Raw genomic sequence first — 84,935 nt, 5'->3', positions numbered from 1 at the left:
AAACCAGCCCAAATGAGCGAAGCATCCGCGCTCAAGCGCGCCGAAGAACTCGACGCCCTAGACGCCATCATCCCCTTCGATCGCCGCGATCAACTTGCCGCGCTGCTGACGGATGATGACGTCGCGACGCTCAAGCATCTTGCCAGCGAAGGCATGGGCGAGAACACGCTCAGGGCGCTCGCGTCCGACCTGGGCTATCTCGAGACCTGGTGCCAGCTCGCCGTTGGCACTCCCCTTCCCTGGCCGGCGCCGGAGAGCCTGCTGTTGAAGTTTGTCGCTCACCATCTGTGGGATCCGGCCAAACGAGCAGAAGATCCATCCCACGGCATGCCGCCTGAGGTGGAAACTGGCTTGCGCTCGCAGCGGCTGCTGCGCGCCTACGGGCCGCATGCTCCCGAGACCGTGCGACGCCGCCTGACGAGCTGGTCGATACTCACCCGTTGGCGCGGCGAAAAAGGCTGCTTCGACGGACCCTCCATCAAGTCAGCGCTGCGTCTTGCCGTTCGCGCCAGTGCCCGGCCGCGGCAACGCAAGAGCAAGAAGGCCATCACCGTGGATGTGCTGGCAAAGCTGCTCACGGTCTGCGCCGGCGAGCGCCCAGCGGACCTGCGCGATCGGGCGCTGCTTCTGATGGCTTTTGCATCCGGCGGCCGTCGACGTTCCGAAGTGGCGGCGCTCCATGTCGAGGACCTGACGGACGAGGACCCCGTCCAGACCGATCCGGCCGATGCCGCCTCCCCTTCCCTTCCCTGCCTTTCCATCCGCCTCGGCCGCACGAAAACAACGACAAGCGATGAGGACGAACGTGTGATCCTGATCGGACGGCCGGTATCGGCGCTGAAACGCTGGCTCGCCGAGGCTCAGATCAAGGAAGGGCCGGTGTTCCGGCGTATCGACCAGTGGGGAAATGTCGATCGGCGGACTTTGACGCCGCAATCGGTCAATCTAATCCTGAAGAGCCGCTGCAGACAGGCCGGGCTCGATCCGACGGCGTTTTCGGCGCATGGACTGCGATCAGGCTACCTGACCGAAGCGGCCAATCGCGGCATACCGCTGTCTGAAGCGATGCAGCAGTCGCTGCACAAGTCCGTCACCCAGGCAGCGAGCTACTACAACAACGCCGAACGCAAGAACGGACGAGCGGCGCGACTGATCGTCTAGGAGGAATTTGGGTCTGACGGCCCGAACGGCGGTCAGTAGACCAATCGCGTTCGTATCGTTCCGGGAATTCCGCGCAGAGCCTGAAGAATCTCGTCGGCATTTGTGGAAATTCCATCGGCCTCGACCACGACATAGCCCGTGTCGCCAAGCGTCTGAAGGAACTCAGCGACGATGTTCAACCCGCGCGACGAGAAGATCTCGTTGAGCTGAATAAGCATTCCAGGGCGGTTTTCATGCACGTGAATGAAACGCGTGCCGTTCGGGCGCTCGGGCAGCTGTACCTGCGGAAAGTTAACCGCGCCCATCGTTGAGCCGATGTCGGAATACTCGACCAGCTTCCTTGAAACCTCCCCGCCGATGCGCTCTTGGGCTTCCTCAGTTGAGCCGCCGATATGCGGCGTCAGGATGACATTGCTCAAGCCTTGCAACGGCGTCTCAAAACGCTCGTTGTTCGATGCCGGCTCCTTGGGGAACACGTCGACCGCGGCACCCGCCAGATGCCCGTCCTTCAGGACTTTCGCAAGCGCGTCGAGATCGACAACGGTGCCACGGGAATTGTTGATGAAGATGGCGCCCTTCTTCATGCGGCGCAGTTCGGTTTCGGTGATCATATTATGCGTCGACGATGTCTCGGGAACATGCATTGTCACATAGTCAGAGATCTCAAGAAGTTCGCCGAGGGAGGCCATAGACTCCGAATTGCCCCGGCGCAGCCGATCGGAAAGATCGAAGTAGCGCACGACCATGCCCATGCTTTCGGCAAGCGCGCTGAGCTGCGATCCGATATTTCCATAGCCGACAATGCCCAGCGTTTTGCCGCGGACCTCCCGGCTGCCCACAGCGGTTTTCTCCCACCCACCTTGATGCGCGGAAGCCGAGCGCGGAAAGATCTGCCGTGTCAGCATGATAATCTCGCCGATCACAAGCTCGGCCACCGATCGCGTATTTGAATAGGGTGCGTTGAACACCGGAATGCCGCGCCGACGCGCTGCATCCAGATCGACTTGGTTCGTACCGACCGAAAAACAGCCAACGGCGATCAATTTCCTGGCGGATTCGAAAATCTCGTCTGTCAGCTGCGTGCGGGAACGAATGCCAATGATATGCGCGTCGGCGATGTGGCGCTTAAGATCCTTGTCGTCGAGCGCCTTTGGCAAATGAATGAGGTTGGTGTAGCCGGACGACGAAAAGTAGTCCACGGCGGTCTGGCTGATACCTTCCAGTAGAAGCACGGAAATTCGGTCGCGTGGGAGAGAAAGTTGGCGGCTCATAAATGTTGCTCCGATTTCCGGAAGATCGATGTGGCTTGGGGGCCATGAAGATTTAAGCGGCCGGACAGGCTAATATCAACACACTGATACCGCGAACAAATCTCAAGATACCGCGTTTTTCCATGCTTTTAAGCCAAAGGTTGGCGAGAAAGGATGGCCTAGGCTTTCCGGCCCTCCCAACCGGCCGGAAGACCTGCCCCACGAATGGTCGATCCGACGGATACCGGCTCCCCTCTCTTGCGCGGGCCGTACTGCTATCATGCGGTCCCCTTTTTCTGCTGTCCTAGAACGGCATTGTCAGGTCTTGGCCGATCTCCATTGAAGCCCACCCGCATGGGCGCTGATCCGCTTCCACACGTCTTGCGCGCTACTAAACTGTTGGTCCATCTGGCGGCCCAAGCGGAAAGAAAGCTGTCTTTTGGCACCCTGACGACCATTGCCGAGTATCAGGATCGCAAAGCCCTCAAACTGGCGTCACAGGAAGCAAGCCGCCACGGCTTCCATGGATCAACCTGCTTTCACCCTTCCGGCGTGCCGATCATGAATGCCGCATTCTCTCCCTCGGAGAAAGAGATCGCCTAGACCCTGGACCCCCTCGGTGCATCTGAGGCCGCGGAGGTCCGGGCTCGCCTTCAAACATGACGAGCGCATGGTGGATACTCCGATCATCGTATGGGCGCGCAAGATCCTGCGAAAGGCCGACTAGCCCGCCGTCGACGTCAGCCAAGCATGGCCATCTTCAACTCCGCCTGGCGGCCGAGCGAGGTCATCCATTCGGCAAACTCCGGACGGCTCTTGATCTGGCGACCGTAGTGGCGGCGAAGCGCGGTGGTGAGTTCGCTTCCGCGGCCGAGCTGTTCATCGGCAAAGCCGATCATCTGAGAGTTCGGCCAGGCCTGCGGACGGATGGCCGCAAGACGGGCAAAGAGGCTCTCGCCTGACGCATCCGGGTTTGCCTGCGCCATCAAAGTCAGCATCGCGGCGGTCGAGCGCGACACGCCCATATGGCAATGCACCAGAACATGGCTCGACGCCTGCTTGTTCTCGCGTGCGAGGAAGTCGGCACCAAAGCGCAGGATCGCCTCGACATGGTCCGGGTGAGGCATCACCCGATCCGGTGCTGCAGCAATGATGTCGTGGAAGCGCAAGGTCGTGCGATGATGCTCGCCATAAGCGCCGAAGGCCTCCAGTTCCGGGAGTTCAGGATCGACAATCGACAGGACGTGGGTCACGTTCCGACTGCTTTGGCCCGGCAATTCGTCGATCCCACAAACGGTCAGCACTGGAGAAAAAGTCGCTTCCATGTCAATTTTCCTCGGTCCGGTTTATTAAGCGCCTTCCTCGCATCTACGCGCAAGCAGGGCAAAGAGCACGTCCAGCATCACATACATCGGAGCGCGGCCGGTCGGCACGATGAGGGGATGGGTTGAGGCGCGGTAGGCGTTGAGATTGATGTTTTCATCGGCAAGGGAGGCGACGACGGAGCCGCCGGGAGAGATGGAGACTATACGTGCGCCAGCCTTCTTCGCAATCTCCATGTTCGAAATTAGGTAGCTCGTGCGGCCGGAGAAGGAGAGGACGAAGAGCACATCTTCTCCCGTCAAGCGGGGTGCCGAAACCATCTGCAAGGTCGGATCGGAATAGGCAACGCTTGCGACACCCAGCGAGGCAAGGCGGTGTTGCGTTTCCCCAGCGAGGAAGCCGGAGCCGCCATAACCGTAGACGTCGATGCGGCGAGCCCTAGCGAGCAGTTCGACGGCACGACGAAGTGTCTCGAGGTCGAGATCATGACGGGCCTCGCGCAAGGATTCTGCGGCGCGGTTGAAAACGTCGTCGACGAGGCTCGTAAACGGGTCGCCGCCGCCCTCCACCGGGCTTGGCGGCGCCTGGCGCACGGCGAGCTGTTGGGCGAGCTTCAGGCGGAAATCCGGAAAGCCATCGCAATCGAGTCGCCGGCAAAATCGGATGATCGAGGGCTCGCTGACATTGGCGATGCGCGCCGCGTCGGTGATCGACCAGGTGATCGCCGTGCTCGGAGTGTCGAGGATCGCCTCGGCGATCCTGCGCTCGGCGGGGGTGAACTGCGAGAGAGACTGCCTGATCAGATCGAGCATGGAACCCTTCGTTCCGGCATAGAGGGATTGTTGAACATGAGGATCACAATGTCCCATCAGCCATGAGGTTCGACAGGCAGGACGATTGATAATCAAAACCGACCTGCGCCACAACGAGCCTCTTCACCGATCCGAGTGTCTCTTCGCGCGGGTGAAGCGACCGACCCCCACCATCTTGGACCACGACGAGACCTCCGGCCGCCTCGACGAGCTGGATGCCGGCCGCGATATCCCAGGCACTGAATTTAGATTCGTAGGCGACCGCCGCGCGGCCGCAAGCGACATAGGCGAGATGCAGCGCGCACGAGCCGAGACGGCGCACGGCACGGAAGGAATTGACAAGATCGGCATGTGCCTCCTGTGCCGCGCGCGACGGGCGCTCTCCCTCATAGGGAGCATTGCTCAAAAGTTCGACTTCGCGGTCGATGCGCCCACGCAGGAAAGGCTTCACCTCACTCCCGTTCAATGACAGCTGCCCGCCGGTCGCCAGGAAGAGCTCCTCGCGGATCGGATCATAGACGATGCCGCAGATCGGTTCGCCGACATGGTACGCCGCGATCGAGACGCAGAAGAAGGGCAGGCCGGAGGCAAAATTGCTGGTGCCGTCGATCGGATCGATGATCCAGGTCGTATCGCCTTCGCCTTGCAGGCCACCTTCTTCGCCGAGGATCCGTGATGCCGGTAGCCGCGTCCGGATGATCTCGCAGGCCGCAGCTTCCGCCGCCTTGTCTGCGGCGGTAACGATGTCGAAGAACCCGGCCTTTTGCTGGGTTTGCAGCGTCTCCGGACTAGCCTCGAGGAAGCCCTTGCGGGCAACGGCGCCGGCAGCAAGCGCGGCTTCGTGAGCGACGTCCACGATTACCCGGTGCAGATCATGGCGGATGGCTTGGTTAAGGGTCATGCGGCTTTTCCCATGGCGTCGGCTTCATTTTCCGGCAGGATCCAGACAGGCCTGCTATCGACGGAAAGGCGCAGCGTCTGGCCGACTTCGGCAACGCCCGTCCGGTAGTATTCGGTATCGAGGAAGATGCATTCCTGGCCTTCGAGGTCGGTCAGATATTCGACATAGGCGCCCTGGAAGACGACGCGGCGCACCTTTGCCTCCATCGTGCCCTCGGGTTCGACCCGGATGTGCTCCGGCCGCACCACGCAGCGCACCTCCTGGCCCGGTCTGAAGACGCGACCTTCGTTCGAAAGATCAAAGGCCATGGTGGATGTGATCCGCACGCGAACGACCGCAGCGTCTGCAGTCTCGACCTTGCCGCGCAGAAGATTTGCCTTGCCCATGAACTCGGCGACAAAGCCGGTTGCGGGGCGGGAATAGACGTTGAGCGGCGTGTCGCCCTGCTCGATGACGCCGTTGCGCATTACCACCACGCGGTCGGAGATCGCCATCGCCTCGCTCTGATCATGGGTGACATAAAGGCTCGTAATGCCGAGGCGCAACTGAATGGCGCGCAGTTCATCGCGCATGCGCTCGCGCAACTGTGCATCGAGGTTGGAGAGCGGTTCGTCGAACAGCAACACCTTCGGCTGCGTGACGACGGCGCGGGCAAGCGCCACACGCTGCTGCTGGCCGCCGGAAAGCCGCGAGGGCGAGCGATCGGCATATTGGGCAAGCGCCATGGTATCGAGCATGGAATCGACGCGGTCCTTCATCTCTGCGCGCGGCAGGTTGAGCAGACGCACGCCGTATTCAACGTTTTCGCGCACGCTCATGTGCGGGAAGAGCGCGTAGCTCTGGAACACCATGCCGACATTACGCGCATTGACGGGAACGTTGGTGACGTCACGTCCGCCGATGGTGATCGTGCCGTCGCTGGGCGTCTCGAAGCCGGCTAGCATTCTGAGCGTCGTCGTCTTGCCGCAGCCGGAGGGGCCCAGCAGCGTGACGAGCGTGCCTTCCTCGATCGTGAGGTTCAGCCGGTCGACGGCGGTCGCTCCGGTGACACCCGGGAAGCGCTTGCTGATGTTGGAGAAGATGACTTTCGACATGGGCTTACCTCTTCGAGGTCGACGTGAGGAGGAACTGCATGACCGCAAGAATGGCGAGCACGACGAAGACAAGGATGCTGCAATAGGCGGCGGCGACACCGAGCTTCAGCGTCTCAACCTGCGACAGAATGGTGACCGTGATCAGCGTCCAGTTGGCGGAGACGAGGAAGATCACTGCGGACAGCGTCGTCAGCGAGCGGGTGAAGGCGTAGGACAGAGACGTGAACAGCGCCGGTTTCAGGAGCGGTAGCGTGATCTCGAAGAAGGTCCGCGTGTTGGACGCACCGAGGACGGTGGACGCCTCCTCGATCGACTTGTCGATCTGGCGGAGCTGGTTGGAGCCGGCCTCGATCCCGACCTGCAGGTTCTTCACCACCATCGCCGCAACGACGATGAGGGCGGTTCCGGTCAAGAGCAGAGGCGGCGCGTTGAAGGTGCTGACATAGCCGATGCCGAGAATGGTACCCGGTGCTGCGAACGACAACAGCGTCCCCCAACGCAGCAGGAAGCTGCACGGGAAAGCCTTGCGGACGAGCAGATAGGCGATCAGCATGCCGGCAATCGCGGTCACCGGCGTCGCAACACCCGCAAGCAGCAGCGAGTTGCTGAGCGTCTCGAAGCCCGCCGTGAAGACGGTCTTGTAGTGGGCGAGCGTCAGCGTATTGTCGACGCCGGGCAGTTTCGTGAACGAGACGTAGATCACCGTCACATAGAAGGCGAGAATGGTGAAGGCGACCACGTAGCACAGGATCGTCAACGGGATCACGACGGCGCCGGAGATCCGGATCGTTTGGGCCGTCGGCTTGCCGGTGACAGTCACATAGCTGCGCTTGCTCACCCAGTAACGATGGATGAGGAACGCCGTCATGGACGGGACCAGCATGAGGCTCGCAAGCAGCGCACCCGCCTGCAGATTGAAGTAGCCCACCATTTGCGAATAGGCCTCGACGGCAAGCGTGTTGAAGTTGCCGCCAATCAGCATCGGATTGCCGAAGTCTTCAACCGACTTGACGAAGACGAGCAGGGTTGAACTGAGGACCGCCGGCGTGACGAGCGGAAGCGTCACCCGCGAAAAGGTCGTCCAGCGTGAGGCGCCCAGGGAAGCGGAGGCGTCCTCCAATGCGCTGTCGATCGACTGCAGCATGCCGCGAATGTTGAGATAGGCGATCGGCGTGAAGGCGAGCGACTGGATCAACACCAGGCTATGGAAGCCATAGACGTTGGCATTGCGGATCCCGAGCAGTTCGCGGGTGATAAGGCCTGAACGGCCGAAGAGAATGACGACCGCCAATGCCATTACGAACGGCGGCGAGATAATCGGAAGCAGCGCCACGCCATGAATGAAGGTCTTGCCGGGCATGGTCGTTCGCGTCGCCGAAAAGGCAAGAAGGAAGCCGGCAGCGGTGGCGATGACCGCCGAGGTGGCGCCGAGCAGCAGCGTGTTGACCAGCGATTCCCAGACGAAGGATTGGGAAAGCGTATCGGCGAGCGCCGCGAAATCGAAGCCATGGTCGGTGACGACCGCCTGCTTCATGACAGTGAAGATGGGCAGGGCGGCGAAGACCAGCACCGAAAGCGTGACGAGGGTGAAGAGACCGAACAGCCACGGGTCGACGGTGATCTTTCGCAGGAAGGCCGGCGATGCCCCCGTCCGGCCGGACGGGGTCGCTTGCGAGACGAGGGTCATATCGGGGCTCCTTGCCGGCTTTACTTGGCGTCGGCCTTGTGGCGCACATCGCTTTCGTAGCGCTGCAGGAGCCGCGCGCGGTTCTCACCGGCCCAGGTAAAGTCGTAATCGATCATCTTCACGTTGGAGAGATCGATCTTCGCTTCCGGGTTCTTGTAGCCGGGCACGATCGGGCCGCGGAACGTTGCACCGATGGCCGCCTGACCCTTGTCCGTCAGAACCCAGTCCAGAAACGCCGCGGCGCTCTTTGCCTGCTCGTCCGACGCGTTGGCGATCGCGGCCGCAGCATTCACCTCGAAGCCCGTCCCCTCTTCCGGGAAAGAGTAGCCGACCGGATACCCTTGAGCGATCGCCGCCTCGATGTCCTGGGTGTAGGCCATGGCAAGCGCAATCTCGTTGTTGGCGACCATGCGCGATGGCGCCACACCCGAGCGGGTGTATTGCACCACGTTCTTGTCGATGTCCTTCATCAAGGAGAAAGCCGGCTCCTCGCCGAATAGCTGAACCATCGAAGCAAGAGCGACATAGGCAGTGCCTGAAGATGCCGGGTGAGCAAGCGCCACACTCTCATGGAAGGTTGCGTCTGCAAACGACTTCCAGCTTGTCGGCGGCTTGGCGCCGGTTTCGTCGAGAACCTGTTGGCTGTAGGCAAAGACGATCGGCGACAGCGAGATCGGTGTCCAGCGGCCTTCCTTGTCGGTGTAGCGCTGGTCGACCTTCTCGATACCGGTCGCCTTGTGGGCGGCGAGCAACCCTTCGCTGGCTGCCTGGATGAAGTTGTCGGCCGCTCCTGCAAGCCAAAGGCCCGCCTGCGGATTGTTCTTTTCCGCCCGGATACGCGCGAGGATCTCGCCGGCGCCGATGCGCACGAACTGCGCTTCGATCCCGGTGTCGTCCTTGAAGGCTTTCAGCACAGCACCGCAGTCGTCTTCCGACATCGGGCAATAGACGGTCATGGCCGCGGCACTGGCGCTGCCGGCGGAAAAGACGTGTGAGCACAGGACTGCGAGCGCTGAAGCCAGCGCGAAACGGCGTGACATGTTGATTTCCTCCAAATGAAAGCGACGGCCCCTTTTGTGAAAGCCTTCCCGGGCTCTCAGGTCTCACTCGCCGTGCATGAGTGTTGGTATAGCGAGGAAATCTACATCTGTCAAAGAAAATGTAAGAAAGCTACATTCTTGAATATTGAGGGATGATACGCGTGGTGAACTGCCATTGCCCGAGGTTGTGGCCAATGAAAGTTGGGAAGCGGAGGGAAGACGCAAACGGTGTATTCTGAAAACAGCAGATCAAGGCTCCGGCGCTGACTTCGGAACGAAGCCCATTGCGAAGCCGAAGAGCCGGCCCACTTTTTCGAGTGTCTCCAACGTCGCGTTCGCGTCACCAGCTTCGATTTCTGCTATCTGGCAACGGGTAAGGCCGACGCCGGACGATGGGTCTCTCGCTCACAGCACAATCGTTCCGTCGCCAGTTGTTTCAAAGCGTTCCCATCGGCGTGGATCCGGGATCCCCACTCTGATGTGTCAAAGCGGGGCCTCAGCCAGGCTGATGAAAGTTTCTAAAGTCCGTTGCGGGAACAAGAGCGAGGCGCAGCCGTTCTACCATCAGACCTGCCTCGCGAGCCCGCCCACGGAGCCGCGGCTGAGGGGAAAGGGATCTGACAGTGGCGATGCGCGCAATCACGCCCCTACTCGAATAGAACCTACTCGAATAGAAGCAGCGCGCTGCAGCACACTGCCACAGCCACAACGAATACTCGCACGTTTCTCGCACGACCTTCGGGCAAGGTTCGCTAGCGAGACCAATGCGTTGCGAAAGAGTTGCATTGCGATTCGTCGCCTGGAGGAAAAATGCGTCAGCAGACAAAACCGTTTATCGTTGAGATCAAGCATTCCCGAAAGCTGAAACCCAACGGCGAAAAACTATCGATCTGGGGGAAACTGGATTTGAGCGTTGCCGAGGAGCACGTGGCATCCGAGAACCCAGTAGAGGCACCGGCCGCCATCGAAAGCGGCGACCGACCTTAGCGCCCGATCGGCGCAAAACCTCAAGGGCCATTTCAAACATCTGTCGTGTCCGGCTGCAGCCCATAACGAAGCGCGGCCGCGCGCCAGAATGGAAGGGTCGCTGTTCGCGTTCAGGCGCTATTGCTGGATCGGGGCATTTCAACGAGCCTCGCCGAGCCGATAACAGGCGCTTTTTTTTGCGAAGCTTAATGGTATCGAAAGCGTATGATTATACCAAAGCCTCATGCTTGGGGGTGGGTTTCGAAGTCTTGTATTGGCAGTATTTCTGCTTCTGTTGATGCTGACGCATCTGGGCGTTGGATCGACCCACGCTGCTGATTCCAGCAACATTCGCAATTCCTGCTGGGCATCCGGCCGCATCTCGGAGAGCGTCATCACCATAGCTTCGGCCGCGGAGCGGTGGTTCTGCGATGACCGGAAATTCTCAATTGATTCCGAGCGAGTGCTGCTTCGCTTCGATCTCAGGCCGGGCGATGACCTGCCTCGATATTTTCTCTCAAGGCGGAGCGCACTTAAGGCGGTGCATCTGCTTGCAATCGACCAGGACGGGGCGGTGCGGCAAGCCTCCGCTTCCGCAGCAGCGTTGCCCAGCTCAATGGCCGCCGGTGGGTATTTCAAGGCTCCCCTGCCTGGCGTGACCGATGCGACGCGGCAAGTCGTCGTCGCCATCGACTTGCCTAGCCACCGGATGACACTGGAGCGAGCATACCTGGCACCAGAGGATGTCGCAGGCAACAGCATCGAGGATATGCAACCCCTTATGATCGTTGCAGGCCTTGCGGGCATGCTCGCCATGCTTCTGATCTTCAATGGGGCGTTCTATCGGATCCTGCGCGAACCTTTTATTCTCTGGCACTCGGCTCTGACGCTCTCGTTGCTGATGACCATTGTGACCTCATCAAGCTTGTCAGTCGTCTTCTTCGACCCTCCCGCCATGACGTTGAGCTGGATGACCACCTTGCTCTTCGGGATGACCGTCGCATCAGGAGCGATGTTCACGTACAGCTTCATCGAACCTGGACTGATGCATCCTGCACTACGGCGTCTGCTACCCTATTGCGCGGCATCGGCATTGTTCCTGAGTGCGTTTCACGCGGCATTCCCGTTCGTTGCGCGGCCAATACAATCGACGGCGTACACGGCTTCGTTTGCACCGATCCTCATCATTTTCATACTGTCGATGATCGACGCATTGCGCCGCGGGAGCCGCGCGGCAAAATTTCAGGCAGTCGGATACACGCCAATGGTCGCGGTCGGATTGATCCGTCTTGTGACGGGCGTCGTCCCCTGGTTCGAGAGCATCGACGCCACGCTCGCATTTTATACTGGCTGTCTATTCGAAGCCCTCTTCACCACGCTCGGCGTAGCTGATCGCTTCGTGACCATGAAGCGAGAGCGAGATCGCGCACGCATCGAAGCTGATCTGCTTGAGCGGCTTTCCGAAACAGACCCGTTGACGGGCTTGCTCAATCGGCGGGCTATTGAGGGACAATTTGGGCAGCTTCGAGCTGAAGGCTTTGCAACATTGGCGGTCATTGACCTTGATCATTTCAAGTCAATCAATGACGTAAGCGGACATGTCGTTGGTGATGCCGTACTCAAGGCTGTCGCCAGTGCCTTCCAGCCTGGGCCGGACGTGAGGGCATACCGTCTTGGTGGTGAAGAGTTTGTGCTACTCACGCGCGGCAATGGCGCCGCCACCTTGGCCGAACGCCGGCGGCAGGCGATTCCGGCAATTGTCGCCAATGTCGTTCCCGGTCTCAAGCGGCCCGTAACCGCCAGCATGGGAGTGGCGGATGCCCTCGGCGATGAAGATTTCGAGAAACTCTATGAACGGGCCGACAAACTGCTCTACGAAGCAAAGAGTGCGGGCCGAAATCGAACGCGGAGTGCCCTCAAGGCAGCGACGGATCAGGAAATCTTTGCGAGAGAACAGGCCTTCGCCGACTAGAGCACTCACTGTGCTGCACGAACTCGGGCGGAGTTTTCCAGGATCTGAAGCGTGAACTTGCTTTTGGCGCGAACGGGGCACTGAAACGACAGTATTTTGCCAATCCACTGGCCGTGGAGCGGACGACTGCTGGTCTAAGCCGCAGCAAAACCGAGCGACGAGCCGAGACGGTACCTTACCTGATGCCCCCTAAAGGGATGCGGCAACCGAGCCGCCTCCGTCCAGCCCCGATGGGGGAGCCGTTACATTTGCGTCAAAACCGCAGAAGAGGTAGGGGTGCACCCCAATGGCAGCGGCAGCGAAGGCAACCGCCGCAATATCCGAAAAAGCATGCAAGGCAGACCATGAGCGACCAGAACGACGACTACGTGTACGACGATGTAACGGGTGAGTGGCGGCCAGCCTCCGAACTCGCTGCCGAAAAAGCAAGAGCCGCCGAGGTACGCGATGCGTCAGGCACCGTCCTTGCAGATGGTGACTCGGTCGTTCTGATCAAGGATCTCAAGGTCAAGGGTGCCGGGCAAACGCTGAAGCAGGGAACGGTCATCAGGTCTATCCGGCTGACTGATAACCCTGAAGAAATCGATTGCCGCCATGAGACGATCAAAGGTCTCGTTTTGCGCACCGAGTTTGTTCGCAAGCGCTAGGCGATCGGAGGGTCGCCTGTGAAACAGGCAGCCCTGTCTCCATCCAACCGCGCGACAATGAACTGTCGTCGGGCGCCGCCGACGGTTCACGTCGAAGACCAAAGGAAAGCCGGACTACCATTCGGCTCAGTGCCAAGGGCGCCATAATCACGCGGCAGCTCAGCGCCGACGTCTTCGAAGCCTCCGCCTCAAGGGCCGAGGGAATTTCACCGCTTCCACGCTCGACGGAAGAGACAACTCATCTCAGAGCGGCAACCTCCTTCGCATCTGGCAAGAAGAGCGCCGCCCAATGATCAGATCGAACACCATGAAGGTCAGGCAGAGCCAACGATCCTCTGTCTGCTCACCAAAAGAGATTTGCTATCCAGCGCTGATCTGGCGAAGAGCCACGTCGGAGACAATTGTCCGGCCACGCCGACGCCCTTTGCCCAGCTTCATACGCCCTCCGCGGACACGAACATTCGATCTACCCCGAATCCCCGCGATGCCGGCCAAATTCGCCGGGATCTAACTATCTAATTTCTCTATACTAAACCTCATAGCAGAAGCTATTTGTCTATCTACTTCCGCCACCTGAGCTGAAATCGATCACATCTCGACAGCGGCGTCGTCGCCGCTGGGCTCGAACTGCCATTGGGGGACGACCAAGACGCGACGCAAATGGCCTAATCACCACGTCCAATTATGGCGCGAGCCCGCGGCCTCGCGGTCTCCTCCCCTATCCCGAGTTAGAAGGTCTGCTTCTCGATATCGTCGTCCCCTATCTCTCGCGGATAGTCGACCTTCACGCGCTCAGCCGGCCAACCAATACTTTCGGCGGCAGGCAGTTTAGATCCCCATCGCCACCGGCGCTGCGTGCCGGAACGCGACCGAGACATCCCGAAACGCAAGATGGCCGCCATGGCTCAAGTTTCGGCAAAACTGGCAAGCCGCCGGCCACCGTACATGAGAACGGTCGGCAGCAGGGGCACGACCGCCAAACGGCGAGTTGTCAGCGACCCCGGCAATCGGACGTGGCAGCATTGCGGATCGGGAATTGAGGAGAACCGGTTCACGCCAGGCCGAGCGACAGGCCCCCTCTTCCCAGTCTTTCGATCTGCCCCGACCAAGAGAAGCGACCACGACGAACCCGTCATCCCGATCCGCCGACCGATTTCGGCGCAGAACGGCCGGCCCGATGAGGTTCAGATCAAGGAAGTGCCCTTGCTCCATCGTGTCAATCCACGAGTGATGGCGATAGGCGCGCCCGCGCCGCAGTCGCTCTACGTGACCGCAATGAGCTGCCGCAAACCAGCCGGGCACAACCCCTATATTGCCGAAATCTATCCCGTGTCCATGCGATGGCCGCATCGCCCCGGGTTTTCACATGGAGAGGCGATATCACCTCAATACTGGCGCCGCTGAAAGGCCCGCGTCCAGCGAGCCCTTGGCTCTTGTCGGTGAAATGACCGAGCGTCGACGCTTACAGGGATTCGATGCCGGCTGGTCGGATCTTTCCCAAGGCGGTACCTCCATTCACGGCGTCGAACCAACCATGAAATCGTTACCTGGAACGACGGAGTGGAGGACGCACTTGCGGACGAACAGCTCAAAAGACGGCTGGCACGCGGTCCTGGCGCCGGACACAACCAGTCGAACATCAGCCGGCACTCTGAGATCCCGAAACACGATGCGCCTGACGGCGCGCCCCGCGAAACAAAGTGATTTAACACGAACCTCGGAAGGCCCGAATCTAATCAAAGCGCCGCCAATCTCAGAACCCTACTATCATCATTGAACCTTTGCGCCTGCCCCTCTATGGCGCGTACAGACGCTGATGCCTCGATAAAGGTATTCCCGTACGCTACCACGGATCCGCGAGTTTGCTTGCAAGCGCACTTCCAATCCCCGCCGAACGTTTGACCAGAATCTATCGAATGCCACAGGGGTGGGGTTCGAAGCGGCACCAGCGAATACGGAAGAGGCCCGCGACCTCTCGACCGGGACGCCGCAATCCGGCCGAGCGCATCACTCGCGCGCGCAATTTCGTCCGCTCGGGCAGATCAATTTAGGGTCACATATCGAAGCGCAGCAAACGCCGTTTTCATCACACACCGGGCCTCCGAGCGCTTACAAAGCTGGCCAATTACCGAAGAAGTCCCCAACAAGGATTGCGTCCCGACTGCACGGTCGCTACGCCGGACTCGTCACAGACCTGTATTACCCGCGCCCGGAGACCCGCGAGGATCGCTAGAGAAGCAACCCTCGCTGCGGCAATTTTGTTCGGAACTTTGAAGGCAGTCGCGCCAAACAACCAACATCACCTTTGCTTCCTGAAGCGACTTTCGACAGTGATGCCATCCGTAATCCAGCAAGAGATAGTCGGAGCAAGGGTTGAGCCACGATCGACGCGAAATCAATTTGAGACGAGCGCCGGTGCCCAAGCACCTTCAGACAAACGTCAAACACCCGCGAAGGGCACGGCGTGAGCGGCTGCCGTTGCTTCGTCTAGCCCAAGCAGACGTCACATTTGGGAATGATGGCCGGGGCACCCTTTCCTGACAGGCCTCCGGATTAGAGGTCGCCACCGGCCAATATCCATTACTTCAACTTCAGACCTGGCTTTCGCCCTTTGCTATCCTTACCCGATAGCCTCGGACAGTGGTCCGCGCCCGCGCTCATCGCCAGCCGTCTTTGGAATATCCTGAAGCCGCAAGTTAGGTTTCGAGCTTCCGATTGAAAGCCCTGATGTCGGAAGACACGGCTTGCGTGGTTAGAGATTGGCTTACAAGCTCATGTTTAGCGGCAGGGGTTCCGGACCTTGTCAGCTGACAAGGTCCGTTCGCAGTGGGTCATCTGTCGCGACAACGCTCGGATAGCCTCAGGCGCGGTTCGACAAAAGCAAACATAGAAGCCTTGTCAGCTGACAAGGTTTGCGTACGCCGCACCAAGGCCGCCGAAGCCGCATACGCACCTCGTCTACGAACGCAGTTGGTTGACGGTAGTTCACTCGTAGATACCACCTTTGGTTGCTTGCCGCATCACCGAGGTTGGCAGCACCGGAACCAGCGCGCGAAAGGTCCGAAGAGATGTCTTGATCTCAAAGCCCCTGCAACCCCGACATCACGGAAAAAGCCCGCGCCGTCGCGGCTCATGCGCACAGATCGCCACGGCATCCATCGGGATGCAGGGGCGGGGAGCCGCCTAACGCTTGCAAGATCCCGACAGCACCGACAAAACCAAAGTCCCGTCAGAGACTCCCAAGAAATTGGTCCGGCAATCGGCGCGCCTTGGCAATTGCCAGATTCAATCCCGCGCCTGCCACTTACGACTTTCAGTACCTAAGTTGCCAAGGCCTTCGTGCACTGCCGCGTCACCCGGTTCAATCCTGACGTCTGTTCTTGCGGCTCGCCCTCGTGACCCGACACCCACGGGTGGATGGTCTTCGAGTGCTACGGTCCCCATGTCCCGCCGTTGCTATGCCTTCGCTGCATCCAACACACGCAAGGTCCACTCCCTCATTTATCCAGCACCTTGTTTGGAAAATGCCCTCGACGCGAAACCCAAACCTTGCGCACCGGCATTCAACCTCTTTCGATGACCTCGACCAATCTTGTGGGTGCCAACGATCTCTTGGCTTGCTGGCCGTCGCTTTCGTTGCGCGATCTTTGACACCATTTAGCGACAGGCCTTGCGGCGTGGAGTCCGTAAGCAGTTTGGTTCGAGATCTTCGGCGCGAAGCCCGGTGTTGGCCTGCGCGAGATAAACAACAGATCAATCAGATCAACTTGTACGCCGTCGCGACCTCCTTCGCAGGAACGTAGAGACGCAAGCCGACACGATCGAGCCCGCGCCAACGCTGCCCAACCCAATGGTTACGTTGCCGAATACCAGCGCTGAAAGATCAGTGCGATCAGATTGCGGGGTTCGACCTCTGATCGCGCTGGCGACAAGTCGTTGTCGTCGCCAACTTCCGAGCGAGGGATGCGGAGCCCTGAGCCGAGAAATTGGAACCTCCAGTCCGACTTGTCGAACAGTGGTGCAGACAAAAGGGCAGGGGGTAGTCCTCGGCGCCTGGTTGACCGCTTGCGAAGCGCTAAGGGAGAAGCGCAGTTCACGAAGCTTCTGCCGAAGGCGACCCGCTTTGCTATTGAACGCAGCCAGTCCAGCCTCATGATTAGCCAGGTCATGGCCGGAAGAGATGACGGTCGGAGAAGGGGAGGGCGCTCGCGAGATATACGCAGGGATGCAGCCAATTGTCCGACGTCAAAGAGGTCTGATCTCTCAGTTCTCCAGCCTTCGGTTTCCAAAACCACATGACGTGAAACGCCCAGCTCGGGTTCGACCGGCCTTTTGGCGATCAAATCGCATTGCTCAGCCGATAGAGATCGTCAATGGTGCTACAGAGTGCAGGGTTCGATGGCAGAAGTCTTCCGGCAGTTAGCTTCCGCTTCTGCAATAATGGCCGTTATATCATATAGTTAACAAGTGCATAACTTTCGAGCGTACCGAGACCCGACCTGAGTGGTAATTGCGCTCCTGATTCCGCTCTCGTCAAACCGGTTGCTTGTTCTGGTGGCCGCACGGGCCGTTTCGCTGCTCATCCGTCTTCATCGCAAAAGCCGCAAATGCCCGGAGTTATCGCTTGAAACACGCCAAACGCGCGGCGCGTCGCCCCCCCTTTTGCGCCGACGAGCACTTACCGAGATTCTGAGCGTTCAATCCGAACCAGAAGAGCGGCGTTTCCGTCGACCACGCCGCACGTCGAAACTGCATCGCTTGCCACCGTCTCTTTCGTGTAGCGATCTCAGGCGTGCGGGAGAATTCACTCGCGGCGCTCGAAGAGCGAGAATGCTGGATTTCCGACCATGCAAATTTCAGCCCAATTGGCGAGCGCTGTTCGGTCCAATACGCTTCGATATGGCGCCCCACTGACGTCAATTGTCACCAGGTTGCAGAGTATTGGACAGTGCTCCGGTTCGAGCGATTGAGCATTGGGTGCAAGGCACCGGGTGATGTCTGAATGGTGGCTGCGTTACAAGTGGGGTTTCCGCCAGACGGCAAGCGACCGAGCAGTTGATATCTCGTCAGCCCGTGCAATTGCAGGCTTCACCGAAGTCCGCTCGTCATCCGTTTCCAACTTCGCTTGTTGAATTGCCAAGACAAGTTCGCGGTAGGAGCGGTCGCCCATGTTGCAGCGGCCGGACAGTGTCACGTTTCCGCGGTCCTCTGTCGGATAGGCGAAGGCGGTAAGCCAATCACACTTTCCGCCAGGGGGAGGGCACGACGAGAACGATACCCGCGATCGGCGCCGATCGCGGTCGCCGATGCCAATCATCGAAAACCGATGCCGCGAGCTAGGACGTGGTCGGACTTCCCGAGCTCAACCATCTTGATAAGCGTTGTGTTGGACCCGCAGTTTGCCAGTGCTATCCGAGAACGATCTGGGATAGCTCCTAGGTATCCGCTTCAGGCAGCCAGACTCGCAACCGACCGACCGGTTTGAAGCCAAGCTTTAACAGCTCATCCAATGCAATGCCGTGATCGTATCCAACAAGTGGCAGATCCGGGGAAAAGGCGTTACCGGCGAGCAAAACAGCATTCCGAAACGCGGGCGGGGTATCAAACAGACTAAAGATGTTCGAGACCCCCACCGTTTGAGAGGACCGGTTTACGATGCAGCCGGCATCGAAGCCATTCCCCGTCGATCGGCCATAGATATGCAGGTCGGGCTCGGAGGGCAGAGAGGGTGGAAAGACCTGGCATCGGAGGGGCTGCCGGCCTCTTTCCAGGCGCGTTCCCAGCAGTTCAATGCCGTCGCGTCGCGCACGCGTTCCCAGCCGTGAGTCGAGCAAGCGGGCGTTCCGCAAGGTTCGGTCCAAACCCATGACGCCGTAAACAACAGCCGGAATCCCTCGCCGGTCAGATCCAGCGTCGAAAATCCGTCTTTAAGACTGGGCCGCCGTCCCAACCTATCCGTCAGCCGTTCGATCTCGACGAACTGGTCCGCAACACCGTTCGGGTCGAGTGTCGTCATGTTCGAATAGTATGGAGGGGCGATCGCATCGCTGGACCAAAACGTGCCGGTTCGGTGATCAGGCCGTCCATGTGCTCGAAACACCATCTGATAGCCAGGCCTTCTCTTCATCCGAATGTATCGGGATTTCGGATTGTGAAAGGCTCTCTGTCATGGGTACCTGTTGAACTGAATGGTGAACGCCCGACCTGTCCGTTTTGCGCTCGTCTGTCGAGTAGACACGACAGACGATACACCGCAGTTTCTGTCGATCAAAATCCGAGAACAGACAAGCCGCGTTCCGGCGGCCCTTGAAAACTCCCATCAGCGAAGGCTTCCCCCGCATTCGCGCGACATGACGACAATTACCTCCCTGTCGAAACGACATCCGGAGCTGCGCGTTCGAGGATCAACCCGCTGTGCCAGCCGCCAACCATCTTTGCCCGACATCTAAGTCAGACGGCCACATTCCCTCAGGAGCCGAATGTGACCTGATCGCCATGGCGGCTACAGATGTGATCGCGCCACCTAGGTTCGACGACGCCAGGTTCTGGCGTCAGGTTTGCGGCATTCTACCGAAAGTCGGATGGAAGCTTAACTGCATCCCCAAGTGATCTTGCTCAATCTGCCACGAAACGCAGATGACGGAAAATTCCGTACGGCTGGAGAACTGTAGACCGGACGCCGGCATGACCAAGGCTGGCTGCGGTGCTGGCTTAAGTTGGAATGTAGTTCAGTGCCGCCTCGACAAGAGGGGAGGGGACTTGGATCCGTCGGCAACTCGCCAGCAAGACACCATCCGAGAATGAAACCTGTATGTGAACGACAGGACCCCTGGGTGGTTTCGGCGAGCGCCGGCTTCCTGCTCAAGTAGAGCCGGCATCATCCCGCGGGTTTGGCGATGCTCCTCCCAGCACCCATCGCGAAACCGTTATACTGCAGCGGATCATCGCCGCTTCAGATGCGTTAACGCTTTGACAGCTTTTCCGCCTGGTCGCCCATTGATGTCATCTACCCGATGCTTGCAAAATCGCTTTCGTCGCAAGGCGGCGACCGCGCGTTGGAACTCTACCCTGCATTCCGCATCCCGCCGGCCCCGCGCAAGAGCGCCATCAACATCGGACCGAGCGAGAACTCACCGCGCCGCGCCTTCGAGGTCAGATCGCGGAGATAACCGCCCGCAGAATTGATGTGCCCAGCCCTTTCCAGCATGCAGGCGAGCGCCACCGCTGCATTTTCGGGCCCCATCACATCACAGGCATCCTGATAGGCACTCGGGCTGATGCCCAGCATCGAGCGAACGACCACGGCGGCCGCCATGAAGTCGCGCCAGTTCGATATCTCGCCGCTCTGCCCGTAAAGCCCGATCTCAGGGCAGGCCCGCAAAACCATCGCCAATGGGAACGCCTTAAGCGGCTCTGCTGTCGGCCGCTTTTCTGGCTCAGGCTTCGCCCCCAGCTCCTTTCGAGAGCTTGGTTCAAATTCATTTGGGGATTCGGGATTTGAATTCTGTATATGACGCTCAAAACGAGCATCATTGCTGCTCATATTTTGAGAATTTTGCTGATCTTCCAATTGATTGACGATCTCAGCGCACAGCAGTTCCATTTCTTCGAGCAGCGCCTTGAGGTCATGGATGGATGGAGAGCGCGGCATGCGCGCAACGAGGGCCAGGTAAACGGCCTCGATCTTCCCCCAATCGCCGCTCGCCCCCTCCTCTATAGCGGCAGAAATGAGCTTACGTGCGTCTCGGCGCCTGATCGTGAGGGCCTCCTTGGTGCGGCGAAAGAGCGTCCGTTCCGCTGCGACCTGTTGGGCCATTTGAGCAAGTTCCTCCGATCGCGCGAGCAGAGGCGCGAGATCGAAACCGAACGCGTCTTCGACTTCCCCGGACCTGTCCTTGCGAACGTAACGCTTGCCATTCGCGCTATCCTTGCGAACGATAAGCCCGGCATCGACGAGTGCTGCCAGGTGGCGACGCAAAGTTGCGCCGGCGATGCCATGCGCCCGAATTGAAAGCTGAGTATTCGACGGAAAGACGATCAAGGATTGACCCTGGCGAAGGTCGGTCTCGGGATAGAAGCTCAACAGCGCATCAAGGACGGCCAGTGCCCTGTCCTGCAGGCCGAGAAGCGGCCGCGCCTCACAGGCGTCGCGAAAGACCTTCCACTTATCCGCCGACTTGTTCGGCGTGATCTCGACGGATGCTACTTGTCGCCTCACCAGCGCAAGCGTCATCGGCCGCCGCCCAAAAGGCGTCGTCACATTTCCACTCTGCATTTCCCTCACCCTTCAGAAGGCAAAAGAAATCCGCTCACCAAATTAGGTGCCAAAGTCTCTTGACGGGGATTCGTGGAAATGCGATTCTCAGATTGTCCAGATATGAGAGAGGCTTCCACGACGGCAACGTTTGGGGGCCTTTTTCTTTTGCAGCAGTCCTTTCGTGTTCACGTATCCGATTGCATCTCCGACCGTTGTCAGAGGCCTTGATCCTTGCGGTCGCGAGAGAACCGCGCGACGAGCGCTGGGAGTTCCTCCCCGACGAATTTGACGAATTCCACGCCGAGGGGCCCGTCGGCTGATATCCGCACCTCCTTGGCCGAAAGCTTCCAGGAACCCAGCTTGTTGCCGGACGCATCGGACAAGTCCGTGCCGTCCTGGCGTACCGCGTTCGCGGGTTTTATGGTTTCGAACGCACGCTGGAAGCGTTGATCGGACAACGACGAAGCGTCGCGCGCCTCAGACAGGATCTGTCGAGCGGCCGCAACGGATTCCGGATGGTCAGCGATTGTCTTGGCGAATTCGAGCCAGCGCGGCCGGCCAATCTTTGGCGCGCGACCGATGGCCTCGATCACGTCGGTCGGGACCACGCGGTAGACGCTGCGCATCTTGGCGAGCTCCGGGTCGTCGATCGACAGTGCCGCCTTTATGTCGCGCGGCTTGATACCGGCGTCGTCCATGCGCGATGCGAACAAGGCGCGTTCGATCCAGGTGAGATCTTGCCGGCTCGCATTCTCAACGCCCTGAGCAACGACTAGGTCCAGATCCGATATTTCGACTTCGATCGCGCGAACGGGCTTGCCAAGTTGTTTTGCGGCAAGCCACCGCCGGTGGCCGTAAATGATCTGGTAGCGTCCCGCCGACGAGGGGTGTTTGCGAACCTGGACCGGAACCTTCTGTCCTTCTGCATCGATCGAGCGCTTGAAGGCTTCGAAGTCCGCCCCGTCATCGTCCGGCAGCCTGTCCGGATAGGGAGAGGGGTCGACCAGTGAAGGATCAAGCTCTCGGATCGCGCCGCCACCCGACTCGACCAGTGCCTTCAGCCGATCGCGCTCGGCCCGTATGTCGTCGATCGCTCGATGCGCGGCACCGACCACGCCGGCGCCGACCCGATTGGGAGCGGCAGGAGGAGCAGGCGTCGTCGATTGCTCTTTCGCAGCAAGGTTGCTTTCCAGTTCGGCCGAAAGCAGGCCGAAGCTGGCGACGATCGATTTGCGGGCGTTCTTGCTCATTCACGTCCCCAGCTCGAGTTGATCAAACGAATGATGGCCTCGTTCACGCCATCGACAGCCTCACGGGCCCGCTTGTGCGTGTCGCGGCCGATCTGGCCCATTTCGAGCTCATAGATCGACCGTTTGGCCAGGCCCGCCGCCTCGACTGCCGTGCTCTCGATCGCGGTCGGCAGGAGCACGTCCGAGCCGAAGAGATGGCGCAACATTGCCACGACCTGCGACTGAGGTGCGTCGTTCGGATCGTGCCGCGTCACGAGGTAACGAATGAAATCCTGGTCGAGCTGAGCGCCGTTGTCGTTCAACACGCCGATCAGGTCTCCCATCATCAAGAGGAACTGGCTCATCGATGCAACGTCGAGCATCGCCGGGTGAACGGTGATGATCATGCTCGTGGCGGCGTAGATCGCGCTCAGCGTCAGGAAGCCGAGGGAAGGAGGCGTATCCAGAAGGACCACGTCGTAGTCGTCTTCCACCTCGGAAAGTGCGAGTTTCAAGCGCTCGAAGAAGATGGCGCCGGAGCTTGATTTGCTTGCGAGCACACGCGGCGTCTCGTGCTCGTATTCCATGACTTCGAGGTTGCCCGGTACGAGATCGACGCCTTCGAAGTAGGTCTTGCGGATGATGTCGCGGATCGGCCGGCGCTCGGCATCGTCGTAGCGAAGCGCCGCGTAAATCGTTTCGTTGGCGCCGACATCGAGTTCCGGCTGCGCGCCAAACAGTGCCGAGAGCGATGCCTGCGGATCGAGATCGAGCGCGAGTACGCGATAACCATTCAGCGCCAGATAATGCGCAAGATGGACACATGTGGTCGTCTTGGCACTACCGCCCTTGAAGTTGGCGATCGCAAGGACCTGAAGATGTTCGCCCGGGCGGCGGCGAGGCAGGAAGCGGAGCGCCTCGGAAGGCTTCTGCTTTGCAAACAGCTCCCGAAGCTCGTTGATCTGCGCGAGCGTGTAGACCCGGTGATTGTTCTCTAGGCGGCTCGGCTTGGGCCCGCGCCCTTCGGACGACATCAGCTTCAGCGTCGAATCCGGTATGGATGTCAGCTTCGAAACTTCGTTCGTCAGAAACGACCTCAAGGTCTTCTCGGACTTCGGCGGATACATGCGCGTTCGCAGTTGCTGCAACTGGCTCGACAAAAGACCGGCGTGCCGCAATATCTTGGCGGCAGCGTCTTCCTTGAGTTGAACGTCAGTTTCTGCAGGTCTAGCTATCGCCATTTTTCCCTCTTGGCGGCCGAAAGTCGGTTTACCGGCCATTGCCCGCCAAAGATAAAACACGATTCTCCCGGACCGTCCAGAACAATAGGATTAACAAAGCCTCAAGGCTGATTGTGAAGCTTGCCCGTCGGAATCCCGTCACCCAATTGGAATCGTTGGGCTTTCCTGGACGAAATGGGCTGCCACGCGATGAGTTTGCGCACACCTTTGTTCGCGCAGACCCACAACCGAAAGGCGATTGCGCGAGCATTGGGCCTAGACTCATGAACCGGCACCGACCCGCCCGCCGCGAATCATCTGCAGGCGTCCGGTTTACGCGCAGATGCCGACAGTCCGCCCAGTCAGTGTCTCATCATCCTTGGTTGGCCCGGCATTTCCCCCTGCTGCGTGAACGGTCGCCTTCAGCCAAGACGAAACTGCGCAGGCGAAATGCGCCTGCGCAGCAGACATCCGTTGGATTGTCGAGGCACTACGCCGGCTGGGCGACCATCTTTGATCGCTGCTTCCACATGGACAGCATCAGGACGACGACCAGGAGGCCAAGCGTGACCAGCGAAGCGTTGTCGCGCGGCAGGTTCAATCCGCCCTTTTCGATGGGCTTGGTCAGAAAATCGCCGAATGTCGCTCCGAAGGGCCGCGTGAAGACGAAGGCGATCCAGAACAGCAAGACATCGCTGATCTTGGTCATGTAGTGGAGCGCGACAACGAGACCGATGATCCCGGCCGTAACGATCGCACCTTGAACATAGCTCAGGTCCATGTTGTCGGTGAGAAAATCACCAAAGGCCGTTCCAAGGCTGTTTGAGAAGACGACCGCAATCCAGAAGAGGGTCTCGGTATCCCGGCGGTTGACGTGCACGACATCAAGCTTGGTGTCCCGCAAATACCAAACACCGAGCGATATTGCGAGCCCGAGCGTCAGGATGATCGACCCCGAGAGGTAGCCGAGGCCGAAGGACCGATCCATCATATCGGATATTTCCGTGCCGGCCGTGGTGGTCGCAACGATCGCCAGCCAGAACAGCGGCGAATAGAATTTCCGTGCGGAGATCTGCGCGACGAGGATGACCAGCAACGCTGCAAATGTGATGCCGAACCCGACATAATAGCCGAGATTGAGTGTCATGGAGATGAAGTCACCTGCGGTCTCTCCAAGGGTGGTGGCGAGGATCTTCATGATCCAAAAGGCCAGCGTCACTGCGGCGACCTTGGTAAGTGGCGCGGCCGTGGGCGTCTTGCCGGAAAGCTCAGATGCGGATTTTGAAACCATGATGCTTCCTATCGGGAAAAATGGTTGACCGTCTCGAAGTGAGGTGATCGGCGAGAGAGGTGATCGCCGGGACGCCGAGGTCTTCGCATCTGGGTTGGATGCGACTGAACCCTCGGGCCCCGCGGTTCTCGAGCCGAAGCGGGCGGATGGCCTGCCGCGCCGGATACTGAGCACCGATTCTCACGGTGGCTTTACGCAGAACTTACGGATTCGTAATGGAACGACGCCTGAGAAGCCCGATCACATTCAGCCGTCCGACCGGCACCTCGCAACGCCCTGATGGTCTGCGCCATGGCGAATGTGCGAACACGTCTTGGGGTGGCAGCGCATGTATTGAGAGGGAAGGGCGTACCGCAGCAGCGATGGCTGGCCAGATCGAGAAAGCCACTCGGGCGCGCAACGAGGTCAATTGCGGCTCGGCAGCGCCCACCTGTGGCACCCGCGCCGCATCCATCACAAAGGAGATCACGCGATCCCTTACTTCGATCGAGGTACGGCCGTGAAAACGCCAGCACTCGGCGACCAAGCGCATACAGACAGCTATGAGACACCGGATGGAGGCTGGATGGATGTCTGGCTCCTCGCTCCTCGCCACGGCCATGCGCTAGCCACTTGCGGCCCAACAGAGAGGGTGGTCCTTTCGGCTGCGAGCGATCTTGGGCCGCGCCGTCCCGGCGCGACCTCTCGGGCTCGACCTATGCCGCGTTCGCCTAGTTGTGGACCGCGGCGACCAGGCGGCGGCAAGCGTCCACGAGGTTCGGCTCTTGAAGCAGAGCGCCGCCGATCAGGTACATGACGTCGTTGCCGTAGGCTTCGCGCATCTCGGGAACCCGCTCAAAGGTCATGCCGCCACCGGGCGCGGCGACGATCGCCTTCGGCCCGCCCAAGTCGGCCGCGCAGGCCCGGGCGATCGACAGGCATTCCTCTCGCGTGAAACCGAAGCGGCCTCCGAAGTTCGGATAGATCACCGCGTCCGCCCCCATCAGCCGATGCAGCGTGCCGAAGAAGGACCGGTGCGAGAAGCCGCAATCGGAAGAGACCACATTTGCGCCCGAGAAGGCCGGGTGCGAAACGATCGGCAAGGTGAAATCGGGGTCGGCTGCAAGCGTGCGGACGACATCATAACCGGTCAAAGCCGGGGCCAGCATCACCGCACCGGCACCGGCTGCCTGCGCTTCCTTCGCCCGGTCAAGCACGGCTGAAGCCGGCCCGGTGACATTCGGCACGAAGCTCGTGTTGCCACCGGTTTTGGCATTGGCCTCGCCGACGGCCGCGATGCAGGCCTTCAGGCGATCGGCAAAAGGCGACGTCACCTGATCGACGAGACCGTGGTCGTCCTTGACGAAGTGCATGCCGCCAAGCGCGAAATCATGGGCGCGGCGAGCAAGTTCGGATGTCGAAAGCCCGACGGGCTTGATCGCCGACATCAAAAGAGGGCTTTCGCCTACGCCTGCGCGGGACCGAAGCCCGCCAATACCGTGCTTCGGTCCTGCGCAAAGCGCGAGGATACCCGGCGAAAGACCGATATCCTCGACCTTCAGGCCGGGCTTGATGGAGCTGTTGCCGAAGATGACGTTCAAGAGCTGCAGAAAGTCGCCGCCGACATCGTCGTCGGAATAGGAGATCGTGGCGACAAAGCCCGGCCGGTCGGCCGGATCCGGCTTCAGGTCCTCCAGCTTGCCGAGGATCTCATCCTCAACATAGCCTTTGGGAACAGCGCTACGCGGAATTTCGACGGTCTGCTCCAGCGCGATGTCGAGCGCGCGCGCCTTAGCCTCCTCGGCGTGAGCGGCGCGCACGTAGTAGGTGACGGTGAAACGCGGAGCCACTAGAGCGCCTCCGCCTTCTGGGCCGAATGAACGTGGTCGATGCGGACCTCCGTCAATTCGTCCTCGCCAATTTCGAGCGGCTTACCGACGAGATCTCCGATGGCGCCAACGAGCGCGCTCGCATCGAGACCATACTTCTTCATGAGGTAAGGCTTGGACGCGCCATGGGCGAAGGTGTCGTTGAGGCCGAGCCGCTTCAGGCGGACGCCGAGGCCTTCTTCGGCCAGAATTTCCGCAACGAGCGAGCCGAGGCCACCGACGATAGTGTGGTTTTCCAGCGTGACGACGCCCTTCTTGCCACGCGCGGCCTTCAAAAGGCCCTCGCGATCGAAGGGTTTCAGGGTCGAGGCGTGCAGGTGGGTGATGCCGATGCCGCGTGCCTGAAGCGGTTGGGTGGCGCGCAGCGCTTCCTCGGTGCACACCCCCGAGGAAACGACCAGAATGTCGTCGCCTTCGGACAGGACCCGCAGCTTTTTGAACGCGAAAGGCGTCGAGAAGAGACGCGGGACCTCGCCGCGAAGCACGCGCACATAGACGGGCCCGTCGATGCTGTCGGCGACTTCGAGCACGGTCTCCACCTCGGTCGCGTCACCGGTCTCGAGGATCGTCATGTTCGGCACGGCGCGCAGAACGGCAATGTCCTCGATTGCCTGATGGGTGATGCCGCCGGGCGTGGTGATACCGGGTAGGAAGCCCATCAGCCGCACCTTGCGATTGGAATAGGCAATCGAGTTGATGAGCTGGTCGTAGGGGCGGCGATAGAGGAAGACTGAGAAGGTGTGAATGAATGGCCGGTAGCCTTCCATTGCGAGCCCGCCGGCAAAGGACAGCATGTTCTGCTCGGCCATGCCGAGCGAGAGGAACTGCTGCGGATGCCGGTCGCGGAAACCGTCGACCTCGCAGGACGAGGTCAGGTCGGCGGAAAGGCAGAGGACTTCGGGTCGCGCCGTGGCGAAGGTTTCGAATGCCTTGGCGTAGGGACGATTGACGATCTCGACCATGTTCAGGCCCCTTTCATAGCTTCGACGTCGACGCCGAGTTCGGCCGCAAGTGCCGCCTGCATTTCAAGCCGCTCCTCCGCGCTCTTGAAGCGCACGTAGTGAAGCCGCGGGAAACGTTTCTTGAGGAAGTCCATGCCCTGGTAGGGCGAGGTGTTGGCGAGGATCACCAGCGGCTTGCCGGGTTCCGCGCTTCCGGCCGCAGCCCTGAGCGCTTCCAGGTCGTGGCCGTCGACCGACCGGCAGGTGACGCCGAAGGCGCTCACCCGGGCCGCGAGATCGCCAAGGTCGAGCACCGACGACATCGCGCCGTCGCATTGCTGGCGGTTCACGTCGACGACGACGCGGATGTTGTCGATGCCGTGGTAGCTCATCGCCGCAAGGCACTCCCAGGTCTGGCCTTCCTGGAACTCGCCATCCGACATGTAGACCCAGACCTTGCCCGGCTCCTTCTTCTGCAACCGCGCCCAGGCGACGCCGGATGCCATGGAGAGACCCTGCGCCAGCGAGCCCGTGGTCACTTCCATGCCGGGGCTGTGCTCGGCGCCGATCATCTCGACCGAACCACCGTCCTTGTTGAAATGATCGAGCGCGTGCTCGTCCATCCGCCCCATCTCGATCAGCGCCGAATAGATGACGAGCGCATAGTGGGCGGGCGAGATGAAAAAGCGGTCGAATGCCGGCCCGACCGGTCCGTGATACCCGGCGCCGGTAAAGGCGTCCGGATTGTGCGCCGAAGGGACGCCACGAAACGGCAGCGGCACCTTCGGCAAGGTCGGCTCGCCGAGCGTCAGAAGCTCGTTATAGAGCAGCGCGAGGCTCTCAGCGGCCGAGCAGGCCTGGCTGAGATAACCGCCATTGTTCTTCATCGTGTGGAAGAACACGCGCCGGCGGATGCCGAGCGCGATCTCTTCCGTTGAAACCCGGTTCGTGAGTGTCATCGTCTCAGCTCCGTTCTGGGAAAAGCGCCTTGAGGCCTTCGGGCGACGGCGTTGCGATGCCGCGCTCGGTGATCAGGCCGGTGATGAGGCGGGCGGGCGTGACGTCGAAGGCCGGGTTGGCGGCGGGGCTGCCCTCCGGCGAAATGCGCACGCTGGCAATCGAGCCGTCGCTGGCGCGACCCTGGACGAAACTCACCTCGTCGGCGGTTCGCTCCTCGATCGGGATTTCCTTGATCCCGTCGCGCACCGTCCAGTCGATCGTCGGCGAGGGGAGGGCGACATAGAAGGGGACGCCATTGTCGCGCGCAGCTAGCGCCTTCAGGTAGGTGCCGATCTTGTTGCAGACATCGCCATTGGCGGTCGTCCGGTCCGTGCCGACAATGACCATATCGACATCGCCGTGCTGCATCAGGTGCCCGCCGGCATTGTCGACGATCAGCGTGTGCGGCACGCCGTGGCCGTTCATTTCCCAGGCGGTGAGATAGGCGCCCTGATTGCGCGGGCGCGTTTCGTCGACATAGACATGCACCGGAATGCCTTCCTCGACAGCCATGTAGATGGGTGCAGTCGCCGTGCCATAGTCGACGGTCGCAAGCCAGCCCGCGTTACAATGGGTGAGGATGCGCACGGGTTCACCCGGCGCCTTCTTCGCAGCAATCTCGCGGATAACCTTTAGGCCGTTCGCACCGATGGCGCGATTGAGGTCAACATCTTCGGCCGCGATCTCGGCGGCGCGATCATAGGCCGCCATGGCACGCTCGCCTTCCGGCAAGGGGCGCAGATGGTCGCGCATGGCGTTCAGCGCCCAGCGCAGGTTGATGGCGGTCGGGCGTGTTTCGTTGAGCTCCTCCCAGACTGCGTCGAGATGGGCGTTCGACGGATCCTTGGCCATCGCAATGGCGACACCGTAGGCGGCGGTGACGCCGATCAGCGGCGCGCCGCGCACCCACATGTCGCGGATGGCGACGGCGACATCGGCGACCGTCTTCAGTGTCACGACACGGAACTCATGTGGCAGCCAGCGTTGGTCGATGATGTCGACGGAACGGCCGTCCTCGTTGAGCCAGATCGTATGGTAGTGGCGTTCTCCGACTTTCACGCTGATGTCTCCTTCTGAAGGCGCTCCGCAAGTGCGCGGATGTCCTTGAGGCTGTGGATATGGTGCCGGTTGACGGCAAGGTGACGCCCAAGCTTCAGCGCCCTGGTTTCACAGGCAGCGCGGCGATCGGGGTCGACGATGGTTTCGAAGTCGGCGTTGTGGGCGAGCCCCAGGATGCGGCGGTGCATCTCGACGCCGGCAAAGCCCAGCATCTCGCGCCAGATCTCGTCGATGACGATATCGAGCGCCTGTTCGGCGCCGAACGGATCGTTGCGCGCCTCAAAGAGGCTTGCCTGGTAGAGAATGCCGTTACGCTCCGTGCGCCAGAGATGGGCGAATTCGGTGCGGAAGGTTTCCCAGATGACTTCGACCGTATCGAGCAGATAGCTACGCATGCCATCGCGGGCACCGGCGCCGTTTTCGTGGCCGCTCTGCGAAAAATAGCTCATCCAGAAATTGGCAAGCAGCATGCCGACATCGAAGCTGATCGGTCCGTAGAACGCGAACTCCGGGTCGATGACACGGGTCTCGTCGTCCGTCACCATCACTGAGCCGGTATGGAGGTCGCCATGGCAAAGCGTCTCCGCCTTGGCGGAGAAAAGATGCTTCAGCCGTTGCGCTTCGACCTTGAGGTCGCGGTCGGCGCGAAGCTCGGCCACAACAGGATCGAGCTGCGGCGTGGTGTGCCGGTTGAGCTCTGCCTCGAAATAGGGATCGGAGAACACCAGGTTTTCGGTGATGTCGCAAAGCTCGATATTGTCGGCGAAAAGCGCAAGGTCCGCCTTCTTCTCGCGCGTGGCCATGGAGAGGTCGGAGCCGCGAAAGAGCGTACGGGCGACGAAGAGGCCAAGGTCACGCCCGATCTTCGGGAGCTGCCGCCCGTCGATCAGCGCACGCCTCAAAATCACGTGCGGCGTCAGGAATTCCATGACGATGAGCGCCTGGGATTCGTCGAAGAAATAGATTTCGGGCACGAGCCCGGGATCGCGCGCGGCCTGGCGCTTGAGGGCATGATATTCGAAATAGGAGCGCTTCAGCGGCAGCGGCCAGCTTTCGCCGACAAGGCGCACATAGGGCAGCGCCTGCTTGACGATGGCAGCACCCTTGTCTCCGGTGACGATGAAGACCAGGTTCAGGTTGCCGTCGCCGACTTCCTTGACGCTCCAGCGCGAAAAGTCCGGCCCGATCTTTTCTCTCAGGACGGCGTTGCCACCGAGTTTTTCCGGTAACGTCGCAGCGCTCAGCGCCTCGAAGACCTGCTTGTCCATATCGTTCTCCTCCAACGCATGGCGCGGGCCTCCACCGCTCGCAGCCATGCCGTGTGTGGTCACAACTAAGGCGGCATTCTAGCAAATGTCAATGGCCTTGACATTTGACGGATGGCTATCCTAACCTGCCTTCATCGGGAGGAGAGAATGAGCGAACAGGCAGTGTTTCGCATTGAGGGCGTGCGCAAATCCTTTGGGCCGGTACCGGTTCTTCGAGGGGTGGATCTCGATCTCAAGGCTGGGGCGGTTACCGTTCTGATGGGCGCCAACGGCGCCGGCAAATCCACGCTCGTGCGGATCTTGAGCGGCGTTTACACGCGCGACGCCGGCACGATCACGCTCGCCGGCATGGCCTTCGAGCCGACGACCCCGGCCGAAGCGATCCGCGCCGGTGTCGTCACCGTGCATCAGAACATCAATGACGGGGTGGTTGCCGATCTCGACGTCGCCACCAATCTGACGCTCGATCGCTTGAACGGACGCGGTGCGCGGCTGTTCTTCAACCCGCGCCGGGTGCGTCGCGAGGCTGCCGCGGTCGCGTCGCGCATGGGGCTTGCGATCGATCTTGCCGCCAATATCAACGACTTGACGCTTGCCGACCGGCAGATGGTGGCGATCGCCCGTGCCATGGCGCACGAGCCGAAGGTGCTAATCCTCGACGAGCCGACATCGTCGCTGTCGAGCGCGGAGGCAGACCGGCTTTTCGATCTCGTCGACCGGCTGAAGGCGCGCGGTGTCGCCATTCTCTATATATCCCACCGCATGTCGGACATCCGGCGGCTGGCCGACAGCATCGTGGCGCTTCGCGATGGCCGCATCAGCGGCCGCTTCGAAGGGCCGGAACTGGACTATGAGGGCGCCGTCAACGCCATGCTCGGTCGCAAGGTCTCGGCAGGGGCCGTCGATCTTCGCGACGGCGGCGCTCCGGTCTTTGCCGTCCGCGGCCTGAAGCTATCGGAACAGGCGCGCCCTTTCGATTTCACCCTCCGCGACGGAGAAATCGTCGCCGTCACCGGGCTTGTGGGCGTCGGCAAGACGGCGCTCGCGGAGACCCTGTTTGGCGCACGCGCGCCGTTCGCCGGTGAGATGATGCTCGACGGCGCGCGCTATGCGCCGGGAAGCACCGGCCGGGCAATTGCCCGCGGCGTCTTCCTCGTCGCGAAAGACCGCGCCGAAAGCGGCATCGTGCCCGACTTCAACATCTACGAAAACATCAGCCTGCCGTTCCTTAGCCGGCTCTCGCGCTTCGGCATATCGAGCCGGCGGGCGGAAAAGACCAAGGCACGCCAGCAGATCGCCGCCCTCGGTGTCGTCTGCCGCAGCGAGCGCGACGAGTTGCAGACGCTTTCGGGCGGGAACCAGCAAAAGGTGATGGTCGGGCGCTGGCTTTCCGAGCCCTCGCGCCTGCTCATCCTCGACGAACCCTTCCAGGGCGTCGACATCGCCGCACGCCGCGACATCGGCGAGAAGCTGCGGGCCTCGGCCGCGGGCCGCGCCACGATCCTCTTCCTGACCGAACTCGACGAAGCCTTCGAAGTCGCCGACCGCATCCTTGTGATGTCGGAACAGACCATCGTCGGCGAGCACCGCAATGCCGACATCGATGTCGAGCGGCTCCTGTCGGAAATCGCCGGTCAATTCTATCAACAGGTCCATGCGTCATGAGCAGTGAACAGAGCAATTCCGCAGCACCGGTCGCGGTCCCTTCGAGCGCATCGGGAATTCGCGAGGCGGCGATCAAATACGGCTTCCTCGTGCTTCTCGCCGGGATGGTCCTTTATTTCTCGCTCGTGACCGGCGGCTTCGCCTCGCCGCAGAGCGCCGTCTTCATCCTGCAATCGGTGTCGATAACCGGCATCCTTGCGCTGGGCGTGACGGCCACGCTGGTCGTCGGCGGCTTCGATCTTTCGATCGGCTCGGTCGCGACGACGGCGATGATGGCCTCGTCCTATGTGATGGTGGTGATGGGCGGCGACGCACTGACGGCAACGCTCGTATGCCTTGCCATCGGCGTGCTGGTCGGTTTCGTCAACGGCGTCATCATCGTCTATATGCGCGTGCCGGATCTGCTGGCGACGCTCGGCATGATGTTCCTCTTGCTCGGCCTCCAGCGCATCCCGACAGAGGGCCGGTCGATTGCAACAGGCATGACGCTTCCCGACGGTTCGGTCGCCGAAGGCACCTTCAGCCCGGCCTTCCTGGCGCTCGGCCGCCATCGTTTCGATTTCATCCTGCCCAATCTCGTGCCGGTTTCGGTGGTGGTGCTGATCGTGCTTGCGATCCTGATCTGGTTCTTCCTCGAATACACCCGCTTCGGCCGCATGATGTATGCCGTCGGCTCCAACGAACGGGCAGCCGGCCTCGCCGGTGCACCGGTCAATGCCTACAAGATTTCCGCCTACATCATCTCCGGCGTCTTCGCTTCGATCGGCGGCATCCTGCTTGCCGCCCGCCTTGGCCGCGGCGACATCGCCTCGGGCAACAACCTGCTGCTCGATGCGGTTGCCGCAGCGCTGATCGGTTTCGCCGTGCTCGGCGCCGCCAAGCCGAACGCGTTCGGCACGGCGATCGGCGCGCTCTTCGTCGGCATCCTGCTCCAGGGCCTGACGATGATGAACGCACCCTATTACACCCAGGATTTCATCAAGGGCGCCGTGCTCGTCGCTGCCCTGATCTTCACCTTTGCGCTCTCGAAAAGAGGCAAACGCTGACGGAGCGCCCTTCAGCGGAAAACAAAAAGTTCACCAGTGGAGGAGACTGACATGAACATGACTCGCAGAAGCCTGGGCCGCTTGACGCTCGGGTTGATGGGGGCAGCCGCCTTCGGCGTGCCGTCCTTTGCCGCCGACATGCCGAAGCCGTTCGACAAGGCCGGCGACGTCAAGATCGCGCTCGTGCGCTACCTTTCGACAGGCGACTTCTTCCAGTCCTATCTCGCCGGCGTCGAGGCGCAGTCCAAGGCGCTCGGCGTACAGCTTCAGGTCTTCGATAGCCGCCAGGATGCAGCGCTCCAGGCCGACATGGTCGACCAGGCGATCGCACTTGGCGTGCAGGGCATCATCATCCAGCACGGCCTGACGGAATCGATGAAGGAAGCGGCCCAGCGTGCCGTTGACGCCGGCATCAAGGTCGTTGCCTTCGACGTCAACGTCGAAAACGAGAAGATCCCGCAGATCGAGCAGTCCGACCGCGACCTTGCGCGCCTCGCGCTCGAGCAGGCCGTCAAGGACAATGGCGAAAGCTTCAAGGCTGGCTACGTCTATGTCGCCGGTATCGCGCCGCTCGACCGCCGCGACGAGACCTGGAAGGAATTCAAGGCGAAGTATTCCGGCATCGAGGAAGCCGCGCAATTCGGAACCATGGACAACCCGATCGCCAACTCGGTCGCCAACCAGGCCCGCGCGGTGATTTCGGCCAAGCCCGATATTACCGTGATGTTCGCGCCCTATGACGAGTTTGCCAAGGGCGTGAAGATCGCCGTAGACGAAGCGGGCCTGTCGTCCAGCGTCAAGATCTATTCGGCGGACATCTCGACGTCCGACATCGCCGCCATGCGCGAAGCGGGCTCGGCCTGGACGGCAACGGCCGCCACCAACCCCGCCGTCGTCGGCCAGGTCTCGGTCCGCTCGCTCGCCATGCTGCTTGCCGGCGAAGACCCGGGCCGCCAGGTCGTCGTACCGCCGACGCTGATCACCCAGAAGGACCTGAACGACCAGGACATCAAGAACATGGAAGAGCTCGGCGTGAAGCTGCCGCAGTTCGCCCATGCGGATGTCGCCATGCCGGCATGGATGCCGAAGCCCTGATCTCCTGATCCATAAATACGGAAAAGGGGCGGTCCATCGGGCCGCCCCTTTTTGATTCCGGCTTTGCTTCAGTCGGCGTTTGACGCCGGCGGCGCCCACGCCTCGATCGCCGTCTCCGGATAGATCTGCACCGAGCCGGGCTCGAAGTAGCTCTCGATCGCATAGCCGAGTTTGGTCAGGTCTGTCCGGTACCAGCCGACGATCGTGCCGCGCCAGGAGGCGCGGCCTTTCTTGGCGGCATAATCACCCATTTGAAAAGCGGCATCTGCAGGCCAGGGATCGACCATTTCGTCTCCATCCGAACAACTCTAGCGGGAGACAACATGGTGGCACGCTTTCACCCTTGGGTGGAAGGGCTCAGCGCATCGCCGCTGCGATATTGCCACCGTCGACGGTCGTGACATCAGCGGTTGTGCGTTCAGCAAGCGCGTGGTGCACGAACGCGCGCGCCACGTCCTCGGCCGTCACTTCGAGGCCGAGCAGGTTTCCGCCCATATAGTCCTTGACCGAAAGGCCGCGGGCGGCTGCGCGATTGGCGATCATCTCGTCGTTGAGCAGGCCCGAGCGGATGCGGTCGGCGTTGACGGCATTGACGCGGATATGATCAGCGCCGTGTTCGAGCGCATACTGACGCGACAGGAACAAGGTCGCTGCCTTCGGCAATCCGTAAGCGCCGAACTTGGCGCCCGGATTGACAGCCTGCTTGGAGGCGTTGAACAGCAGCACGCCGCCGGTCTTCTGCTCCTTCATGATCCGCACGGCATTCTGCGCTACCGTCTGATGAGCGAAGAAGTTGAGTTCGAAGCTGCGGCGCAGCAGGGCGTCGTCCATGGTCGCAATCGGACTTTCCCAGGCGGCACCCGCATTGGAAACGACGATATCGACGCCGCCGAAGGTCGCGACCACTTGGTCGAAAGCGGCGCGAACGGCTGCCGGGTCGGTGATGTCGCAGGCGATGCCGATTGAGTTGTTGCCCGCCACCTTTGCCACGGCTGCCGCCTTGTCGCCGTCGAGATCGAGCACGACGGCATGGGCGCCCTCGGCGACGAAGGCCTTGACGATCGCCGCACCGATGGCGCCGGCGCCGCCGGTGACGAGCGCGACCTGACCGGTAAACGGCTTCGGCTTGGCGCCGGCGAGCTTCGCCTGTTCCAACGACCAGTATTCGAGGTCGAAGAGATCCGGCCGGCTGACCGGCTCGAAACGGCCGACGGATTCGGCGTCGCGCGCAGCCTCGATCCACATCTCGCCGACATCGACGGCGATCGTCGCGTCCTTGTACGTGCGGCCGTGGCCGAACATTCCGAGCCCCGGCACCAGCGTCAGGCGCGGCATGGGATCGAGCATGATGCGCTTGACGTCGTCGCGTGCGTCGTTGGTGTGGAAGTACCCGGTGTAGTCTGCAGCAAAGGTGGCGACACGCGCGTCGATCACGGCCCGGTAGCCCGAGAGATCATCTTTAGCCGGCGCCGGAAGCACCATCGGCCCGGTCTTGATGCGGATGGAAAGATCGGGCGTCGAAACGCCCCTGGCGGCCATTTCCTCAACCTGTTGCGCGTTGACGAAGTCGAGGATAGCGGGTGAGGTGCGAAACACGCTGACCATGCGGTCAAAACGGCCCTCGCCCTTGTCGACAGCAACGGCACCGCGCAACATCGGCGCGATATCGGCTGGGCTTGCAAGCGTTGCAGGCAGGGCGGCCGGCGTGAACGGATTGCGCCCGTTGGCCTTCACATGCTCTTCGGCGAGCGTGACATAGTGGATCATCCGCGCATAAGCTTCTTTGGCCGTGTCGGCGAAGGTGAAGATCCCGTGCTTGTCGAGGATCAGCCCTTCGACCGTCGGATCCTGGTCGAACACGTCCGCCGCAGCCTTCGCCAGCGCGAAGCCCGGCATGATGTACGGCACGAAACCCATTTTCCTGCCGAAAAGCTCGGCGCACATCTCCCGGCTCTTGGCCTGGTCGGCGATGGCAAGAATGGCGGTCGAATGGGTATGGTCGACGAACTTGTGCGGCAGGAAGGCGTGAAGCAGCGCCTCCACCGACGGGTTCGGCGAGGCCGGGTCGATGAGGTTGGCGCGCAGCAAAGTCACCATGTCCTCGTCCGACAGCTTTTCGAGCTTGCGGCTCTTGAGCAAGGGGGCGATCTTGACGGCTGGCAGGCCGGCGGGCTCGATCGTGCCCATGTCCCAACCACTGCCCTTGACGCAGAGCACGGCATGCGTGTCGCCGACAAGGTCGGTGATTTCGGTTTTCACCGAAGTATTGCCGCCGCCATGCAGCACGAGCCGCGGCTCGCCGCCAAGCAGCCGCGTCGTATAGGTCCGCAGCGCCAGATCGCGGCCGATGCCCTTCGCCTGATAGCCCGCAACGACCTTCTCCGCTTCGTCATCGCGCCAGAGATTTTCCATAAGTTCAGCCTCCCGATAAACCGGCCCGGCCGGTATCGGCGGACCCAAATTCGAGGCTCAGGGGGCGCCTGAGCCGCTCTTGCCAAGCCCTTCGCGGTTCCAGCGATCCAGGACCTTGCGTGCCATCGACTCGGTGATGACGAGATGCGAGGCGAAGCCGCCCTTCAAGGCCGCCATCAGCGGCTCGAACTTGCTGTCCTCCTGGACGACCAGCATGCGCTTCTTGATCGTGCGGATGGATCCAAGATCGGCCGAAATGCAGCGGCGATTGTGCTCGCAATCCATCCATTGGCCGTCGCGGTCGATGAGCTGTCCGGCAATGACGCCGGCCGCGCCCTTTTCACCCATGGCATGCATGTCCGCAGCTGAGAGCGCCCCGCACTTGACAAGGTGGCTGTCATCCTCGATGCCGCCGACCGAATAGAGCGCCAGGCCGCAGTCGGAGATAGTGGCGAGCTGCTCCTTGATGACGGGTTCGCCGCGCAGCTCTTCGGCCAGCCGTTCGGAGGAAAGCACGAGCGGCGCATAGAAATTGATGCCTTCGGCATTCAGACGGCGGGCGATTTCCGTCGTGCATTGATCCGGACGGTAGGAATAGGGCGCGCCGAGATTGCCGCAGAGCTGCACGACCGTAACGCCGCGCAGGTCCGCAAAGGGCATGACGTCGGCGATATGATAGACGGTGCGCCCCCAGGCAACGCCGATCCGGTCGCCCTTGTTGATCAGTTCGAGAAAGACGGACGCCGCGACGACGGGCATTTCGGCGGCCGGGTCCATCGCCTGCCGGTCTTCCGGCACGAGCCACGCGGTCGTCAGCCCGGTGGCGTCTTCGAGCTCGCGGGCAAGCACGTCCTGCGAAAACAGCTCTGTCGAGGTGGTGATCGTGACGATGCCCATCTCACGGGCCCTGCGCAGATACATGGCGATCGAGGCGCGGGATATCTCCAGCCGCTGCGCCACTTCGTCCTGGCGCAAGCCGTGCGTATAATAGAGCCAGGCGGCCTTGTGAATGATCTGGTCTGTGGCTCGGATGGGCATTGGCGGAACCTTCGCAAGATGGATCTGACATATTTCATCTATACTGACAAAAGTCAACGTCATTGACGATTGTCGCCGTCCCGTTGACGCGACAGCGGCTGCATCTCTCTTCTGAACGATGATCCTGAATGTGCCACGCGAAGCCGCGAACGCGGCTGCCGCCAGCAGCCGGTTGCAAACAGAATCCATATGTGAATATACTATTCATATAAGGATTCTGAATGGAGATCGAGCGATCTTGCGCTCGGAAGCCACACAACGGGCCCGCTATTGCCGACCTATTGCATCAGGGACTGACCAATGGATGACTTCATGCCCACCGTCGGGGTGTCCTCGACCCATCCCGCGGACATGCCGCAAGAGCACGCAGCACTTCCCGTGTGGAACGCGGAAAACTGGTTTTACGAGGATTGGCCGGTCGGCCAGCGTATAAGGTCCTTGCGGCGTACGATCGCCGAAGGTGACAGCCACCTCTTCAATACGCTGGTCGTCGACATCCATCCTTACGTGCAGGATCAGATGTTTGCAGAGCGAGAGGGCATCTTCGGCAGGCGTCTCGTTGCCGGCGCTTTCGTCTTTTCCGCAGGCCTCGGGCTGGTCGCCACCAACTGCGTCAACGCCTTTTCCTACGGCTACGACAAGCTGCGCTTCATCAAGCCGGTCTTCATCGGCGACACGATCTACACGATCCGCACCAACATGGACAAAACGCCCCGTTACAAGGAGCTCGGGCTTATCCGGGCCAGCTACCAGGTCTTCAAGGGCGAAGGGGAGCTGGTGCTCTACTGCGAGCACCTGCAGACCGTGAAATACAAGAACCCCGCCGACTTCGTCGGCAAGACCGAGAAGTAAGATACCGATGACCGAAACCAACGAATTGCCGCTCTCTGGCCTTGTCGTCGTCGACATGAGCCAGTTTCTCTCAGGTCCATATTGCTCCTTGCGCCTCATGGATCTCGGCGCGCGCGTCATCAAGATCGAGCGCCCGGACGGTGGCGACCTGTCGCGCCGGCTCTATCTGAGCGACACCGAGATCGGAGGCGATTCGACGATCTTCCATGCGATCAACCGCGCCAAGGAAAGCCTCGCGATCGACCTCAAGAACGAGGGCGACCTTGCGGCCCTCAAGACGCTGCTCGCCAAGGCTGACGTGCTGATCCAGAACTTCCGCCCCGGCGTCATCCAGCGCCTCGGCCTCGACTACGAAGCGGTCAAGGCGATCAATCCGAAGATCGTTTATGCCTCGATCAGCGGCTATGGGGAGGAGGGCCCATGGGTGAAACGGCCGGGGCAGGATCTGCTCGCGCAATCGCGCTCTGGCGTCATGTGGCTGAACGGTGATGAGGGCCAGGGGCCGGTGCCCTTTGGCCTTGCGATCGGCGACATGCTTGCGGGTGCAGCGGCAGCGCAAGGCATTCTCGCAGCGCTCGTCCGCCGCGGCATTTCCGGCAAAGGCAGCCTGATCGAGACGAGCCTGCTGGAAGCACTCGTCGACTTCCAGTTCGAAGTACTGACGACGCATCTGAATGACGGCCGGCGGCTGCCGACCCGGTCCGGCTTCCGCAGTGCCCATGCCTATCTGTCGGCGCCTTACGGGGTCTACCCGGCCAAGGATGGCTATCTCGCCATCGCCATGACGCCGATCCCGAAGCTTGCCGATCTGCTGCAGATGCCCGAGCTCGACGCCTATCGCGACGATCCGGCCACCTGGTTCTCCGAACGGGACAAAATCAAGGCGCTGATCGCCAAGCGGATCGCCGAAAACACCATCGACCATTGGCTTGGAGTGCTTGAGCCAGCGGATATCTGGTGCGCCCGGGTCCTCAACTGGAACGAACTGCTCGAAAGCGAAGGCTTCCAGGTGCTCGACATGTTGCAGACCGTGGTGCGCGAGGATGACGTTTCGATCCTGACGACACGGTCACCGCTCAGGGTCAACGGCAAGCGCGCCCAGGTGGACCGCGCAGCACCACGCATCGGCGAGCACAGCACCTCGATCCGCAAGGAGTTCGGCCTGTGAGCACCAAATTGAAGGGCATGACCTGGAGCCACCCGCGCGGCTATGATCCGATGGTCGCCTGTTCCCGGCTTTGGCAGGAACGCACCGGCATAACGGTGGAATGGGACAAACGCTCGCTGCAGGATTTCGAGACCTATCCCGTCGAAGAGCTTGCGCGGGCCTATGACCTGATCGTCATCGATCATCCCCATGTCGGCCAGATTACCAAGGAAAAGTGCCTGGCGCCGCTTGATGTGGAAGGCCATCAAGAGGAGAGGGCGGCGCTTGAGGATGCGAGCGTCGGGCGCTCCTATCCGAGCTATACCTGGCAGGGCCGGCAATGGGCTTTCCCGATCGATGCAGCGACGCAAGTCCAGGCCTGGCGCCCGGACCTGGCGGAACGCATGGAAAGCTGGAGCGACATGCTGGCGCTCGCGCGAAAGGGGAAGGTGGCGCTGCCGATGCGTCCACCGCATTCCCTGATGAGCTTCTACACGCTTGCCGGCAACCTCGGCTCTCCCTGCCGAAGTGACGGTACCGGGCCGCTGATCGAAACCGACGCCGGCGTAGATGCCGTCGAGCGCCTGCGCGAGCTCACGGATCTGATCGATCCCGGCTGTTTCTCGATGGACCCGATCGCCGTGCTGGAAACCATGAGCGATCCCGCCTCGAAAGTTGTCTGTGCGCCATTGATTTACGGCTATGTCAGCTATGCGATTGCGGGCTTCCGGCCGTCGCTCGTGACGTTCGGCGATATTCCGGTTGCCGGAACCAATGGCCCTGTCGGCTCGGCGCTCGGCGGGACCGGCATTGCGGTCTCGGCCTTCTCGAACGCACGCGAAGCGGCGATCGATTTTGCCTATTTTGTTGCGAGCGGCGATGTCCAGCGCGGCATTTATGCCGCCGGTGGCGGGCAGCCAGGCCATGCGGCCGCCTGGGATGACGACGCCGTCAATGCGGCGACCTCGGACTTCTATCGTGCGACGCGCAAGACACTGGAGAGCGCCTGGGTTCGCCCGAGGCACGATGGCTACATGGCCTTCCAGCAGGCGGCGTCCGATCGCATCAATGACGGCCTCCTGCGCAAGGTGCCAGCGCGAAAGGTCGTCGACGACCTCAATCGACTGTTTGCGGCGAGTTTTGTTGCAGCCTGACTTCTGAGTTCCGGGACGCCCAGGCGTCCCGGACCAGATTATAGAAAGGTCCGGTCAGGCGAGCTTCCAGATCCGGCGCGCATTGTCGGAAAGCAGCTTGCGCTTTTCCTCTGCGCTGCAGCCTTCGAGAAGCGCGTGGGTGGCGCCAACCCAGGTCGAAAGATTGCCACCGAGCGTGCAGACCGGCCAGTCGCTTCCCCAAATCACCCGGTCCCACCCGAAGACGCCGATCGTGTGCTCGACATAGGGGCGCAGCGTCTCGACCTGCCAGGCTTCGTCCGCATAGGCGACGACGCCGGAGATTTTTGCCGTGACATTTGGCCGGCGGGCTATCTCGCTCATGTGCCCGCGCCAGGGGTGCTCGGCGCCGGCGCGAATGTCAGGCACGCCGCAATGGTCGAGAATGAACTGAACATCGGGCGCGAGATCGGCAAGCGCAATCGCCTTTTCGATCTGGTGCGGCAGGACGCAGAGGTCGAAGGTGAAGCGGCGGCCGCCGAGCCGGCGGATATTGTCACGGAACGTCGCCCCTTCGGAAAGATCATCCGGCATCACATGCAGCACGCGGCGGAAGCCCTTGACCAGGCCGTTTGCTTCCTGGCGTTCCAGATAGGCCGCAAAGCCATCCTCTTCGGGCCGGCAGGCGGCAATCGCGCCCTTCAGCAGACTATCCGCCTGGCCTGCGAGCCGCGCGACCTCGGATGTCTCCTTCTCCATCTCCGAAGGATCGACATCGACCTCCATGTGCAGGCTGGCGGTAATGCCGAGCCGCCGCGCTTCGCGCTCGTAGGTGGCGTAGAGAAAGTCCTGGTCGAGGGCAGGCACGCCGGCGAGCCAGGGATAGGCGAGCCTCGACCTGTCGATGAGGTGAAGATGGGTGTCGATGATCAAGGCGCGCCTCCTCCGAACGTCTTCTCACATAAGAATGATCTATTCAGATAAGAAGTACGATCGTTCTCAAGTGGCGTCAATCTGTTGTCGAGGCCACGTCCGAACCGGCCAATGTCGACAGCTGCTCGGCGGTTTTCAGCAAAAGGGCGATGCTTTCAGTGATATCAGGCGCCGAGGGCGCGTTGACGAGCGCGATATAGGGCACGGTCAGCGCCGCGATGCCGCGACCATCAGGCCCCAGGATCGGCGCCGAGAGGTTATAGACGCCGGCTGTCTGCGCGCTTGCCATCATTTCATAGCCGCGCTCGCGGATCTGATCGAGGCGCGCATAGAACTCGGGCCCGCGCGGGACCTCGTCTTTGCTCCTGCCATGTTCCGCGATCATCATCTCGCGCTCCTCGGCCGAGCGGAAGGCAAGCAGGATATGGCCGGACCCCGTGTCGAAGAGGCTGATATGCGATCCGACCCGGATCGAAATGCCCCAATAATCAGGCGCTTCCTGCTGGGCGATGACGACGGCGGAGCCGCGATCGAAAACGGCGAGGTGGTTTGCCTGCTTCGAGCGCTGGGCCAGATCCCGCATCAACGGCGTGGCGTAGGAGGCAAGCCGGCGGACCGGCGCATGCAGCTGCGAGAGCCCAAAGAGCTTCAATGTCAGCGAAAAGCGATCTCCGTCGATGCGCGTGACATAGCCGCGCCGCACCAACCGATCGAGCATGCGGTAGAACTCGTTCGGGCTCCGGTTCAGGCGCTTGGAAATCTCCGCCTGTGTCAGTCCGCCGTCGACGCTGGCGAGCAGCTCGAGGATGTCGAGCCCCTTATCAAGGGCCGGTGCGCGGTAGCGGTCTGACTCTTCGGTGTCCATGAAGCCTCCTTGGTGAATACTCATATCCATATACGCAGACGAAGGCGCCCACAAAGGAAAGTTCTCCCTTGACGCCTCATAAAAATGTTGTTTGTATATGAATTAGTTTCTCACAAATGAGAACGTCACGTCAGGAAGAGGGCGTGAACACGGGAGGAGTGGACATGAAAAGGCTGCTTGCCGGCGTCTCCGCCGGCGTCGTTATGCTTGCCTGTGCAGGTGGAGCGGCGAATGCCGCAGAACTGCCCGGCAAGTTCGAAGGCGTCACGATCGACGCCAAGCTGATCGGCGGACAGCAATACGAAAAGCTGTATGAGCGGATCGGCGAATGGGAGAAGGCGACCGGCGCCAAGGTCAACATCCTGTCGAAGAAGAACCACTTCGAGCTCGACAAGGAGATCAAGTCGGATATCGCGACCGGCGGCGTCAGCTGGTGCGTCGGCTCCAACCATTCCTCCTTCGCGCCGCAATACCCCGACATCTACACCGACCTGCTGCAGCTTTTGCCGCCGGAGGAGATCGCCAAGTTCGTGCCGGCGCTGATCGACGCCTCGACGCTCGACGGCAAGCTAGTGATGCTGCCGCGCGCCCAATTCGACGTGTCGGCGCTCTACTATCAAAAGAGCCTCTACCAGGACGAAGCCAAGAAGACCGCCTTCAAGGCGAAATACGGCTACGACCTCGCACCGCCGGATACCTGGGCTCAGGTCAGCGACCAGGCTGAGTTCTTCGCCGCCCCGCCGAATTTCTACGGTACGCAGTTTGCCGGCAAGGAAGAGGCGATCAACGGCCGCTTCTATGAAATGCTGGTCGCCGAAGGTGGCGAATATCTCGACAAGGACGGCCGCCCGGCCTTCAACTCAGAAGCCGGTGTCCGTGCGCTCGACTGGTTCGTCAAGCTCTACAAGGACAAGGCCGTACCGCCGGGAACGACCAACTATCTCTGGGACGACCTCGGCCAGGGCTTTGCCTCGGGCTCGATCGCCCTCAATCTCGACTGGCCTGGCTGGGCGAGCTTCTTCAACGACCCGAAGTCTTCCAAGGTTGCCGGCAATGTCGGCGTCAAGGTGCAGCCGGCCGGTTCTTCCGGTAAGCGCACCGGCTGGTCGGGCCATCACGGCTTCTCGGTCACCGAGGATTGCGCCAACAAGGAAGCAGCTGCTTCGCTCGTCTGGTGGCTGACCAACGAGGACAGCCAGAAGCTGGAATCGGCTGCCGGCCCGCTGCCGACCCGGACTGCCGTCTGGGAATACAATATCAAGCAGGCCGAGGGCGACGCCTACAAGACCGAAGTGCTGCAGGCTTTCCAGGAAGCCGCAAAGCATGCCTTCCCGGTTCCGAAGACAGCCGAATGGATCGAAATCTCCAACGCCGTTTACCCGGAACTCCAGGCCGCCATCCTCGGCGACAAGACGTCGAAGGAAGCGCTTGATGCCGCCGCCCAGAAGGCGACCGGCATCCTCGAAGACGCGGGCAAGCTCTGATCGATAACAACGAGGCGGCGCCGATGCCTTGAAGGCGCCGGCGCCGCCTCAGCCATTTCATGCAATCCCCAGGACTGCCCGATGAAGCTCAAGAAATTGTCAGCACCGGCCCTGCTTCTGCTTCCGGCCTTTGTCGTGCTCGCGGCGGTGATTGTGTTGCCGCTCCTCTTTTCCTTCTATTCGAGCTTCACGCCGTTCCGCTTGACCAAACCGGAGACGCTGTGGGTCTTTGTCGGCCTGCGCAATTACGCAACCGTGCTCGGCAATGCCGAGTTCTGGATCGCGTTCGGCCGCACCGTGCTGCTGCTGACGGTGGCGCTCAACGCCGAAATGCTGCTCGGTCTCGGGCTGGCCCTGCTCGTCAACAAGGCAACCCATGGTCAGCGCCTGCTGCGCACCATGATGATGTTTCCGATGATGTTTTCGCCGGTGCTCGTCGGCTTCCAGTTCAAGTTCCTGTTCAACGACAATATCGGCTTCGTCAACAATGCGCTGCAGTCGCTGGGGCTGACGGATCAGGCAATCCCATGGCTGATCGACGGCAATCTGGCGCTGCTTTCGATCATCATCGCCGAAGTCTGGTCCTCGACCGCGGTCTTTGCGATCCTGATCCTTGCCGGCCTGCTTGCCATGCCGAAGGATCCGGTGGAGGCGGCCCATGTCGACGGCTGTACGCCGTGGCAGACCTTCCGCTATGTCACCTGGCCCTATCTCATGCCATTTGCCTTCATCGCCATGACGATCCGCTCACTCGACGTCGCCCGCGCCTATGACATCGTCAAGATCATGACCGATGGCGGCCCGGCCAAGCGCACGGAGCTGCTGTGGACGCTTGTCGGCCGCACGGCCTACGCCGATGCTCGCATGGGGCTCGCCAACGCCATGGCCTATGTCGCGATCCTCCTGTCGATCGTCTTCACCGTCTATTTCTTCCGCAAGCTCGCCGCGGCGCGCCAGCAGATCGGAGCCGAGTGGTAATGGATATCAACGCTTCGCACCGCCTGCGCCGCCGCCTGTTGAAGACGGTGCACCTGATCGGCCTGTTCCTCGCAATGGCCGTGATCTGCCTTCCTGGCCTCTGGATCGTGCTGTCGTCGCTGCGCCCGACCGTCGAGATCATGGCGAAACCGCCGGTCTGGATCCCCGAGAGCATTTCGCTCGATGCCTATCGCGCCATGTTTTCGGGCGCAGGGCAGGGTGGCGTGCCCGTCTGGGACTATTTCCGCAACTCGCTGATCATCTCGGTGACCTCGACGGTGATCGCGCTCGCGATCGGCATGGCCGGCGGCTACGCGTTTGCCCGCTACCGCTTCAAGGCGAAGTCGGCGATCTTCCTCGGCTTCATGCTGACGCGCGCGGTGCCTGGCATTGCGCTCTCGCTGCCGCTCTTCATGCTCTACGCCCGCACCGGGATCATCGACACCCACTTCTCGCTGATCCTGACTTACGTGGCGCTCAACGTGCCCTTCACCATCTGGCTGATCGACGGCTTCTTTCGCCAAGTGCCGAAGGATCTCGCCGAGGCCGCCCAGATCGACGGCTGCACGCCCTGGCAGGCTTTCTGGCAGGTGGAGTTTCCGCTCGCCGGTCCCGGCATCGCCTCCGCCGGCATCTTCGCGTTCCTGACCTCCTGGAACGAATATGCGCTTGCCTCGCAGATCACCCGCTCGGTCAATTCCAAGACCCTCCCGGTCGGGCTGCTCGACTACACCGCCGAATTCACCATCGACTGGCGCGGCATGTGTGCGCTCGCCGTCGTGATGATCATCCCGGCGCTGACCCTTACCTTCATCATTCAGAAGCACCTCGTTTCGGGCCTCACCTTCGGCGCGGTGAAAGGATAATCGTTCATGGCTCCTGTCACACTCAGGAAACTGGTCAAGCGCTACGGCGCGCTCGAGGTCGTCCACGGCATCGACCTCGAAGTGAAGGACCGCGAGTTCATCGCGCTCGTCGGCCCGTCCGGCTGCGGCAAGTCGACGACGCTGCGCATGATCGCCGGCCTCGAAGACGTCAGCGACGGCGCGATCGAAATCGGCGGAAAGAAGGTCAACGACCTGCCGCCGCGGGCGCGCAATATCTCCATGGTCTTCCAGTCCTATGCGCTCTATCCGCATATGACGGTCGCCGAAAACATGGGCTTTTCCCTGAAGATTGCCGGGCGCTCGGCCGATGAGATCAAGACGCGTGTCGACGAAGCGGCGGCCATCCTCGATCTCAGCCATCTGCTCGAACGCCGCCCGTCGCAGCTTTCCGGCGGCCAGCGCCAGCGTGTTGCCATGGGCCGCGCCATCGTGCGCCAGCCGGACGTCTTCCTGTTCGATGAGCCTCTGTCGAACCTCGACGCGAAGCTCAGGACGCAAGTCCGCACCGAGATCAAGAAGCTGCATGCCCGCATGCAGGCAACGATGATCTACGTCACCCACGACCAGGTCGAGGCGATGACCTTGTCGGACCGCATCGTCATCATGCGCGACGGCTATATCGAACAGGTCGGCACACCCGAAGAGGTGTTCCAGCGTCCTGCCACCAAGTTCGTCGCCGGCTTCATCGGCTCGCCGCCGATGAACATGGACGAGGCGATCGTCGACAACGGGACGCTTGTCTTTGCCAGCGGCGCGCGCCTGCCGATCCCGCCGCGCTTTGCCAAGACACTGCGCCCGGGCCAGAAGGTCACGTTCGGCCTTAGGCCCGACGACATCTATCCGAGCGGCCATGGCCTGCATGCCGGCGATCCGTCAGCCGTGCACGAGATCGAGTTGCCGGTGTCGATCACCGAACCGCTCGGCAACGAGACGCTGGTCTTCATCCAGTTCAACGGCCGCGACTGGGTCTCGCGCATGCTCAATCCGCGCCCGCTCACATCAGGTGAAAAGGTGCGTATGAGCTTCGACCTGTCTCGCGCTCACCTCTTCGACATCGATACCGGCAAGGCTCTGGAAGGCTGACATGGCAAGAATTGAGAAAATCGAACTGCGAATGGTCGACCTGCCGCCGAAGGTGAAGCGGACCGACGCGATCCAGAGCTTCGTCAGCCAGGAAACGCCGATCGTCACCATCACCGACAGCGACGGCGCGACGGGCACGGGCTACAGCTACACGATCGGCACCGGCGGCTCGTCGGTGATGCGGCTATTGTCCGATCACCTCGTGCCTATCTTGATCGGCGAGGATGCCGATTGCATCGAGGCGATCTGGCACAAGATGGAGTTTGCCACGCACGCAACGACCATCGGCGCGATCACCGCTCTGGCCCTGGCTGCCGTCGATACGGCGCTCTGGGACCTGCGGGCCAAAAAGCAGAAGCTGCCACTCTGGAAGCTCGCCGGCGGCGCCAAGGAAAGCTGCCCGCTCTACACCACCGAGGGCGGCTGGCTGCACATCGAAAAGGAAGCGCTGGTCGAAGACGCGCTCCAAGCTAAGGCCAAGGGCTTTTCCGGCTCGAAGGTGAAGATCGGCAAGCCGCACGGTTCGGAGGATTACGAGCGTCTGTCGGCGATGCGCAAGGCGCTCGGCGACGGCTTCGAGATCATGACCGATTGCAATCAGGGTTTCACCGTCGACGAAGCGATCCGCCGCGCGTCCCGGCTGAAGGAGCTCGACCTTGCCTGGATCGAGGAGCCGCTGCCGGCCGACGATCTCGACGGCCATATCCGGCTGACGCGCTCGACGCCGACGCCGATTGCGGTTGGCGAATCCATGTATTCGATCCGCCACTTCCGCGAATACATGCAGAAGGGCGCCTGCTCGATCGTCCAGGTCGACGTTGCCCGCATCGGCGGCATCACGCCGTGGCTGAAGGTGGCGCATGCGGCCGAGGCCTTCGACATTCCGGTCTGCCCGCACTTCCTGATGGAACTGCATGTCAGCCTCGTCTGCGCCGTGCCCAACGGCAAATATGTCGAGTACATTCCGCAGCTCGACGACCTGACGACCAAGGGCATGGAGATCCGCGACGGCCGCGCGCTAGCGCCGTCCGAGCCAGGCATCGGGATTTCCTGGGACTGGGATGCCGTACGCGCCCGCTCGATCGACGAGTTTACTCGCGAGTTTCGTGGCTAGGAGGCATTCGAGATGCAACGGATGGGAATGGTGATCGGCCTCGAGGCCTCGAAGATCGCAGAATACAAGGCCCTGCACGCCGCCGTCTGGCCGGAGATCCTCGCGCTGATTTCCGAGTGCAACGTCACCAACTACTCGATCTTCCTCAAGGAGCCGGAAAACCTGCTCTTCGGGTACTGGGAGTATGTCGGCTCGGATTTTAAGGCGGATATGGCGAAGATGGCGGCACACCCGAAGAACCAGGAATGGTGGTCGGTCTGCATGCCCTGCCAGAAGCCGCTTGAGACGAGGAAAGAAGGCGAGTGGTGGGCGATGATGGAAGAGGTCTTCCATCACGACGGCAAGGTCAACAGCAATGGCTGACAACTTCGATCCGGCCACGCTCAGGCAGTGGTGGCCGAAACCGGAAAAGCCCCGGCCGATCGTGATCTTCGGCGCCGGCAGCATCGTCGGAGACGCCCATCTGCCGGCCTATCGCCAGGCCGGTTTCCCGGTTGCGGGCCTCTGTGACCCCGACCGGGAGAAGGCCGCGAAGCTTGCCGACGCCTGGGGCATTCCCGCTTTCGAACGGGAAGAGGATGCGCTTGCCGTCGCCGATGCGATCTTCGATCTGGCGACCCCGCCAGCGGCCCATGCCAGCATCCTTGCGAAGCTTCCGGTCGGCGGCGCTGCCCTCATCCAGAAGCCGATGGGCTCGGATCTCAAAGCTGCGACTGCCATCCTCGAAATCTGCCGCACGCGCAAGCTCAAGGCTGCCGTCAATTTCCAGCTTCGCTTCGCGCCGATGATGCTGGCGCTGAAGGATGCCATCGCCAAGGGCTACCTCGGCGAGGTCGTCGATTTCGACGCCTGGTTGGCACTTGCGACCCCGTGGGGCCTGTGGCCTTTCTTGAAGGGCCTGCCGCGCATCGAGATCGCCATGCACTCGATCCACTACCTGGATCTCGTGCGCGGCCTGCTCGGCAATCCTCAAGGCGTTCATGCCAAGACGATCGGCCATCCGAACCACGAGGTCGCCCAGACCCGCACGGCTGCGATCCTCGATTATGGTGATCGCGTGCGCTGCGTGCTTTCGGTCAATCACGACCATGATTTCGGCCGCAAGTTCCAGGCCTGCGAGTTCCGCATCTCGGGTACGTCGGGTGCTGCCTATGTGAAGCTCGGCGTCAATCTCGACTATCCCAAGGGCGAGCCGGACGAGCTTTGGATCAGGCCCGCCGATGGCAGCGAGTGGGTTTCCGTGCCGCTCGAAGGTGCCTGGTTCCCCGACGCCTTTGTCAACCGCATGGCCCACCTGCAGCGCTTTGCGACAGGCGAGGACCAGGAACTGATCGGCTCGGTGGAGGACGCCTGGCAGACGATGGCCCTGGTCGAGGCCGCCTATCAATCGAGTACCACGCCGGCAACGGCGATCGCACCGCTTCCGGGACGCTGAGATGTCAGAACAGATCATCCATTTCGAAGACTATGAACTCGGCCACGAGCGGCTGACGACGGGCCGGACGATCACCGAGACCGACTTTGTCGTCCATGCGGGCCATACCGGTGATTTCTTTCCGCACCATATGGACGCGGAGTTCGCCAAGACCCTTCCGGGCGGCCAGCGCATTGCCCACGGCACCATGATCTTTTCAATTGGCGTCGGCCTCACCGCCTCGCTGATCAATCCGGTTGCCTTTTCCTACGGCTATGATCGTCTGCGCTTCGTGCGTCCGGTTCATATCGGCGATACGATCCGGACCCGCGTCACGATTTCCGCCAAGGAGGACGATCCGAAGCGGCCGAAGGCGGGGCGCGTCGTGGAACGGTGTGAAGTTATCAACCAGCGTGGCGAGGTCGTTCTCGCCGCCGACCATATCCTGGTCGTCGAACGCAAAGCATGAGGGATCGAGAATGACAGCGGATCTTAAAGGCAAGGTCGTCCTGATTACGGCTGCTGCCCAAGGCATCGGCCGCGCTTCGGCTTTGGCCTTCGCAAAGGCCGGCGCGAAAGTACAGGCGACGGATATCAATGCGGATGCGCTTGCCGCGCTCGCCAAGGAAGCCGATGTCGAGACGCACCGGTTGGACGTGCTGGACACGCAAGCCGTCGAAGCACTGGTCGCCAAGATTGGCGCCGTCGATGTCCTCTTCAACTGCGCCGGGTTCGTCCATGCCGGCTCGATCCTGGAGATGAAGGACAGCGATCTGGAATTCGCCCTCGACCTCAACGTTAAGGCGATGATCCGCACCATCCGCGCCGTATTGCCGGCGATGCTCCAGCGCAAGGACGGCGCCATCATCAACATGGCTTCGGTCGCTTCCAGCATCAAGGGCGTGCCAAACCGGTTTGCCTATGGCGTCACCAAAGCGGCCGTCATCGGTCTCACCAAGGCCGTTGCCGCCGACTATGTCTCTGAGGGTATTCGCTGCAACGCGATTTGCCCGGGCACTGTCGAAAGCCCGTCGCTGCAGGAGCGCATGCGCGCCCAGGGCGACTATGAAACGGCGCGCGCCGCCTTCATCGCACGCCAGCCGATGGGGCGCCTCGGTACGCCGGAAGAGATTGCCGACCTTGCCGTCCATCTCGCGGGCGCCACCTATACGACCGGCCAGGCCTATGCCATCGATGGCGGCTGGACCATCTGACAACACAGGAAGCAGACACATGAAACTTCTTCGCTACGGCCTCCCGGGCCAGGAAAAGCCGGGCATCCTCGATGCGAACGGCACCTTGCGCGATCTCTCGGGCCACGTCGCCGATTTTTCCGGTGCGGCGCTCGACCCGGACAAACTCGCCGAACTCAAGGCGCTCGATCTCGCCGGCCTTCCGGCTGTCGACGGCAACCAGCGGCTCGGCCCTTGCGTTGCCGGTACCGGAAAGTTCATCTGCATCGGCCTCAACTACTCCGACCATGCCGCCGAGACGGGCGCCACGGTTCCCTCCGAACCGATCATCTTCATGAAGGCGACCTCGGCGATCGTCGGTCCCAACGACGACTTGATCATCCCGCGCGGCTCGGAAAAGACCGACTGGGAAGTGGAACTTGGCGTCGTCATCGGCCGCAACGCGAAGTACGTCACCGAAGCCGAGGCCCTCGACTATGTCGCCGGCTATTGCACCGTGCACGACGTCTCCGAACGCGCTTTCCAGATCGAGCGCCAGGGCCAGTGGACCAAGGGCAAGTCCTGCGACACCTTCGGCCCGACGGGCCCGTGGCTCGTGACCAAGGACGAGATCGCCGATCCGCAGAACCTGCCGATGTGGCTGAAGGTCAACGGCGAGACCATGCAGAACGGCTCGTCGAAGACCATGGTCTATGGCGTTGCCTATCTCGTTTCGTACCTGTCGCAGTTCATGTCGCTGCAGCCGGGCGACATCATCTCGACGGGCACGCCGCCCGGCGTCGGCATGGGCATGAAGCCGCCGCGTTACCTCAAGGCCGGCGACGTCGTCGAACTCGGCATCAAGGGCCTCGGCAGCCAGAAGCAGTCCGTGCGCGCGGACGATTGATCATAAGACTGGAGTGACCATGACCCGCATTACTGATCTGCGCGTCTTCGACCTGCGCTTTCCGACCTCGCAGAGCCTCGACGGTTCCGACGCGATGAACCCGGACCCGGACTATTCCGCGGCCTATGTCATCCTCGACACCGATCGGGAGGGACTTGCGGGCCATGGTCTCACCTTCACCATCGGCCGCGGCAACGACATCTGCTGCATGGCGATCAAAGCCATGCGGCATCTGATCGTCGGCCAGGATACTTCAGACATTCTCGCCCATCCCGGTCGTTTCTGGCGGCACCTGACCAGCGACAGCCAGCTGCGCTGGATCGGTCCGGAAAAGGGCGCGATGCACCTGGCGACCGGCGCCGTCGTCAACGCCGTTTGGGACCTGCTTGCCAAGGAAGCGGGAAAACCCGTCTGGCGGCTTGTCGCCGAGATGTCGCCGGAAGAGATCGCCGACATCGTCGACTACCGCTACATGACGGATGTTTTGACCCGTGACGAAGCGGTCGCGATCCTCAAGAAGGCCGAACCCGGCAAGGCCGCGCGCATCGCGACGCTCGAGAAGGAGGGCTACGCCTGCTACACGACGTCGGCCGGCTGGCTCGGTTATGACGACGACAAGCTCCGACGGCTCGCCCAAGAGGCGATCGACGAAGGCTTCAACCATATCAAGATGAAGGTCGGCCGCGATCTTGCCGACGACATCCGGCGACTGACCATCGCGCGCGAGGTGATCGGCCCGGACCGCTACCTGATGATCGACGCCAACCAGGTCTGGGAGGTCGGCGAGGCGATCGACTGGGTTAAGCAGCTCGCTTTTGCCAAGCCCTTCTTCATCGAAGAGCCGACCAGCCCCGACGATGTCGCCGGTCACCGCAAGATCCGCGAAGCGATCGGGCCGGTGAAGGTCGCGACCGGCGAGATGTGCCAGAACCGCATCATGTTCAAGCAGTTCATTGCGGAGGGCGCGATCGACATCGTTCAGATCGACTCGTGCCGCATGGGCGGCCTCAACGAGGTTTTGGCGGTGCTGCTCGTTGCGGCGAAATACGAACTGCCGGTCTGGCCGCATGCCGGTGGCGTGGGCTTGTGCGAATATGTCCAGCATCTGTCGATGATCGACTATCTGGCGGTTTCCGGCACGAAGGATGGTCGCGTCATCGAGTATGTCGACCATCTGCACGAACACTTCCTCGATCCCTGCGTCATCGAGAACGCCGCCTATATGCCGCCACAGCGGCCGGGTTTCTCGATCGAGATGAAACCGCAGTCGATCGCGGACTACACGTTCGCCGGCTAACCAAGGCTTCAGATTTTCGAAGGCCGGAACGGTCCCTGCCGCTCCGGCCTTTGCTTGTCTGGGTGGCCTTTAGCGGCGCGCCCGTCAGCCGCTTGCCCATCGCGTCGAGGATCGTGACAGATCACCAAAATGAATCGGTCACCCCTGATCGATTCAAAACTCTCGTTGGACCTCTGCGCGCTGATCGCCGAATCTTCGCGCATGACGATCGTTCAACCCTATCAGATCTATGTCGAGCGAAGGGATGCGGCCAGAAACATGGCGCGCTACTACTCCATGCAGATCTCCATGTCCCTTCTGGGCGAGGCCTGCCTGACGCGGCGCTGGGGACGGATCGGAAGTCACGGACAGATGATGGTGCACCATTTCGCGCGGGAGGAGGAGGCGGTCAAACTCTTCCTCGATCTGACGCGCAGCAAGCGGCAGCGCGGCTATCGTCCGCGGACATGATCAGGCCCGAGCACGACCTCACCGCGGCTTGAAGTCGACCAGAAGCGATTTGAGCTCGATTTCGCGGACGCGCCGTGCCGCTTCATCGGGGCTCACCCAGGCGAGCAAACGCTCGCCTTTCTCCTTGTATTTCTCCGCCAGCTTGGTCACTTCGATCTGGAAGATATCGACGATACAGGGCACCACGTCGCCGTCGTCGAGCATCTTCAAGTAGGTGTAGCTGCCGATCGGCTTCTTGCGCACTTTCCCGCGAACACCGGCCTCCTGCAGAGCTTCGATCGCTGCGGCCTCGTGCGCTTCCTTCTGTTTCATCGGCCAGCCCTTTGGAATGAGCCAGCGACCGCTGTCGCGCGACGTCACCAGAAGGATCTCGATTGCGCCGTCAGGCGCGCAGCGATAGCAAAGCGCTGCGCATTGCTGGCGAAACGAACCCGAAAACAGTTTCTCGGGCGAGGCAGCCAGCTTCTGCAACAGCGTCTTCGGTTTCGGTGATTTCGGCGCCTTTGACTTTTTGATCGCTCTCAAGCTCCTCGATACTTGGCGCCAATTGGCGGACATCTAGGACATCCGCCCCGCAGGTCAAAGGAGAAAATGGAAAGAAATGGTCGGCCGGAGGCTCACGCCTTGGCAGATATTGCGCTCAACTCCTCAAGGTCGAGATCCCGCTCCAGTTCGTGCAGCGTCTCATCGTCGATTTCGCCGGCGCGATGAAGCCGGATGAGTTCGCGCCGCCCGGTCGCGACCGCTTCAAGCACGACATCGAAATGGGCGTGGAGGATCGGCGTGTAATGCTCCGTGCGTGCGGCATAGTCGACGATCGAAACCGCTCGGCGCTGATAGCGGTCAAGCAATTGCGGATGGATGAGATTGCCCGCCGTGTCATAGGCGCGGCTTTGAATGGTGACGAGCTGCGCCTGGGCCATCGCCGCCTCGGCCTGGCTCAAGGTGAGGGGCGCCTTTTCAGACGAAGGCTCGACGAGCCTCGCCCAGGCAATCACGCGCCCGAGCGTCGTTCCCTGGATCAACACTGTTCCAAGGATCACGGCAAAGGAGGTCACCAGGATGAAGTCCCGGCCGGGGAAACCCTCGGGCACGCTCAGCGCAAGCGCGAGCGTCACCACGCCGCGAACGCCGGCCCAGGAAAGCACGGTCGCGCCACGCGCGCCCACCGGCCTGTAACGCTTGACCCCGAGCGCATTTCCGAGCCGGATCACGAGATCTGACCCGAACACCCAGACGAAACGTGCAAGGGTGAGCGCGACGAGGATGACGACGATGGGCCACGCTAGGGTTGCCGCGACCGTCTCGAAGCCGCCGCCGCGCTCGACGACGCCGCGAAGCGACAGACCGATCAGGATGAAGACGGCGGCTTCCATCAGAAAGACAATCACCTCCCAGAACGATGTTCCCCGCATGCGGGTCGCGGCGGACAGCACCGTGTGCTGATGCCAGCTTGCGATGAGGCCCGTGGTTACGGTCGCGATGACCCCGGAGACGTGCAGGAACTCCCCGACGAGATAGGAGGTCCAGGAAAGCAGCACCGTCGCGGCGATGATCAGGTATTCGTCGCCAAGCCGACGCGCAAGCTGGACCCAGCCCGTACCGATCACGATGCCGACAAGGGCGCCGCCGATCGCCAGCAGGAAGAAGTTACCCACGGCCTCGCCCGCACTGAACGCCCCGGTGACACCGGCGGCGACGGCGAAGCGAAAAAGCACGAGGCCGCTTGCGTCGTTGAGCAAGCTTTCGCCTTCAAGCAGGATTTGTAGCCGCCGCGGCAGCCGCACGCGTTGAAGGACGGCACGGGCCGATACGGCATCCGGTGGCGCGACGATCGCACCGAGTGCGGCGCAGGCCGCAAGCGGCAGCGCTGGGAAGAGCAGATGCGTCGTCATTGCCACGATGGCGCAGGTGAAAAACACGGCCCCAACCGCAAGCGAAGCGATGCCGATCGAATGGCGCCGCAGGCGACCGAGAGCGATCGTCCAGGCGCCGTCCATGAGCAGGGGCGGCAGGAAGATGACGAGCACGAGCTCGGGGTCGACCTCGATCGTCGGCAGGCCGGGGACAAAGGCAAGCAGAGCTCCTCCGGTCAAAAGTGCCACCGAGGGCGGCAGCGCCAAGCGGTCGGCGACATAATGCAGCGCGATGATCGCCACGAACATGCCGATCACCAACTCGAACAAATGTGTCGGTTCCACCAGCCGTAGCCTCCAGCGATATGACGATCGGCTTTATTACAGAGCAGGTTTTTGCCGAAACGCAATTGCTGCGTCGGATGGCGCACGAAGCGTCAGCAGATTTGGGGCGCAGAGTGCCTGGCCGTGCGGCGTCGTTCGGGCAAGAAAAAAGGGCCAGCGGAAGACCGCGGCCCATAAAGGTGTGAAGGTCAAAAACCTCCAGAGGGGAACAGCTGCTGCGGCGGACTGGGAGGAGACCCGCCATGTGCATCAGCTGTGTGCTTTATGCCTGATTTTTGACCAGCTGGAAAACATTTATTGTGCAATGCAGCTATGCATAAACGGAAGACGTGCAGCGCGGTCGTCAGCCTGAGCTGCCAAACGGCGCCAAAAAAGGCGTTCTGTGTGTGGGGGGGAGGGGACGCCGCCAAGAACATCCGTCCTGGCAGACAATCGGGACCGGCATACGTGCCGGTCCCGATGAGATAGTTGCTACACTAACGGTCGTGAGCTTGACCGCACAGCCATTCTACGACCGCTTTTACGATCGAACAGCGCACGGCAAAACTTCGAGCGTTGTCCGCAGCCGGTCCACAGGTTGTTCACAGGCAAGGGAGGGGCTAACGCCTTGAAACACAGTTCCGTTTTCCCAACAGTGACTAACTGCCCCTGAAAAGAATGCACCGCATCAGGTCAGCGACACCTCGCGGGTTTCCGCGTCGATCATCGAAGCGGCGATCGCCGCCACAAGCAGCAAACCGGCAAAGGTGCCGATCGCCAGGCCGAAGCCCTTCGCCACCAGCAAGCCGATGAGCGATGGCGCAAGCAGGCCACCGAGCCGGGCCATGCCGCCGGCTGCCCCCATGCCGGTCGCGCGCGAGGCGGTCGGATAGAGTTCCGGCGTATAGGCATAGAGTGCGCCCCAGGTGCCGAGCAGCGCAAAGCTCATGATCAGCAATGCGGCAGCAACGACCGAGGCCGCATCCGCGACGACGAACAACAGGCAACTGAGGGCAGACAGCAAGCAAAAACCGACCAGCGTCGGGCGCCGTCCCCACGTCTCGACGCCGTAGGCGGCAAGGGCATAGCCCGGGATCTGCGCCAGAGCGATGAGAACGAGGAAGCCGTAGCCGCGCACGAAGCCGAAGCCTTCGCCGGCAAGCCGCGGCGGCATCCAGGTAAAGACCCCATAATAGGAGACCGAGACGAGGAACCAGACCGAAAGGATCAGGAGGCTGCGCCGACGCAAGTCCTTCGAAAAGATGCCGATATCGGCGGTCGCCGCGGGCAGGGCGATCGAAACGGTCGGCTCGAGTTGGGGCCGACCGTTGACCACCAGCATGCGATCGACGATCGCCCTGGCCGCCTCCGCCTTGCCCGAGCGCAACAGGTAAAGCGGCGATTCCGGCACGAGAAAGCGAAGTCCGACGCCAATGACTGCCGGAACGGCCGTGACGGCGAAGATATAGCGCCATCCGTCCGCAAGGCCGGCAAGAGAGATAAGCCATGCCGCCAAAGCGACGATCAGCGTGCCGACAGCCCAGAAGCCCTCGAGCATCACCAGCCATCGCCCGCGGCTGCGCGCGGGCAGGAACTCCGACATCATCGCATAATCGACGGGAAGTGTGCCGCCGACAGCAGCGCCAGTGAGAAACCGAAGGACAAGCAGGACTGCGAAATTCGGAGCAAAGATCGACAGGATGCCGAAGACCGCGTCGCAGGCGACGGTTACGATCAGGACCCGCCGGCGACCGATCCGGTCGGCAAGCCTGCCGAAGCCGACGGCGCCGATCAGCATGCCCAGGAAAAAGAACGTGCCCGTCTGCAGCGCCTGGGGAACCGTCAGGCCGAATGTCGCGGCAATGGAGGCGGCGGTGAACCCGACGGCGAGTACCTGCATGGCATCGGCCGTCCAGACCAGGCCGAATATGCCCATCAGGCGCCGCTGGTAGGGGCCCGTGCCCGCTCGGTCGAGCGCTTCCTGTATCGTGATCGTCGTCATTCGACCCTGCCTTGAGATTCGACGCGTGGACACTACGTCGGCCGCGTCTGCTTGGATATTGCAGAAATGCCGCAGATGCCCACCTGAGTGCGGCCGCGACGACCGATCAATCTTGCGGGCGCCTGCCTGGCACGGACCGGCATTTTCGACTTGCACCGCATGCACACGCGTGCAAATATGCACGCGTGTGCAATGGAGCTTCGCCGATGAACGATCACAAGCCGCGCTATTCGAACGACCTTTCCGGGCGGGCCCTGTTGTGTCGGGATGTCATCCGCTCTGCCGGCGCCCTGGTGCTCGAGGGTTTCAAGGCAAGCGCCGAGCGTGGTTATTCCCTGAAAGGCCCACAGGATTTCCTGACGGAAACCGATGCGGCCTCCGAGGCCCATATTCGCGCCGCGATTGCCACTCATTTTCCAGCCGATGCGTTCCTCGGCGAGGAGGGTGGCGGCACCATTGCCGATCGCGTCTGGGTCGTCGATCCCGTCGACGGAACGGCGAATTTTGCGCGCGGGATCCCGCACTTCTGCATCTCCATAACCTATGTCGAGCACGGGCGGGCGGAGATCGGCGCAATCTACAATCCGGCCCACGACGAACTCTACTTCTGCCGCCGGGGAGAAGGTGCAACCCTCAACGATAAAGCCATCACGGTCTCGTCGACGGCGACTTTCGATGCCGCTTCGGTCGAAATGGGCTGGTCGCGGCGGGTACCGGACGAGACCTATCTGGAGACGATGCGACAGATGCTGGAGAAGGGCGCCAATGTGCGGCGCGGCGCTTCGGGAGCTCTGGCGCTCGCCTATGTCGCGGATGGTCGCTCGGATGCCTATGTCGAACTGCACATGAACTCGTGGGATTGCCTTGCCGGACTGTTGCTCGTCGCCGAGGCGGGCGGCACGGTGTGTCCCTTCATGGAGATCGGCAGCCTGCTCGAAGGCGGGCCTGTGCTTGCATCGACACCGGCGATCGCCAGCGGCGTGAGTGTGGCTTCAGGCATCCCGGTGCGGGCAAGCGAACAAGCCGCCGAGCTCCAGCTGGCCTGAAATCGCGGTAGCCTGACGACGCCTACCACCCGTTCGCATAGGAAAGAGGAAATCCAATGGACGCACCGGTCTATACCCGGCCCGCTATCAGCCTGATCGCCACAGAGCTCGGGCCGCACAGCGCCGATCTCTACATCGGCGGCAGTGATGGCGCGCGTGACCTCGACCTGCTCAAGCGTCACGGGATCTCCATTGTCGTCAATTGCGCGATCAACCTGGACATCAACCTCGTGCGCGAAGAAGAGGTCAGCATCAATGATGACCTTTGCGCAAGCGGCTATGCGGCCATCCGCTATTACAAGCTCGGCATGATCGATGGTGACGGCAGCCCCGACACGATGATGCTCGGCGCCTACTACATTCTCGACGGTGCGCTGCGCCAGACGATGCCGAAGCGCACAACCTATCCCTTTGCCGACGGCGGAAACATCCTCGTCAATTGCCGCGGCGGGCGCAGCCGCTCCGTATCGCTGGTGGCGCTGTTCCTGCACAAGCAGCAGCCGCATCTGTTTCCGACACTCGACGCAGCAGTCGCCCATATCCGCGAGCATCGCGAACTGCGGCCGGATGAATGGTTCGAGACGCCGAAGCCGATGCTCTATGAAGCAGCCCGCCGCGCTTCGGCCTGGATCGACCTCGTCGAAGCCTCCCGCCTGGAGGGGAAGGCCAATGTCTGATTTGCCGCGGATCGCGGTCATCGCCGACGCGCATTTCCATGATCTTGCAGGCGGCTTCGAATTCCCTGGGATAGAGATCGACGGCGATAAACTGGCGGTCAGAAGCTGGACCGACACGCGGGAATCCACCCGCGTCTTCAACGAAAGCGCCAAGGCCCTGGACGAGGCGCTTGCGGAGGTCGCGCGCCGCGGCATCCGTCATGTCGTCCTTTTGGGTGACTACACGGATGATGGGCAAAGGCAGACAACGGCGCGCCTGCGCACCATTCTCGATGGGCACGAGAGCACCTATGGCACGCGCTTTTATGCGCTTCCGGGCAACCACGACATCTTCGGACCCAAGGGGCGGCACCACACCAAGCAATTTCTCGACCGGATCGACGCCAGGGTCTTCGTCACCAGCGACGCAGGAAAGGCAGGCCCCGGCAGTTACGCGACGCCGCGGATGTATTGCGAGGGATACCCGGCGGGCCTCGCCCCCATGGCTGGTCATGGCTACTTCCGACGGCCGGACTATCTCCATTGGGAAACCCCGTTCGGCGCTTCAGATCGCGCCGAGGATCGGCTCTATCCGGTCTCGTCTCCGGACGGTCGCAATTGCTACCGGCTGATGGATGCCTCCTATCTCGTTGAGCCGGAGCCAGGTCTCTGGCTGCTGATGATCGACGCCAACATCTTCGAACCGCGCGACGGCCACTTTGAAGAAGGCGATGAAACCGCTTTCGTCGACAGCACCGGCGCGGGCTGGAACGCGCTTATCAGGCTGAAGCCATTCATCATCGACTGGATTGCCGACGTGTCCGCGCGCGCAGCGAAACTCGGAAAGACGTTGCTCGCGTTCTCGCATTATCCGGTGCTCGACCCCTTCGACGGCGCAACCGGAGCCGAAAGCGTTCTTTTCGGCGAGACCAACATCGCCCGCCGGACGCCGCAGCAGGCGGTCGCAGATGCACTGATCACCGCCGGCATGACGCTGCATTTTAGCGGGCACCTGCATGTCGAAGGCGTAACGCGTCGCGCTCGCGGCAGCCGCTCGCTCATCAATGTCGCAGTTCCGTCGCTCGTGGCCTTTCCACCAGCCTTCAAGATCGTCGAACCGTCTCAATCGGCGTCGTCCATCGAGACCGTTGAACTGTCAGACATGACCGTCGACCAACGCGTGCTGCGCGCCTATCGTCGCGAGGCGGCGCGCGCCGGCGATGATGCGGATCCAGCCTTCGCCGCAGCGGACTACGGCTCCTTCCTGAAGGCACACAAGCGCGCCCTGGTCCAGCATCGCTATTTTCTGAAGGAATGGCCCGCCAAGGTCGTCCAAGAAATATCCGGGCTTTCGGTCGCTGCCGTCTACAAGTTGATGCTCGACGCCGGCGAAACGACGAACGCCTCCGTGCAAGGATTGATCGCTATCCCTGAGGACGCCGGCCGCCTCGACATGATCGAGGTGATCGCCGATTGGTACTGCCTGCGCCAGGCCGGCGTGCTGGCGCTCGACAAGATCGCTCAGCCGCGCCGCGCGCTTTATCGTCTGCTCGCCAGACACTTCGGTCGCCCGCCCGCGACCGGCTGGGACGGATCGACATCAGGATTTCTCGCCATCTTCTTCGGCGCCTTCGACGCCTTCCTCGACCGTGCCGAAGCGGGAAGCCTGCGCATCCGTATCGAAAACAATTCCGACACCGAAGAGGCTGCCTGACCATGGACCCGTCGCTCTCCACGGCCACTTCTTCCGCGCCGCCGGCGACCTTCATCGAGTTGCGGGAATCTTGCCGCCTGGGCCGGCGCCACCTGAAGGGTGGCCGTCTGGAAGTGGCCAAATTCGTGCTTGCCCATCCGTACGACGTCGCCTTTTCAAGCGCACGGGAAGTGGCGGTGCGCAGTGGCGTTTCGACGACGACGGTCATGCGGCTCGTCAGCGACCTCGGCTTTGAGACCTATGCTTCCTTTCAGCAGCTCTTTCGAGCGGAGTTGCTGCGCAGCCGGCAGTAATCAGCATTGGGGAGGGGGCCGTGAGCACTGCAATCGTCAGCATCAACCTCTTCGGCGCAATGGCGCTCCTCCTGTTCGGCCTTGGCCAGGTTCGCGACGGCATGCAACGCGCGTTTGGCACGCGTCTGAAGGCCGGACTGGCGGCCGGGACGCGTGACGGACTTCGTTCGTTTTCAAGTGGCCTCATTGCAACCATCGCTCTCCAGAGCTCCACCGCTACCGCTCTCATGGTCGCGTCCTTCGTCGAGCGTGATCTCGTCGTGCCGCGCATGGCGCAGATCGTGCTTCTCGGCGCGAACGTCGGAACGGCGATGACGGCCTGGATCGTGGCTCTGGGGCTCGGCTGGCTTTCGCCGCTCTTGCTGCTTTGCGGCTTCGTTGTCGGGCGCGGCAACTCGAACGCGCGCAAGGGATCAGGCGCCGCCCTCGTCGGCATCGGGCTGATGCTGCTGTCGCTACATCTGATTGGCGGCGCGACCGAGCCGTTGCGAACCTCCGCCGCCCTTTCTGCCTTTTTCGGGATGCTCGACAATGCCTGGCCGGTGGCGCTCGTCATTGCGGCAGGCCTCGCAGCCCTTGCGTCGTCGAGCCTGGCAGTCGTTGTGCTGATCCTCTCGCTTGCGACCTCTGCCAGCCTTTCGACAGGCTTGCTCATCGCCCTCGTTCTCGGCGCCAATCTCGGCGGTGCTGTGCCTCCGGTTCTGGCCACCTTCAAGGCTGCGGCGAGCGCCAGGCGGGTTGCGCTCGGCAACCTGATCGTGCGGGCCGTCGGCTGCCTGGCTGCTCTGGCGCTCGCCGGATACGTCGCCCCACTAATCGACCGGTTGCCTGTCTCACGCGGCAATCTGCCGGTCGATGTGCATCTCGCCTTCAATCTCGCACTGGCGCTTCTGGCCGCTCCACTTGCTCGGCCACTATCGCGTCTCACCATGCGCCTGCTGCCGGACGAGCCGAAGGCGACGGACGGCCCGCTTTTCCTGCAACAGAACGATCTTGACACCCCGGTCGCAGCGCTTGCCGGCGCAAGCCGCGAAGTGCTGGGCGTCGGCGACCTGGTGGAGCGCATGCTGGTCGAAGCAAACGACGCCCTGCAGCAGACGGATCCTTCCAGACTTGCTGCGATCAGCACGCTCGAAGGACGCGTGGATCGCGTGCAACACGAGATCAAGGTCTATGTTTCGCGTGTCGGCCAGTGCGAAATCGCTGAGGAACAGCGCCGCCGCGCCATGGATATCGTCGACTATGCCATCAACCTCGAGCATATCGGCGACATCATTGAGAAGGGACTTCTTGCCGAACTTGCAAAGAAGATCGCCCGCGGCCTGACTTTCTCCTCCGATGGGCACGATGAGCTGTCGCGCCTCTTCGCCGTCACGATTGACAATCTGCGCATGGCCCAGGCCGTGTTTGCCACACGCGACAACGCGATGGCGCGGCGCCTGGTGGAAGCCAAGGAAGATGTCCGCAGGTTGGAGCGGCAGTCGGCTGAGCGGCACCTGCAGCGCCTGCGCGACGGCCGCGCCGAAAGCATCGAAACCAGTTCGCTTCATCTCGACATGCTGCGCGACCTCAAACGCATCAACGCGCATATCGCAACCGTCGCGCACCCCATTCTTGATCAGAGCGGGCTGTTGATCGACAGCCGCATCCGGCAGGCGGTCTCGTAAGCAATCAGGCCTAGCGTCGGGCGGTCTTGCGCTCGACCATCGTAACGGGAACGACCTGAAGTCGCGTTTCCAACTCGTCTGCTTCCAGCGCTTCGAGAACATGCTCTGTCAGGGCGGAAAAGGACTGCGCAACCGTGGTGAGCTCGTAACTCTTCCACCCGGCCTGCGGAATATCGTCGAAGCCGACGACGGAAAGATCGGCCGGCACGCGACGGTGCATTTCGGTGCGGGCCGCGTCGAGAAAGCCGAGAGCCAGGAGATCGGTCACGCAAAACGCGCCGTCGATGGTCTCGTCGACGAGCACTTCGCAGCCAGCCTGGTAGCCGCTTTCATAACTCGTCGTGCCACCCGACCAGGCGACCACTTCGACGCCGGCGGTCGCCATCTTCTTTTGGAAGGCAGTGGTGCGACGGACCTGGGCGGGGGTCTGGCTGCCGCTCGAAATCACCGCGACCTTCTTGCAGCGCGCCTCGATCAGGCGCAGCGCAGCAAGATCCGCACCGCGGGAATCGTCGCTCAAAACCATGCTGGTGTCGGTGCGATCAATTTTCTGGTTGATCAGGATCAGGCGCACGCCGTTGGCAATGCACTGGTCGACGATCGATTCCGGGGGCTCTCCGGAAAGGACGATGATCGCCTGCGCCCGAAACTCGAACAGCAGTTCAATCAGCGGCGCGATATCCTTTCGCGCATCCGCGGCATTCAACAACAGGCACTGCAGACCGCGGCGCAACAGGCCGATGCTCAAGAGATCGAGCTGTTTTGCGTGAAAGGGCGCACTGAGGTTGGCGCCGACAACTCCAATAAGATTGGAGCGATCGTTGTTCAGCCCCTGCGCCAGCCGGTTGACCCGGTAGCCGAGTTCCCGGGCGGCCTTGAGAACCTTGCGGCGCACAGCCTGGGAAACGCTGGCTCCGGGCGTAAAGGTTCGCGAGACCGCCGAGCGTGAGACGCCCGCGCGTTTTGCAACCTCTTCGGCCGTCACAAAGCCCCTTGCCATGCCTTTCTCCTGCAGAATCAGATGCTTTCCATCAGGGCCACAAAAGCAGGCCCATTCCAACGAAAAAGTTCGAGCCTACACGCTCAGTGAACCAATCGACGAGGTCTGCGAACGGGCGCTTTGGCTCCTACATGTCGGCTCTTTAGCTCTGCCGGAACCATTCGCCCGACCCCAATGATCACGCGTTCGCAAAATAGTGCATTACCGTCACAAAATATACATGAAAAACAACATGTTATGCTGTTGCGCACGTGTGCATTTTTTTGTTGACAACAGCGCCCCGTCATTGGATCATACGTTCCATAGACGGAGCTGAATTGGAATATTTGTTCTGTCTATGTTCGTGGTGATGGCGGCGCGGTTGAGGAGCTTGCGCCGACGTCTGGCAGGCGCCTGTGCCTGCCCTGCGAACGGGGAGGAGTGAGTACCCGAAAGCCGCTATCTTTCGCATCATTGAGCGGCTTCATGCGTATGTCAGCGCCACGCCCTGGTGGCTGATTTCTGTTCCCCGTTGGCAGTTTGAAAGTTCCGGCCGGCATCAATGCCGGGGCAGGCAGCGCATGTTGAGTTCCAAGGGGAAGAGCATGGCCTTATTGAGTGAAACAACCAAGGCGGCAACATTGCCCGACAGCGCGATGGCGCCGACGGCATGGCAACGCTGGCGTTATCGGATGAAGGTCGCCTCCCGGGAGCCGACGACGCTGATTGGCGTCCTGACGGCGCTTCTCTTTACCTATCTCATCGTCGTGCCGATCATCTCGATCGTGCTTGATTCCGTGCGCGTCCAGTTCGGCCATGAGCGGCGGCTCGGCAAGGACTTCGGCGAGCTTACGCTCTATTATCTCGATCGCGCCTTCCTGTCGCCGGTCTCGGTCGACCTCTTCTGGCGGCCGCTCTTCAACACGCTATCGGTCGCGCTCGGGGCAATCAGCCTGTCGCTGGTGATCGGCACTGTGCTCGCCTGGTTGATCAGCCGGACAGACATGTTCGGACGGCGCTGGTTCGCAACGGCATTGATCGTGCCCTACATGTTACCGGCCTGGACCTTTGCGCTGGCCTGGACGACACTCTTCAAGAACCGCACGGTCGGCGGCCAGCCGGGCTGGTTCGAGGCCATGGGGCTGACGCCGCCCGACTGGGTCGCCTATGGGCGTTTCCCGATCATCATCATCCTGGCGTTGCACTATACTCCGTTTGTGATCCTGCTGTTCGGCTCGGCGCTCCGCCGCTTCGATAGTCAGCTCGAAGACTCCGCCCGCATCCTTGGGGCCAAGCGCTACCAGGTGGCGATGCAAATCATTCTGCCGCTGATGCGTCCGGCACTCTTGTCCTCGATGGTGCTGATCTTCGCCAAGTGCCTCGGCGAGTTCGGCGTGCCCTATGTGCTCGGCCTGCCGGTCAAATTCGAGGTATTGTCCACCTCGCTCTTTCGCAGCATCGCGTCGCGCCAGACCGGCGTAGCCGGTGTCGTCGCGGCGTCGATCATGCTGATCGGCATCATCACCCTGATGATCGACGCGCGGCTGGTGCGCGAAGCGCGGCGCTTTGTCACCGTCGGCTCCAAGGGTTCGATGAACCGCCTAAGCCGCCTCGGCAAGTACCGTCTGCCGGCGACCGGTTTTGCAGCGCTCATCTTTCTCTTGAGCGTCGGCCTGCCGCTGCTGACCCTGTTTCTCTCCACCATCATGAAGCTGCCGGCGCAGTTCACGCTCGACAACTTCACGCTCGACTACTGGATCGGCCGTGACCTCCACACGGTGGCGCTGCAGACCGGAGTACTCTTAAGCCCTGATCTCTGGGCGGCTGCCAAAAACACCTTGATGATCGTCGGCCTTGCCTCTTTGACCTCGGGCATTCTCGGACTGCTCGTCGGCTATGTGGTCATCCGCACACCGGTGAAGGCCCTGTCGGTCTATCTGCGGCAGGTCACCTTCCTCCCCTATCTGGTGCCGGGCATCGCCTTTGCCGCCGCCTATTTGTCGCTCTTCGCCGTGCCGCGCGGACCGATGCCTGCTCTCTATGGCACCGTCACCATCCTCGTGCTGGCGCTCATCGCCGACCAGATGCCCTATGCCTCGCGCGCCGGTATCTCGGCCATGACGCAGCTTGGCAAGGATCCGGAAGAGGCAGCCCAGATCTCCGGCGCTGGCTGGTTCCGCCGGATGATGCTGATCGTCATTCCGATCCAGAAGGGTTCGCTAGTGACAGGCGTGCTGCTGCCTTTCATCTCGGGCATCAAGGGCCTGAGCCTCTTCGTCATCCTCGCCGTGCCGAGCACCGATGTTCTGACCACCTATTCGCTTCGGCTCGTCGACTACCACTACACCCAGGCGGCAAACGCGGTCGTGCTGATCATCGCGGCGATCGCCTATCTCGGAACCCTGGCAGCCCAGAAGCTGACCAAGACCAATCTCGCAGAAGGACTCGGAAGCTGATGCCCACCATCAATCTCAGCGGCGCCCAGAAGAACTACGGCGTCAATTCCGCCAATGCCGTCTCCAACCTAGATCTCGAAATCCGCGACGGCGAGTTCATGTGCCTTCTCGGACCCTCCGGCTGCGGCAAGACCACCACGCTGCGCATGATCGCCGGCCTTGAAAACCTCTCGGACGGCGAGATCCGTATCGGGGAGCGGGTGGTCGACTCGGTCAGGGCAGGGGTGTTCATCCCACCGGAAAAGCGCGAGATGGGGCTGGTATTCCAGAGCTACGCGCTCTGGCCGCACCTGACGATCGAACGCAACACCGACTTCGGCCTCCGGCTGCGCAAACTGCCGAAGGAAGAGCGCGAAAAGCGCGTCGAGAAGGTGATGCAGGCGCTCGACATCGCCAAGTACCGCGACCGCTACCCGTCGCAGCTTTCGGGCGGCCAGCAGCAGCGCGTGGCGCTCGCCCGCATGCTGGCGGTCAATCCGGGCGTGCTTCTGCTCGACGAACCACTGTCGAACCTCGACGCCCGGCTGCGGCTTGAAATGCGCGCAGAGCTCAAGCGTATCCACAATGAGTTCAAGACGACCATCGTCTTCGTCACCCACGACCAGTGGGAGGCAATGACGCTGGCAACGACGATCGCCGTCATGAACGAGGGCACGCTGCAGCAGATGGGCACGCCCAACGATATCTACGATCGACCGGCCAATCGCTTCGTCGCGGAATTCGTCGGCAGCCCGCCGATCAACATCCTGACCTTCGGATCGGCCACGGCCTCCGACCTGTCGCGCGCAGCCGAAGCCTATCTTGGCACGCGCCACCCGTCGCTGCGCGCCATTGGCTCGATCGGCATCCGGCCGGAAGCGATCGGCTATTCGGTTAAGGCGAGCGATGTGCCTGCCGGCAGCTTCTCCGGCGAAATGACAGTGACAGGCGTCCTGCCGACCGGCGGCAGCTGGATCCTGGAGCTCAGGAACGAGAGCGACACGCTGTTCTTGACGACCAACGCCCTGCCGCGCGTCGAGACCGGCGCGAGGGTTTCGTTCTTTGCGCCGCCTGAGGCGCTGCACGTCTTTAACAAGGACGGCCAGCGGATCACCGAGGCGGACGCGCTGCTGCGCAAGAACACGCTGAACTGAGGCGCTTTAGTGTGACACGACAAACCGAAACATAATCTGAGGGAGGAACAGACGATGGAATTTCTAGGGACTGAAAGGACGCACCGGGCAATCAGGCGCGCGCTGCTGGCAACGACTATCGTCGCCTTCACTGGGCCGGCGCTGGCGCAAGAGCCGTTTGACCTGAATGCGCTGATCGAGGCTGCGCGCAAGGAACCGCCGATCACCGTCTATGACAGTACCGGCAAGATCGTCGAAATGGCCAAGGCCTTCTCGGAGAAATATGGCGTCGGCGCCGAGGGCTCCAAGGTCAAGGCCACGGCCCAGCTCGAGATGATCATTCGCGAGGCCCGCGCCAACAACATCCAGGGCGATGTCTCGATCATCAGCGACGCGCCGGCCGCCATGGCGCAGCTGATCCCGCAGGGCTTTGCCGAAAGCTGGCTGCCGCCGGATCTCGCAGCCAACATCCCCACTGAGTATCAGGATCCGCTGACCGTCGTTACCAGCGCCAACGTCTGGGCCTACAACACCGAGCTCTTCGACAAGTGCCCCGTCAGCAACATCTGGCAGCTGACGGGCCCTGAGTGGAAGGGCAAGGTCGCCATGCAGGATCCGCTTGGCAAGCCATCCTATGTCGACTGGTTCAACCAGATGGCCAAGCACGGCGACGACAAGGTGGCGGCCGCCTATAAGGAGCTCTACGGCAAGGACCTTGAGACAGACGACGGCAGCGCGACGGCAGCCTGGGTCAAGGCGCTCGCCGCCAACGCTCCCTTGCTGACGGACGCCGATGCGGCAGCCGCCGATGCCGTTGGCGCGCCGGGCCAGTCGCAACCCTTCATGGGATTGATGAGTTCGGCGAAGTTCCGCGACAATGCCGAAAAGGGCATGAAGCTCGGTCTTTGCAAGGACCTGAAACCCTGGCTCGGCTGGATGTATCCGGGCGTCGGGCTGATCACCAAGGGCACCAACAGTCCGAACGCGTCAAAGCTCTTCATCCACTATGTTATGACCGCCGAAGGCATCGCGCCGCAGGCAGAAGACGGAAAAATGTCGACGAACAAGGACGTTTCGCTGCCCGCCGACGAGCCATCGGGCATCGGCGCCGTTCTCGATCAGGTCATGCCCTACCAGATGGCAACGAGCCTCGACGACTGGGACGCACGCGAGACCTGGCAGGACCTCTGGCGGCTCAGTTACCAGAAGTAACGCCTGAACATATGAAACGGTCTCCTTGGGAGGGGAAACCATGAGCAAGGGTAAGAACAAGGTTATGATCATGGGGGCGGCATTTGCCGCCCTTGCGGCCGCATTCGCCGTCGAGGCAAGCGCCGAGGAGGCGTTCGATCTCAATGCGCTGGTGGAGGCGGCCAAGAAAGAAAAGCCGATCAATGTCTATGACAGCACCGGCAAGATCGTCGAGATGGCCGAGGCCTTCACCGCCAAATACGGCGTGAAAGCAACCGGCGTCAAAGTCTCGGCCAACAGCCAGCTGGAAATGATCATCCGCGAAGCCCAGGCCGGCAACGTCCAGGGCGATGTCGCCCTGATCACCGACGCGCCGGCGGCACTCGCCCAGCTTCTGCCGCAGGGCTTCGTCGAGAGCTATCTGCCCGGCGACATGAAAGAGAAGATACCGGCGGCTTTCCAGAACCCGCTGGCGATTTCGACCAATGCCAACGTCTGGGCCTACAACACCGAGGCCTATGACAAATGCCCGGTCCGCAACATCTGGGAGCTGACCGACGCAAAGTGGAAAGGCAAGATCGCGCTCGTCGATCCCCTGACCAAGAGCACCTACACCGACTGGTTCAACCAGCTGGAAAAGCATGCCGACAGCGCGGTGAAGGAGGCTTACAAGGTCCACTTCGGCAAGGATCTCGAAACCACTGAAAAAAGTGCGGCGGCCGCCTGGATCAAGGCCCTGGCGCAAAACGGCCCGCTTGTGACGGACGGCGACGATCCGGTTGCCGAAGCGGTCGGCGCGGCCGGCCAGAAGGAGCCCTTCTTCGGGCTCCTGAGCTCCGCCAAGTTCCGCGACAACGAAGGCAAGGGCTACAAGCTCGGGCTCTGCACGGAGCTTACCCCTTGGGTCGGCTGGACCTACACCAAGCTCGGCCTGATCGCCTCGAAATCGGCGAGCCCGAATGCCGCGAAGCTCTTCATCCATTACGTGCTGACGGAAGAGGGCATCGCACCGCAGATGAAGGACGGCAAGCTGCCGACCAATGTCGACATCAAGATGCCTGAAGACGAGCCGTCGGGGATCATGGAGGTAGCGGACCGCCTCTTTCCCTATGACGCCGCCACCGGGCTTGACGATTTCGACCGGCGCGAGGAGTGGCAGGATTTCTGGCGTGTGAACCACAGCAAGTAAAAGCCCGGCCGGCGCGACCTCACGAGGGACAGGTCGCGCCGGCCGTTTCGCTATGAACAGGAAGAAAGCATGACCGACGCCAATCCCGCCACGAGCCGTAGCCATTCCGATAGAGACGCCATGCGCAAGCACTCGCGGCGACTGATGACGATCGCCGAAGGGGCGGCCCGTTCGGCCGCCGGCCCCTTGCTTGCCGCCTTTCGCTCGGAAATAGCCGTCGACTACAAGCGCGATCTCCACGACGTCGTGACGATCTACGACAGGCAAGCCGAGGCATGCATCCGCGACTACATCTTCGCACAAGAGCCGAACTCGGCCATGCTTGGCGAAGAGGGCGGCCAGGTCGGCGAGGGCGAGATCCAATGGTATGTCGATCCGATCGACGGGACCGCCAACTTCGCCCGAGGACTTGCCTTCTGGTGCATATCGATCGCGGCGGTCGAAGGCGCATCGGTCGTGGCTGGGGTCGTCTACGACCCGGTGGCCGATCTGCTGTTTTCGAGCGACCTTGAGCGCGCCTATCTCAATGGAAAGGTGATTGCCTCGAAAGCCATCGGTGACGAAAGCCGAGCAACACTGATCACCGGCTACCCGGTTTCGCGCGACTTTCGCCTCGATGGCCGCCACGAGGCACTTGCCCGCCTCGGCGATCTGGTCGAGACCTTCTCGACCGTGCGTCGCCCCGGAAGTGCCGCTTTGAGCATAGCCCATGTGGCGGCCGGTTTCGTTGATGCCGCCGCCGGTTTCGGTGTCAACGCCTGGGATGTGGCAGCAGCGACCTTAATCCTGAAGAACGCAGGCGGGCGTTATGCGCCGCTGTCGCTTGGCAAAGTTCCGGAAGGATCCGCCGACTACCTTTGCCCGGGCTATGTCGCCTATGGCCGCGGCGGCGATTATCCGACCTTGAACCGCGTCGCCGCCGCGATCTCTGCCGGGCGCAGCGCGAAAGCGCCGTCGCCATGAAAGCACACGAGGAAACCATGCTCGACAATCTCACAGACGCCCCCGCTACCGGCCAGACCAGCAGCGAGTTGCCAAGGCTCAGTCTCGTCTATCCGAAGCATCCGACCTATGGTGTCGACATCTTCATTTCCGGGAAGGAAGGTGCGAGCGACCTCGATCTCCTGCGCAAGAGTGGGATCACGACGGTCGTCAATTGCGCGGTCAATCTGGACTTCAATTTCGTCGACCAACCGAAGCTCGTCTCGGATCACCGCAACAGCATCCACGGACCGGGGGAAATCCGCTACTACAAGATCGGACTGATCGACGGCGACGGGAACCCGGACACGCAAATGCTGGCCGCGCACTACATCCTGCGAGCGGCCCTGGAGCAGATCCTGCCCGAAAAGCCCTCCTATCCCAGGCGCGAGCGTGGCGGTGTGCTCGTCAACTGCCGCGGCGGCCGCTCGCGCTCCGTCGTCGTTGTGTCGCTGTTTCTGCATTTGACGCTGCCTGACCAGTTCCCGACATTGGAGCGCGCCATCGTGTTCGTCCGCGAGAAACGCGAGATCCCCAATGACGAGTGGTACAAGGCGCCGAAGCCGGTCCTCGCGGCCTCGGCCGAGCGAGCCGCAGAATGGGCACGTGTGATTGACAGCGGGAAGGCCTGAGCCGGGAAGGCAGTTCGGAGACCATCCACAACATAGGCCAACGGAAACCGGTGCTCACAGCCGACAAGGATGTCAACCTGTCGACGCAAACCGGCCGCCGCTGCATTCTCGGCGGTGCCTGGTTGCGGCCAATCGACTCTTGCGCGAGCTGACGCGATCGAAGCCCAAGCGAAGCCAAAGCTGCGTCATCGGGCGCCGTGACGCGTGCAGCTGGCGCCATCGCCGACGCCGGCAGATCGTGACTGCGTGGAATGAAAGGCTCTATTGCTTGGGCATCACACCCTTGTTTGCGAGCCACGTTTCGAAGGTGCCGGGGCATCCTTCGCTGGTCCATCGTCCCCGATACGAAAAGCCGGGTGCTGCGCGCGCCGCCCCGACGAAGCCGTCATAAGCGCTTCTGTCGGCCCCGCCCATTTTGAATGCTTTACCGGGATGTTTCCTCTTTGCTTTTGAGAATTTCATCGTCCGCCCCTTACGCAGTACAACCATGAAGCCGCAAGCGTCGCACAGCGCACGGTCCAGTCAAGGATTAGGCAGATGCGCAAAAGGGGTTAGTGCTGAGCGCCCATATCAAAAGATCGACAACCTGTGAGTGAAGATGGCGAGCGCGCTGCCCGTCAATCCCACGCAAGTCGCTCTGAACCGACGATCGCGGCAGATGGCCGGTTTTGCCGGCGCACGACGCGCAAAGTGCAAAATCTCGTCGAAAACCCTCGCCTCGTACCTGTATCAGCGCCCTGACGAGTGCCTGAGAGGCTGCATACCGTTAACTCGGCTCGAAATTAAAGGATTGGCAAGGCTCCCTGCACGATGAGGCAGGTACTCTCCATCTAGTTGCAAAGAAACTGCCATGAACATACTGAACCTGCCACTGATCAGGCGTTGCGCCTCGGCCCTGCTGAAATGTCGGTCCGGGAACTTCGGCCTCTTGGCAGCGCTTGTCGCCATTCCCCTCATTGCCGCCCTTGGCGTTGCGATCGATTTCGCAGCGGCAGTTAACCGCAGGGCCGCGATGCAAAGCGCTGCCGATGCCGCGGCATTGGCGGGAGCAGCAGCAAGCGTCGGTTCGGAACAGGAGATCGCCGCAGGGTTTCTCGGCGCCCATCTAAGCAGCAACGAAAAGCAGGATCTGAAGGAGCCCGCCAGCTGGGACCATCAGGTCACCGTCGAGCGTGACACGGTGGCGGTGGCCGTCAATGAGGACTACGAAACCGCCATCATGCATATGTTCGGCTTCCGGACCGTTCCGATCTCGGTCGTCGCAAAAGCTGCCCGGGGGTCCGGCAGCTCGGCCTGCATCCTGATCCTCGATCCGAGCAGGGCCGATGCGCTCAAGATCATCAATTCGAACTCGGTCACCAGCGAGTGCGGCTTCCAGGTGAATTCGTCCCATTCGCAACGTGCATTCTACGCCGAAAACCAGGGTAAATTCGCAGCACCGCTGATCGCCGTCACCGGCCAGTCGAAACTCTCCGGCCGGTTGATTTCGCCGCCGCCTGTCGACGGATCTCCCGTCGTGCCGGACCCCCTGGCCGGCATGCCCGAACCGGTGTCGCCGAACGCCCCCTGTACCTCCCAAAGCCTGAAGACGATCAACAGCCAGGGCAAGTCGTCGCTCGAACCTGGCGTCTATTGCGGTGGGTTGACCGTGAACTCCACGGACGAGTTAACGCTGAAGCCCGGCATCTACACGTTCCGCCGCGGCGCCCTGACCTTGAACACATCGGCCAAGGTCATCGGCAAGGACGTGCTTCTCTACTTCGAAGACGCGCAATCGCCGTTCTTTCTGAACGGCGCGGCGATCCTGCAAGTATCGGCACCGACCAGCGGCACGCATGCCGGCATCCTGATGTTCCAGGGCCGGCAGGCGAAGGACAGCAACATCCAGTTCCGCATCAACACGTCTGCCGGAAGCTTCTACAACGGGGCGATCTACTTGCCCCATGCGGTGATCGACTGGAACGTCAGCGGCAGCCTCAATTCGGAATCGAAATTCACCGCACTGATTACCAGGGTTCTGAACCTCTACGTGTCAGGAACAGCCTTCTTCAAGAAGCCGGCGGAAGATGGCAAGGATTTCGTTCCGAACGGCTTCGGCAGAGGAGGCGGCGTGCGGCTGGTGGAATGATATTGTCCAGGACCGATCTCCACGGAAATCAGGATCGACTGCAACTTACACGAAAGCAATTTCGACGTCCGTTGCGCTCTCCGTGGTGAGGAGATATGAACAGCCCTTGACAGATATGAAGGCGCGAATGTGCCTAGTTTTTAAGCTCGTGGCGTAGGTATGACGCGTGGCACTCATTACAGCTGATCGGCGGCAGTCCCTTGTTTCGGCCGCCTTGCGCTCTACCCGACGCACCTTCGTCGGCGTGGCGGCCTTAAGCGCCGTTACGAACCTGCTGATGCTAACCGGCCCACTTTTCATGATGCAGGTCTATGACCGGGTTCTGGTAAGCCGAAGTGTACCGACGCTGGTGGCATTGTCGGTGCTCGCCGTCGGCCTTTACCTTTTCCTGGGATTGCTGGAGGTGCTTCGCGCGCGGATCCTGACGCAGATTGGCCAGAAGCTCGAAGAACAGCTGGGTGCTCCTAGCTTCGATGCCGTGCTCAAACTCCCGCTTCGTTTGTCACGGAAGGAATTGGTTTCTCAGCCTCTGCGCGATTTGGATCAGATCCGCCAGTTCATGAGCGGGCAGGGCCCAATTGCCATTTGTGACATGCCGTGGCTGCCGGTCTACCTCGCGATCCTTTTCCTGTTCCACTCCTATCTGGGCTGGCTAGCCGTTGCCGGCGCCGTCGCTTTGATCGTGCTGACACTTGCCAGCGAGTTTGTCCTACGCGCGCCGTTGCAACGTCTTGCTCAGCTAACCTCGTCTCGCGTTGAGCTTATCGAGGCTGGCCGCCGCAATGCAGAAGCGCTCCGCGCAATGGGCATGACGGGGGCATATTCGGCCAAATGGCACGCTGCCAACAACGACTATGTGGAGGAGCAGCGCCGCACGAACGATTCGACGAACAGCTTTGCGACGACGTCTAAAATCTTCCGCTTGGCTTTGCAGTCGGCGGTGCTGGCGCTCGGCGCCTGGTTGGCGATCTATCAGTTGGCCTCGCCCGGGGCGATGATTGCCGCATCAATCCTCACTTCACGGGCCCTCGCACCGATCGAGCAGGCCATTGGCCAATGGCGTGGGTTCGTGAATGCGCGCCAGGCCCGTCGCCGGCTCGAAAACATACTCGGTGGGCTTGCCGCGGACCGCAAACCAATGCCGCTACCAAGCCCGAAACGCTCGATCAACGTTGCCGATCTCGCCGTTCTTGCTCCCGGGACAACCACGCCGCTCGTGCGCGAAGTCAACTTTGCGCTTACAGCGGGGCAGGGACTAGGCGTCATCGGTCCGAGCGGATCGGGCAAGTCGACGCTTGCACGCGCCTTGGTCGGCATCTGGCCAGCTGCGCGCGGCGCAATTCGGCTTGATGGTGCCGAACTCGACAATTGGGACCCTGAGGTTCTCGGCACTTCCATCGGCTACCTGCCGCAGGGCGTCGAACTGTTCGATGGCACGATTGCCGAGAACATCGGCCGCTTGAGAGCCGACGCCGATCCTGCGGCCATCATCGAGGCGGCCACGCAGGCGGGCGTGCATGAGCTCGTGCTCTCGATGCCTGATGGCTACGACACCCGCATCGGCGCGGCAGGAGCCGCCCTCTCGGCCGGACAGCGCCAGCGCATCGGCCTTGCGCGCGCTCTTTACGGCAAGCCGTTTCTAATCGTGCTAGATGAGCCAAACGCCAGTCTCGATGCCGAGGGCGAAGTGGGGCTGACCAACGCGATTGTCGCAGCTCGACGAGCCGGATCGATCGTAGTCGTCATTGCCCATCGCCCGAATGCGCTTGCTGCGGTCGATCAGGTTCTGGTCATGGCGAAGGGCAGCATGGTCGCCTTCGGACCGCGTGATGAAGTCTTGCGCAAGACAACCGTGCGAGCAGTTCCGGAGAGTGCATGATGAGCGGTCCGACCAGCAAGGCTTCGCGTGCGATCCGCCGCTATATGCTGATCGCAGGTGCATCGACGGCGGCGCTTCTAGTCGGCGTCGGTGGCTGGGCGGCGACGAGCAAGCTTTCAGGTGCCGTCGTCGGCATGGGAACCGTAGCCATCGAGGGGAATGTCAAACGCATTCAGCACCGGGAAGGTGGCATAGTCGGAGAAATCCGGGTTCGTGACGGCAGCCAGGTGAAGGCGGGCGAGCTTCTGCTTCGTCTCGACGATACGCTCACCCGAGCCAACCTCGCGATGGTCAGCAAACAGATCGACCAGCTTACAGCGCGAGCCATGCGATTGACGGCCGAGCGCGACAATGCCCCGTTTGTCACCATTCCCGAAGAACTTAAAGCGCGTCTCGATCATCCTGAGATCGCCGACTATGTCCAGTCGGAGCGCGCGCTGTTTGTCGCCCGAAGGGAAACCATCCAAGGTCAGAAGGCACAACTGCAGCAGCGCATCAGCCAGTTGCAGCAGGAGGCCGACGGGGTGACAGCGCGCCGGTTGGCCAAGGACGATGAATTGCGCTTGATTCAGCAGGAGCTCTCCGGCGTCTCCGTCCTCCACGAAAAGGGATTGATGCCGTTTTCGCGTCTGGCCGAACTCCAGCGCATACAGGCACAATTGTCGGGTGAACGCGGACAGCTTACGGCCGAGATCGCTCGCGCTGCAACACGCCGCACCGAAACGGAACTGCAGATCCTGCAGCTCGACCAGGACCGCCGTTCCGAGGTTTTGACAGAACTGCGCGACGTCGAAAACAAACTAACCGGGCTCACAGAACAACAGGTAACCGCGAAAGACCAGTTGAGGCGCGTGGAACTGTTGGCGCCGCAGGACGGAATTGTTCACGAACTGGCCGTGCACACTGTCGGCGGCGTGATCTCTCCCGGCGAGACGATCATGCAGATTGTTCCTATCCATGAAAGCCTTGTTATCGACGCCAAGGTGCAGCCAGCGGATATCGACCAGTTGCATATCGGCCAGGGCGTGGTCTTGCGCTTTTCGGCGTTCAACCAACGCACGACACCGGAAATCAACGGCAACATCACGACGATCGCGGCAAGCCTCAGCAACAACCCACAGACCGGCGAAGCTTGGTACAGCGCACGGATCAAGTTCCCCAAACCCGAGTTCGAACGGCTCGGAGGATTGGCCCTTCACGCCGGCATGCCGGTCGAGGCGTTCATCCAAACCGGTGAGCGCACAGCGCTCTCCTACTTCATCAAGCCCCTGGCAGACCAGATCACCAGAGCGATGCGCGAGGAGTAGACACGCTTCGAAAAGACGATGTCACTGCTAAACGCAAAGGTAGCGTCTGCCTTCCTCAGGCTTCTGTAGAACTCCATCTAGGCGAGTAGCAAATCAGCTTCTATCGCACTTAAACGATAGCAGTGAGATTTCTGATCGCTCCTCATCCCCGCTTCTTTCGCATTGCCAAACATGGCGAAGATCGAAATGCTCCGCGGCGACGCAACGAAAGGCGGCTCGCTTCGTGCAGGGCCGCAGATGGATGGATATGGCTGAACGACGATATGGCGAAGCGCCGCCCAAGACCGACAGCACGATCGCGAGCGCCGACTGGTATGGTCGCCAGATCGAGCGGGAGCGGTACGACAACACGCTGTTCGTCGATCTCGACCTGACCGAGGCGAATACCGTCGGCGTGGTGTTTCACGAATGCACCTTCCGGCGCGCCCGGTTCAATGCCTCATCACATCAGGCGAGCGCCTTCGTGAATTGCACGTTCGTCTCCTGCAAGTTCTTCGACAGCCGCTTTAAGGAGTGCAAGTTCGTCGGCAGCATGTTCGACGCCTGCGAATTCGACCATATGCAAGTGACGGGCGGCGACTGGTCCTTTACAGGCCTGCCAGGTGCTGCTCTCGGCCGGGCGTCCTTCAAGGAAACGCGCCTGCGGGAAGCGGACCTGACCGGCGCCTCCTGCAAAGGCGGCTCGCTCAGGGACGTCGATCTCTCCGGCGCCTGGCTGCATGGGGCCGATTTCACCACATGTGACCTCAGGGGCAGCGACCTCACCGCCTTCGATCCCGAAAACGTCCTCCTCAAGGATGCCATCATCACGATTGACCAGACCATCGTCATCGCAGAAGCCTTGGGCCTCGACGTCAGGCGAAAGTGAGAGTCGCACCTGTGTGTGAGCACCTGCTCACCGGTTGCGGCTTCGCTTCGGCGGCCTTCCGCCTTCCATCTCGGCTTGAACGCAAATGCCATCGTACTGTCAACGGCGACAACAAGCTGGTCACGGTGGCGCAAGGGCAGGATCGGGTCGAGGGTGTCGAGTTGTTCGGCACGATGAGAATCACTCCGGCCGCAAGGTCGGGGTTCGGCAAAACGATCTGTGGTGCTAGCGGCTCTGAGCCCCTGCCGCCTCGGCCAAGCGAGGTGGAATACCCGGTCCGCGAGCCGCATTTTTGAGGCAAGCCAAGCCTGGTCAACACCCCGCGGAAATCGCGCCAAAACGCTGAAAAGCCAAGCGGAAGTATCGTCCGTTCCAGGTTGCTCCAGGGCTGGAATGGAAGCCGCTGCCGTCCCGCTCCGCTCACGGTTTGAATTGTAACGACACTTATTGTCACTTCCCACTTGCCGCCAATCAGTGCAGTGGTTCATCACGTAGTTTGTTTGGTTGCTCCGCGACCCAGCCTTGTGAGAACCGGCAATATGAAAAAACCGACCCCTCTGACGCACTTCCCGCGGACGAACATTTTCCGTCCAGGCGATGTTTTCGTCCTGTTTGGTGAGCTGTTCGACCGGGGCTATGCCACGCATCTGGTCGACCAAGCCAAGAAGGCCGGCATGGAAATTGTCGGGATCACGGTTGGCAGACGAGACGAAGCCAATGTCCTGCGGCCCCTGAACGCCGAGGAACTTGCGGTGGCCGAAGCCCGGCTCGGCGGCAAGATCATCAACGTGCCGATCATGGCCGGCTTCGATCTTGACGCGCCTGAAGGCGAGCCCACTCCAACCGACCTTCTCGCGAAGATGACGCTCGAGACCTGGGAAGACGAGAAGCTCGACTGGTCTCACATCGAGAAATGCCGTAACGCCGGCGTCGAGCGCTTCAAGAACGCCCTTTCTGAGGTCATGAGTGTCCTCGACGGCATGATCACTGATGGCAAGAATGTCTTCTTCGCACACACCATGGCCGGCGGCATCCCGAAGGCCAAGGTGTTCATGGTCATCGCGAATCGCGTCTACAAGGGACGTGGCGCGCGGCACATGTCGTCGCAAACGCTGCTCGACAGCGATTTGGGCAAGCTCATCCTGCAGAATTTCGACGAAGTCTCGGCCAACACATTCCGACACCTGATCGACCTGAGTGCAACCATCCGGGCACGCATCGAGGCTTCCGGCGGCCAGGTTCGCTACTCGGCATTCGGCTATCACGGCACGGGCATTCTGGTCGCCAACGAATATCGCTGGCAGACCTATACCAACTACACCCAAGGCTACGCCAAGATGCGGCTTGAGCGCATCGCCGAGGATGCCTGGAACAACGGCATCAAGGCGACGGTCTACAATTGCCCTGAAATCCGCACCAATTCGTCCGACGTGTTTGCCGGCATCGAGTTGCCCCTCATTCCGCTTCTGCTCGCGCTGAAAAAAGAGGGCGGGGGCGAATGGGTCGCCAAGCAATGGCAGGCCTGCCAGGATCTCCTGGCAGATGGATTCACCGTCGAGGACGTCTTGCAGAAGATTTCCGATATGCAGACGAGCGACGTGATGCGGCCGTTCTACGACTTTTCGTCCTGGCCGATGCCCAACAACCCGGGTCAGTCGGACCTGACGATCGGGACGTCGAGCGAGATCACGGCGATGCACAGGGATGGCAAGACGTTGATCTCCGATCTCTTGAGCCGTCTGGTCGTTGAAGCTGTTGGGCAGCTCATCTTTGGTGAGAGCTCGGCGCCATCGGCTCCTGTTCTGTGGCTCAACCACGATATCGTCGCGCGCACACTGATCCAGAACAAAGGGTCAGCTAACGACGCTCTCGAAGCGGCTTAAGCGCAACGACGCGGGCGGCCAACTGCCTGTCTTCTTAAGTCGCATTCGGCTGCGCGTCTGATCAGGCGCGCAACGCTATCGCTGACCGTGACGTCAGGAAGTATTGGCGGGGTGTCGGTCGTCAGTTGAGCCAGACGACGCGCGATGATTGCAGCCGCATGGCCAGCGCCTTGGGCGATCCTCGGTGTCCGGGGCAACCAGCGTCTTACGTGCCAGCCGATCCAATTTAGCGACCGCTTCGGTCTTCGTCGTGGCGGCTGCGGCCGCTTCTCTCGTAAATGTTGGTATTCAAGAAGAGCCGAGAGCCAGAATGTGCGCCTTTGTCTCGATATCGTGATCGTTCGGATACAGGGTTTGGTTGAAAGTCGTGTCGTCGCCGGGTTGTCCGGGCGTTTGCCTGTGACTATGTGTGTGACAACCAAGAAAGGATCAAACCCAATGCGTATCGCCACAGTCTTGCTCGTAATCTCCGCGCTTGCCGGATGCTCCCAGACCGGCGGCGGTGCGAGCAGCGTAAGACAGGATTACTACGGTGGCGACGGCGGCTTTTATGCGGGCGCGGTTGCACCGCGCTGAAGCAGCGCCGAGGGCAGCTGCCTGACCTTTGACAGCAGATGACAGCCGATCAGGCGATTTGCCTAGCACGAAGCATCGCCTGATCTTCAGCCGTAGTGGCGCCGAACATCTCCGGGCCGCCAAGAAAATCGATCGAGATCCAGCTTAACACCCGCTGGAGACCCCGTTGGCACGCCGTCCTTTCCGTTAAGTCAGCGCTCTGCCCTTCAGAGCCTCCGGTCGCTGTTGACATCCGACCAAGCGTCCTTGCTATTCGAGAGGCGAGGGGACCATCGTCGCGAGGAAGATATGGAGCTCGATCTGAAGGTTTGCGCCTTGCCGCTCGGATGCCGGCTTCGACGCTTCCGCAGGCTGAGGCAGATCAAACAGGAAACGCTGGCGGCGGATCTTGGCGTGTCGCAGGGTCTGCTGTCGCGGTGGGAAGCGGGCCGGCATGAGCCTTCGGCAAAGGCCCGGGCTCGGGTCGAAAAGCTGCTGGAGCGGCACGAGAGCGTCGGGATAGACCTGACCTTGCGGCGGCTCATCGAAACAGCGCCATTTCCGATCCATCTTGTCTGCGACGACACCCACGCGCTTTTGAGCGCGTCACCGGCGAGACAAGCGCAGTGGCGCATCTCCGCCGCGTCTTACTTCGGCGTCTCGCTCTGGCGATACGCGACCGCGGAAATCATCGAGAGAGAGCTTCAACTGCAGGAACTCGGCTGGTTTGAAGACGTCTGGTCGGGCGCCATCCAGTTCACGACCGATGGCAGCGACGATCCCGACATGCCGATCCCCCCAAGCATCATCCGATGGGAGCGAGTAGGGATTTCCGACGGGCGCGTCGGTCGCCTGGTCACCAGCGTCGATTCTGTCTGAGACGCGAATATTTCATTCGTTGTCTGAGCTGTGCGGCCCTTGTTAGGCTGACGTGACCACGAGTTGCCCTCAATCACCGTCCCGGAAAACCCGGCGGGCAGGGCACCTGCACTCCACACCCATCGGTCACGATCAGACGGCCAAGAGCACCCCGGACAATGACAAATTCGCGTCGCGCCATCACGTTTTCCCTTCTCATCCTCTGCGCAACGCTGTCGCTGGCAGGGACGGACCTCATCTTGCCGGCAGTTCCGCAATTGCCTGAAATCTTCGGTACCGACAGGGCGACTGCTCAGCTCGTGCTTGCCGCCTATGTCGGCGGTGGCGGTCTCGGCCTGCTTCTTTATGGGCGACTGGCGGATCATTTTTCGCGCAAGGCGCTGCTCTTGTCTTCGCTTGGCGCATTTGCGGCCGCCTCGCTCGCCTGTTCCTTCTCGCCGGGCATCACGGCACTGATCGCGCTGAGGTTCATTCAGGGCGTCGCGTCTGCGGCGGCTCCGGTCTTTGGCCCGGGACTGATCCGCCAGCTGTTCACCGACAAGGCGGCGGTGCGCGCAATCGGGTTCCTTGGTAGCGTGGAATCGCTGGTGCCGGCGCTTGCGCCCATCTTCGGCGTGCTGCTGCTCACGCATTTCGGATGGCAGTCGTCGTTCGAGCTGTTGGGTGTTTTGACACTGCTCGCCGCGGTGCTCATCCTCGTGCTCGGGCTGCCCCAGGAGGAAAAGACCTCCGGTGTACGCGGCAGCTATGGGCAACTGCTCACCGATCGCATCTTCATGCGCTACGCGCTCAGCCAGGCCCTGACGCTCGGCGGGCTTCTCACCTTCGTCTTCGGCGCGCCGACGGTCATCGTCGCGTCGATGGGCGGCTCGCTCAACGACTTCATCATCATGCAGGTGATCAATATTTCCGGGTTCATCATCGTCGCCAATCTCACCGCCCGGATCGCCGAACGTTTTGGCGCTGAAAACGTCATCCTGACTGGCACCGTCATGGCAGCCCTGAGTGCCCTTGCGCTGCTCGCCTATGGCCTTACGGGCGGTACCAACACGCTGATGTTGCCGCTATTGTTTACGCCCATGGCGATCGGCTTGGGCCTTCGCGGCCCCATCGGCTTCTATCGCGGCATCCTTGCCTCGGGCGCCAACAATGCGCGTGGATCGGCGCTGATCGTCTTTTTCATCTTCATGATCACGACGCTCGGAACCGTCATCGCCGCCCCCATCATCGCTGCCGGGCTCGCGGCTCTCGCATTCGTCGCCTCGGCCATCCACCTTCTGTCGGTGGTCCTCCTGCTCCTTCTTCCGGCGATGCCGGAGCCCATACGCGAGGCCGCCGGCGCATCCAGGCTATAGGCAGCGTCGATCACAAAGGTCATTGAGAGACGACTGCAAGTCGATGGGGCCCAGACCGCGGACAGTTGTCCGAACAGATGAGCGCTCCCTTGAGCGGCTAAATCGGCGAATCTCCAAGGACGTGCCGGTATACGCCGTAGCGCATGCCACTGATATCCACGTGTCGTTCAAGCGCGCCCCCAAGTTTTCTCGCGACCGCTTGGGAAGCCAAATTGTCATCAGTGATCAGGCTTGTTGCCGTCCTCCAGCCAAGTTTGCTGGCTGAGAAGTCGAGAACGGCATGCATCGCCTCGGTAGCATAGCCGCGCCCCTGGAACTCGGGGTAAATGCCCCATCCCAATTCAGGTTCAAGCTTGTCCAAGGGAAGCTGCGCTCCGCAGTAGCCTGCCATTTCACCTGTTTTACTATCCTCGACAACGAAAAAGCCAAAGTCGCGCAAGTGCCAATGACCGATGAACGACAACATCCTTCGCCAGGCATCTTCACGCTGGATCGGCCCGCCGACGAAGGCGGTGGTGACGGGGTCTCCCCAGAATCGGGCGAAGGCCTCGAAATCGCCCTCGCGCCATCGGCGCAATATCAGTCGTTCAGTTGCTATAGTTTGCACGATGTTCTTCTTTCAAAGGTAGCCATTCTTCCTTCCGTAGCCGCCGGTTAAGATGCCGATCGCGGCGGCGACCGACTCTGGGTGAAAGCAGCAGGTGTGCCGGCATATTGGCGCGTTAAGAGGGTTCTGAGATCGGCTTGCCGCGACTTGGAAACATGACAGTGAAGGCGCGACGCGCTACATTATCGGTGCCGTCCACGCCATAGGTCAGGGGTATCGGGAGGATTACTATGCAAACGCATAAGGTCGGATACTTGATTGGTAGTCTCGCCAAAGACTCCATAAATCGCAAGCTCGCCCGTGCACTGGTGAGGCTGGCTCCTGCACACTTGGAAATGACAGAAATATCGTTCAGGGAACTCCCGCTCTATAGCTATGACTATGATGCCGATTTTCCGCCGGTCGCCAGAGTTTTCAAAGAAGAGTTGGCTGGGGTCGACGCCATTCTCTTTGTAACCCCGGAATACAACCGTTCAATCCCGGGTGGTCTAAAAAACGCCATCGATTGGGCGAGCCGTCCCTACGGAAAGAACTCGTTCACACGCAAGCCTTCTGCTGTCATCGGGACATCGCCGGGCTCGATCGGAACCGCGGTCGCGCAACAAGGACTGCGCAGTGTTCTTAGCTTTTGCAATTCACCGCAGATGAACGCCCCAGAAGCATACATTCAATTCACTCCGGGGCTGATTTCAGACGACGGAGAAGTGACGGTGCAATCGACCGAGCAGTTTCTCCGTAGCTACATGGAAGAGTTTGCAGCCTTCATCGCGCGCGTGCTCTCCGTCCTGCCTCGCGACGCTTGAACAGGCGGCTACCGGTCGCATCTCCTCAAGCCGCATGCGGCGCCGAACAACTTCTCGAAGTGGCTCAGCGGTCCTCACAATGGGCTCTGCGAGGAAATTTTAGAGCCACTCGGAGGGCGCTACACCGAGCGGTAGCGCCGGGAAGGAGCGATAGCGGCGGCCCGTGCAGTCGAGTGATCGGTCGAGGGATTCTGGCCCCCGGACGTTCATATGTCCGCTGGCAGAAAGTGGCGGCGCAAGTGGATGGTGTCGTCATCTTCTGCCGTGATTTCCAGGACTTGATTGATCAAGTCTCCGTCGGATCCGATCTCGGTGAGCGCCTCGCCGCCTCGATCAGGTAGCCTGATCGCAGTCCATGCGCCGAAAACAGTGCCGGTTCGAGCCCCGCCTGCTTGCAGCGGCCTTTCAGGATTAGGTTGACCGACTGCGGCGTCAACGCGCGGCGATCGATGCTCCCCCATTGGTCAATGCGACGGAAGACCGGACCTTCAGAGATGCCCGCGTGTTCGAGCCACCCTTTCAGCGCCACGACCGTCCGACCGATGAGGACCACTCGCTTGTCATCATTACTGGTCGTCGTCTTGGTGCAGCCGAGACGGATCGACAGGCCGGGGAGGGGAGGGGAGGGGAGGGGAGG

Annotated in this window: 69 protein-coding genes and 2 pseudogenes; 43 read left to right on the top strand and 28 right to left on the bottom strand. The window is 61.5% G+C overall.

The annotated features are described in order from the left end of the window. Window positions 1-12: 12 nt before the first annotated feature. Window positions 13-1,161, top strand: coding sequence for a site-specific integrase (locus tag L981_RS18520; protein ID WP_043619449.1), 1,149 nt, complete (start codon window positions 13-15; stop codon window positions 1,159-1,161). A 32-nt stretch (window positions 1,162-1,193) separates the two neighbouring features. On the opposite strand, the gene serA is transcribed toward L981_RS18520, so the two are convergent. After that, window positions 1,194-2,432, bottom strand: a complete 1,239-nt coding sequence (gene serA / locus L981_RS18515; RefSeq protein ID WP_043619446.1) for a phosphoglycerate dehydrogenase — start codon at window positions 2,430-2,432, stop codon at window positions 1,194-1,196. 333 nt (window positions 2,433-2,765) lie between these two features. Between serA and L981_RS18510 the strand changes: the two genes are divergently transcribed. Then, a complete protein-coding gene (locus L981_RS18510) occupies window positions 2,766-3,014 on the top strand; it encodes a hypothetical protein (protein WP_043619443.1) in 249 nt (82 codons plus the stop codon). A gap of 137 nt (window positions 3,015-3,151) precedes the next feature. Here L981_RS18510 and L981_RS18505 read toward each other — a convergent pair whose 3' ends face one another. The 7 genes and pseudogenes from L981_RS18505 to L981_RS35590 form a co-directional block, all read right to left on the bottom strand. Continuing rightward, entirely contained in the window at window positions 3,152-3,736 is a 585-nt protein-coding gene (locus L981_RS18505) for a tyrosine phosphatase family protein (RefSeq protein WP_043619441.1), read from the bottom strand. 24 nt (window positions 3,737-3,760) lie between these two features. Next, entirely contained in the window at window positions 3,761-4,546 is a 786-nt protein-coding gene (locus L981_RS18500) for a MurR/RpiR family transcriptional regulator (RefSeq protein WP_043619439.1), read from the bottom strand. Between the two features lie 43 nt (window positions 4,547-4,589). Continuing rightward, the gene (locus L981_RS18495; protein WP_052201867.1) at window positions 4,590-5,447 is read right to left on the bottom strand and encodes an inositol monophosphatase family protein; all 858 of its coding nucleotides are present in this window, start codon (window positions 5,445-5,447) and stop codon (window positions 4,590-4,592) included. Further along, window positions 5,444-6,541 carry an ABC transporter ATP-binding protein gene (locus L981_RS18490; protein ID WP_043619436.1) on the bottom strand — a complete coding sequence of 366 codons (1,098 nt, stop codon included), beginning with the start codon at window positions 6,539-6,541 and terminating at the stop codon, window positions 5,444-5,446. The genes L981_RS18495 and L981_RS18490 overlap by 4 nt, the downstream gene beginning before the upstream one ends. A 4-nt stretch (window positions 6,542-6,545) precedes the next feature. After that, window positions 6,546-8,228: an iron ABC transporter permease gene (locus tag L981_RS18485; protein WP_082006080.1), complete on the bottom strand. Its 1,683-nt coding sequence runs from the start codon at window positions 8,226-8,228 to the stop codon at window positions 6,546-6,548. Between the two features lie 20 nt (window positions 8,229-8,248). Continuing rightward, the gene (locus L981_RS18480; RefSeq protein ID WP_082006082.1) at window positions 8,249-9,268 is read right to left on the bottom strand and encodes an ABC transporter substrate-binding protein; all 1,020 of its coding nucleotides are present in this window, start codon (window positions 9,266-9,268) and stop codon (window positions 8,249-8,251) included. A 249-nt stretch (window positions 9,269-9,517) separates the two neighbouring features. Then, window positions 9,518-9,652, bottom strand: a pseudogene (locus L981_RS35590) (helix-turn-helix domain-containing protein); the annotation flags it as partial. Between the two features lie 426 nt (window positions 9,653-10,078). Between L981_RS35590 and L981_RS35130 the strand changes: the two are divergent. The 3 genes from L981_RS35130 (at window position 10,079) to L981_RS18470 (ending at window position 12,853) form a co-directional block, all read left to right on the top strand. Next, window positions 10,079-10,255: a hypothetical protein gene (locus tag L981_RS35130; protein ID WP_197067158.1), complete on the top strand. Its 177-nt coding sequence runs from the start codon at window positions 10,079-10,081 to the stop codon at window positions 10,253-10,255. Window positions 10,256-10,508: 253 nt separating this feature from the next. Then, window positions 10,509-12,206: a diguanylate cyclase gene (locus L981_RS18475; protein WP_245281659.1), complete on the top strand. Its 1,698-nt coding sequence runs from the start codon at window positions 10,509-10,511 to the stop codon at window positions 12,204-12,206. A gap of 344 nt (window positions 12,207-12,550) precedes the next feature. Further along, window positions 12,551-12,853, top strand: coding sequence for an alkylphosphonate utilization protein (locus tag L981_RS18470; RefSeq protein WP_043619433.1), 303 nt, complete (start codon window positions 12,551-12,553; stop codon window positions 12,851-12,853). Between the two features lie 7,063 nt (window positions 12,854-19,916). Here the strand turns inward: L981_RS18470 and repC are convergent. The 9 genes from repC to mtnK form a co-directional block, all read right to left on the bottom strand. Next, window positions 19,917-21,128 carry a plasmid replication protein RepC gene (gene repC / locus L981_RS18465; RefSeq protein WP_043619431.1) on the bottom strand — a complete coding sequence of 404 codons (1,212 nt, stop codon included), beginning with the start codon at window positions 21,126-21,128 and terminating at the stop codon, window positions 19,917-19,919. Window positions 21,129-21,325: 197 nt separating this feature from the next. Further along, entirely contained in the window at window positions 21,326-22,360 is a 1,035-nt protein-coding gene (repB, locus tag L981_RS18460) for a plasmid partitioning protein RepB (RefSeq protein ID WP_043619429.1), read from the bottom strand. After that, window positions 22,357-23,580, bottom strand: a complete 1,224-nt coding sequence (gene repA, locus L981_RS18455; protein WP_043619426.1) for a plasmid partitioning protein RepA — start codon at window positions 23,578-23,580, stop codon at window positions 22,357-22,359. Before repA ends, repB begins: the two co-directional genes overlap by 4 nt. Before the next feature lie 469 nt (window positions 23,581-24,049). Beyond that, window positions 24,050-24,850, bottom strand: coding sequence for a hypothetical protein (locus L981_RS18450; RefSeq protein WP_052201865.1), 801 nt, complete (start codon window positions 24,848-24,850; stop codon window positions 24,050-24,052). Between the two features lie 710 nt (window positions 24,851-25,560). Continuing rightward, window positions 25,561-26,679, bottom strand: a complete 1,119-nt coding sequence (locus L981_RS18445; RefSeq protein WP_043619423.1) for a RuBisCO large subunit C-terminal-like domain-containing protein — start codon at window positions 26,677-26,679, stop codon at window positions 25,561-25,563. After that, window positions 26,679-27,680, bottom strand: coding sequence for a transketolase family protein (locus tag L981_RS18440; RefSeq protein WP_043619419.1), 1,002 nt, complete (start codon window positions 27,678-27,680; stop codon window positions 26,679-26,681). The genes L981_RS18445 and L981_RS18440 overlap by 1 nt, the downstream gene beginning before the upstream one ends. 2 nt (window positions 27,681-27,682) lie before the next feature. Then, window positions 27,683-28,618, bottom strand: coding sequence for a transketolase (locus L981_RS18435; protein WP_043619416.1), 936 nt, complete (start codon window positions 28,616-28,618; stop codon window positions 27,683-27,685). Window positions 28,619-28,622: 4 nt separating this feature from the next. Continuing rightward, entirely contained in the window at window positions 28,623-29,717 is a 1,095-nt protein-coding gene (gene mtnA / locus L981_RS18430) for an S-methyl-5-thioribose-1-phosphate isomerase (protein WP_043619414.1), read from the bottom strand. Continuing rightward, window positions 29,714-30,985 carry an S-methyl-5-thioribose kinase gene (mtnK, locus tag L981_RS18425; RefSeq protein ID WP_043619411.1) on the bottom strand — a complete coding sequence of 424 codons (1,272 nt, stop codon included), beginning with the start codon at window positions 30,983-30,985 and terminating at the stop codon, window positions 29,714-29,716. The genes mtnA and mtnK overlap by 4 nt, the downstream gene beginning before the upstream one ends. 147 nt (window positions 30,986-31,132) lie before the next feature. On the opposite strand from mtnK, the gene L981_RS18420 reads away from it, so the two are divergent. From L981_RS18420 to L981_RS18410, 3 genes are read left to right on the top strand one after another with little or no spacing between them, the layout of a single operon-like run. After that, window positions 31,133-32,650 carry a sugar ABC transporter ATP-binding protein gene (locus L981_RS18420; RefSeq protein ID WP_043619409.1) on the top strand — a complete coding sequence of 506 codons (1,518 nt, stop codon included), beginning with the start codon at window positions 31,133-31,135 and terminating at the stop codon, window positions 32,648-32,650. After that, window positions 32,647-33,696 (top strand): ABC transporter permease, encoded by a 1,050-nt coding sequence (locus tag L981_RS18415; protein WP_052201864.1) that lies wholly within the window; start codon window positions 32,647-32,649, stop codon window positions 33,694-33,696. The genes L981_RS18420 and L981_RS18415 overlap by 4 nt, the downstream gene beginning before the upstream one ends. Window positions 33,697-33,747: 51 nt before the next feature. Next, window positions 33,748-34,791: a substrate-binding domain-containing protein gene (locus L981_RS18410; protein ID WP_043619406.1), complete on the top strand. Its 1,044-nt coding sequence runs from the start codon at window positions 33,748-33,750 to the stop codon at window positions 34,789-34,791. Between the two features lie 68 nt (window positions 34,792-34,859). Here L981_RS18410 and L981_RS18405 read toward each other — a convergent pair whose 3' ends face one another. The 3 genes from L981_RS18405 to L981_RS18395 all read right to left on the bottom strand — a co-directional run bounded on the left by L981_RS18405 (window position 34,860) and on the right by L981_RS18395 (window position 38,241). Continuing rightward, complete coding sequence (locus L981_RS18405; RefSeq protein ID WP_043619404.1) at window positions 34,860-35,078, bottom strand: hypothetical protein; 219 nt, start codon at window positions 35,076-35,078, stop codon at window positions 34,860-34,862. Window positions 35,079-35,148: 70 nt separating this feature from the next. After that, a complete protein-coding gene (locus L981_RS18400) occupies window positions 35,149-37,203 on the bottom strand; it encodes a bifunctional aldolase/short-chain dehydrogenase (RefSeq protein ID WP_043619401.1) in 2,055 nt (684 codons plus the stop codon). A 57-nt stretch (window positions 37,204-37,260) separates the two neighbouring features. Beyond that, complete coding sequence (locus L981_RS18395) at window positions 37,261-38,241, bottom strand: sugar-binding transcriptional regulator (protein ID WP_043619398.1); 981 nt, start codon at window positions 38,239-38,241, stop codon at window positions 37,261-37,263. A 300-nt stretch (window positions 38,242-38,541) separates the two neighbouring features. Here L981_RS18395 and L981_RS18390 point away from each other — a divergent pair, with 300 nt between their 5' ends. Genes L981_RS18390 through L981_RS18380 form a run of 3 tightly spaced genes read left to right on the top strand, consistent with a single transcriptional unit; the run spans window position 38,542 to window position 41,394 of the window. Further along, window positions 38,542-39,093: a MaoC family dehydratase gene (locus L981_RS18390; protein ID WP_043619395.1), complete on the top strand. Its 552-nt coding sequence runs from the start codon at window positions 38,542-38,544 to the stop codon at window positions 39,091-39,093. A gap of 7 nt (window positions 39,094-39,100) precedes the next feature. Further along, window positions 39,101-40,261: a CaiB/BaiF CoA-transferase family protein gene (locus tag L981_RS18385; RefSeq protein WP_043619392.1), complete on the top strand. Its 1,161-nt coding sequence runs from the start codon at window positions 39,101-39,103 to the stop codon at window positions 40,259-40,261. Beyond that, the gene (locus tag L981_RS18380) at window positions 40,258-41,394 is read left to right on the top strand and encodes an extracellular solute-binding protein (RefSeq protein ID WP_043619389.1); all 1,137 of its coding nucleotides are present in this window, start codon (window positions 40,258-40,260) and stop codon (window positions 41,392-41,394) included. The genes L981_RS18385 and L981_RS18380 overlap by 4 nt, the downstream gene beginning before the upstream one ends. 54 nt (window positions 41,395-41,448) lie before the next feature. Here the strand turns inward: L981_RS18380 and L981_RS18375 are convergent, their stop codons facing one another. Then, window positions 41,449-42,285 (bottom strand): amidohydrolase, encoded by an 837-nt coding sequence (locus L981_RS18375; RefSeq protein ID WP_043619387.1) that lies wholly within the window; start codon window positions 42,283-42,285, stop codon window positions 41,449-41,451. Between the two features lie 76 nt (window positions 42,286-42,361). After that, the gene (locus tag L981_RS18370; RefSeq protein WP_043619386.1) at window positions 42,362-43,150 is read right to left on the bottom strand and encodes an IclR family transcriptional regulator; all 789 of its coding nucleotides are present in this window, start codon (window positions 43,148-43,150) and stop codon (window positions 42,362-42,364) included. A 164-nt stretch (window positions 43,151-43,314) separates the two neighbouring features. Here L981_RS18370 and L981_RS18365 point away from each other — a divergent pair, with 164 nt between their 5' ends. The 12 genes from L981_RS18365 (at window position 43,315) to L981_RS18310 (ending at window position 53,936) form a co-directional block, all read left to right on the top strand. Then, complete coding sequence (locus L981_RS18365) at window positions 43,315-44,634, top strand: sugar ABC transporter substrate-binding protein (RefSeq protein WP_043619385.1); 1,320 nt, start codon at window positions 43,315-43,317, stop codon at window positions 44,632-44,634. Window positions 44,635-44,715: 81 nt separating this feature from the next. Then, on the top strand, window positions 44,716-45,612 hold the full coding sequence (locus tag L981_RS18360) for a carbohydrate ABC transporter permease (protein ID WP_043619382.1): 897 nt from the start codon (window positions 44,716-44,718) through the stop codon (window positions 45,610-45,612). Beyond that, window positions 45,612-46,478 carry a carbohydrate ABC transporter permease gene (locus L981_RS18355; protein WP_043619379.1) on the top strand — a complete coding sequence of 289 codons (867 nt, stop codon included), beginning with the start codon at window positions 45,612-45,614 and terminating at the stop codon, window positions 46,476-46,478. The genes L981_RS18360 and L981_RS18355 overlap by 1 nt, the downstream gene beginning before the upstream one ends. A gap of 6 nt (window positions 46,479-46,484) precedes the next feature. Next, window positions 46,485-47,582 carry an ABC transporter ATP-binding protein gene (locus L981_RS18350; RefSeq protein WP_043619377.1) on the top strand — a complete coding sequence of 366 codons (1,098 nt, stop codon included), beginning with the start codon at window positions 46,485-46,487 and terminating at the stop codon, window positions 47,580-47,582. A gap of 1 nt (window position 47,583) precedes the next feature. Next, the gene (locus tag L981_RS18345; protein ID WP_043619374.1) at window positions 47,584-48,696 is read left to right on the top strand and encodes a mandelate racemase/muconate lactonizing enzyme family protein; all 1,113 of its coding nucleotides are present in this window, start codon (window positions 47,584-47,586) and stop codon (window positions 48,694-48,696) included. Window positions 48,697-48,708: 12 nt separating this feature from the next. Next, window positions 48,709-49,059, top strand: coding sequence for an L-rhamnose mutarotase (locus tag L981_RS18340; RefSeq protein ID WP_043619371.1), 351 nt, complete (start codon window positions 48,709-48,711; stop codon window positions 49,057-49,059). Continuing rightward, the gene (locus L981_RS18335; protein WP_043619369.1) at window positions 49,052-50,131 is read left to right on the top strand and encodes a Gfo/Idh/MocA family protein; all 1,080 of its coding nucleotides are present in this window, start codon (window positions 49,052-49,054) and stop codon (window positions 50,129-50,131) included. Before L981_RS18340 ends, L981_RS18335 begins: the two co-directional genes overlap by 8 nt. Before the next feature lies 1 nt (window position 50,132). Then, window positions 50,133-50,579 (top strand): MaoC/PaaZ C-terminal domain-containing protein, encoded by a 447-nt coding sequence (locus tag L981_RS18330; protein WP_043619367.1) that lies wholly within the window; start codon window positions 50,133-50,135, stop codon window positions 50,577-50,579. Window positions 50,580-50,589: 10 nt separating this feature from the next. Beyond that, window positions 50,590-51,324: an SDR family oxidoreductase gene (locus L981_RS18325; RefSeq protein WP_043619365.1), complete on the top strand. Its 735-nt coding sequence runs from the start codon at window positions 50,590-50,592 to the stop codon at window positions 51,322-51,324. Window positions 51,325-51,343: 19 nt separating this feature from the next. Then, window positions 51,344-52,189 (top strand): fumarylacetoacetate hydrolase family protein, encoded by an 846-nt coding sequence (locus L981_RS18320; RefSeq protein WP_043619361.1) that lies wholly within the window; start codon window positions 51,344-51,346, stop codon window positions 52,187-52,189. A 19-nt stretch (window positions 52,190-52,208) separates the two neighbouring features. Continuing rightward, window positions 52,209-53,486: an L-fuconate dehydratase gene (locus tag L981_RS18315; RefSeq protein ID WP_043619358.1), complete on the top strand. Its 1,278-nt coding sequence runs from the start codon at window positions 52,209-52,211 to the stop codon at window positions 53,484-53,486. A gap of 129 nt (window positions 53,487-53,615) precedes the next feature. After that, window positions 53,616-53,936, top strand: a complete 321-nt coding sequence (locus tag L981_RS18310; RefSeq protein ID WP_082006078.1) for a WGR domain-containing protein — start codon at window positions 53,616-53,618, stop codon at window positions 53,934-53,936. An 18-nt stretch (window positions 53,937-53,954) separates the two neighbouring features. Here L981_RS18310 and L981_RS18305 read toward each other — a convergent pair whose 3' ends face one another. The 3 genes from L981_RS18305 to L981_RS18295 form a co-directional block, all read right to left on the bottom strand. Further along, on the bottom strand, window positions 53,955-54,461 hold the full coding sequence (locus L981_RS18305) for an NUDIX hydrolase (RefSeq protein ID WP_043619356.1): 507 nt from the start codon (window positions 54,459-54,461) through the stop codon (window positions 53,955-53,957). Between the two features lie 92 nt (window positions 54,462-54,553). Next, on the bottom strand, window positions 54,554-56,137 hold the full coding sequence (locus L981_RS18300; protein ID WP_043619353.1) for a Na+/H+ antiporter: 1,584 nt from the start codon (window positions 56,135-56,137) through the stop codon (window positions 54,554-54,556). 667 nt (window positions 56,138-56,804) lie between these two features. Further along, window positions 56,805-58,118, bottom strand: coding sequence for an MFS transporter (locus L981_RS18295; RefSeq protein WP_043619350.1), 1,314 nt, complete (start codon window positions 58,116-58,118; stop codon window positions 56,805-56,807). A 206-nt stretch (window positions 58,119-58,324) separates the two neighbouring features. Here L981_RS18295 and L981_RS18290 point away from each other — a divergent pair, with 206 nt between their 5' ends. Genes L981_RS18290 through L981_RS18270 form a run of 5 tightly spaced genes read left to right on the top strand, consistent with a single transcriptional unit; the run spans window position 58,325 to window position 63,494 of the window. Then, complete coding sequence (locus L981_RS18290) at window positions 58,325-59,164, top strand: inositol monophosphatase (protein WP_043619348.1); 840 nt, start codon at window positions 58,325-58,327, stop codon at window positions 59,162-59,164. 56 nt (window positions 59,165-59,220) lie between these two features. After that, the gene (locus L981_RS18285) at window positions 59,221-59,841 is read left to right on the top strand and encodes a dual specificity protein phosphatase (RefSeq protein WP_043619345.1); all 621 of its coding nucleotides are present in this window, start codon (window positions 59,221-59,223) and stop codon (window positions 59,839-59,841) included. Further along, window positions 59,834-61,534 (top strand): metallophosphoesterase, encoded by a 1,701-nt coding sequence (locus L981_RS18280; RefSeq protein ID WP_043619343.1) that lies wholly within the window; start codon window positions 59,834-59,836, stop codon window positions 61,532-61,534. Before L981_RS18285 ends, L981_RS18280 begins: the two co-directional genes overlap by 8 nt. 2 nt (window positions 61,535-61,536) lie before the next feature. Continuing rightward, window positions 61,537-61,827 carry a MurR/RpiR family transcriptional regulator gene (locus L981_RS18275; RefSeq protein WP_052201863.1) on the top strand — a complete coding sequence of 97 codons (291 nt, stop codon included), beginning with the start codon at window positions 61,537-61,539 and terminating at the stop codon, window positions 61,825-61,827. A gap of 20 nt (window positions 61,828-61,847) precedes the next feature. Further along, entirely contained in the window at window positions 61,848-63,494 is a 1,647-nt protein-coding gene (locus tag L981_RS18270) for a Na/Pi cotransporter family protein (RefSeq protein ID WP_043619341.1), read from the top strand. Between the two features lie 10 nt (window positions 63,495-63,504). On the opposite strand, the gene L981_RS18265 is transcribed toward L981_RS18270, so the two are convergent. Continuing rightward, a complete protein-coding gene (locus L981_RS18265; protein WP_043619339.1) occupies window positions 63,505-64,494 on the bottom strand; it encodes a LacI family DNA-binding transcriptional regulator in 990 nt (329 codons plus the stop codon). 584 nt (window positions 64,495-65,078) lie between these two features. Between L981_RS18265 and L981_RS18260 the strand changes: the two genes are divergently transcribed. The 14 genes from L981_RS18260 to L981_RS18200 all read left to right on the top strand — a co-directional run bounded on the left by L981_RS18260 (window position 65,079) and on the right by L981_RS18200 (window position 82,888). Beyond that, window positions 65,079-66,929 carry an iron ABC transporter permease gene (locus L981_RS18260; RefSeq protein ID WP_043619336.1) on the top strand — a complete coding sequence of 617 codons (1,851 nt, stop codon included), beginning with the start codon at window positions 65,079-65,081 and terminating at the stop codon, window positions 66,927-66,929. Then, window positions 66,929-68,062: an ABC transporter ATP-binding protein gene (locus tag L981_RS18255; RefSeq protein WP_043619333.1), complete on the top strand. Its 1,134-nt coding sequence runs from the start codon at window positions 66,929-66,931 to the stop codon at window positions 68,060-68,062. Before L981_RS18260 ends, L981_RS18255 begins: the two co-directional genes overlap by 1 nt. Window positions 68,063-68,116: 54 nt before the next feature. Next, window positions 68,117-69,253: an ABC transporter substrate-binding protein gene (locus L981_RS18250; protein ID WP_043619331.1), complete on the top strand. Its 1,137-nt coding sequence runs from the start codon at window positions 68,117-68,119 to the stop codon at window positions 69,251-69,253. Window positions 69,254-69,323: 70 nt separating this feature from the next. Then, window positions 69,324-70,421 (top strand): ABC transporter substrate-binding protein, encoded by a 1,098-nt coding sequence (locus L981_RS18245; RefSeq protein WP_043619468.1) that lies wholly within the window; start codon window positions 69,324-69,326, stop codon window positions 70,419-70,421. 120 nt (window positions 70,422-70,541) lie between these two features. After that, window positions 70,542-71,384: an inositol monophosphatase gene (locus tag L981_RS18240; RefSeq protein ID WP_371258887.1), complete on the top strand. Its 843-nt coding sequence runs from the start codon at window positions 70,542-70,544 to the stop codon at window positions 71,382-71,384. Between the two features lie 17 nt (window positions 71,385-71,401). Continuing rightward, complete coding sequence (locus L981_RS18235) at window positions 71,402-72,034, top strand: dual specificity protein phosphatase (protein WP_052201868.1); 633 nt, start codon at window positions 71,402-71,404, stop codon at window positions 72,032-72,034. An 850-nt stretch (window positions 72,035-72,884) separates the two neighbouring features. Further along, window positions 72,885-74,162 carry a pilus assembly protein TadG-related protein gene (locus L981_RS18230; RefSeq protein ID WP_043619327.1) on the top strand — a complete coding sequence of 426 codons (1,278 nt, stop codon included), beginning with the start codon at window positions 72,885-72,887 and terminating at the stop codon, window positions 74,160-74,162. A 166-nt stretch (window positions 74,163-74,328) separates the two neighbouring features. After that, window positions 74,329-76,041 carry a type I secretion system permease/ATPase gene (locus tag L981_RS18225; protein ID WP_245281658.1) on the top strand — a complete coding sequence of 571 codons (1,713 nt, stop codon included), beginning with the start codon at window positions 74,329-74,331 and terminating at the stop codon, window positions 76,039-76,041. After that, window positions 76,041-77,348: an HlyD family type I secretion periplasmic adaptor subunit gene (locus L981_RS18220; RefSeq protein WP_371258885.1), complete on the top strand. Its 1,308-nt coding sequence runs from the start codon at window positions 76,041-76,043 to the stop codon at window positions 77,346-77,348. Before L981_RS18225 ends, L981_RS18220 begins: the two co-directional genes overlap by 1 nt. Window positions 77,349-77,595: 247 nt before the next feature. Beyond that, window positions 77,596-78,216, top strand: a complete 621-nt coding sequence (locus tag L981_RS18215) for a pentapeptide repeat-containing protein (protein WP_043619463.1) — start codon at window positions 77,596-77,598, stop codon at window positions 78,214-78,216. A gap of 539 nt (window positions 78,217-78,755) precedes the next feature. Further along, the gene (locus tag L981_RS18210) at window positions 78,756-80,099 is read left to right on the top strand and encodes a hypothetical protein (RefSeq protein WP_052201862.1); all 1,344 of its coding nucleotides are present in this window, start codon (window positions 78,756-78,758) and stop codon (window positions 80,097-80,099) included. Window positions 80,100-80,537: 438 nt separating this feature from the next. After that, on the top strand, window positions 80,538-80,675 hold the full coding sequence (locus tag L981_RS35125) for a hypothetical protein (protein ID WP_197067159.1): 138 nt from the start codon (window positions 80,538-80,540) through the stop codon (window positions 80,673-80,675). A gap of 288 nt (window positions 80,676-80,963) precedes the next feature. Further along, the gene (locus tag L981_RS18205; protein ID WP_052201861.1) at window positions 80,964-81,533 is read left to right on the top strand and encodes a helix-turn-helix transcriptional regulator; all 570 of its coding nucleotides are present in this window, start codon (window positions 80,964-80,966) and stop codon (window positions 81,531-81,533) included. 158 nt (window positions 81,534-81,691) lie between these two features. Beyond that, a complete protein-coding gene (locus tag L981_RS18200; RefSeq protein WP_052201860.1) occupies window positions 81,692-82,888 on the top strand; it encodes an MFS transporter in 1,197 nt (398 codons plus the stop codon). 97 nt (window positions 82,889-82,985) lie between these two features. Here L981_RS18200 and L981_RS18195 read toward each other — a convergent pair whose 3' ends face one another. Next, the gene (locus tag L981_RS18195) at window positions 82,986-83,495 is read right to left on the bottom strand and encodes a GNAT family N-acetyltransferase (RefSeq protein ID WP_052201859.1); all 510 of its coding nucleotides are present in this window, start codon (window positions 83,493-83,495) and stop codon (window positions 82,986-82,988) included. Window positions 83,496-83,725: 230 nt separating this feature from the next. On the opposite strand from L981_RS18195, the gene L981_RS18190 reads away from it, so the two are divergent. Beyond that, window positions 83,726-84,298, top strand: a complete 573-nt coding sequence (locus L981_RS18190; protein WP_043619323.1) for an NADPH-dependent FMN reductase — start codon at window positions 83,726-83,728, stop codon at window positions 84,296-84,298. A gap of 316 nt (window positions 84,299-84,614) precedes the next feature. On the opposite strand, the pseudogene L981_RS35400 reads toward L981_RS18190, so the two are convergent. Next, window positions 84,615-84,935 (bottom strand): annotated as a pseudogene (locus L981_RS35400) (integrase); the annotation flags it as partial.

Source organism: Ensifer sp. ZNC0028 (assembly GCF_000799055.1).
GTDB lineage: Bacteria > Pseudomonadota > Alphaproteobacteria > Rhizobiales > Rhizobiaceae > Ensifer.
The sequence above is the reverse complement of the archived record's forward strand: the minus strand, read 5'-3'. Positions and strand labels throughout refer to the sequence as shown.

Coding starts and splice junctions, on each gene's coding strand:
- repC (WP_043619431.1), bottom strand. CDS start 21,128: ATGCAGAGTGGAAATGTGACGACGCCTTTTGGGCGGCGGCCGATGACG.
- mtnK (WP_043619411.1), bottom strand. CDS start 30,985: ATGGACAAGCAGGTCTTCGAGGCGCTGAGCGCTGCGACGTTACCGGAA.
- L981_RS18500 (WP_043619439.1), bottom strand. CDS start 4,546: ATGCTCGATCTGATCAGGCAGTCTCTCTCGCAGTTCACCCCCGCCGAG.
- serA (WP_043619446.1), bottom strand. CDS start 2,432: ATGAGCCGCCAACTTTCTCTCCCACGCGACCGAATTTCCGTGCTTCTA.
- L981_RS18520 (WP_043619449.1), top strand. CDS start 13: ATGAGCGAAGCATCCGCGCTCAAGCGCGCCGAAGAACTCGACGCCCTA.
- L981_RS18390 (WP_043619395.1), top strand. CDS start 38,542: ATGGATGACTTCATGCCCACCGTCGGGGTGTCCTCGACCCATCCCGCG.
- L981_RS18250 (WP_043619331.1), top strand. CDS start 68,117: ATGGAATTTCTAGGGACTGAAAGGACGCACCGGGCAATCAGGCGCGCG.
- L981_RS18470 (WP_043619433.1), top strand. CDS start 12,551: ATGAGCGACCAGAACGACGACTACGTGTACGACGATGTAACGGGTGAG.
- L981_RS18355 (WP_043619379.1), top strand. CDS start 45,612: ATGGATATCAACGCTTCGCACCGCCTGCGCCGCCGCCTGTTGAAGACG.
- L981_RS18325 (WP_043619365.1), top strand. CDS start 50,590: ATGACAGCGGATCTTAAAGGCAAGGTCGTCCTGATTACGGCTGCTGCC.
- L981_RS18290 (WP_043619348.1), top strand. CDS start 58,325: ATGAACGATCACAAGCCGCGCTATTCGAACGACCTTTCCGGGCGGGCC.
- L981_RS18320 (WP_043619361.1), top strand. CDS start 51,344: ATGAAACTTCTTCGCTACGGCCTCCCGGGCCAGGAAAAGCCGGGCATC.
- L981_RS18335 (WP_043619369.1), top strand. CDS start 49,052: ATGGCTGACAACTTCGATCCGGCCACGCTCAGGCAGTGGTGGCCGAAA.
- L981_RS35130 (WP_197067158.1), top strand. CDS start 10,079: ATGCGTCAGCAGACAAAACCGTTTATCGTTGAGATCAAGCATTCCCGA.
- L981_RS18490 (WP_043619436.1), bottom strand. CDS start 6,541: ATGTCGAAAGTCATCTTCTCCAACATCAGCAAGCGCTTCCCGGGTGTC.
- L981_RS18205 (WP_052201861.1), top strand. CDS start 80,964: ATGGAGCTCGATCTGAAGGTTTGCGCCTTGCCGCTCGGATGCCGGCTT.
- L981_RS18235 (WP_052201868.1), top strand. CDS start 71,402: ATGCTCGACAATCTCACAGACGCCCCCGCTACCGGCCAGACCAGCAGC.
- L981_RS18340 (WP_043619371.1), top strand. CDS start 48,709: ATGCAACGGATGGGAATGGTGATCGGCCTCGAGGCCTCGAAGATCGCA.
- L981_RS18435 (WP_043619416.1), bottom strand. CDS start 28,618: ATGACACTCACGAACCGGGTTTCAACGGAAGAGATCGCGCTCGGCATC.
- L981_RS18280 (WP_043619343.1), top strand. CDS start 59,834: ATGTCTGATTTGCCGCGGATCGCGGTCATCGCCGACGCGCATTTCCAT.
- L981_RS18285 (WP_043619345.1), top strand. CDS start 59,221: ATGGACGCACCGGTCTATACCCGGCCCGCTATCAGCCTGATCGCCACA.
- L981_RS18360 (WP_043619382.1), top strand. CDS start 44,716: ATGAAGCTCAAGAAATTGTCAGCACCGGCCCTGCTTCTGCTTCCGGCC.
- L981_RS18330 (WP_043619367.1), top strand. CDS start 50,133: ATGTCAGAACAGATCATCCATTTCGAAGACTATGAACTCGGCCACGAG.
- L981_RS18240 (WP_371258887.1), top strand. CDS start 70,542: ATGCGCAAGCACTCGCGGCGACTGATGACGATCGCCGAAGGGGCGGCC.
- L981_RS18245 (WP_043619468.1), top strand. CDS start 69,324: ATGGGGGCGGCATTTGCCGCCCTTGCGGCCGCATTCGCCGTCGAGGCA.
- L981_RS18400 (WP_043619401.1), bottom strand. CDS start 37,203: ATGGAAAATCTCTGGCGCGATGACGAAGCGGAGAAGGTCGTTGCGGGC.
- L981_RS18450 (WP_052201865.1), bottom strand. CDS start 24,850: ATGGTTTCAAAATCCGCATCTGAGCTTTCCGGCAAGACGCCCACGGCC.
- L981_RS18420 (WP_043619409.1), top strand. CDS start 31,133: ATGAGCGAACAGGCAGTGTTTCGCATTGAGGGCGTGCGCAAATCCTTT.
- L981_RS18315 (WP_043619358.1), top strand. CDS start 52,209: ATGACCCGCATTACTGATCTGCGCGTCTTCGACCTGCGCTTTCCGACC.
- L981_RS18365 (WP_043619385.1), top strand. CDS start 43,315: ATGAAAAGGCTGCTTGCCGGCGTCTCCGCCGGCGTCGTTATGCTTGCC.
- L981_RS18510 (WP_043619443.1), top strand. CDS start 2,766: ATGGGCGCTGATCCGCTTCCACACGTCTTGCGCGCTACTAAACTGTTG.
- L981_RS18230 (WP_043619327.1), top strand. CDS start 72,885: ATGAACATACTGAACCTGCCACTGATCAGGCGTTGCGCCTCGGCCCTG.
- L981_RS18410 (WP_043619406.1), top strand. CDS start 33,748: ATGAACATGACTCGCAGAAGCCTGGGCCGCTTGACGCTCGGGTTGATG.
- L981_RS18345 (WP_043619374.1), top strand. CDS start 47,584: ATGGCAAGAATTGAGAAAATCGAACTGCGAATGGTCGACCTGCCGCCG.
- L981_RS18260 (WP_043619336.1), top strand. CDS start 65,079: ATGGCCTTATTGAGTGAAACAACCAAGGCGGCAACATTGCCCGACAGC.
- L981_RS18385 (WP_043619392.1), top strand. CDS start 39,101: ATGACCGAAACCAACGAATTGCCGCTCTCTGGCCTTGTCGTCGTCGAC.
- L981_RS18215 (WP_043619463.1), top strand. CDS start 77,596: ATGGCTGAACGACGATATGGCGAAGCGCCGCCCAAGACCGACAGCACG.
- L981_RS18405 (WP_043619404.1), bottom strand. CDS start 35,078: ATGGTCGATCCCTGGCCTGCAGATGCCGCTTTTCAAATGGGTGATTAT.
- L981_RS18220 (WP_371258885.1), top strand. CDS start 76,041: ATGAGCGGTCCGACCAGCAAGGCTTCGCGTGCGATCCGCCGCTATATG.
- L981_RS35125 (WP_197067159.1), top strand. CDS start 80,538: ATGCGTATCGCCACAGTCTTGCTCGTAATCTCCGCGCTTGCCGGATGC.
- L981_RS18275 (WP_052201863.1), top strand. CDS start 61,537: ATGGACCCGTCGCTCTCCACGGCCACTTCTTCCGCGCCGCCGGCGACC.
- L981_RS18395 (WP_043619398.1), bottom strand. CDS start 38,241: ATGCCCATCCGAGCCACAGACCAGATCATTCACAAGGCCGCCTGGCTC.
- L981_RS18480 (WP_082006082.1), bottom strand. CDS start 9,268: ATGTCACGCCGTTTCGCGCTGGCTTCAGCGCTCGCAGTCCTGTGCTCA.
- L981_RS18310 (WP_082006078.1), top strand. CDS start 53,616: ATGAATCGGTCACCCCTGATCGATTCAAAACTCTCGTTGGACCTCTGC.
- L981_RS18265 (WP_043619339.1), bottom strand. CDS start 64,494: ATGGCAAGGGGCTTTGTGACGGCCGAAGAGGTTGCAAAACGCGCGGGC.
- L981_RS18440 (WP_043619419.1), bottom strand. CDS start 27,680: ATGGTCGAGATCGTCAATCGTCCCTACGCCAAGGCATTCGAAACCTTC.
- L981_RS18485 (WP_082006080.1), bottom strand. CDS start 8,228: ATGACCCTCGTCTCGCAAGCGACCCCGTCCGGCCGGACGGGGGCATCG.
- L981_RS18415 (WP_052201864.1), top strand. CDS start 32,647: ATGAGCAGTGAACAGAGCAATTCCGCAGCACCGGTCGCGGTCCCTTCG.
- L981_RS18295 (WP_043619350.1), bottom strand. CDS start 58,118: ATGACGACGATCACGATACAGGAAGCGCTCGACCGAGCGGGCACGGGC.
- L981_RS18190 (WP_043619323.1), top strand. CDS start 83,726: ATGCAAACGCATAAGGTCGGATACTTGATTGGTAGTCTCGCCAAAGAC.
- L981_RS18495 (WP_052201867.1), bottom strand. CDS start 5,447: ATGACCCTTAACCAAGCCATCCGCCATGATCTGCACCGGGTAATCGTG.
- L981_RS18210 (WP_052201862.1), top strand. CDS start 78,756: ATGAAAAAACCGACCCCTCTGACGCACTTCCCGCGGACGAACATTTTC.
- L981_RS18350 (WP_043619377.1), top strand. CDS start 46,485: ATGGCTCCTGTCACACTCAGGAAACTGGTCAAGCGCTACGGCGCGCTC.
- L981_RS18255 (WP_043619333.1), top strand. CDS start 66,929: ATGCCCACCATCAATCTCAGCGGCGCCCAGAAGAACTACGGCGTCAAT.
- repA (WP_043619426.1), bottom strand. CDS start 23,580: ATGGCGATAGCTAGACCTGCAGAAACTGACGTTCAACTCAAGGAAGAC.
- L981_RS18370 (WP_043619386.1), bottom strand. CDS start 43,150: ATGGACACCGAAGAGTCAGACCGCTACCGCGCACCGGCCCTTGATAAG.
- L981_RS18505 (WP_043619441.1), bottom strand. CDS start 3,736: ATGGAAGCGACTTTTTCTCCAGTGCTGACCGTTTGTGGGATCGACGAA.
- repB (WP_043619429.1), bottom strand. CDS start 22,360: ATGAGCAAGAACGCCCGCAAATCGATCGTCGCCAGCTTCGGCCTGCTT.
- L981_RS18200 (WP_052201860.1), top strand. CDS start 81,692: ATGACAAATTCGCGTCGCGCCATCACGTTTTCCCTTCTCATCCTCTGC.